We start from the raw sequence: 113,356 nt of genomic DNA, 5'->3' as shown, positions 1-113,356 counted from the left end.
GTGGCAAGCAGTTCGCCGCCGAGCATGCCGAATGTGTGTTTGTCGCAGCACCCTCCAAAGTGCTGCTGAAAAAGACCGTGGCCGATATCCGCCGTCGCGCTGCCGAAGCGGGGCGCGATCCGTCGAAGATCCTGATCTTCAATTTGCAGACGGTGATCCTCGGCGAGACCGACGCCAAGGCCAAAGCCAAGTTCGAAGAATACAAGTCCTGGGTCAGCTATGAGGGGGCGATGGCGCTGATCTCCGGCTGGACCGGGATCGACTTCAGCCAGTTCAAGCCGGATGAACCGCTCAAACATGTCCACACCAACGCCATTCAGTCGGCGGTGGAGGCGTTCTCCACGGCCGACCCGAACAAGGTCTGGACGCCCCATGAGTTGGCCGATTGGGTGGGTATTGGCGGCTTTGGTCCGCTGTTTGTCGGCAGCCCGGAGACCGTGGCCGATCTGCTTGAGGAGTGGGTTGAGGACACTGATGTCGACGGCTTCAACCTGGCCTACGCGCTGACCCACGAAACCTTTGTCGATGCGGTCGAGTTGTTGGTGCCGGAGTTGCAAAAGCGCGGGGTGTACAAGACCGAGTACCGGCCAGGGACTTTGCGCGAGAAGTTGTTCGGTGAGGGGCCAAGGTTGCCGGAAATACATCCGGGGAGCGGGTATCGGGATTTGGCGGCTTTGCGTCATCAGGATAAGAACGCCGTGTCCGCCTAGACCCGTAGAGAGGGGCCTTGAACACAACAAAAATCCAATGTGGGAGCGGGCTTGCTCGCGATGAGGGCAGCACATTCAAGATTGATGTGACTGTCAGACCGCTATCGCGAGCAAGCCCGCTCCCACACTGGATCGGCGAAGCTTTATGGATCGAAGTCATCGCTTCTTAGCCAACACACCAGCCCAGCGGACCACCGCATGCTTTAGCCCATGGAACAGAGGTAAGCCTATGAGCGTGCACGAACTCAAACGTCCTTCCGCGGCGGATTTGGTACCAGCCGAATGGCTGGTGATGTTGCTCAACGCCCTGGAACAACTGCAGCACTGGGCCCAGGTCAGCCCGTTGCAGACTGCGCTGCGCCACAAGCGCCAGGGCCAATGGTATGTCTGGCGCTGGATCGATGCCTTGCGCGATGTCGAGCGGCTGGCCGATGGCTTGCGCCAGCAGGGTTTTACCGCAGATTCGCGGTTGGCCCTGAGTGGGCCTTTCGAGCCGAATCTGTTGTTGCTTGCGCTGGCGGCACACAGTATCGGTGGTCAGGTGTTGACCCTGGCTGATGATCTGGACCGGGAGTCGCTGCACACGGCTCTATGGCGCAGTCGTCCCAGCCATGCCTTTGTTCACGGTCGTCAGCAGCTCCAGCATTGGATGGCCGCCACGCAAACCGGCGCCCCACAACGGTTGTTGCTTATCGCCAATCAGCTTGTACCCCGACAGTCCCACCAGCCGGTGCTGAGTTTTACCGAGCTGCTGGGCCCGGTGGAAACGCCGCGACGCCTGAGCCGCTGGCGACATGCGTTACCTGCCGGTCAGTTGTGGAGCGAAGAGGGCACGCAGTGGCAAAACGGCCTGGGCGTGCTATTCGAGCAATGGCTGGCCAGCGGACAGTGCCTGGCCTTTGCGGAAAGCCCAGGCAGCGCCAGCCGTGATCGCCGCGAGGTCGCGCCCAGCGGTTTGTTGCTCTCGGCGGAACGCCTGCAACGTCTGGCCGATGAGATCGAAAGTCGGCTGGCGGCCCAAGGCAGCTGGCGTCGCACTCTTTGTGATTGGGCCATCGCCAACCCGGGAAAAGGCCTGCAACGGCTGATCAAGAACCGCGTCCGCCGACTGCTGGGTTTCCAGCGCCTGCACGCCATCTGGCAGGCCCCCGGCGTCACGGCAAAACCCTCAGCACCGGCTTGGCTCGCTGAATTCAAACGGAACATTGCATGACTCCGACCGATTCCATTCTGCAAGTCAGCGGTATTTCCCTGGCCTTCAAGGGCGTCAAGGCGATCAACGCGCTGTCTTTCGACGTTCGCCGTGGCGAGATCTGTGCGCTGATCGGCCCCAACGGTGCCGGCAAGAGCTCGCTGCTCAACGTGCTCAATGGCGTGTATCGCTTCGATGCCGGGGAGATCGTCTTCGACCAGCAGCATTTTCGCCGCATCGATCCGTTGGCCGCCGCGCGCCGGGGCATCGGTCGTACGTTCCAGAACAATGCACTGTTCAAGAAGATGAGCGTGATCGACAACATCCTCACCGGTCTGTCGCGGCATATGCGCACCACGTTCATCGAGCAGGCGCTCAGCCTGCCACGGGCGCGACGCGAGGCCGATGCCTTTCGCCAGCAGGCTCAGGGGATTCTCGAGTTCCTCGAGCTTGAGGCGCAGCGCGATGTGCTGGTGGGCAACCTTTCCTATGGCCTGCAAAAACGTGTCGAGCTGGGCCGGGCACTGATCGCCGGGCCGAGCCTGTTGCTGCTGGACGAGCCGATGGCCGGGATGAATGCCGAGGAGAAGCAGGAAATGGCGCGCTTTATCGCCGACGTCAACCGCGACCTTGGCACCACTGTGGTGTTGATCGAGCACGACATGAGCGTGGTGATGGGCTTGTCCGATCACGTGGTGGTGCTCGATTACGGGCGCAAGGTCGGCGACGGCACACCGGCGCAAGTGCAGGCCGATCCTGAGGTGATTGCGGCGTATCTGGGAGTGGTGCATTGATGACTTTCTTCTTCGAAACCCTGCTCGGTGGCTTGCTGGCCGGCACCATGTACTCGCTGGTCGCCATTGGCTTCGTGCTGATCTACAAGGCCAGCGGAGTGTTCAATTTTGCTCAGGGCTCGATGCTGCTGTTCGCCGCGATGACCTTCGTCAGCCTGCACGATCAAGGCGTGCCGTTTGCTTTGGCGCTGCTGCTGACGGTGCTGGTGATGATCATGGGTGCGCTGATCATCGAGCGGGCGGTGCTGCGGCCGCTGGTCAACCGCTCGCAGATCACCCTGTTCATGGCGACCCTTGGGCTGTCATTCATTATCGAAGGTCTGGCCCAGGGGCTGATGGGCTCACAAGTCCGCGCGCTGGACCTGGGCATCGACGATGTGCCGCTGTTCATCGGCCCGCTCATGCTCAGCCAGTTCGACCTGATCGCCGCTGCCACGGCCATCGTGCTAGTGACGGTGCTGGCGCTGCTGTTCAACAAGACTCGTATCGGCATCTCGCTGCGGGCGGTCGCGGATGACACCACGGCGGCGTTGTCCATCGGCATCAACCTCAACCGCATCTGGCAGATCGTCTGGGCGGTGGCCGGGATGGTTGGACTGGTTGCTGGCCTGCTCTGGGGCGCGCGCCAAGGGGTGCAGTTCTCCCTGTCACTGGTAGTGCTCAAAGCGTTGCCGGTGTTGATCATTGGAGGTTTTACCTCGATTGGCGGGGCGATTGCTGGTGGTTTGATCGTCGGTGCCGCCGAGAACCTTGCCGAGGTCTATGTCGGCCCGTTGATGGGCGGTGGCATCACCCCGTGGTTCGCCTACGTCCTGGCTTTGGCCTTTCTGTACATCCGCCCCGCCGGCCTGTTCGGCGAGCGCGCCATCGAGCGAGTCTGAGCTTATGTCCTTGTCTATTTCCCGCGAGACTGCGCCGTTATTACTGATCCAGCGGCGCTTGCCCTGGGGCCTGTCTGGCCTGTTATTGCTGGCCTTTGTCATTGTGCCGCTGGTGGGCAACGACTATTGGCTGAATGCGATTTTGATCCCGTTTCTGGTGCTGTCACTGGCCGGGCTCGGGCTCAATCTGCTGACCGGCTATACCGGCCAGACCTCGGTCGGCGCCGCCGGCTTCATGGCGGTGGGCGCGTTCGCTACCTACGGATTTCTGTTGCGCCTGCCCGAGTTGGGCTTGCCGGTGGCGCTGCTCGGTGGCGGGCTGATCAGCGCTGTGGTCGGGCTGCTTTTCGGTCTGCCCAGCTCGCGGATCAAAGGTTTCTACCTGATGGTCACGACCCTGGCGGCTCAGTTCTTTCTGGAGTGGCTATTCGTCAAATTTCCCTGGTTCTACAACTACGGATCGTCCGGCACCATTTCGGCGCCGAGACTGGCGCTGTTCGGCCATGACCTGAACACTCCGGTGGGGCGTTATCTGCTGACGGTGTTGCTGTTGACCTGGGTCGCCGTGAACCTGGTGAAAAGCCAGATTGGCCGCAACTGGATGGCCATCCGCGACATGGACACCGCGGCCGCCGTGGTCGGCATCCCGGTGGTGCGCTACAAGCGGCTGGCCTTTGCCGTCAGCTCGTTCTATCTGGGCATCGCCGGGGCACTATGGGCCTTTGCCTATCTGGGTACGGCCAGTGCCAGCAGCTTCGATATCAATCGCTCATTCCAGATCCTGTTCATCATCATTATCGGGGGCATGGGCAGCATCGCCGGCAACTTCGTCGGCGCGGCGTTTATCAGCCTGTTGCCGATTCTGCTCAGTCATGCCGGGCAAGCGTTGTTCGGTGGTTCGGTGGACGCCGGGCAATTGCAGAACCTGCAAAAAATCATCTTCGGCGTGCTGATCATCCTGTTCCTGATCAAGGAACCCGAGGGGCTGATCCGCTTGTTGAGCAACCTTCGTGAGCGGCTGAGTCACTGGCCGCTGCGCTTCTGAATCCCCCCACTATTAGAGAGTCGATATGCGTGCATCCTTGAAACGTTCGTTGGCCGGCGCGGCGTTGGCGCTGGCGGTTTTTGGCAGTGCAGTGCCCATGGTTCAGGCCTCGCCGGACCAGCAGTTTTTTCCTCTGGCCACATACCGGGTCGGCGCCTACGCCTCCAGCGGCGTACAGGTCTGGGCCGGGATGCTCGATTACCTGAACTACATCAACGATGTGGAAGGCGGGATCAACGGGGTCAAACTGGTCTGGCAGGAGTGCGAAACCGAGTGGACTGCGGAGAAGGGCATCGAGTGCTATGAGCGTTTCAAGAAAGGCCTGGATGGCGCCCCGGTAGCGATCTATTCACCCAATGGCGCTCCGGCTGCCTACGCCCTGAGCGAGCGGGCAGAGGTCGACAAGATCCCGTTGATCACCCTCGGCTACGGTCGCACCGAAGCCACCGACGGTACGGTGTTCCCTTACAACTTCCCGGTGATGCTGACCTTCTACAGCGAAGCCTCGACCTTGGTGAATTACATCGCCGAGCGCGAAGGTGGTTTCGACAAACTCAAGGGCAAGAAAATCGCCACGGTCTACCACGACTCGGCCTATGGTCGGGAAACCCTGGGCCCGCTGAAACTGTTGGCCGAGAAGTACGGTTTCGAGAACATCCAGATTCCTGTGGCCGATCCGGGCAACGAGCAATCGGCGCAATGGCGGCAGATCCGTCAGGCCAATCCGGACTGGGTATTCCTGCGCACCTGGGGCGTGTCGACGCCGGTGGCGGTGAAGACCGCAGCGCGCTTCGGCTTCCCGGTGGACCATATCGTCGGCGACATCTGGGCCAGTTCCAGTGAAGACGTGCTGCCGGCAGGCGCTGCCGCCAAAGGTTATCTGGCGCTGACCCCATACCCGGCCAGTACCGATTTCGAGATCCACAAACGCTTGAAACAGTACATCCTCGACAAGGGCAAAAGCGATCTCAAGGACCTGAAGAACTTCGGCAGCGTCTACTACAACTCCGGTCTGGTGAACGCCGCTGTTGCGGTGGAAGCGATTCGCACCGGTCAGGGTAAATTCGGCAAGCGGCCGCTCAATGGCGAGGAAGGGCGCTGGGGCCTGGAGCACCTGAACATCGATGATGCGCGGCTCAAGGACATGGGCTACTTCGGTTTGATGCAAAACCTCAAGCTGTCGTGCCGCGATCATGAAGGCGGTGGTTCGGCGCGGGTTCAGCAGTGGGACGGCGCCCACTGGACACTGATCAGCGACTGGATCGCCGCCGACCGCGTGTTGCTGCGCCCGCTGATCGACGAAAAATCCGCAGCCTTCGCCAAAGAGAAAGGTCTGACGCCACGCACTTGCACCGGGGATGAATAAACCATGAGCCAGACTGCTCCAAGCGCTGCGACCTATGAACTACTGCAGGTCAAGGATATCGAGGTGATCTACGACGCTTCGATTCTTGCGGTGGCGGGGGTGTCCTTGAGCGTTCCCAAGGGCGGCATCGTCGCCTTGCTCGGGGCCAACGGTGCCGGCAAAAGCACGACCCTCAAGGCGATTTCCGGTCTGGTCCGTGCCGAGCGGGCCGAGGTCAGTCGCGGGGTGATCGAATTTTTTGGCCGCGATACTGCCGGTATCGACCCCAGCCAGCGCGTGCGCCAAGGGATGGTCCATGTGCTGGAGGGGCGACATGTGTTCGCCCACCTGACGGTTGAAGACAACCTGCGCAGCGGCGGGTTTGTCCGGCACTTGAGCCGCAAGGACATGGAGCAGGATCTGCAACGGATTTATGACTGGTTTCCACGACTCAAAACCAAACGCAAAACCCAGGCGGGTCTGACCTCGGGCGGCGAACAACAGATGATCGCCATCGGCCGGGCCTTGATGACACGTCCTACTTTGGTACTACTGGACGAGCCGTCAATGGGTTTGGCGCCTATCATCGTTCAGGAAATTTTCGAGATCATCGCGCAGCTCAATCGTGACCAGCAGGTGAGCTTTCTGATCGCCGAGCAAAACATTAATGTGGCATTGAAATACGCCTCCCACGCTTACGTACTCGATACCGGGCGGGTGGTGGTTTCCGGCAGCGCCAGCGAGTTGTTGGCGCGGGACGATTTGCACGATTTTTATCTGGGTAAGCACTGACAAGTGAGAACGGCATGAGTGAAACCAACAGCGGACAGGTGAACCCCGCCATTCGCAGCGCTGACATCCTGATCGTCGGCGGTGGCTTGAGTGGCGCGCTGCTGGCTGCTCAGCTGTTGCGTCTGCCCGGCAAGCGTCAGGTGCTGGTGATCGAACCCCGCGCTGAATTGGGTCGGGGCGAGGCCTACAGCGCGGTCGAATTGGGGCATACCTTGAACGGCAACGCGGCGCGCATGAGCGTCGACCCGGACAACGCTGATGACCTGACCCAATGGCTCGGTGAATTCATCGCCGCCGGTGGCTGGCCGGAGTCGGATCAGCAGCATGTACCGGTCAACGAATTGTTCCCGCCACGGGGGATTTTTGGACTGTATGTGCAGCAACGACTGGCTGAAGCCCAGGCAGTGGGCGCGCAGAATGGCTCCAGCGTCGAGCATGTTCGTGGGGAAGTGGTCGATCTGCAGACAGATGAAACCGGGGCGCTGTTGACCCTCGGCGACGGTCAGAAACTACGCGGTGTTTTTGCCGTGCTGGCCACTGGTATGTTTCCGGCCGCGCGTACACCGCAAACCGAATCCAGCGGCTTGAATGCGGCAGCATTGGACCCGTGGGATGTTTCGGCTATGGCCCAACTCGATCCGCAATCCACGGTGCTGATCATCGGCTCCGGGCTGACCATGGTCGATGCCGTGGTGTCGCTGGAGCAGGCCGGTCATCGCGGGCCGATCGAGGTATTTTCCCGGCACGGCCTGCTGCCCCATGTCCGCCGTCAACCACCAGCCTGGGTAGACTTTCTCGCCGAGGATCACAGTATTCGCACCCCGAAGCAGTTGCTGCGCGAGCTGCGCCGCCATTGCCAGACCGCGCTGGCGGTCGGTATCGATTGGCAAGCGCCGCTGGACACCGTGCGCGCGCATATCGGACGTCTGTGGAGTCAGGCGACGGATGTGCAGCGTCGGCAGTTCGTGCGCCATGTACGGCCATGGTGGGAAAGTCACCATCACCGTTCGCCACCGTTGAGTGCCGAGCTGGTGAAACGTTTGCATGCCGAGGGACGTTTGCGGATTCAGGCGGCGTCGTTCAAGGGCCTTGAGCCTTCGGCTGACGGCCAGGTGAGCATCCGCATTCGTCGACGCGGCGAGATGCACACCACCCTGGTCAGCGGTGCGGCGCTGATCAACTCCAGCGGGATCGAGTACGACTGGCGTCGTGTGGCCCGGCCCTTGCCCCAGCAACTGCTGGCTCGCGGTCTGGTTCAGCCGGGACCGCTGGCGTTGGGGATTGCCGCCGATGCTGGCGGCGCGTTGATCAATTCCGACGGACAGGTTGCTGACCGCTTGTTCGCCATGGGCCCGCCGTTGCGCGGGATGTGGTGGGAAAGTACCGCGGTCACGGACGTGGCCAGTCAGGCCAAGGCGTTGGCGCGCAGATTGGTCGAGCTTGACGCGTAGATCGCGACCTTGTAGCAGCTGCCGCCAGGCTGCGTTCGGCTGCGCAGCGGTCTAAATCCTGCCTCCACGGTTAACCTGAAAAACCGCGGTGTCTGATTTTACGACTGCTGCGCGGCCGGACGCAGGCTACGCCAGCGGCTACGAGGGTGTCAGATAGTCACTGGCCTCAGGTCCCGTGGTGCATTGTTGGAATACGCCGCTTTTCAAGGTAAGCAGCCAATACCCCAGGGCTATGGCGTTGATCCCTGCGCCCAACAGGCAAACACCGATCCAGCCTGACCAGGCATACATCGCGGTCGAGCCGATCGATCCCAGCGCGCTACCGATGGAATAAAACAACATGTAGCCTGCCGCCAACCGGCTCTGGGCTTCGGGGCGCACGCTGTAGATCATGCTTTGGCTGGTGACATGTACCGCTTGCAAGCCCAGGTCGAACGTAATCACACCGATCAACAGCGCCCACAATGATGACTGAGTGAAGGCTATGGCCAGCCAGGAGACCAGCATTAGCGAAAGTGCCAGGCCGCTGGTCCATTGAGCCAGGCCGCGGTCAGCCAGATGTCCGGCGCGCGCTGCGCCGAGCGCGCCAGCGGCACCGGCGAGGCCGAACAAGCCGATCTCGGTGTGTGACAGCGACAGCGGCGGTGCGCTCAGGGGCAGTACCAAGGGTGTCCACAGCACCGTGCCTGCGGCGAAAATCAGCATGGCGATGACCGCGCGATCGCGCAGGACTTTCTCCTCCTTGAACAAGGTAAATACCGAGCCGATCAACTGAATATAGGTACTGGTCGGCTTCGTGTGTTCGCTCCTCGGCAGCACACGCAACAGCAGCAGGGCCATCAGCAATGTCAGGCCCGCCGACAGCAGATAGACCGAACGCCAGCCTGCCAGGTCGGCCATGCTCCCGGCCACTGTGCGCGCCAGCAGGATGCCGACGACGATGCCGCTGGTGACCACACCCACCACGCGGCCACGCTCGGTCGGCAGCGCCAGGGTCGCGGCATAGGCCACCAGCACCTGAGTCACCACCGCCAACAGGCCGGTCAGCGCCATGCCGATCAGCAGCCAGAGGCTGTTCTGCGCGAGGGCGATCATCATCAGTGCGAGCACCGACAGCAGCATCTGACCGACAATCAAACGCCGCCGATTGAGCAAATCCCCCAACGGCACCAACAGCAGCAAGCCCAGCCCATAACCGACCTGCGTGAGGGTCACGATAATGCCGATGGTTGCCGGGTCCATGCTGAAGGCCTGAGCCATGGCGTCGAGCAGCGGCTGCGCGTAATAGACATTGCCCACAGACAGCCCGCAGGCGATGGCGAACAGCAGCACCACACCTTTGCTGATGTATGGCTGTTGAAGCGGGTTAAGGATCGGTGATTCAAGCGTCATGCCTGGCTCCATCTCAAGTGGTTTCGTAATAAAACCACTTGTACGGTAGAGAGGCTGGTTTTATATTGCAACCACTTTCCTGTTCTTCGAGTTGTGAGCTCAACCCATGGTCCAACGCACAAGCCTTGCGGGCGCCGAATGCCCGGTCGCCCGTTCACTGGACGCCATTGGCGACTGGTGGTCGTTACTGATCATTCGTGATGCCTTCGATGGCATTCGTCGCTTCGGCGAGTTCCAGCGCAACCTCGGCATGGCCAAGAACATCCTCTCGGCGCGCTTGCGAACGTTAGTGGCCCACGGAATTTTCGAAGTGGTGCCAGCCTCGGATGGCAGTGCTTATCAGGAATACGTGCTAACCGAAAAAGGTAACGGCCTGTTCAACCTGATCATCGGGTTGCGGCAGTGGGGCGAGGCGTTTTTCTATGAGGCGGGGGAGCAGCATTCGACGATGGTTGACCGCGAGCAAGGGCAACCGCTGCGGCGTTTGGAGCTGCGCTCGGAGGATGGACGGTTGTTGGGGCCCAAGGATTGTCGGCGGGTGGCAGTGGAGTGAAGCGGGCTGCATGCCCGGTTGATGGCATGCAGCCCAATTGTGGCTTAGCGCAACACTTCGACCATGTCCGCCACCGTCGTCAACACATCCTTACCCAAGTGCATGGAGCGTTTACCCGACCATCCGGTGAGTGCATTCGGTGCATCATTGTTGTCCTTGAACGGCATCTCCAGGGTCAGTGACAGGCAATCGAATTTCTCGCCGACGCTGTTGCAGGCCAGGGTCATATTGGCTTTGCCCGGTTTGTCACGGGTGTAGCCGTGGGTGGTCTGGAAGTCGCGGGTCTGGTGTTTCAGGTGGCTGCGGAAATGCTCTTCGAGTTTCTCGATCCGTGGGGTGTACCCCGGGTTGCCTTCGCAGCCAGCGGTGAAGACGTAGGGGATTTCTTCGTCGCCATGGATATCGAGAAACAGGTCGACGCCGTACTTTTCCATTTGCTGCTGAACGAAGAACACTTCCGGGCTGATGTCCTGGCTCGCACTCTGCCAGGCGCGATTGAGGTCCTGGCCCATGGCGTTGGTGCGCAAATGGCCGTGGAAGGCGCCATCCGGATTCATGTTGGGGACGAGGTACAGGTCGGCACTGGCCAGAAGCTTTTTCATCACGGGATCGTCATGCTGTTGCAGACGCTCGATGACGCCTTCCATGAACCACTCGGCCATATGTTCGCCGGGGTGCTGTTGAGCGATGATCCAGACCTTGCGTTGGCCTTCGGCGCCGGTGCCCTTGCGCAGCAACTGAATGTCGCGACCCTCGACGCTTTTGCCGGTAGCCAGCAGTTCGGTGCCGGCCTTGGCCAGCGCCTGCTCGATCAGCCAGTCATGACGTCCGCGGCTATAGGGTTCGAAATAGGCGAACCAGGCGTTCGTTGCACTGGCTTCGAGGCTGAAGCGCAAGGTATCGCCCTCGAAAATCGTCGGCACACGAAACCAGTTGACGTGATCGTAGGAGGCCACGGCCTGGTAACCGTTCCACGCTTTGTTATAGGAGGATTTGCTTGCGTTGCTCAGACGGAACCAATGTTCCTGACCCACATGCAGACCGCTGGCTTTGAAGTGGAACCATTGGAAGTGCTGGCTGCGGGTGTCCGGCTTGATAGCCAGCAGCACTTGCCGCGGATTGCTGGTGTCCAGCACCTCGATATTGCCGCTGTCGAAGTTAGCAGTAATTTGAAAGGAGCCTTGAGCCACGGCCATAGTCTGGATACCTGAGTATGATTTTTATGACTGCTACTTTACACGTAAGAGAGGGAGAAACAGGGGGGGAATTTCGAGGAGAAAAAGGTGGGGGCGTCGTCCTTGACGCAGCAGCAGCTTAGTGACTATGCGATGGACTCTCAAGTGCTATTTTCGGTACTTTTTCCCCAACATTGCTGGGGTTTTCTTGCAAGACGACATCCTTTTGATATCGATCGTCGCCATCGAACCTAGCGGTACCCAGTCTTCATTAGCCTGAAGCCAAGCCTGAAAAACTGGCAAAAAAAAGACCCGGCAAAAAGCCGGGTCAAAAACCGTGATTAGCCTGATGAGGAGATAGTCCAGGAGTCCGACCTAAGGTCTCTTGGAGTATCGACTGATCTCGCGATCAGCTGCGAGCAATAATAATCATTATCATTTGCAAGTCAAATGTTTTCCGCTGCGTTGGACATTTTTTCCTGTTCTCTCCCAAACCCCAGCGCATTCAATCCATCACGCCGTCACTGCGTTGACCCTGCGGGCTACGCTATTCAATCGGCCTGGTTTCCATCCAGTGATCTGTCCACCATGGCTTTGGCCAAATCAATCATATGCACCACCGAAAACGCCAGATCGCGGTGTGCGCCATGGAGGTTTTCTGCGGATTCATAAGCAGTTGCCGCTGCACAACGCAACAGGCCCGAGGCGTGGACCATGGCTTCTTCGCTGCTGATACCGCCTTTCACATCAAAGAGTTTTTCTTCGATTTCGGATTCTGAAACAGCTGGTTTCAAGTAATAGTTTAAGGCGCGCTGTGCTGCGGCGTTGCCTTTCAGCGAAGCAAAGGTGACATCTGCTTTCATTTCTAACGAGTCATCGTTGGGAGTGCTCATGATTCCGGGTGCTCTGATGGTGGGCCAAGTAAGTAAACTCAAGCCTAGTACATAGTGTATTTGTGATGAAAATTTAAATACTACAATGTGTGTATTGAGAGCCCGAGTGCACAAAGTATTGTTCCGGCCATGGATAAATGGATCGAATTGGTCAAGGCCAAAATGAGTGATCTCAAGATCACTCAAGAGAAACTCGCAGAGCGCCTAGGGATGTCCCAGGGCGGCGTTGGCCACTGGCTGAATAAACGTCGCCAACCCAAGATTGAAGACATGAACCGTGTTCTTCAGGAGCTGGGGTTAGGGTTTCTGGAAGTGGCGCTGGTGATCAGGGAGCCAGGAGCTTCCAAGGGTGAGGAGAGTGAAGGTGACGGTTACGACCTCTCGCTGGCAGACAAGTACAACCCATACTTCCGCTATCCGGTCAGTGACTGGCAAGGTGTGTGCGAAGTGCACGAGGCGCAACGGGCCTATTCCAGCGGACGCTATGAACTGTCCGATTATCATGCTCAAGGCGAAGCGTTCTGGCTGGTGGTGGTCGGGGATGCCATGACAGCCCCGAGCGGCATCAGTATTGCGCAAGACATGCTGATTCTGGTCGACCCGGCTGTTGAAGCGGTGCCTGGCAAACTGGTTATTGCCCGGTGGCCGGGCAGTGCGCAAGCGTCTTTTCGCAAGTTGATCGAAGAGGGCGGGCAACGCTACCTCGTCCCGCTCAACCCGACCTATCCGAAAACCCTCTACACCGATGAATGCCGAATCATTGGCGTGGTCGTGCAGGCCACGGCGAAGTTCTAGTCTGATCGGTCCTGCGCAACGCGTAGGACCGATGACCTCACTGCACTGACTCCAGTTCCACCAACGCACTGCCTTCGCTGACCATCTCGCCTTCCAGGCAATACAGCGCCTTGATCACTCCGGCATGGGGTGCGCGAATGCTGTGTTCCATCTTCATGGCTTCCAGTACCACCAGTTGCGCACCGGCTTCGACGGCTTGTCCAGGTTCGACCAGCACCCGCACGATGCTCCCGTTCATGGGCGCGGTAAGGCCGCCGTGCTGGCTATGGCTGGCCTCGACTTCGGCAATCGGGTCGTACGGCTTGATGCTGCGCAGGTCGCCCTCCCAATGCAGATAGAGCGTGTCGCCGCGGCGTATTGCCCGATGTTGACGACGCAGGCCGTCGTGCTCGATCAGCAACTGCTCACCCGAAAGCTCGGCAGAGCGAGTACTGGCAATGTCCAGGGTGACCGTTTTATCCTGCCCCTCACAACTCAAGTGCAGGGTGGTTTGTGCCGGCAACCCGGCACGGAAACCGCTGGCAATCGCCCACGGCGAACTGCGGTCATCTTTACGCACGGTGTCCGGCTGGCTTTGTGCAAAGGCTTGAGCCGCAGCTTGCCAGAACTCGTCGCTCAGCTCGTTCGGCGCTGGCAGCAGTTGGTCCTGATAGCGTGGAATAAACCCGGTATCGAGTTCCGCTGCCGCGAAGGCCGGGTGGCCGACAATGCGCCGCAGGAAGCTGATGTTGGTCTTCAGCCCGCCGATGGCGAACTCATCGAGCATGCTCAATAGACGCAAACGGGCCTGTTCACGGTTCTCGCCCCAAGCGATCAGCTTGCCGAGCATCGGGTCGTAAAACGGTGAAATGCTATCGCCTTCTTCCACGCCGCTGTCGACACGCCGCCCCGGGCCTGCTGCTGATTCGCGGTACAGATCAAGACGACCAGTCGCCGGCAGGAAGTCATTGCTCGGGTCTTCGGCATACAAGCGAACTTCAATCGCATGCCCGATCAACGGGACCTGTTCCTGAGTCATCGGCAGCACTTGGCCTTGAGCGACGCGAATCTGCCAGGCCACCAGATCGAGGCCAGTGATGGCTTCAGTGACCGGGTGTTCAACCTGCAAGCGGGTGTTCATTTCCATGAAGAAGAATTCGCCGCGCGAATCCAGCAGAAACTCCACCGTGCCAGCGCCGACATAACCAATCGCCTGCGCAGCGCGCACGGCGGATTCGCCCATGGCTCGGCGCACTTCAGGGCTCAGCCCCGGCGCTGGCGCTTCTTCGACGACTTTCTGGTGGCGACGCTGGATCGAGCAGTCGCGCTCATTGAGATACAGGCAGTTGCCGTGTTGATCGGCGAACACCTGGATTTCCACGTGACGTGGCTTGAGCAGGTATTTCTCCACCAGCATCTGCGAATTGCCGAATGACGATTGCGCTTCACGCTGAGCCGAGGCCAGGGCTTCGGCCAACTGGCTGACGTCCTCGACCACTTTCATGCCTTTACCGCCGCCACCGGCCGTGGCCTTGAGCAGCACTGGATAGCCAATGCGCTCACAGGCGTCGCGGAAGGTGTCCAGGTCCTGGGCATCGCCGTGGTAGCCGGGCACCAGCGGTACGCCGGCGGTTTCCATTAGCGCCTTGGCGGCGGATTTGCTGCCCATGGCGTCGATGGCTGAAGCGGGTGGGCCGAGGAAAATCAAACCGGCGGCTTCGATGGCGCGGGCGAACCCGGCGTTTTCCGAAAGAAAACCGTAACCGGGGTGAATGGCCTGGGCGCCGCTGGCTTTGGCGGCGGCGATCAATTTGTCGATTTGCAGGTAGCTGTCGGCGGCTTTGCTACCGCCCAGGTCAACGCGGATATCGGCTTCGCGACTGTGCCGCGCATCGCGGTCAGTAGCGCTGTGCACGGCCACGGTGGTCAGACCCAGGGCTTTGGCGGTACGCATCACCCGGCAGGCGATTTCGCCGCGGTTAGCCACCAGCAGGGTGGTGAGAAGAGGGGCGCTCATCAACGCGGCTCCTTAGTGGTCGTGTCGGGCTGCCAGCTTGGCGGACGTTTTTGCAGGAAGGCGCGCAGGCCTTCCTGACCTTCGGGGCTGACCCGGATCCGCGCAATGGCGTTTTCGCAATAGCGTCGCAGCGCCGGGGTCAGGGCGCCGTTGCCGACTTCGCGCAGCAAGTCTTTGCTGGCGCGCATGGCAGCCGGACTGTTGAGCAGCAGGTTGTTGATCCAGAGTTCGACCTGTTGCTCCAGTTCTTTGGCCGGGTAACTTTCGGCCAGCAAGCCTATTTCCCGTGCCCGTTGCCCGCCGAAGCGTTCAGCGGTCAGGGCATAGCGCCGTGCCGCACGCTCGCCGATGGCCTGGACCACGAACGGGCTGATCACTGCAGGTGCCAGGCCGATGCGTACTTCCGACAGACAGAACTGCGCATCATCAGCACCGATGGCCATGTCGCAGCAACTGATCAAGCCGAGCGCGCCGCCATAGGCTGCGCCTTGCACCACCGCCAGGGTTGGGATTTTCAGCTTGGCCAGGTTGTACATCAGTTCCGCCAGTTCGCGGGCATCGTCGAGGTTGGTGTGGTAGTCGAGTTCAGCCGACTGCTGCATCCAGGCCAGATCAGCGCCGGCGCTGAAGTGTTTGCCGCGCCCGCGCACCAGCAGAAAACGCAGGCTCGTATTACTCTGGACCTGATCCAGGGCGATGATCAGTTCTCGGATCATCTCGGCGTTGAAGGCGTTGTTCTTTTGTTCGCGGCTGAGCCACAGCGTGGCAAAACCACGCGGGTCAATCAGCAGTTCGAGGGTGTTGAAGTCGCTCATGTTTTTTCGCTCCAAGTCACATGCGGAACACGCCGAAGCGGCTCGGTTCGATAGGGGCATTCAGCGAGGCCGACAAGGCCAGCGCGAGGACGTCGCGGGTCTGCGCCGGGTCAATGACACCGTCGTCCCACAGCCGCGCACTGGAGTAGTAGGGATGGCCTTGCTGTTCGTATTGGTCGAGGATCGGTTGCTTGATCTCGGCTTCCTGAGCGTCGGTGAAGGGATGGCCGCTGCGTTCAGCCTGCTCGCGTTTGACCTGCACCAGCACGCCGGCGGCCTGTTCTGCTCCCATCACGCCAATGCGTGCGTTGGGCCACATCCACAAAAACCGTGGATCGTAGGCGCGACCACACATGCCGTAGTTACCGGCGCCGAAGCTGCCGCCGATGATCACGGTGAATTTCGGCACCTTGGCGCAGGCCACCGCGGTCACCAGTTTCGCGCCGTGTTTGGCGATGCCGCCGGCCTCGTATTTCTGACCGACCATGAAGCCGGTGATGTTCTGCAGGAACAACAGCGGAATGCCGCGCTGGCAGGCCAGTTCGATGAAGTGCGCGCCTTTCTGCGCCGCTTCAGCGAAGAGGATGCCGTTGTTGGCGAGGATCGCGATCGGGTAACCATGCAGATGGGCAAAACCGCACACCAGCGTGGTACCGAACAGCGCTTTGAACTCATCGAACACCGAACCGTCCACCAACCGCGCGATCACTTCGCGCACATCGAACGGCTGCTTGGCGTCGGCCGGAACCACGCCATACAGCTCGTCACTGGCGAGTAGCGGCGCAATCGGTGCGCGCTGCTGCAATTCACCGAGTTTGCGCCAGTTGAGGTTGGCGACGCTGCGTCGAGCGAGTGCCAGCGCATGTTCATCGCTGTCGGCGTAGTGGTCGGCCACCCCGGAGATCTTGCAGTGCACATCGGCACCCCCGAGGTCTTCGGCGCTGACCACTTCACCCGTAGCGGCTTTCACCAGCGGTGGGCCCGCGAGGAAGATGGTGGCCTGCTGGCGGACCATGATTGCTTCATCGGCCATGGCCGGTACATAAGCACCGCCAGCGGTGCAGGAACCCATGACCACGGCAATCTGCGGAATGCCCATGGCGCTCATGTTGGCCTGATTAAAGAAGATCCGCCCGAAGTGCTCGCGGTCCGGGAACACTTCATCCTGACGCGGCAGGTTGGCGCCGCCGGAGTCCACCAGATAAATGCAGGGCAGGCGATTCTGCTGTGCGATGGCCTGGGCGCGCAGGTGCTTTTTCACGGTTAGCGGATAGTAGGAGCCGCCTTTTACCGTGGCGTCGTTGGCGACGATCATGCACTCGACGCCTTCGACCCGGCCGATCCCGGCGATCACGCCAGCGGCCGGAACATCTTCGCCATAGACCTCATAGGCCGCCAATTGGCTGATTTCCAGAAACGCTGAACCCGGATCAAGCAGGCGATTGATGCGCTCGCGCGGCAGTAGTTTGCCCCGGGATGTGTGGCGCTCTTGGGCCTTGGCGCCGCCGCCTTGCTGGACCTGGGCGAGCAAGGTATGCAGCGCGTCGACCTGTTTGAGCATTGCCGCGCTGTTGGCGGCGAACTCCGCCGAGCGCGGGTTGAGCTGGGTATGCAAAATCATGGCTTACTCCGTAAGCGCCGCAAGCTTCAAGCCGTAAGCTGCAAGTAAGAGCGAATCCACTTGCCGCTTGAAGCTTGCCGCTTGCAGCTGACGAATTACTTCGTCTCGTTAAACAGTTCACGACCGATCAGCATGCGACGAATCTCGCTGGTGCCGGCGCCGATTTCGTACAGCTTGGCGTCGCGCAGCAGACGACCTGCGGGGAATTCGTTGATGTAGCCGTTACCGCCGAGAATCTGGATCGCGTCGAGGGCCATTTGGGTTGCACGTTCGGCGCTGTAGAGGATCACGCCAGCGGCGTCCTTGCGGGTGGTTTCGCCGCGCTCGCAGGCTTGGGCCACGGCGTACAGGTAAGCACGGCTGGCGTTGAGCTGCGTGTACATGTCAGCGACCTTGCCTTGAATCAGCTGGAATTCACCGATGCTTTTGCCGAACTGTTTACGGTCATGGATGTACGGTACGACCAGATCCATACAGGCTTGCATGATCCCGGTCGGGCCGCCTGAGAGCACCACGCGCTCGTAGTCGAGGCCGCTCATCAGCACTTTCACACCGCCGTTGAGGGCGCCTAGCAGGTTTTCTTCCGGGACTTCGACGTCGTCGAAGAACAGCTCGCAGGTGTTCGAACCGCGCATGCCGAGCTTGTCGAATTTGCTGCTGCGGCTGAAGCCTTTCCAGTCGCGCTCGACGATGAAGGCGCTGATGCCGTGGGCGCCTTTTTCCAGGTCGGTCTTGGCGTAGATCACGTAGGTGTTGGCATCCGGACCGTTGGTGATCCAGGTCTTGCTGCCATTGAGCACATAGCGGTCGCCGCGTTTGTCGGCGCGCAATTTCATCGAGACCACATCGGAACCGGCGTTAGGTTCGCTCATGGCCAGGGCACCAACGTGTTCGCCGCTGATCAGTTTCGGCAGGTACTTGGTTTTCTGCTCATGGTTGCCGTTACGGTTGATCTGATTGACGCAGAGATTGGAGTGCGCGCCGTAGGAGAGGGCGACCGAGGCCGAGCCGCGGCTGATTTCTTCCATGGACACCACGTGGGCCAGATAGCCCAGGCCCGCACCGCCGTATTCTTCCGGAACAGTGATCCCGAGCAGCCCCATGTCACCGAACTTGCGCCACAGGTCGGCGGGAAACAGGTTGTCGATGTCGATCTGCGCAGCGCGAGGGGCGATCTCTTTGGCGACGAAGGACTGAACCTGATCGCGCAGCATGTCGATGGTTTCGCCCAAGGCGAAGTTCAGGGATGGGTAGCTCATGGGTCACCTTTGGTCTTTTTGTCGGGAGTGGAGAGCGCCCGGTCAGCTCTCACCTTTACGTTAACGTAAGCCTGCGATGAGCGGCTGTCAATCACCCTTTACGTTAACGTCAACTTGAGCGAGAGTAGAGGTGTTTTCTGTAGGAGCAGGGGGGACGCCTAGTCCTTGCCCGCGATGAACGATAGCGCGGTTTTTCAGACGAATCGCGGCGCCCATTTCGCGGGCAAGCCCCAATGCCGGTCAGTTAAGGGTATGTGTAGGAGCGAGCTTGCTCGCGATGGATCTGAGGGCGACGCGTTTATCCAGCAAACATGCGTCATCGTTAACGTCCATCGCGAGCAAGCTCGCTCCTACAAAAGGCAGCGTTCGCTTAACTGACTGGCATTGGGGCAACCCCGGCTCCCGCACACCCGCCAATAAAGACAATAGGGGTCGTTATGGATCAACCAGGTTTTCACCCAAGTCAGAGCTACACCCGTGGCTCGCAGGACAAGGCCTTGCTGGCGCTGACCATCGGTCAGGCGTTCGACAACACGGCTGCACAGTATCCAGAAGGCGAGGCGTTGGTGGTTCGCCATCAGCAATTGCGTTACAGCTGGAAGCAACTGGCCGAAGCCGTTGACCTGCATGCCAGAGCGTTGATGGCGCTGGGTTTGCAGGCTGGCGACCGTCTCGGTATCTGGGCGCCCAACTGCGCCCAGTGGTGCATCAGTCAGTTTGCCAGCGCCAAGATCGGAGTGATCCTGGTCAACATCAATCCGGCCTATCGCAGTTCTGAGCTGGAATATGTGTTGAAGCAATCCGGCTGCCAATGGCTGGTCTGCGCCGGGTCCTTCAAGTCTTCTGATTACCACGCCATGCTGCAAAGCCTGGCACCGGAACTGGCAGAGCACCCCATCGGCTTGCTGCAGAGCGAACGGCTGCCGGACTTGCGCGGAGTCATTAGTCTTGATGCGCAGCCGTCATCGGGTTTCCTGCCGTGGTCGCAGTTGTCTGCTTTGGGCACTGGGGTGGAGATTGAGCAATTGAATGCTCGGCAGAACAGCCTGCATTTCGATCAAGCGGTGAACATCCAGTACACCTCCGGCACGACCGGTTTCCCCAAAGGCGCGACCCTCAGTCATTACAATATTCTCAACAACGGCTACATGGTCGGCGAAAGCCTTGGGCTGACGGCCGCGGATCGGCTGGTGATTCCGGTGCCGCTGTATCACTGTTTCGGTATGGTCATGGGCAACCTCGGTTGCGTGACCCATGGCAGCACCATGATCTACCCGAACGATGCCTTCGATCCGTTACTGACCTTGAGCACTGTCGCCGAAGAACAGGCCACGGCGCTGTACGGCGTGCCCACCATGTTTATTGCGATGCTCGATCAGCCTCGGCGCGCCGAGTTCGATCTGTCGAGCCTGCGCACCGGGATCATGGCCGGAGCAACTTGCCCGATCGAAGTGATGCGCCGGGTCATCAGCGAGATGCACATGAGCGAGGTACAGATTGCTTATGGCATGACCGAAACCAGTCCGGTGTCATTGCAGACCGGTCCTGCGGACGATCTCGAGTTACGCGTTACCACGGTCGGCCGAACCCAGCCGCAACTGGAAAGCAAGATCATCGATGAGGCCGGCAACACGGTTGCGCGCGGGCAGATCGGCGAGCTGTGTACCCGTGGTTACAGCGTGATGCTCGGTTACTGGAACAATCCGCAAGGCACTGCGGAGGCCATCGATCAGGCCGGCTGGATACACACCGGTGATCTGGCGACCATGAACGAGCATGGCTACGTGTGCATCGCCGGGCGTAACAAAGACATGATCATTCGCGGTGGCGAAAACGTTTACCCCCGGGAGCTTGAAGAGTTCTTCTTCACCCACCCGGCGGTGGCGGACGTGCAGATCATCGGCATTCCAGACGCCAAGTACGGCGAAGAAATCGTCGCCTGGATCAAATTCCATCCCGGTCATACGGCCAGCGAGCTGGAACTTCAAACCTGGTGCAAGGAGCGCATCGCGCACTTCAAGACGCCGCGTTACTTCAAGTTCGTCGACGAGTTTCCGATGACCGTGACCGGCAAGATTCAGAAGTTTCGGATGAGGGAGATCAGTATCGAGGAGTTGCGAGGTAACCACGTCTGAGCACAATCCCCTGTGGGAGCGAGCCTGCTCGCGATGACGGCAGCACATCCAATATAGATGTCGACCGATCCACCGCTATCGCGAGCAGGCTCGCTCCCACAAGGGGGCGCAGTGGAAATGGCAAACACCAGAAAGCACAAAGGGGAGCCGAAGCTCCCCTTTAATTTGTTGTTACGTGCTCTTTTTTTATTGTTGAGGGGCGGTCTATTGTTGTTTTTGGTAACCGTGGCCCTTTACCGCTATTTTTGTCGATCCCCATCCGGGATCAAGAGCAAACGTATTTTTTTGAGCGCTGATCTGCTTTTTCGCTGAGCGATCCAACCAGTTCGGGAGCTACCTGAAGGTAGTTTTATTGTTCTCTGCCCGGTTGCGGGTTACTTCGAAAAGCACCCTGAAAAGCACACCTTCTCCAAAAAAATCTGTTAGCTGCGTCTCTGCCGTGTTGTTTTTGTTATGTCAGAGTCGTTACGTCTTATTTTTATTAGGGTTGCTGCTTTTTTTATTCTTGTTATGCAGTAGAGATAGCAGAAGCCGTGCCAACTTTTTAAAGTCCTTTAAAATCAATAGCTTGATGATTTTGTAAGAAAGTTAAGTCAGCCAAAACCCCGCCATCTGTTTCCGTGTTACTCGTTTTCGCTACGGACTAGAGTGGTCGGTAACACCCAGACACATCTACCCCTCACACTGCGCTACGGGCCTTGGCCACGCGAGAACCTGTGGGGCGCCCCAGTACCGTGCAAATTTGCTGGCCGGCGAGGATCAAGCGATCCATGTCGATCCCGGTTGTGATTCCCAGCCCATTGAGCAGGTACAGCACGTCTTCGGTGGCGACGTTACCGCTGGCGCCTTTTGCGTATGGGCAGCCACCGAGACCGGCGATGGAACTGTCGAACACGGCGATGCCTTCCAGCAGGCTGGCATAGATATTGGCCAACGCCTGGCCGTAGGTGTCGTGGAAATGCCCGGCCAGTTTTTCCCGTGGCACCTGAGCACCAACGACTTCGAACATCGTGCGCGTGGCGCCGGCGGTACCGGTGCCGATGGTGTCGCCGAGAGAGACTTCATAACAGCCCATGGCATAAAGCTCCCGGGCCACGTAGGCGACTTGTTCGGGCGCTACCTGACCTTCATAGGGGCAGCCCAACACGCAGGAGACGTAACCGCGCACGCTGACGCCGTGCTGTTTGGCGGCGTCCATGATCGGTACAAAACGTTCCAGGCTTTCGTTGATCGAGCAATTGATGTTGCGTTGGGAAAACGCTTCGGAAGCGGCGGCAAACACCGCGACTTCCTTCACCCCGGCCGCCAGCGCGTCTTCGAAACCGCGCAGGTTCGGCGCCAGCGCACCGTAGGTCACGCCCGGCTTGCGCTGGATTTTCGCGAAGACCTCGGCGGAACCGGCCATCTGCGGCACCCATTTGGGCGAAACGAAACTGCCGACTTCTATATAGCCGAGACCGGCAGCGGTCAGTGCATCGACCAGTTGCACCTTGTCCGCCACGCTGATGGGTTGGGCTTCGTTCTGCAGGCCGTCGCGAGGACCGACTTCGATAAGGCGCACATGGGTTGGGAGAGACATGGGAGGTTTACCTGTTTTTGTTGATATCGCATTAAGGGACGCGCCGACTGCAGATCCGTAGCAGCTGGCGAAGCCTGCGTTCGATCTGGGCCGCATTCGGACGAAGCGGTCGCTATCCGGTCGACTCGATTTTCGCTCACTATTGAGTCGTGGCCATTTACGACTGCTGCGCAGCCGAACGCAGCCTGGCGGCAGCTGCTACGGGGGCGGATTTCAATTTCAAAGAGTCATCTCGTTCATTGAACGGTTTTCTGATTCTCGATCGTCTGTTCCAGCGCCTGGGTACAGCGCTCTTCAGCCGTGTCCAGCTCCAGCTTCATCTGTTCTATATCCAGCATTTGCTGTTCAAGCTGCTCGCGGCGCTCGGTGATTTTCGCCAGCATGCTGTGTAACTGTTTCTGGTTGCCACTGGTGGGGTCGTAGAGTTCGATCAGCTCGCGGCACTCGGCTAGGGAAAAGCCGATGCGCTTGCCCCGCAGGATCAGCTTCAGGCTGACTTTGTCGCGGGGTGAATAAATACGTTCCTGGCCGCGCCGCTCGGGGGCGAGCAAGCCTTGTTCCTCATAGAAGCGAATGGCGCGGGTAGTGATGTCGAGCTCGCGGGCGAGGTCGGAGATGCTGTAAGTCGGGCTGCTCATGGAAGCGCTCAAGAAAGGTCTTGGCACTAAGCTAATTGCTGCTTGACGTATACGTCAAGCGATGTAGTTCTTCGGTGTTATCACTGGCCTCATCGCGAGCAATCGAGCGTCGACCGGCTGCTCCTACATTAGATCCCCTGCGGACACATAACCTGTGAACGCCAGAGATTCAGTGTGGGAGCGGGCTTGCTCGCGATGAACGATGACACGGTCCAGAGGCCTACGCTTTATCCAGCTTCTTCTCATGCACCGTCACCTGCTGGCACAACTCGATCATCTGTTCGCGCATCCAGCGGTTGGCCGGGTCTTGATCGGTGCTTTCGTGCCAGTAAAGGTGGGTTTCAACCGGTGGTACGTCGTTGACCGGCAAGTTGACCGAATACAGGTCATGCCGACGGGCGAAACGTTCCGGTACGGTCATCACCATGTCGGTCTGCTGCAGCACTTGGGATGCCATCAGGTAGTGCTGCGAACGCAGGGCGATTTTGCGCTGGATGCCCATCTTTCCCAGCGCCAGGTCGACATGCCCCAGCCCGCTGCGGCGGCTGGAAATATGGATATGGGTCAGTGACAGGTAGTCATCGAGGGTGAATTTCTCTTTGCCCGCAAGAGGATGCCCCTTGCGCATGGCGCAGACGTAGCGGTCTTCCATCAGCTTGACGTGGCGCACTTGTGGATCGGTGTTGAGGGGGGCATCGACGGCGAAGTCGAGGCGACCGGCCGCCAGTTCTTTGGTGGTCTCGCGGCGCTTGGAGAGGAAACTCTCGATGATCACCGCTGGCGCCAAACGTCGCAGGCGCTGGAACAGCGGCGGCAGGATCACCGCTTCAGTAAGGTCGGTCATGCTGATGCGGTAGGTCTTGGCCGCCTGCAATGGATTGAAAATCCGGCTTTCCTGAACCGACACGCGCAACAGCGATAACGCATTGCGCACCGGGCCGATGATGTTCTGCGCCATGGGTGTGGGCACCATGCCCTGGGCGGTGCGCACGAACAGCGGGTCGTTGAAGGTCTCGCGCAGGCGGGCCAGAGCGTTCGAGACGGCTGGCTGAGTGATGCCGACGATCTGCCCGGCGCGGGTCAGATTGGCTTCGGTGTAGATCGCGTCGAAGACGATGAAAAGATTCAGGTCGACCTTGCTCAGATTCATTGCGCTGCGCTCTTATTGTTGGGTCTCGATCAGCCGATCATATATCGGTGATGAATGTTAATACACGCCGAGAATAGGCTAGGTAAATTTTCGTAGCTGTTCTAGCATCGATTACATGACCTCAACAACCTCCTAGAAGAAGGTAGCTGCTCATGGATTTCGCTTATTCCCCGAAGGTTCAGGAACTGCGTGAGCGCGTGACCGCGTTCATGGACGCTTACGTTTATCCGGCTGAAGCGGTGTTCGAACGCCAGGTCGCCGAAGGTGATCGCTGGCAGCCGACCGCAATCATGGAAGAGCTCAAACTCAAGGCCAAGGCCGAAGGTTTGTGGAATTTGTTTCTGCCGGAGTCCGGGCTCGGCGCCGGTCTGACCAACCTGGAATACGCGCCGTTGGCGGAAATCATGGGCCGATCCTTGCTCGGGCCGGAGCCGTTCAACTGCTCGGCACCGGACACCGGCAACATGGAGGTGTTGGTGCGTTACGCCAACGAAGGGCAGAAGCAACGCTGGCTGGAGCCGCTGTTGCGCGGTGAGATTCGTTCGGCCTTCGCCATGACCGAGCCGGATGTGGCTTCTTCCGACGCCACCAACATGGCCGCCCGCGCTGAGCGTCAGGGTGACGAGTGGGTGATCAACGGGCGTAAATGGTGGACCTCGGGTGCTTGCGATCCGCGCTGCAAGATCCTGATCTTCATGGGCCTGAGCAATCCGGATGCGCCACGTCACCAGCAGCACTCGATGATTCTGGTGCCGGCGGATGCTCCAGGTGTAAAGATCGTCCGTCCACTACCCGTATTCGGCTACGACGATGCGCCTCACGGACACGCGGAAGTGCTGTTCGAAAACGTCCGTGTACCGTACGAGAATGTGCTGCTGGGTGAGGGCCGCGGCTTTGAAATCGCTCAAGGTCGCCTTGGCCCAGGCCGGATTCACCACTGCATGCGTTCCATCGGCATGGCCGAACGCGCATTGGAGTTGATGTGTAAACGCTCGATCAGTCGCACCGCGTTCGGCAAACCTTTGGCTCGTCTGGGCGGCAATATCGACAAGATCGCCGACTCACGGATGGAGATCGACATGGCGCGGCTGCTGACACTGAAAGCGGCGTACATGATGGACACCGTTGGCAACAAAGTGGCGAAAAGCGAAATCGCCCAGATCAAAGTCGTCGCGCCGAACGTGGCCTTGAAGGTCATCGACCGGGCGATCCAGATCCATGGCGGGGCCGGGGTTTCCAACGATTTTCCGCTGGCCTATATGTATGCGATGCAACGCACCCTGCGCCTGGCCGACGGCCCGGACGAGGTGCACCGCGCCGCGATCGGCAAATTCGAGATTGGTAAATATGTGCCGAAAGAGATGATGCGTAGCGGGCATTAAGGCCCAGGCGCCTTCATCGCGAGCAAGCCCGCTCCCACATTAGACCTCCTGTGTACGCGTAATCAGCGTCCAGCAGAGATCCAGTGTGGGAGCGGGCTTGCTCGCGAATGCGTCAGACCTGTCAAAACAGCTCTGTCAGGAAAAGTACCAAGTGGGGTCGACTCACCCCCAGTTCCACCTCAATACACCCAAACCTCCACCCGCCGGTTCTTGATCCGGCCTTCATCCGCGCTATTGGCTGCCACTGGCATCTCGGCGCCAAAGCCACGGATCTCACGAAACACCATGCCGCTTTTGACCAATTCCCGCCGCACCGCCATGGCCCGTAGCTTCGACAGCAATGTCGCCCGCGCCGGGTCGCTCTTGGCATCGCCAAAACCCACTAGCGTCACCTGTCCGTTCAGTTTGTCATGGAGCCTTACATAGTCGAGGACCCGCGACAGATCCTGCCGGGCTTTATTGTCCAGGCTGGCGCTGCCTTCCTCGAAGCGAAAATTCACCGTCAGCCGTTGCGCATGGCGGGTGATGGCCTGATAGCCGTCAGGCATTTGAGGGCTAGGCGTTACCGTCATGGCTTGTACTGTTTGAGCGATAAAACCATTGGCCGCGACAATTGCCTGGCCGTTGCTGCTCTGGGCGAATGCCACCAGCGCGTTGGCCCATGGATTTTGCCCATTGGGCGGCAGGTAAAAGAACAGACGCCGTGACAGTGGATAGTCTTCGGTGGCGATCAGGCTGCTCTGGGGCAACATCGGTTGCGAGTCACCATCAACAATCGCCACGACTTTGGCCTGGCGCACATAAGGCAGGCCAATAAAGCCGATGCCTTGAGGGTCCTGGCTGACTGCGTCGGACAGCTGTTCGCTGGATTCGAAACGTTGCGCCGTACTGCCCAAGGTTTTGCCGCGACGACTGAGTACCAGCTCCTTGAAGGTGTCGTAAGTGCCCGACTGATCATCCCGGGCATACAGGTGAATCGGCCCGCCAACGCCGCCGAGTTCTTCCCAAGTGGTCACCTCACCGCTGAAAATTCGTGCCAGTTGCTCGGTGTTTAGCTGGCTCAAGGGATTTTGCGGATGAAGGATGATCGCCAGCCCATCAATGGCAATCACTTGCTCGGCGCCGGGGCTTTTCAAGTCGCCAAGCGCTTCCAGGTCGACTAACTCACTGTCCTTGATCGGCCTTGATGACGCAGCCAGATCGGCGTTCGCCGTTTTAAGTGCAGTAAAACCGGTGCTGGAACCGTGGGCGGCGACATCCACCACCACCCTGCGTCCCTGCTCGGTTTTGCCGACGACGCGCTGTTCGTTGTCTTTGCCAGAGATTTCGTTGTGAATCTCGCGCAAGCCTTGCGCTTCCATCAGTCCTTTGACCAGCGCCGGGCCCAGTGTGGCACCGATGGTGTTGGAGCCCTGAATACGCAGGGCAGGGCCACGGTCCGGGGTCGGTAACCCGTTGGCGAAGGCAGAAAAAGGCAGCAAGCCGCAAAGCATCATCACAAACAGAGCGCGCAGCATCAGGCCGACACCTTCTAAGGCCAAAGGAAGTGCCGGGAGAATAAGTCAGTCAGGTTTCCGAAATATGACTGATGCGCAGGAATGCGATCGTTGAAACGCCTCGGGTCAACTGTGGGAAGGGCCGGGCGACGTTCCCACAGTTGGTTGGTGTTGGCCTCTGGGACTCAGCTCAACTCAAGCCAGATCGGCGCATGATCGGAAGGTTTTTCCATTGCGCGCAAATCGTAGTCGACACCGGCAGCCTTGATTCGCGGCAGCAGGCCTTGGGAGGCCATGATCAGGTCGATGCGTAGGCCACGCTTCGGTTCGTCTTCGAAACCGCGACTGCGGTAGTCGAACCAGCTGAAACGATCCGCGACATCCGGGTTCAGGTGACGGAAGCTGTCCACCAGGCCCCAGTTCTTCAGGCGGGCCATCCACTCGCGCTCTTCCGGGAGAAAGCTGCACTTGCCGGTTTTCAGCCAGCGTTTGGCGTTGTCCGCACCGATGCCAATGTCGCAGTCTTCCGGGGAAATGTTTACGTCCCCCATGACTATCAGCGGCTGGTCGTTGCTGAACTGTGTTTCCAGCAGTTGCTGCAAATCGCTGTAAAAACGTTGCTTGGCCGGGAATTTGGTCGGGTGGTCACGGTTTTCACCCTGTGGGAAATAACCGTTCATGATGGTCACCGGTACGCCGTTGGCGTCGGCGAAAGTGCCCCAAATAAAGCGCCGCTGAGCGTCTTCTTCGTCACTGGCAAAGCCTTTATACAGTGCGCTCGGTGCCTGGCGAGAGAGCAGGGCGACGCCGTAATGGCCCTTTTGTCCGTGGTAATGCACGTGATAACCCAGGGCCTGAACCTCAGCCAGCGGGAACTGGTCGTCATGGACCTTGGTTTCCTGCAGGCCGATCACGTCCGGCTGGTGCTTCTCGATCAGCGCCGCCAGTTGATGGGGCCGGGCGCGCAGGCCGTTGATGTTGAACGAGACGATCTTCATGGTCGACAGTCCTGGCAAAACTGCGATGCTAGCTGACAAGTCCGACGGCGACCAGCGTGGCGGTGGGTCAGATGCGCTGCTAATGTCCTTGGGTGTGGAGTGTGAAGTCCTCGTGTAGGGAACTGTGGTTGCTATCGAACGCTCGTAGTAACAAGAACGGGGCCTTTTGAGCCGCGTCCAGGGGAGATCAATTGTTATGCCTGAAACCTCAACTGCCATCGCCGACATCCATATGCTCGGCAGCGGTTATTCCCGCGAAGCGCGTTCCTTGCTGTATCAGGCCTACCGGCATGAGCCGACCTTCGGTTTTCTGTTCGAGGCTGAGAGACCCGGCTATGAGCAGCGGGTCCGGGCAACAGTGCGTGAACTGGTCAAGCAGCACTTTCTCCAGGATTTGCCAGCCATCGGCCTGCTGGTCAACGACCGGTTGATCGGCATCGCCCTGATCGCACCACCACAACGCCGCCTGGGCATCACCGAGAGTTGGGCCTGGCGCCTGCGTATGGTGCTGAGCACCGGGTTTCGTTGCACGCGCCGCTATCTGGATTACCACGCGGCGGTGGTGGCCTGCCTGCCATCCGATGCGGTTCACGTCCTGCCCCTGCTGGGAATTCACCCGCAGTTCCAAGGCAAGCACTTCGGCGAGCAACTCTTGGAAGCCGTGCATAACTGGTGCGCAGAGGACGAACACTCAGAAGGCGTAGTGCTCGACACCGGAAACCCTCGTTACCTGGAATTCTATAAGCGTCAGGGTTACGAGGAGATTGGCGAGGTCGCTATAGGATCTGTCCGCGAGCATGTGTTTTTTCACCCCAATCCTCAGGTGTTACAAACAGCAACTGCTTAATCTAGAACTTTCCGGTCACTGCGGGGCTCTATCACGCTCCCACGCTCGTGATAGCATCCGCGCCTATGAAGTTTCCAGGAAGATTTACCAGCGGCTTGCTCATGCTGGTCACAAGCTGTGCGGCGTTGGCACAAAGTGAATTGGATGTGCGGATCAAACCGTCCAACGATGAGCTGAAGGCCAATGTGGAAGGCTATATCGGTGGTCTTGGCGATCGCGACGAAGAAGCTTTGTTACGCTTCAGTCGTGGCGCCGAAGAACAAGCAAGAAAGGCCGCCCAGGCCTTGGGTTTCTATCAGCCGCAGCTCAATAGCGAAGTCAAAGGCGGCACGTCGCCACGGTTGGTGTTGAACATTGATCCCGGTGAGCCTGTGCATTTACGCAATGTCACTCTGCGTATCGATGGCCCCGCAGCCTCCCTCAAAGCCTTCCGCGTGCCGAAAAGCGATCAGCTCAAATCCGGCGCGGTGCTCAATCACGGCCGTTATGAAGATGCCAAGCGGCTGATCCAGAATCAGGCATCGCGCTACGGCTTTTTCAGCGGACGCTTTACCAGTCAAAAATTATCCGTCGATCCCCAGGCCGGTGTCGCCGACATCGAGTTGATCTATGACAGCGGTCCGCGCTACGCCTTGGGCAAGGTCAGCTTCGCCGGCGATACACCGTTCGATGACGATTTGCTGCAACGCCTGGTGCCGTTCAAGGCGGGCGACCCCTACGACTCCGAACTGATCGCCGAACTCAACCAAGCGTTGCAGTCGAGCGGCTATTTTGAAGGTGTGCGGGTCGATGCCGCACCCGCCGCCGCGGCCAACGATGTGATCCCGGTGGCGGTGCAGCTGGAAACCCGCAAGCCACGGACCATGGGCCTGGGCCTGGGTTTCTCCACTGACGTCGGTCCGCGCGCCAAGGCCAACTGGACCCGGCATTGGGTCAACCCCCAAGGCCACAGTTACGGCTGGGAAACCGAAGTCTCCGCACCGCGGCAGAACGTCGGCCTGTGGTACGACGTGCCACTTGACCCGCCGCTCACCGACAAACTGCGCTTTGCCGGTGGCTATCAATATGAAGAAATCGCCAATACCGACAGCCTGAGCAAGCTGCTCACCATCGGTCCCGAGTGGCACAGCAAGTTGCCCAGCGGTTGGCAGCGAGTGATCTCGCTGAAATGGCAACGCGAAGAATATCGTCTAGGCGATGATTCGGGCCTGAGCAATTTACTGATGCCCGGCGTCAGTTACTCCTACCTGCGCAGCGACAACCGCATCGATCCGCACAATGGCTATCGTCTGCAATTCGACGCCAAAGTGGCCAAGGAAGGGTTGGCGTCGGACAACAATTTGCTCTACGGCACGGCCCTGCTCAAAGGCTTGACCACTGTCTGGGACAAGCACCGTTTCCTTGGCCGCGTGCAGTTCGGCGGCAGCGCCACCAATGGCTATAAAACGGTCCCGCCGTCATTGCGTTTTTTTGCCGGTGGCGATCAAAGCGTGCGCGGTTATGACTACCAGAGCCTGTCCCCGGAAAACTCCGACGGTCGTCGCATCGGTGGTCGCTACATGGTCGCCGGCAGCGTCGAGTATCAATACTCCATCGCCGAGAAATGGCGGGTCGCGACGTTCATCGATCAGGGCAACTCGTTCGACAAACTTGAACTGCCGAACCTCAAGACTGGAGTCGGCATCGGTGTGCGCTGGGTCTCGCCGGTCGGGCCGCTGCGACTGGACCTCGCCCATGCGATGGACGACGACGGCGGTATTCGTTTGCACTTCTCCATGGGGCCTGAGCTTTGAATCGTGGGTTGAAAATAGCGCTGCTGGCGATTCTTACGCTGGTGATGGTCGTGTTGTTGGCGCTGGCCACGTTGCTTGGGACTCAGGCTGGTAGCCGTTGGGCACTGGGTCTGGTGCCGGGTTTGACGGTGGAGAATTTCCAGGGTCGTCTGGGCGGTCGATGGAGTGCTGACCATCTGATCTGGCAGCAGGACACCAGCCGGGTCGAACTGATCAAACCGGTTTTTGCCTGGTCGCCGCTGTGTCTGACGCGCATGACGGTGTGCATCGATCAACTGAAGGCTGAACAAGTCAGCCTGCAATTTCCACCGAGTACCGATAAAAGCAGCGGCCCCATCAGCCTGCCTGACCTGAAACTGCCACTGGCTATTGAGTTGGGTGAGGTGCAAATCGGCAGCCTGCTGTTCAATGGCAGTGAGGAGCTCAAAGGCCTGCAATTGGCAGCGCACTGGACAGCCAAAGGCTTACAGATCGACTCAGTGCACCTGCAACGCGATGCGCTGAGCCTGAGCCTGTCCGGCCTGCTGCAACCGAGTGGCGACTGGCCGTTGGCGGCTGAAGGTAAGCTGACCTTGCCGGCGCCGGGCACGGAGCCGTGGACATTGGCATTGAACGTCGACGGCGACCTGCTGAAAACCCTGAACCTCAAAGCGGATAGCACGGGTTACCTGCAAGGCCAATTGACCGGCGAGCTGCAGCCGCTGGTTGAAAACCTGCCGGCTCAAGTGCGCATCACGGCGGAGGGCTTCAAGGCCAGTGCCGATTTACCGGACACCCTGCAACTCAATCAGCTTGAGCTCACCGGCAAGGGTGATCTGAAAAACGGCTATCAACTGTTAGGCAAAGCCACCTTGCCTGCTCAGCAGGGGCCGGTCGGCCTGCTGCTGCAAGGCAAAGTCGACGCTAAAGGCGCGCAAATCGCCGCGCTGGACCTCAGTGCCAGCGCCGAACAAAGCCTCAAACTCACCGGGCAACTTGACTGGAGTGAAGGCTTTAGCGCGCAAGCCAAGGTCGACTGGCTGAACTTCCCGTGGCATCGGCTCTATCCGCTGATCGACGAACCGGCGGTAGCGCTGCGGACCTTCAACGGCGAAGTGTCCTATCGCGATGGCAACTATCTGGGCAACTTCAAAGCCGCGCTCGATGGCCCGGCGGGGGCGTTCAGCCTGAGCAGCCCATTCAGTGGCGACCTGACAAAAATCTTCCTGCCTGAGTTCAAACTGGCAGCAGGGCAGGGCAAGGCCGAAGGGCATTTGAATCTGCAGTTTGCCGACGGCGTCGCCTGGGACACTGCGCTCGACCTCTCGGCAATCAACCCGGCGTATTGGCTGGCGGAGTTGCCGGGCAATCTCGCTGGACCGTTGCGCAGCAAAGGCGAAATGAAGAATGAACAGCTTAAGCTGAACGCTGATCTGGACCTCAAGGGCAAACTGCGCGGCCAACCGGCAGTGTTCCAGGCCAAGGCTGATGGTGCTGGCGAACAATGGACCCTCAGCGCGCTGGATATTCGCCTGGGTGACAATCGCATCAACGGCAAGGGCAGCTTGCAACAGAAACTGGCCGGGCAGCTCGACATCAAAATGCCGCGCCTGGGTCAGCTCTGGCCGCAATTGCGCGGTCAGCTCAACGGGCGTGTTGATCTCGCGGGCACCTTGAAAGCCCCTCAAGGCAAATTGAGTCTGCAAGGCCAGCAGCTGGCGATGGCCGGCAATCGTCTGCAAAGCCTGAACCTGGACGCCAACCTCGACAGCGCTCAACGGGCGCGCATCGATCTCAAAGGCAGCGGCATTCAGGTTGGCGAAACGCATTTGGGCACGCTGACCGCAAGTGGCCAGGGCGACGTCAAAAACCAGAAACTGCAGCTGGACCTCCAGGGCCCAATGCTCAAACTGGCGTTGGGGCTGGACGGCAATCTGGATAAAGGCAACTGGCGCGGACGTCTGGCCAGCGGTGACATACAGGCTGGCGGCCAGGACTGGAAGTTGCAGAATCCGGCGAAACTCGAGCGCCTGGCGGATGGCAAAATTAACGTTGCCGCTCATTGCTGGATGTCCGGGCAAGCCAGCCTGTGCGGTGAAGACCAGCGGCTGATGCCCGAGCCCAAGTTACGTTACCACCTCAAGCAGTTCCCGATTGAAAGCCTCGCGCAATGGCTGCCGAAGGACTTCGCCTGGCAGGGCAAACTCAACGCCGACGTGCAACTCGATCTGCCGGCCAGCGGCCCGAAAGGCCAGATCCTGGTCGACGCGAGCGGCGGTACGCTGCGCATGCGCGAAAAAGGCCAGTGGCTGGACTTCCCTTACCAGACACTCAAATTCAATAGCACCCTCAATCCCAAACGTATCGATACCCAGCTCGACTTCGTCGGTGGCAAGCTCGGTGAGTTGATGGTGCAGGCGCAGATCAATCCGCTGCCGAAAAACAAACCACTGACCGGCGAGTTCCGCTTGAGTGGTCTCGACCTGACGGTGGCTCGGCCGTTTTTGCCGATGGTCGAGAAACTGGTAGGGCATTTGAATGGCAGCGGACGCTTGTCCGGTGGTTTGTTCGCGCCCCAGGTCAACGGCAGCCTGACCCTTAGCGATGGCGAAATCTCCGGGCCTGAATTGCCTACCCGTTTCGACGCGCTACAGATTCAGGTGCTGATCGCTGGCGAAAGTGTGCAACTGAATGGCAGCTGGAAAAGCGGCAAAACCGGGCAGGGCATATTGAATGGAAATGTGGCCTGGGGCGAAGCGCTGGTAGTCGATCTGAACCTCAAAGGCTCGCAACTGCCGGTCACAGTCGAGCCTTATGCCGTACTGGAAGTGGCGCCGGACCTGAAAATTTCGATGAAGAACGACAAGCTGGCGATTGCCGGCAAGGTGCTGGTGCCTAAAGGCGAAATCACCATCCGTGAGCTTCCTCCATCGACGGTCAAGGTCTCGGATGACACGGTGATCGTTGGCCATCAGACCAAAGAGGGCAAACCGCCTATGGTCATGGCGATGGACATCGATGTAGAGGTTGGCAAAGACACACTCAGCTTCAGCGGTTTTGGCTTGACCGCCAATCTGCAAGGCCAGGTGCATATCGGCGACAACATGGACACTCGAGGCGAGCTCTGGCTCAACGATGGTCGTTATCGGGCCTATGGCCAGCGCCTGACCGTTCGCCGTGCGCGGCTGCTGTTCGCAGGTCCCATCGATCAACCGTATCTGGACATCGAAGCGATTCGCCAGACCGACGATGTGATCGCCGGCATTCGTTTGAGCGGTAACGCCGAGCAACCGACCACGCAGATCTTCTCCGAGCCGGCCATGAGCCAGGAACAGGCGCTGTCCTATCTGATGCTGGGGCGTCCACTGAGCACCACCGGCGAAAACAACAACATGCTGGCCCAGGCGGCGCTGGGTCTGGGATTGATGGGCAGTTCGAAGATCACCGGCGGTCTGGCCAAGGACCTGGGGATTCAGGATTTCCAACTCGACACCCAAGGCAGCGGCAACACCACCAGCGTGGTCGCCAGCGGCAACATCTCCGAGAAGCTCAGTTTGCGGTATGGGGTTGGAGTGTTTGAGCCCGCCAATACCATCGCGCTGCGTTACAAACTGAGCAAGAAGGTGTATCTGGAGGCTGCCAGCGGCATCGCCAGTTCGCTGGATATCTTCTATAAGCGGGATTTCTAACCCCCCTTCCTTCAAATACACCGAGTCGCTCCAATCGCGAGCAGGCTCGCTCCCACAGGGATTACGCTGAACCCGTGGGAGCGAGCCTGCTCGCGATGGCCGCGCTGCGGTCGTCGATCCGGAGCAACTCCCGCACCACTCATCACCTTAATACAAAGCATCCTAACTAATGCGTTGACATTCGCTGCCTAGGCAGTAACATCTCGACATACACTCTCTGCCTAGGCAGCTAATTGGTGGTCAGATGAAACATTTCACGCCGGACGACTTTCAAAATTGCCATCTCGGTCTGCTCCTGGGGCGCGCCGCGCTACTCAAGGACCGGATCATCGACACGCACATGGAACCCCACGGCATCACCGCCGCGCAGTTCAAGGTGTTGATCATCATGGCCCAGTTCGGCGTCGACACCCCAGCCGAGCTGTGCCGGCATCTGTCGCTCGACAGCGGTTCGATGACCCGGATGCTCGATCGGCTGGAGCAGAAGGGCTTCCTTGCACGCAAACGGTCCGAAGAGGACCGGCGTCAGGTGCAGTTGGTGCTGACCGAAGAAGGCCAGACGTTGGCCGACCGGCTTCCTCACATAGGTGCCGAGGCGATGAATGAGCTGGCAGGTGCCATCACGCCCCAAGAGCTGAAAACCCTGGAACATATCTTGAAGAAAATTTTGCTGGCAGCCGGTGACTCGATCACCTTGCTGCGGGTAGGTGATAAATGAGCAGTCAATCCTTGCGTACCGGCTTGAGTCTGGTGTTGCTGGCCATGAGCCTGGCCGGTTGTGCCAGCTACAGCGGCCTGAACACCGAAGGTGTCAGCCTCGACGCGAAAAATCTCAAGGCCGGGCAATCCCTGAATGGCGTCACCTTGTCGCCTGCGGCCTGGCCGAAAAGCGACTGGTGGAAAAGCCTTGGCGATCCGCAGCTCGACAGCTTGATCAAAGAAGCCTTGCACGACAGCCCGGACATGCAGATCGCCAGCGCCCGAGCCCATCAGGCCAGCGCTGCGGCTTATGCGGCTAACGCCGCGCGGATGCCGACCCTCGACGCCAGCGCCAGTGTCAGTCGCTCGCGACTGGCCCGTGACCAGGACCCGACCGGGCAGGGCGGCACCTACAGCACCCTGCGTAGCTTGGGCGTGGACTTCAACTACACCTTCGACCTCTGGGGCGGTCAGCGTGCCACCTGGGAAGCCGCGCTGGGCCAGGCTCGCGCTGCCGAAATCGATCAGCAAGCGGCGCAGTTGACCTTGTCCGCCGATGTCGCCCGGGCCTACAGCAATCTGGGTCAGGCGCACATCGTCCATGACCTGGCCAATGACGACCTCAAACGCACCCGACAAATGCTTGATCTGAGCAAGCGTCGGCTGAGCTCCGGCATCGACAGCCAATACCAGTATCAGCAAACCGAAAGCCTGGAAGCCAGCTCCGAAGCCACCTTGATCGACGCAGAGAAAAGGCTGCAAAGCGCGAAAATTGCGCTTGCCGTTTTGCTCGGCAAGGGCCCGGATCGCGGCAACGAAATCGCTCGACCGAAAGTCTTGCAGGCCAGCGCCATCGCCTTGCCGTCTGTGCTTCCGGCCGAGTTGCTCGGTCGTCGTCCAGACTTGGTAGCCGCGCGCTGGCGGGTCGAAGCGGCGAGCAAAAATATCGTCGCCGGCAAGACCAACTTTTATCCAAACCTGAACCTGAGTGCCGCCGCCGGTACCCAGTCGCTGTTGGGTGATGCGCTGTTTGGCTCGGCGAGCCGCTTCTTCAACATCGCACCCACCGTGTCGTTGCCGATATTCGATGGCGGTCGCCTGCGGGCTGACCTTGATTCTCGCGACGCCAACTACGACCTCGCGGTGGCGCAGTACAACAAAAGCTTGGTGAAAGCGCTGGGGGATGTCAGCGACACCATCTCTCAACTGCGCGATATCGGTCGGCAGATTGGCGCACAGCAACACGCCACCGATATTGCCCAGGATTCTTACAACACCGTGGTCCAGCGCTTCGGTTCCGGTATCGGTAACTACCTGGACGTGCTCAGCATCGAGCAGCAACTGCTGCAGGCCCAGCGATCACTTGCGAACCTGAATGCCGAGCAAATCGATCTCTCGATTCAATTGATGCAGGCGCTGGGCGGTGGGTTTCAGGCCAACACGATAGCCGTGGCCAACCCAACTCCAGCTACGCTGGCTGAATAATTCAAGGTACTTGTCATGGCCACTGAAGACACAATCAACACTACTGAAAACGCCCAAGACGCCAGTAACTCGCGCAAGCGCAAAGTCATGCTGCTGGTGCTGGCTGTTATCGTCATCCTCGGTGGGCTGAGCGTCTGGGGCTGGCACGAGTTCTATGGTCGCTGGAATGAAAGCACCGACGACGCCTACGTGAATGGCAATGTGGTGGAAATCACCCCGTTGGTCACTGGCACGGTGGTGAGCATTGGCGCCGATGACGGTGATCTGGTGCATGAAGGCCAGGTACTGATCAACTTCGACCCGAATGACGCCGAAGTCGGTCTGCAAAGCGCGCAGGCCAATCTGGCTCGCACGGTGCGTCAGGTCCGCGGCCTGTACAGCAACGTCGACGGTATGAAGGCGCAAGTCGGTGCACAGAAAGCCGCAGTGCAAAAAGCTCAGGACAACTTCAACCGGCGGAAAAATCTGGCGGCCGGCGGGGCAATTTCCCAGGAGGAACTGTCCCACGCTCGCGATGACCTGACCTCGGCGCAAAACGCCTTGGCCAACGCGCAGCAACAGCTCAACACCACCAGCGCTCTGGTTGACGACACTGTGGTTTCGTCCCATCCGGACGTGCAGGCTGCTGCCGCGCAATTGCGTCAGGCTTACCTGAACGATGCGCGTAGCACCTTGATTGCGCCCGTCACTGGTTATGTCGCCAAACGCACCGTGCAACTCGGTCAGCGGGTTCAGCCGGGCACGGCGTTGATGGCGGTGATCCCGCTGGATCAGCTGTGGATCGACGCCAACTTCAAGGAAACCCAACTGCGTGACATGCGCATCGGCCAGCCGGTGGACATCGAAGCGGACCTCTACGGCAGCGACGTGAAATACAGCGGCACCATCGACAGCCTCGGTGCCGGTACCGGCAGTGCCTTCGCCTTGCTGCCAGCGCAGAACGCCACCGGTAACTGGATCAAGATCGTTCAGCGGGTGCCGGTGCGGATTCATATCAACGCCGAGGAGCTTGCAAAACACCCTCTGCGGGTCGGTCTGTCGACTCAGGTTCAGGTCAATCTGCATGACCAGAGCGGTCCGGTGCTGGCGCAACAGTCTCCGCAAAAGGCCTCGTTCAGCACCAACGTCTACGACCGTCAGTTGGCTGAAGCCGACGCGATAATCACCCGGTTGATCCACGACAACAGCTCTGCGGCGAGTAAAACCGCCCAACGCTGATTCGCCAATCCGTCAGCTGCGGTCGTAATGGCCGCAGCGCCTGCCAAGTTTCAAAGGATTTGCGATGAGCAATAACGCCTCCTTCACGCCGCCCAGCTTGTTGTTCGCCACCATCGGTCTGTCCCTGGCGACCTTCATGCAGGTGCTCGACACCACCATCGCCAACGTGGCCTTGCCGACAATCTCCGGCAACCTTGGCGTGAGTTCGGAGCAGGGCACCTGGGTCATCACCTCGTTTGCCGTGAGCAATGCGATTGCCTTGCCGTTGACCGGTTGGCTGAGCCGGCGCTTCGGCGAGGTGAAGCTGTTTCTCTGGGCGACCATTCTGTTTGTGCTGGCCTCGTTTCTCTGCGGAATCTCGACCTCGATGCCTGAACTGGTCGGTTTTCGGGTCGTGCAGGGCTTGGTGGCGGGGCCGTTGTATCCTATGACCCAGACCCTGCTGATTGCGGTCTATCCGCCCGCCAAACGGGGGATGGCATTGGCATTGCTGGCGATGGTTACAGTGGTCGCGCCGATTGCCGGCCCGATACTCGGTGGCTGGATCACCGACAGCTACAGTTGGCCGTGGATCTTCTTTATCAACGTGCCCATTGGTGTGTTCGCGGTCATGGTGGTCAAGCAACAACTCAAGGCCCGGCCGGTGGTGATCAGTCGCCAACCGATGGATTATGTGGGCTTGTTGACCTTGATCATTGGCGTCGGTGCGCTCCAGGTCATCCTCGACAAGGGCAACGACCTGGACTGGTTCGAGTCGAACTTCATCATTATTGGCGCGGTCATTTCGGCGATAGCGCTGGCGGTATTTGTGATCTGGGAGATGACCGACAAGCACCCGGTGGTCAATCTGCGGCTGTTTGCCCACCGCAACTTCCGCATCGGCACCATTGTGTTGGTATTCGGTTACGCCGGGTTCTTCGGCATCAACCTGATCTTGCCGCAATGGTTGCAGACGCAGATGGGTTACACCGCGACGTGGGCCGGGTTGGCGGTGGCGCCGATCGGGATTCTGCCGGTGCTGATGTCGCCGTTTGTCGGCAAGTACGCGCACAAGTTCGACTTGCGGTTATTGGCGGGGCTGGCGTTTCTGGCGATCGGCTTGAGCTGCTTCATGCGCGCCGGATTCACCAATGAAGTGGACTTCCAGCACATCGCCATGGTGCAGCTGTTCATGGGTATCGGTGTGGCGCTGTTCTTCATGCCGACCCTGAGCATCCTGATGTCGGACTTGCCGCCGAGCCAGATCGCCGATGGTGCGGGCCTGGCGACGTTCCTGCGGACCTTGGGCGGCAGTTTTGCGGCGTCGTTGACCACCTGGATCTGGATTCGTCGTGCCGATCAGCATCACGCTTATCTGAGCGAAAGCATCAGCACCTTTGAACCGGCAACCCGGGATGCATTGAACAGTTTGGGCGGGGCGAGTAATCCGGCCTATGCGCAACTGGATCATGTGCTCACAAGCCAGGCGTACATGATGTCGACCGTGGACTACTTCACCTTGATGGGTTGGATGTTCATGGGGTTGATCTTGCTGGTGTGGTTTGCCAAACCGCCGTTTGCCGCGAAGGCCGGGGCGGCGGTGGCGGCCGGGCATTGATGAGTGCTTTGACACGAGGTCCCGTAGCAGCTGTCGAGCCTGCGTTCGGCCGCGAAGTGGTCGTAGTCCGGTGCATGGGGTTGTTCTGTTAAACCGCGATCATAGGTTTTACGACTGCTGCGCAGCCGAACGCAGCCTCGCAGGCTCGGCAGCTGCTACGGACTCACGAAGTCGAATGCCGCCAGCTGGAATCCTTGCTCATCCACCTGCAACGCCCATCCCTGACGATCCCAATCTCCCAGCACAATGCGTTTGGCCGGTTGTTCGCCAATCTGCAGTGTGTGAATCGCCGGGCGATGGGTATGGCCGTGGATCAAGGTGCGCACGCCGTACTGCTGCATGATCCGCGGGACTTCTTCGGGGGTCACGTCGACGATGTCGTTGGCTTTCATCCGGGTTTGCGCGCGGCTTTCGCTGCGCAGCTTGCGCGCCAGCGTGTGCCGGGTGCTCAAGGGCAGATGCCGCAGCACCCACAAAGTGATTGGATTACGCAGGTAACGACGCATCCGCATATAGGCTTCGTCGCGGGTGCAGAGGCTATCGCCGTGCATCAGCAGCACCGGCTCACCGTTGAACTCAACGACACTAGGGTCCTTGAGAAGGCTACAGCCAGCGGCCTTGCAAAAGGCCTGGCCGAGCATGAAGTCGCGATTGCCATGCATCAGGAAAATTTGCGTACCGCTATCGCTGAGTTCCCGCAGTGCCTGGCAAATGGAAAGCTGGTAGGGGGTCATGGCATCGTCGCCGATCCACGCCTCAAAAAAATCTCCCAATATGTACAACGCTTTCGCCGAGCGGGCACGCCCGTTCAGTAAATCCAGAAACGCCCGGGTTATATCCGGGCGCTCCTCTTCCAGATGCAAATCTGAAATCAGCAATATCACCCAATGATCTCGGCTTTCTCGATGATCACGTCTTCTGCTGGTACATCTTGATGACCGGACTTCATGGTGGTGGCAACACCTTTGATCTTGTCGACAACGTCGGTGCCTTCGACCACTTTACCGAACACTGCATAGCCCCAGCCCTGTGCGGTTTTGCCGCTGTGGTTGAGGAAGCTGTTGTCGGCTACGTTGATGAAGAACTGTGCGGAAGCCGAATGCGGCTCCATGGTACGGGCCATGGCAACGGTGTATTTGTCGTTGGAAAGACCGTTGTCAGCTTCGTTCTGGATGCTGGCGCGCTTGTCTTTCTTTTCTTTCATGCCAGGTTCGAAACCGCCGCCCTGGACCATGAAGTTGCCGATGACGCGGTGGAATACGGTGTTTTCGTAGTGGCCGGCCTTAACGTACTCGACGAAGTTGGCAACGGTGATTGGTGCTTTCTCGGCGTTCAGCTCGAGGACGATGTCGCCGTGGTTGGTAGTCAGTTTGACTTTAGTCATGATCGTTATCGCTCTTTAAAGGAATTCGTGGGTTTCGGGACGCTCACACTGCCTGCGGGCCCGAACCGGTTTGGCGAGAAAACGCCAAGATGCGCAGTTTAGCGTGCCGAGCGCGAATTTCGAGGCTGTTTTTCAATTGAACTGCATTAAAAACAGCAGTTTTAAGGCCTGCCCTGTCAGGGCCTTGACCGCATCGGCTATGATAGGCGCCTCGATTTAATAGCCACTTTGATTTATCAGGCCGCACCAGGCCGCGCACTTGTACGTTCAAGGATCCTATGAGCAAGCCCACTGTCGACCCTACCTCGAATTCCAAGGCCGGACCTGCCGTTCCGGTCAATTTCTTGCGCCCGATCATCCAGGCGGACCTGGACTCGGGTAAGCACACGCAGATCGTGACCCGCTTCCCGCCAGAACCCAACGGCTACCTGCACATCGGCCACGCCAAGTCGATTTGTGTGAACTTCGGTCTGGCCGAGGAGTTCGGTGGCGTCACGCACCTGCGTTTTGACGACACCAACCCGGCCAAGGAAGAGCAGGAATACATCGACGCCATTGAAAGCGACATCAAATGGCTGGGCTTCCAATGGTCCGGTGAAGTGCGCTATGCCTCGCAGTATTTCGACCAGTTGCACGATTGGGCGGTGGAGCTGATCAAGGCTGGCAACGCCTACGTTTGCGACCTGACCCCCGAGCAAGCCAGGGAATACCGTGGCAGCCTGACCGAACCGGGCAAGAACAGTCCGTTCCGTGAGCGCAGCGTCGAAGAGAACCTCGACCTGTTCGCCCGCATGAAGGCTGGCGAATTCAAGGACGGCGAGCGCGTCCTGCGGGCCAAAATCGACATGGCTTCGCCGAACATGAACCTGCGCGACCCGATCCTTTATCGCATCCGTCACGAGCACCACCACCAGACCGGTGACACGTGGTGCATCTACCCGAACTACGACTTCACCCACGGTCAGTCGGACGCCATCGAAGGCATCACCCACTCGATCTGCACCCTGGAGTTCGAAGGCCACCGTCCATTGTACGACTGGTTCCTCGACAACCTGCCAGTCCCGGCGCGCCCGCGTCAGTACGAGTTCTCGCGGCTGAACCTGAACTACACCATCACCAGCAAGCGCAAGCTCAAGCAGTTGGTTGACGAGAAACACGTTAACGGCTGGGACGACCCGCGCATGTCCACGCTGTCGGGCTTCCGCCGCCGTGGCTACACGCCGAAATCGATCCGCAACTTCTGCGACATGGTCGGCACCAACCGTTCCGAAGGCGTGGTCGACTTCGCCATGCTCGAATTCAGCATCCGTGACGACCTCGACCACAGCGCCCCACGCGCCATGTGCGTGCTGCGTCCGCTGAAAGTCGTGATTACCAACTACCCGGAAGGTCAGGTCGAGAACCTCGAACTGCCATGCCATCCGAAAGAAGACATGGGCGTGCGCCAACTGCCGTTTGCCCGTGAAATCTACATCGACCGTGAAGACTTCATGGAAGAGCCACCAAAAGGCTACAAGCGCCTGGAACCGAATGGCGAAGTGCGCCTGCGCGGCAGCTACGTGATCCGTGCCGACGAAGCGATCAAGGACGCCGATGGCAACATCGTCGAACTGCGTTGCTCCTACGACCCGGAAACCCTGGGCAAGAACCCTGAAGGCCGCAAGGTCAAAGGCGTGGTGCATTGGGTCCCGGCTGCGGCCAGCGTCGAGTGCGAAGTGCGTCTGTACGATCGCCTGTTCCGGTCGCCGAATCCGGAGAAGGCTGAAGGCAGCGAAGGTTTCCTGGACAACATCAACCCTGACTCCCTGCAGGTGCTCACCGGTTGTCGTGCTGAACCGTCATTGGCTCAAGCACAGCCGGAAGACCGTTTCCAGTTCGAGCGCGAAGGCTACTTCTGCGCGGATATCAAGGACTCGAAACCCGGTCATCTGGTCTTCAACCGTACCGTGACCCTGCGTGATTCATGGGGCCAGTGATTTAAGGAATCTTTGTGCTTACGATCTACAACACGCTCACCAAGAGCAAAGAAGTCTTCAAACCCTTGGATGGCAACAAGGTGCGCATGTACGTCTGCGGCATGACCGTGTACGACTACTGCCACATTGGGCACGGTCGCAGCATGGTCGCGTTCGACCTGGTAACTCGCTGGTTGCGTTTCAGCGGTTATGACCTGACCTACGTGCGCAACATCACCGACATCGAAGACAAGATCATCAATCGCGCCAAGGAAAATGGCGAGCCGTTCGATGCCTTGACCGAGCGCATGATCACCGCGATGCACGAGGACGAGGCCCGCCTCAACATCCTCAAGCCGGACATGGAACCGCGCGCCACCGATCATATCCCTGGCATGCTGAGCATGATCCAGACCCTGATCGACAAGGGTTACGCCTACGCCCCGGGCAACGGTGACGTGTACTACCGCGTCGCCAAATTCATGGGCTACGGCAAGCTGTCGCGCAAGAAAATCGAAGACCTGCGCATCGGTGCACGGATCGAAGTCGACGAGTCGAAACAGGACCCGCTGGACTTCGTACTGTGGAAAGCCACCAAGCCGGGCGAGCCAAGCTGGGAGTCGCCGTGGGGCGCCGGGCGTCCGGGCTGGCACATCGAATGCTCGGTGATGTCCACCTGCTGCCTGGGCGAGACCTTCGACATTCATGGCGGCGGCAGCGACCTCGAGTTTCCGCACCATGAAAACGAAATCGCCCAAAGCGAAGCCGCCACTGGCAAGCCGTACGCCAATGCGTGGATGCACTGTGGGATGATTCGCATCAATGGCGAGAAGATGTCCAAGTCCTTGAACAACTTCTTCACCATTCGCGACGTGCTCGACAAGTACCACCCGGAGGTCGTGCGCTACCTGCTGGTGTCGAGCCACTACCGCAGCGCGATCAACTACTCGGAAGATAACCTCAAGGACGCCAAAGGCGCTCTGGAGCGTTTCTACCACGCCCTCAAAGGTCTGCCGACTGTTCCGGCAGCCGGTGGCGAAGCTTTCGTCGAACGCTTCACCCAGGTGATGAACGACGACTTCGGCACGCCGGAAGCCTGCGCGGTGCTGTTCGAGATGGTCCGAGAGATCAACCGTCTGCGTGACAGTGATGTGCACGCGGCGGCCGGTCTGGCGGCACGCTTGAAAGAGCTGGCCAGTGTGCTGGGCGTGTTGCAACTGCAAGCCGATGACTTCCTGCAAGCGGGCGCTGAAGGCCGGGTCGATGCGGCCCAGGTCGACGCACTGATCCAGGCGCGTCTGGCGGCCCGTGCTGCTAAGGACTGGGCAGAATCGGACCGCATCCGCGACCAACTCACCGCCATGGGCGTTGTGCTGGAAGACGGCAAGGGCGGGACGACGTGGCGTCTGGCTGACTAAAGCCTGCGTTTGCTGCAAACAAAAACCCGCCTTGTGCGGGTTTTTGTTTATTGGTCGTCTGTGTGTTCTACCTGGGAAACACTGCTCAGGTCAGCGCCGCCAATTGTTCCACAGTTTCCGGAAAGCGCTCAACCAATCGTATTAGCGTGGTGGCTTGAGCATTGGGTTTTGCGCGTCCTTGCTCCCAGTTCTCAAGGGTTCGGGTGTTGGTGCGCAAGTACATGGCGAATACTGATCTGGAGAGGTTCAGTTGGTGGCGGATGCCCACCACTTCCTCAGCCGTGATCGGTGCGAGCTTGCCCAGTTGTACTTTGTGTGTGCGCAGCGTGACTTTGCCTTGGCGTTCTTCGGCCAAGGCATCTAAGCCTTCTAGCAGCTCGGAAAAGATGTCACGTTTCATCGTTCGTTCTCATGTGGATTTCTCTATCCAGCAATTGTTTGAATATTTTTTTCTGTAACGGAGTCAGGTCGTCTTGCTCGTTCTTGCCGTACAACGTGAAGAGCCAGAACTGAGCTGCACCGGACCACCAGTAATAAATAATTCTCAGTCCCCCACGTTTGCCCTTGTTTCGTCGTTGATCGACAAAGCGAATCTTGCGCAGCCCACCTGCTCCTTCGATGACGTCACCTGCCTCGGGGTTCTTCAGCAACTCCAGTTGGAAACTATGAAACAGTTCGTCATCCAGATATTCCGTGCGGTGCCTCTGAAACGGTGGTAATTCGATAAAGAGAGCATTCATGGTTTGTACGTTATCTGCGTATAGTTTGGTGGCGGGAAGCGAATAGGTCAAGGCGCTAAATCGAGCCGATTCGGTCAAGCAGATACGTTAATTTCGAGTGATAAGAACTGGATGTAGGACGGAGCTGATATCAGAGAGAGGGTATTCTGGGTATGGGCGGGGAAGGGCGGATTTGAGTCCCATAAACGCAAAAACGGCACCCGAAGGTGCCGTTTCTGTTTTCTGCTGTGTGTCGCTTAAGCGATCAGCCCGCCAGCCCGGACTGTTGCACCAGAGCCAACAACGGCTGTGGATACAGGCCGAGGAAGAACGCCAGAGCAGCGATGGCCAGCAGCATGACGCCACCGGCACGTTGTTCCCAGTGCAGTTGAGCGTCGCTGCGACGCAGGTTGTCCACCATCACCCGCATGGACCGCCTGGTGGTTCTGGAAAAGAGCGGCACCCGCAGCGAACTGCTGGCCCAAGGCGGTTTGTATGCACGTCTGTGGCAGCACCAGACCGAAGGGTTTGTCGCTATCGATTGAAGCGTGGTCCCCGCTGCCGGGCCCGCGACATACGGTTCGGCAGTTGCCACACACACACTGAAAAGCCCCCGAGAACAGGGGATCCTCGAAAACGTTCTACACAGCCTCAGCCGAAAGCGGACGTTTCGTAATTCTGCTTCGCGTTTGACATGCCGGATCATCCACAGCACTATCTGTCCATGATCTACACACGCCGAATGAACATGATGTGCTCCTCTATGACCGCCTCTGGCGGGCCATGAGGTCATGCGTGCTTAGAATTTGACGTGTTACCCCAAGCCCCGCCAGAGATGGACGGGGCTTTTTAGTTCTCCGTTCGTAAATGGCTGACGGAGAGTGAAATGTTCGAGATTAGACGAGCCAGCCACAGCGATTCTCAAACAGCATTCGACATTCGGCTGCTAGCGATACGACATCAATGTATCGGCGCCTATACCGAGCAGCAGCTATTGGCCTGGACGGCTGGGTCGGCCAAGGACGGATATAGCAAACTGATGGAAAAACACTTTTATCTGGGCTGTATTCAGGGTGAACCTGTTGCGACTGGAATGCTTGATCTGGAGAACAGCGAAATCGGCGCGATCTTTGTGCATCCTGGCTTTATGCAGCGAGGTATCGGCAGAAGAGTCCTGGACTACCTTGAATGTCTGGCGCGGGATTTGGGCCTGGAGGAAGTCAAACTTGATGCTACTTTGAATGCTGCTGACTTTTACCGACGATACGGTTTCGTTGGTGAGGAGCCTGCGATTTACCATTCCCCTTCCGGGCTTCAGCTGGCGTGTGTGCCTATGGTGAAGGGGCTTTTGTAGTGTTGGTTTGAGTTGATTGCTCGGAAACGTGTGTAAGAAAGGTTGCGATCTTTTAATCCTGAAAAACCACCCTCTCCCAAACGCAAAAACGGCACCCCAAGGTGCCGTTTCTGTTTTCTACCGCGTGTAGCTAAGCGATCAACCGGCCAGGCCAGATTGCTGAACCAGAGCCAACAACGGCTGTGGGTACAGGCCGAGGAAGAACGCCAGAGCAGCGATGGCCAACAGCATGACGCCACCGGCACGTTGTTCCCAGTGCAGTTGAGCGTCGCTGCGACGCAGGTTAGGTTCAATCAGGAACAGAGTGACCATCACGCGCAGGTAGTAGAAGACGCCGATGGCACTACCCAGTACCAGAGAGCCGACCAGCCACCACTGGTGGGATTCGACACCGGTGGCGATGATGTAGAACTTGCCGATGAAGCCCGCTGTCAGCGGGATGCCGGCCAGCGACAGCATCATTACGGTCAGCACGGCGGTCAGGTACGGACGGCGCCAGAACAGGCCGCGGTATTCGTAAAGGGCATCTGCATCGCGGCCTTTGTACGGCGAGGACATCAGGGTGATCACGCCGAATGCGCCGAGGCTGGTGATCACGTAGGTGACCAGGTAAACGCCGATGGCTTCCATCGCCAGACCTTTGCTCGCCACCAGGGCGATCAGCAGGTAACCGAAGTGCGCGATGGACGAGTAACCCAGCAGACGCTTGAGGTTGCTCTGGGTCAGTGCCAGCAGGTTACCGAACAGGATCGAGGCAATGGCGATGATGGTCAGAACGTTGCTCAGTACGCCACTGTTGGCCACTGGCGAGATCTGGAACAGACGCACCATCACCGCGAACACCGCGACTTTCGAAGCCGTCGCCAGGAACGCCGCCACCGGAGCCGGAGCACCTTCGTAGACGTCCGGGGTCCAGAGGTGGAAGGGTACCAGCGACAGCTTGAACGCCAGACCGATCAGCATCATGGCCAGGCCCAGTTGCGCAATCGGGCTTGGCAGACCGGTAGCGGCCAGTGCGTGACCGATACCGCTGAAGCTCAGGCTGCCGGCTTCTGCGTAAAGCAGCGCCATGCCGAACAACAGAAACGCGGAACCGGCGGCCGACAGCACCATGTACTTGATGCCGGCTTCCAGGGAGCGTTTGTTGAAGAAGGCATAGGCCACCAGACCGTAGACCGGGACCGAGAGCAGTTCCAGGCCGATGAACAAGCTGGCCAGGTGCTGCGCGCTGACCAGAACCAAACCACCGGCCGCAGCCATCAGGATCAGCAGGTACAGCTCTTCGCGGTTGCCGGGGTAACCCGTACCGCCATCGCCGAGGTAGGCGTGGGCGAGGGTGACACAGGCGAGGGTGGCGACCAGGATCAGCGCCATGTAGAGGCAAGCGAAGCTATCGATCTGCAGCAGTGGCGTCACGGCCAGAGGTGCGACTTTCAGGGCCGGGAGGATCGACAGCAGTGCCAGGTTGAGACCCGCTACTGAAATCAGGAAGGTCTGTGAGTGGTTGCGACGCCAGGCGATCGCCAGCATCACCACGATAATCGTGGCGCTGGTAATCAGCAGCGGCGCAAGCGCGATAAAGTGTTGAATCGTCAGGTCCATAGCGCTCTTACCGGGCCGAAGCGAGTTGAGTGGAGGCGGTACCGAACCATTGCTGTACGCCATGCATCGTAGCGGCAGAGGTATCGAGGAACGGTTGCGGGTAAATGCCGATGTAGACCAACAGTCCCGCAAGTCCGACCACCATGATCAGTTCGCGTGCATCCATACCGTGGAGTATTTCGTCCGACTTGGACGGGCCGAAGTAGGCACGGTGGATCATGATCAGTGAGTAGACCGAACCGAACACCAGACCGGAGGTGGCAATCGCGGTAATCCATGGTGCGCTGGCAAAGTTGCCCAGCAGGATCAGGAATTCTCCGACGAAGTTACCGGTACCCGGCAAGCCCAGAGAAGCGGCTGCGAAGAATAGGCTGACCGCCGGCAGATACGCGATGCGTGACCACAGGCCACCCATCTCGCGCATGTCGCGAGTGTGCAAACGCTCGTACAGCTGGCCGCTAAGGATAAAGAGTGCGGCTGCCGAAACACCGTGTGCCAGCATCTGCATCACAGCGCCTTGCAGCGCCAGCTGGCTGCCGGAGTAGATCCCGATCAGCACGAAGCCCATGTGCGAAACGCTGGAGAAGGCGATCAGACGCTTGATGTCGGTTTGTGCGAAAGCCAGGAACGCACCGTAGAAGATCCCGACCAGACCCAGGGTCATGGCGATCGGCGCGAACTCGGCCGAGGCATTCGGGAACAGCGGCAGGGCGAAACGCAGCAGACCATAAGCAGCGGTCTTCAACAAGATACCGGCCAGGTCAACGGAACCCGCGGTCGGCGCCTGGGCATGTGCATCCGGAAGCCAGGAGTGGAACGGCACCACGGGCAGCTTCACCGCGAAGGCGATGAAGAAGCCGAGCATCAGGATGTACTCGGTGGTCAGCGACATCTGGGTTTTCAGCAGCTGGGAGTAATCGAAAGTGATTACGCCGGTGCTGTTGAAGTTGACCAGTACCAGACCCAGGATTGCCACCAACATGATCAGGCCGCTGGCCTGGGTGAAGATGAAGAACTTGGTCGCTGCGTAGATCCGGGTCTTCTTGCCGTCCGATGAACTATGGCCCCAGAGCGCGATGAGGAAGTACATCGGCACCAGCATCATTTCCCAGAAGAAGAAGAACATGAACAGGTCGAGAGCGAGGAACACGCCGACCACGCCGCCCAGGATCCACATCAGGTTCAGGTGGAAGAAGCCAACGTGACGCTGGATCTCTTTCCACGAGCAGAGTACCGAGAGGACACCCAGCAGACCGGTCAGCAGGATCATCAACAGCGACAGGCCGTCGAGGGCCAGGTGCACGTTGATACCGAAGCGCTCGATCCAGACGTGCTTGAACTCAATCACCCAGGTCGGATCGGCGCCAGGCGCCGGAGCAAATGAATAGTTACCGTGGGCCCACAGCCAGAGGCCGAGCGCGAGTTCCAGGGTCATGGTCAACAGCGCAATCCAGCGTGGCAGGGTAGCGCCGAAGCGCTCACCCATCCAGCACAGCAGGCCGCCGATAAAGGGGATCAGGATTAGCCAAGGCAGAATCATGACGGGCTCAATTCCTTTCGCAATTTCGCAAGGTTCATATCAGACCGCTACCAGCACGATGGCGCCGATAACCAGCACGGCACCAGCAGCCATGGAAGCCGCATACCAACGCAACTGGCCAGTCTCGGTACGGCTCAGGGAGGTGTGACCCCCTTTGGCCATACGCGGGATCAAACCAATGGTCTGGTCGAGCGGGTCTTTGCGCAGCATGTGGTTGATCATCAGGTACGGCTTGACGAACAGCTTGTCGTAGATCCAGTCGAAGCCCCAGGCGGCGAACCACCAGGCCGAGAGGAAACGCCCGATGCCGCTGTTGGCGACGGCGGTGACAAAGCGACGCTTGCCGAGGAACAGCAGGGCCGCCAGCAGGATACCGGCCAGGGCGATAGCGCCCGACGCCATTTCCAGACTGTGCTTGGCTTCGCCGCCGGCATGGCCGACGCTTTCTGGCAATACACCGTGCAGCGGTGGAACGATCATGGCGCCGATGAAGGTCGACAGAATGATCAGCACCGACAGTGGCAGCCAGTGGGCGATACCGTGGCCCGCATGTGCTTCGGTCTTGGCCTCACCGTGGAACGCGATGAAGATCAGGCGGAAGGTGTACAGCGACGTCATGAAGGCGCCGACCAGACCGGCGTACAGCAGGCCGTGGTTGCCGCTGGCAAAGGCTTCCCAGAGGATTTCGTCTTTGGAGTAGAAACCTGCGGTCACCAGAGGCAAGGCCGACAGTGCGGCACCACCGACGATGAAGCTGGTGTAAGCCAATGGTAGCTTCTTCCACAGACCGCCCATCTTGAAGATGTTCTGCTCGTGGTGGCAGGCAACGATCACCGAACCGGACGCAAGGAACAACAGCGCCTTGAAGAAGGCGTGGGTCATCAGGTGGAAGATCGCGCCTTCCCAGGCACCAACGCCCAGGGCCAGGAACATGTAGCCGATCTGGCTCATGGTCGAGTAGGCGAGGACACGTTTGATGTCGGTCTGCACCAGCGCGGCGAAACCGGCCAGTACCAGGGTCACGCCACCGACGATGCCTACCAGGTGCAGGATATCCGGCGCCAAAGCAAACAGACCGTGAGTACGGGCGATCAGGTAGACACCAGCGGTCACCATGGTCGCGGCGTGGATCAGTGCCGAGACCGGAGTAGGACCGGCCATCGCATCCGCCAGCCAGGTTTGCAGCGGCAGTTGCGCGGATTTACCGACTGCACCACCGAGCAGCATCAGGGTCGCCAGGACGATCCAGAAGTCGCCGACCTTGAAGTGTTCCGGAGCACGAACCATCAGCTCTTGAATGTTCAGCGTGCCCAGTTGCTGGAACAGGATGAACAGGCCGATGGCCATGAACACGTCGCCGACACGGGTGACGATAAAGGCTTTAAGTGCAGCGTTACCGTTGTTGCGGTTGCTGTAGTAGAAACCGATCAACAGGTAGCTGCACAGGCCCACGCCTTCCCAACCGAAGTACAGGAACAACAGGTTATCGCCCAGGACCAGGAACAGCATGCTGGCGATAAACAGGTTGGTGTAGGCGAAGAAGCGCGAGTAACCGGCTTCACCGCGCATGTACCAGGAGGCGAACAGGTGGATCAGGAAGCCGACGCCCACCACCACACCGAGCATGGTCACGGACAGACCATCCAGGTACAGGGCGAAGTTCGGCTGGAACCCATCCACCGCCATCCACTGCCACAACACTTGGGTGTAGTGGCCACCCTCAGGCGGCGCGACGTTGAACTGCCAGATCACGTAAGTGGCGACAATGGCCGAGAGGCCAATGGAACCGACGCCGATCAATGCGCTGAGGTTTTCCGAGAGGCGTCCTCGAGAGAACGCCAGCAGCACAAAACCGATCAGAGGGAACAGGAAAGTCAGATAGAGAAGGTTCATCCGCGCATCTCGCTGGCAGCGTCGATATCGAGAGTGTGGAAGCGGCGATACAGCTGCAACAGAATCGCCAGGCCAATGCTGGCCTCGGCGGCTGCAAGGCTGAGTACCAGGATGAACATGATCTGCCCATCCGGCTGCGCCCAGCGGCTACCGGCGACGATGAAGGCCAGACCAGAGGCGTTCATCATGATCTCCAGGCTCATCAGCACGAAGAGAATGTTGCGGCGGACCATCAGGCCAACCAGACCGAGGCAGAACAGGATGCCGGCAACGGCAAGACCATGCTCCAATGGGATAGAACCGATAGGGATAACAGGCATGGTCTACTCCTTCGCCTCGTTGCGGCCCAGGTGGAACGCCGTGATGGCTGCAGCGAGCAGCAGCATCGAGGCGAGTTCGACCACCAGCAGATAAGGACCGAACAGGCTAATGCCCACGGCCTTGGCGTCTACGGTGGTGTGACCGATAGCGCCAGCGCTTGGATTGGCGAACAGGACATACAGCAGTTCACCCAACAGCAGTGCCGCCAGTACGACCGGTCCGATCCAGATACCGGGTTTGAGCCAGACGCGCTCTTGCTGAACCGAGGCCGGGCCCAGGTTCAGCATCATCACCACAAACACGAACAGCACCAGGATGGCGCCAGCGTAGGCGATCACTTCCAGGACACCGGCGAATGGCGCACCGAGACTGAAAAAGGTCATCGCCACGGCGAGCAGCGAAATAATCAGGTAGAGCAGGGCGTGCACAGGGTTTGTGTTGGTGATCACGCGAAGCGTGGACACAACGGCAACTCCTGACGCGAAATAGAAAGCGAATTCCATCTTTCTTCCTTAAGGCAGCAAGCTCTTCACGTTGATCGGTTCGGCTTCATTCTGCGCGGAGCCTTTTGGCTTACCGGCGATGGCCATACCTGCAACACGATAGAAGTTGTAATCAGGGTTTTTGCCGGGGCCGGAGATCAACAGATCTTCTTTCTCGTAAACCAGGTCCTGACGTTTGAACTCGGCCATCTCGAAATCCGGTGTCAGCTGGATCGCGGTGGTCGGGCAGGCTTCCTCGCAGAGGCCGCAGAAAATGCAGCGCGAGAAGTTGATGCGGAAAAACTCCGGGTACCAGCGACCGTCGTCGGTTTCAGCTTTCTGCAGCGAGATGCAACCCACCGGGCACGCCACGGCGCACAGGTTGCAGGCTACACAACGCTCTTCGCCATCAGGGTCGCGGGTCAGGACGATACGCCCACGGAAGCGCGGCGGCAGGTACACCGCCTCTTCCGGGTATTGCAGCGTGTCGCGCTTGCGGAAAGCGTGGCCGAAAATCATCACCAAGCTGCGAAGCTGGGTGAAGAAGCCATGCACGATGTCAAAAATATACTTCATGATTCTCTATCCTCACTGCGCCGCGATGGCGGGCGTGTTGAGCAACACGATCGCAGCGGTCACCAGCAGATTGATCAGGGTCAGCGGCAGGCAGAATTTCCAGCTGAAATCCATCACTTGGTCATACCGTGGGCGCGGAATCGATGCGCGCAGCAGGATAAAGATCATGATGAAAAACGCGGTCTTCAGAACGAACCAGATGAACGGGATCTGCGGCAGAATACCGAAAGGACCGTGCCAGCCACCGAAGAACAGAGTCACCAGCAGTGCCGAGATCAACACGATGCCGATGTATTCACCGACGAAGAACATGCCCCATTTCATGCCGGCGTATTCAATGTGGTAACCGTCGGCCAGTTCCTGCTCCGCTTCCGGCTGGTCGAAGGGGTGACGGTGAGTCACGGCGACGCCAGCAATGAAGAAGGTCAGGAAACCGAAGATCTGCGGAATGATGAACCACAGGTGCTGGGCCTGGTAATCGACGATGTCGCGCATGTTGAACGAGCCAACCTGCACCACGATGCCCATCAGCGACAGGCCCATGAACACTTCGTACGACACGGTTTGTGCCGAGGCCCGCAAGCTGCCCAGCAGGGCGAACTTGTTATTACTCGACCAACCGGCGAACAGCACCGCGTAGACCGACAGACCGGCCATGGCGAAGAAGAACAGAATGCCGATGTTCAGGTCCGCGACACCCCAGGTCGGGGTGATCGGGATGATTGCGAAGGCAATCAGCAAGGCGCTCATGGCCACAACCGGCGCCAACGTGAAAATCACTTTGTCGGCGAACGGCGGCGTCCAGTCTTCCTTGAAGAACATCTTGATCATGTCGGCGGCGATCTGGAAGGCGCCGAACGGGCCAACCCGGTTCGGGCCGTAACGATCCTGCCAGAGGGCGAGCAAACGACGCTCGACCCAGCTGAGCAGCGCGCCGCAAACCACCACGGCGAGCAGAATCACGATGGACTTGACCACCGAGATGATCACGTCGATCACTTCAGGCGTGAACCAGGTCATTGAGCTGCCTCCTGCAGACCGTCAACGGTTTTGCCAAAGATGGCCGGTGGAATACCCGCCAGACCGGCAGGCAATGCGACCAGGCCAGCACCCAACTCATCATTGATACGCAGCGGCAGACGCAGGGTCTGGCCGGCAACGTTCAGGCTAAGCAGGGCACCGTCGTTGACACCCAGGCGATCCGCTTCGGATTTGGCCAGGGAAACGTAGGCGGCTGGAATGCGTTCCTGAACCGGAGCGGCTTTCGAAGACGTTTCTTCGCTGCCGAACAGGTGATAGAACGGCACCACTTGCCAGGTTCCGCGAGCAGGGGAGAACGCAGTCGGAATGCTGGCGAACCAGCTCAGACCATCGCCCTGGGTTTCGATCAGGCGAGTGCCCGGATCACCGGCGCGAATATGACCACCGACTTCGTCCTGGAACTTGTTCCAGGCTTGCGGCGAGTTCCAGCCCGGAGACCAGGCGAACGGCACTTGTTGGCGCGGTTCGGCGGAGCCCGAGTAACCTTCCATGGAGAACGAGAACGCAGTGTCGTTGTCTTGGGAGGTACGTGGTTCGTGCACGCTGATGTCGGCGCGCATAGCGGTGCGGCCACTGTAACGCAGCGGTTCGCGAGCCAGTTTCAGACCTTTGATACGGAACGAAGCAGACGGTGCGGCGCTGACAATGCCGGCCAGTTGCGTGTTGCTTTCGGCGCAGGCTGCGGTGACGTGGTCCAGTTGGGTCCAGTCCACCGGCTTGTTCAGCAAAGTGCTGCGCAGGGCATGCAGCCAGCGCCAGCCTTCGTGAACCAGAATGCTCGCATCCAGGTAAGTCGGGTCGAAGACCTGGAAGAAGCGTTGGGCGCGGCCTTCCTGGCTGACCAGCGTACCGTCGCCTTCAGCGAAGCTGGCCGCTGGCAGAACCAGATGCGCGCGATCGCTGGTGGCAGTCTTCTGATGGTCGGCAACGATCACCACTTTCGCAGCGTTCAGTGCGGCATCGACCTTGGCCGCGTCAACGCGGGTGTACAGATCGTTTTCCAGGACAACGATAGCGTCGGCCTGGCCGTCGATCACAGCTGTCAGCGCAGCGTCTACCGACTCACCGCCCAGCATGGCCAAACCGAGGCTGTTGGCCTCTGGCACGATCAGGCTGATGGAACCGGCTTTGTCGCACAGCTTCAGCGCTTTGGCGATGTTGGCGGCAGCTTCGATCAGCGCTTTCGAACCGAGGGAAGTACCGGCGATGATCAGAGGACGTTTGGCAGCCAACAGGGCGTTAGCAATGCGCTGAGCCAGTTCAACCGCGTCGCTGTCCAGGCCTTCAACGGCTGGAGCGCTGGCGTCGAGGGCGTGAGCCACGGCGAAACCGATACGAGCCAGGTCGTCTGGAGCGGCGTGAACGCACTCTTCAGCGATATCGTCGAGCTTGGTTTCAGCCAGGCTGGCGATGAACAGCGGGTTCAGCGCGTGCTGACCGATGTTTTTCACCGCGGCGTCGAGCCAAGGCTGAACGCGCATGGCATCGGCCATGTCTTCGGCTTTGCCTTTGACCGATTGACGCAGGGCCAGCGCCATACGGGCGGCGGTCTGGGTCAGGTCTTCACCCAGCACGAAGATCGCGTCGTGGTCTTCGATGTCGCGCATGTTTGGAGTCGGTAGCGGGCTGTCTTTCAGCACTTGCACGACCAGACGAATACGTTCCAGCTCGCACGCTTCGATACCTGAGTAGAAGTGCTCTGGACCGACCAGTTCGCGCAGGGCGAAGTTGCTTTCGAGGCTGGCGCGTGGCGAGCCGATACCGACGATGTTGCGACCGCGCAGCAGCTCGGCGGCCTTATCCAGTGCAGCGTCGAGACCGAGTTTGACCTGACCGTCAGCCAACAGCGGCTGGCGCGGACGATCTTCGCGGTTGACGTAGCCATAACCGAAACGGCCACGGTCGCAGAGGAAGTACTGGTTCACCGAACCGTTGAAACGGTTTTCGATACGACGCACTTCGCCGTAACGCTCACCCGGGCTAATGTTGCAACCGCTGGAGCAGCCATGGCAGATACTCGGCGAGAACTGCATGTCCCACTTGCGGTTGTAGCGCTCGGAGTGAGTCTTGTCGGTGAACACACCGGTCGGGCAGACCTCGGTGAGGTTGCCGGAGAACTCACTTTCCAGGGTGCCGTCTTCAACGCGACCGAAGTACACGTTGTCGTGGGCGCCGAACACACCAAGGTCGGTGCCGCCGGCGTAGTCTTTATAGAAACGTACGCAGCGATAGCAAGCGATGCAGCGGTTCATTTCGTGAGAGATGAACGGGCCCAGTTGCTGGTTCTGGTGGGTACGCTTGGTGAAGCGGTAACGGCGCTCGTTGTGGCCGGTCATTACCGTCATGTCTTGCAGGTGGCAGTGACCGCCTTCCTCGCAGACCGGGCAGTCATGCGGGTGGTTGGTCATCAGCCATTCGACGACGCTGGCGCGAAACACTTTGGCTTCTTCGTCGTCGATGGAAATCCAGCTGCCGTCGGTGGCAGGGGTCATGCAGGACATGACGATACGACCACGTTTGTCGTTCTCGTCGGTGTACTGCTTGACCGCGCACTGGCGACAGGCGCCAACGCTGCCAAGGGCGGGGTGCCAGCAGAAATACGGGATGTCGAGGCCTAGCGACAGACACGCCTGTAACAGGTTGTCTGCCCCATCGACTTCGAGCGCTTTGCCGTCTACGTGGATAGTGGCCATGGTTCAAAGTTCTTCGTTGGCCCGGTGTCAGCGGGCGTGGCTAATGGAATCTTGGTGCTCATCCGGCGCAAACAACGCGACTTCGGATGATAAGAGGGCGGCACGGACCACCCTCGTTCGATACGTTTACGCGCCGACCGGAATCGGGATCGGGCGAGCCAGAGGCGGGACGACAGCACTGGTGGGTGCGATGCCGGCCTCGAACTCTGGGCGGAAATATTTGATTGCGCTGCCCAATGGCTCCACGGCGCCCGGTGCGTGAGCACAGAAAGTCTTGCCAGGGCCGAGGAAACCGACCAGACCCAGCAGGGTCTCGATATCGCCGGCTTGCCCTTCACCGTTCTCGATCGCACGCAGCAGCTTGACGCTCCACGGCAGACCATCACGGCACGGGGTGCAGAAGCCGCAGGATTCGCGGGAGAAGAACTCTTCCATGTTGCGCAGCAGGGAGACCATGTTGACGCTGTCGTCCACGGCCATCGCCAGGCCGGTACCCATACGGGTGCCCACCTTGGCGATGCCGCCGGCGTACATTTGTGCGTCCAGGTGCTCAGGCAAGAGGAAGCCGGTACCGGCGCCGCCTGGCTGCCAACACTTGAGCTTGAAGCCGTCGCGCATGCCGCCGGCGTAGTCTTCGAACAGCTCGCGAGCGGTCACGCCGAACGGCAGTTCCCACAGGCCAGGGTTCTTCACTTTGCCGGAGAAACCCATGAGCTTGGTGCCCATGTCTTCACTGCCTTCACGGGCGAGGGATTTGTACCATTCCACGCCGTCGCCGATGATCGCTGGCACGTTGCACAGGGTCTCGACGTTGTTCACACAGGTCGGCTTGCCCCATACGCCAACGGCGGCAGGGAAGGGCGGCTTGGAGCGCGGGTTGGCGCGGCGGCCTTCGAGGGAGTTGATCAGTGCGGTTTCTTCACCGCAGATATAACGCCCGGCGCCGGTGTGGACGATCAGTTCGAAATCGAAGCCGCTGCCCAGGATGTTCTTGCCCAACAGGCCCGCGGCTTTTGCTTCTTCCACGGCACGGTTCAAGTGCTTGGCGGCGGTGGTGTATTCGCCACGCAGGAAGATGTAGCCACGGTAGGTTTTCAGCGCGCGAGCACTGATCAGCATGCCTTCGATCAGCAGATGGGGCAGTTGCTCCATCAGCATGCGGTCTTTCCAGGTGTTGGGTTCCATTTCATCCGCGTTGCACAGCAAGTAGCGGATGTTGATGGATTCGTCCTTGGGCATCAGGCCCCACTTAACACCCGTGGGGAAACCTGCGCCGCCGCGACCCTTGAGGCCGGCGTCCTTGACGGTCTGGACGATATCGTCCTGGGACATATCGGCGAATGCTTTACGCGCTGCCGCGTAACCATTCTTGGCTTGGTATTCGTCGAGCCAGACGGCCTCGCCGTCGTCACGCAGACGCCAGGTCAGCGGATGGGTTTCTGCGGAGCGCGCGATGCGGTTGGCAGGGCCGAAGGAAGTCAGGGTCATACGTAGCCCTCCAACAGTTTGGCAACGCCAGCAGGCTGTACGTCACCGAAAGTGTCGTCATCGATCATCAACGCCGGCGCCTTGTCGCAGTTGCCGAGGCAGCAGACTGGCAGCAGCGTGAAACGACCGTCGGCGGTGGTTTGACCCAGGCCGATGCCGAGCTTGCTCTGGATTTCGCTGACCACCGACTCGTGGCCACCGATGTAGCAGACCATGCTGTCGCAGACGCGAATGATGTGGCGGCCGACCGGCTGACGGAAGATCTGGCTATAGAACGTCGCCACGCCTTCAACGTCGCTGGCCGGGATGCCGAGGATCTCGCCGATGGCGTAGAGCGCGCCATCAGGCACCCAGCCACGTTCCTTCTGGACGATCTTCAGGGCTTCGATCGACGCCGCGCGCGGGTCTTCGTAGTGATGCAGCTCGTGCTCGATGGCCGAGCGCTCGGTTTCGCTCAAGGCGAAACGGTCTGTCTGGATAAGCGTGCTATTCATGCTTAGCGGTCCACGTCGGCCATAACGAAATCGATACTACCCAGGTACGCAATCAAGTCCGCGACCATGCTGCCTTTGATCACCGAAGGGATCTGCTGCAAGTGCGGGAAGCTTGGGGTACGAATCCGGGTGCGGTAGCTCATGGTGCCGCCATCGCTCGTCAGGTAATAACTGTTGATACCCTTGGTCGCTTCAATCATCTGGAAGGATTCGTTGGCCGGCATTACCGGGCCCCACGATACTTGCAGGAAGTGCGTGATCAGGGTTTCGATGTGCTGCAGCGTGCGCTCTTTAGGCGGCGGCGTGGTCAGCGGGTGATCCGCTTTATACGGGCCTTCCGGCATGTTGCGCATGCACTGGTCGATGATCTTGATGCTCTGGCGCATTTCTTCGACACGAACCATGCAGCGGTCGTAGGCATCGCCGTTGACGGCCAACGGGACTTCGAATTCGAAGTTCTCGTAACCGGAGTAAGGGCGGGCTTTACGCAGGTCAAAATCACAGCCGGTCGAACGCAAGCCAGAACCGGTGACGCCCCATTCCAGGGCCTCTTTGGTGTTGTAAGCCGCGACGCCGATGGTCCGGCCGCGCAGGATGCTGTTCTGCAGCGCAGCTTTTTCGTACTCGTCGAGGCGCTTTGGCAGCCATTCGACGAAGTCCTTGACCAGCTTGTCCCAGCCGCGCGGCAGGTCGTGAGCGACGCCACCGATGCGGTACCAGGCCGGGTGCAGACGGAAACCGGTGATGGCTTCGATCACCGTGTAGGCTTTTTGCCGGTCGGTAAAGGTGAAGAACACCGGGGTCATGGCGCCGACGTCCTGGATATAGGTACCCAGGAACAGCAAGTGGCTGGTGATCCGGAAGAACTCGGCCATCATGATGCGAATGACGTCGACCTTCTGTGGCACGACGATCCCGGCCAGTTTCTCGACCGCGAGCACGTACGGCAGGTTGTTCATCACGCCGCCGAGGTAGTCGATCCGGTCGGTGTACGGGATGAAACTGTGCCAGGACTGGCGCTCGGCCATTTTCTCGGCACCACGGTGGTGGTAACCGACGTCCGGAACGCAGTCGACGATTTCTTCACCGTCCAGTTGCAGAATGATACGGAATGCACCGTGAGCCGAAGGGTGGTTCGGGCCAAGGTTGAGGAACATGTAGTCCTCGTTGGCACCGGAACGCTTCATGCCCCAGTCTTCCGGCTTGAAGCGCGCGGCTTCTTCTTCCAGCTGTTGCTTGGCCAGCGTCAGGCTGAACGGATCGAACTCGGTGGCTCGGGCCGGGTAGTCCTTGCGCAGCGGGTGACCTTCCCAGGTCGGCGGCATCATGATCCGGGTCAGGTGTGGGTGGCCGGCAAAGTCGATGCCGTACATGTCCCACACTTCACGCTCGTACCAGTTGGCGTTCGGCCAGATCGAGGTGATGGTCGGCACGCTAAGGTCGCTCTCGGACAAGGCGACCTTGATCATTACGTCACTATTACGTTCGATCGACAGCAGATGATAGAACACAGTGAAGTCGGCGCCGCTCGGCAAACCCTGGCGCTTGGTGCGCAGACGCTCGTCCACGCCGTGCAGGTCATACAGCATGACGTACGGCTTGGGCAGGTTACGCAGGAAGGTCAGGACTTCGACGAGTTTGGCGCGGGTAACCCAAAGCACCGGCATGCCGGTGCGGGTGGCTTGGGCGGTGAACGCCTCAGGGCCAAAACGGTTGTTCAGTTCAACGACCACATCTTGGTCGTCTGCCTTATAAGGCGGGATGTACAGAGCACTGCCTGTAGTCATGGTTTTTTATCGCTTTCGGTCAACGTAAAGAATGAAGCCAGTTTCTTGTTTCTTTGTAAGAACAGAGCTGGATCAGACTTCGTCGGGGCTGCGCAGGTTGGTTACCTGAATACGCTGTTCACGGCGCTGTTCCTTTTGCGACGGCATCTCGGCGCGGTAAACGCCTTGATCACCAACGACCCAGGAAAGTGGGCGACGCTCCTGGCCAATCGACTCTTGCAAGAGCATCAAGCCTTGCAGAAAAGCTTCAGGGCGGGGCGGGCAGCCAGGCACGTAGACGTCCACGGGCAGGAACTTATCCACCCCTTGAACGACGGAATAGATGTCGTACATGCCACCGGAGTTGGCGCACGAACCCATGGAGATAACCCACTTCGGTTCGAGCATTTGCTCGTAGAGACGCTGAATGATCGGCGCCATCTTGATGAAGCAGGTTCCGGCAATAACCATGAAATCCGCCTGACGCGGTGATGCCCGGATAACTTCGGCGCCAAAGCGTGCGATGTCATGGGGCGCCGTGAAGGCGGTAGTCATTTCCACGTAGCAGCACGAAAGGCCGAAGTTGTACGGCCACAGGGAGTTTTTACGCCCCCAGTTGACCGTGCTGTTCAGCACGTCTTCGAGCTTGCCCATGAAGATGTTTTTGTGGACTTGATCTTCTAACGGATCGGAAACGGTATCCCGTTCACCGATCGGGTACTGCTCGTTAGGAGCATCCGGGTCGATCTTGGTGAGAGTGTATTGCATCGCCAAAGCCTCATTGTTTCAGCTTCGCTTGCCGCTTGCGACGAGCTTCCGGAGCCCAATCAAGGGCGCCCACTCGAAATAGGTAGACAAGGCCTGCCAACAGAATTGCTATGAAAACGAGAGCTTCGACGAATCCGGTCCAGCCGCTTTCGCGGACGGACACAGACCAGGCAAAGAGAAAGAGGGCTTCGATATCGAAGATCACGAAGAGCATCGCGACCAGATAGAATTTGGCTGAGAGCCGCAAGCGGGCGCCACCGGTGGGTAGCATGCCGGACTCGAACGGTTCGTTTTTGCTGCGGCCCCAGGCTTTGGAGCCAAGCAGGCTGGAAACACCAAGCATGAAGGCGCAAAGGCCGCCGACACCCAGAAGGAAAATGGCAAAGCCCCAGTTGTGGGCCATGAGTCCTGTCGCTTCGGGCATGCTGGTAATCCTTAACAGAGAGCAAAGGTCTCTGAGCTTGAATAGAAATAAAGCAGTGACGATATGTCGCAGCGCAATCAATCCCGCTGATTTTATGGCTAAACACCGGGCAAGTAAATTTTCTGTAGCGAAATTATTTATTGAAATAAGGACATAGCGTGCCTCCGGGCCCCCGCAGCCCATACGTTGCGGGCATTAGGCGGGGTTTTGCTAATTATGTTTTGTGGGAGTTGTAACGAACAGTTCCCTCGCTAAATGATAATCAATATTGTTTGAGAGGGTTTTTAAACTGTTATTCGGGGTGATGGCTGAGAAGTTGCACTTACATACCCTCTATTGCAAGTTGCGAGCTCGGCCGTTTTAACATTTTTTGTGGGTCGAAATACCGTTCTGGATCAATTTTTTGTGCGCATGGGTAGCCGCTGACGAAGCGTGCTTTCCTGTAGCAGCTGGCGAGCCCGCGTTCGGCCGCGAAGCGGTCGCAGAATCGGCACACCCGGTTAACCTGCAAAACCGTGTCGTTTGGTTTACGACCGCTTCGCGCTCGAACGCAGGATCGCGGGACTGAGTTAATTTTTCATTTGGGAAGATTGCGCGCAAAAAAAACGCCCCGAACCAGTCGGGGCGTCAGATGTGCGGCATCCCAGTTAGCTTTCTATACAGCCTGGAATGGCCGTTTGCTCAGGGTGCGAACTCAATCAGTGGAACTGTTCTTCTTCAGTGGAGCCGGTCAGTGCGGTAACCGAAGACGAGCCACCCTGGATCACGGTGGTCATGTCGTCGAAGTAGCCGGTGCCGACTTCCTGCTGGTGAGCCACGAAGGTGTAACCCTTGGCGGCGTCAGCGAACTCTTGCTCCTGCAATTTCACGTAAGCGGTCATGTCGTTGCGGGCGTAGTCGTGCGCCAGGTTGAACATGCTGTGCCACATGTTGTGAATGCCGGCCAGAGTGATGAACTGGTGCTTGTAACCCATGGCGGACAGCTCGCGCTGGAACTTGGCGATGGTCGCGTCGTCCAGGTTTTTCTTCCAGTTGAAGGAAGGCGAGCAGTTGTACGACAGCAGTTGGTCCGGGTATTCCTTTTTGATCGCTTCGGCGAAACGACGAGCTTCGGCCAGATCCGGCTTGGCGGTTTCGCACCAGATCAGGTCGGCGTACGGCGCGTAGGCCAAGCCGCGCGAAATAGCCTGGTCGAGGCCGGCGCGCACTTTGTAGAAGCCTTCCTGCGTACGTTCGCCAGTCACGAATTCCTTGTCGTATGGATCGCAATCGGAAGTCAGCAGGTCAGCGGCGTTGGCGTCGGTACGGGCCAGGATGATGGTCGGTGTACCGGCAACGTCAGCCGCCAGACGGGCAGCGGTCAGCTTCTGTACCGCTTCCTGGGTAGGAACCAGTACTTTGCCGCCCATGTGGCCGCATTTTTTCACGGAAGCCAGCTGGTCTTCGAAGTGAACGCCGGCAGCGCCTGCTTCGATCATGCTTTTCATCAGCTCGTAGGCGTTCAGTACGCCGCCGAAACCGGCTTCAGCGTCAGCCACGATCGGTGCGAAGTAGTCGATGTAGCCGTCATCGCCTGGGTTCTTGCCGGCTTTCCACTGGATCTGGTCGGCACGACGGAACGAGTTGTTGATGCGCTTCACAACAGTCGGAACGGAGTCGACCGGGTACAGCGACTGGTCTGGGTACATCGATTCTGCAGAGTTGTTGTCTGCAGCGACTTGCCAGCCCGACAGGTAGATCGCCTGGATACCGGCTTTGACTTGTTGAACAGCCTGGCCACCGGTCAGGGCGCCCATGCAGTTGACGAAATCTTTCTCAGGACGGAAGGACGGCTTGGCACCTTGGGTAACCAGGTTCCAGAGCTTCTCGGCGCCCATACGTGCCAGGGTGTGCTCAGGCTGAACCGAGCCACGTAGACGGACGACGTCAGCAGCGGAGTAAGCGCGAGTCACGCCTTTCCAGCGTGGGTTTTCAGCCCAGTCTTTTTCGAGGGCTGCAATTTGCTGTTCGCGTGTCAGTGCCATGGAGATAAACCTCGTCGCGTCTTGTATGAAAAGTCGTTCTTGGGTGGAAAATTCGTGCTGCCAGATACGCAGGTTTGACAGGTTGCGTAGATGGCTGCTCGCTGACCGGAAGCTTAGGTGGTCAAGTCGGGTTCGGCGGGGAAGGCGACGGGTGAACGATGGGCTCGAGAATGGAGGTGAGCAGGTAAGGGCGTGCTGTTGGGCGCATTCGGGCATTGTGGGCCTTTATACGATCATCAGTGTGTTGCCGGTCTACCTAATTACGCTTCCGTCCCTCGGGACAACTTCGTTCCAGTCGCAACCTCGTCAAACTGCCTTGTGGGCGGTACAGACACGAATCGGCTCAGGTGGGTAAGTTAGAGCGGCGATTCGAAAGCCCTTTCCAGGGCCTCTGATCAGCGGGAGCGGGGCCATCATGCCTCTGCTTTTTTAACCCGTCAAATGTTTTGTAGTGCGTTTTTTAAGGCACTACATCTTTGGTCTAATACGACTAATCAGTCAGTTTTTGGTGCTTTAGTCCAAAGTTTCGACTTTCACGCGCAAGGTCATGTCATCCCGGCCCTGGGTCGAGTAACTGCGTGCAAGCCCCTGTTTATCGGCCTGTGTCTGGCGATTGACCCCGGCCAGGGTGATCCATTCGCCGAGGCGGCCGCTGACGGTGGTGTCGGTACTTTGCACGTTCACTACATCGGGACGTTCCTGGCTCATACGGTCGCGATTGGTGCTGATATTGAGGTGAACGATATCTCCGGTGACGCTGGCTGTGACGTAGAAACCCTGGGTGACGTTGCGGTATTGGGTCTGGCTTTGCAGGTGGGCGTAGTTGTTGGCCGGATTTTGCGGGGGGGTGGCGGTGTTGGTCTGGTTTGGCAGGCTGGCGTAGGCATCGGTCTGGGTGCTGGTCAGCGGCACACTCTGGCCGACCTGGATCAGGGCGGGTGTGCCTTCGCTGGTCTGGACCTGCTGAATCCCGCCTTCGCGGCTGTCGGTGCTGTAGGTGATGATCTGCGTCTGCTGATTGGTGTTGTCTTGCTGGTTGTTTTCGTTGGTGTCGACAGTGATCAGCAGGCGTTTCGGCGCTGTGTCCAGTTGCGCGAGAAAGGCGCGCAGCTCCTCGATCTTTTCAGGTTCGGCGTTGACGATCAGCTGATTGTCATAAGCGCTGACTTTGCCGTCCTTGCCGATGAAGTTCTGCGCTACAGGCAGAAGATCGGCACTAGTGCGGTAATTTAGCGGCACGATCTCGGTGGCGGCCAAGACCGAAAAAGTGCAGGTCAGTAGCAGCGTAGTGAGCAGGGTGCGTAGGGACATGTCCGTTTATCTCCGCGTTCAAGAGGCTTGATATTGCCAGTTTGTCGGCCTGGAGTGGGGCAAGTTGAATCCTAGACAGCAAAACGCCCCGGCATCGGAGGATGACGGGGCGTTTTGTGGTGTTCTGGAGGCCGCTATCGCGAGCAAGCTCGCTCCTACAGTTGACTTTCGTCGATCACAAAATCGCGATACGACGCAAATCCACTGTAGGAGCGAGCTTGCTCGCGATGGGAGCGGCGCGGCCTCAAGCCGTGCCGCGCACCATATCAACGTGCGGAATGCCTGCTTCAAGGAACTCGCTGCTGACGATGGTGAAGCCCAGGCGCTCGTAAAAAGCCGTCGCCTGAACTTGCGCGCTGAGCATTTGCTGCTTCAGGCCACGCTTCTCGGCTTCGCCGATCACTGCCTGCATCAACGTATCGCCGACCTTCAGTCCGCGCCAGTCCTTGAGTACTGAGACCCGACCGACATGCCCATCGGGCAGCAGGCGTGCGGTACCAATCGGAAAATCGCCTTCGTAGGCGAGGAAATGCACGGCGCTTTCGTCGTCGGCATCCCATTCAAGTTCTGGCGGAACGGATTGCTCGGCGATGAACACCGCTTCACGAATGCGCCGGATCTCGGCGTTATCCTTTTGCCAGTCTGCGACACGTACGTGAATCTTATTCATCGGCAAACCCCAGGCTTCCTTGCTTGACCAGTTCACAGAGCAGGTTGCGCCCATCTTCGTCGGCCAACCATCTACCGAGGTTGTCGCTGTGCAGCGCATCGGCGGCACAGACCATTTTCAGCAGCTCGCGCAGCTTGCCTGGCAGCAGACGGCTCTGGCCGCTGGCGAACAGCAACAGGTCTTCGTCCACTTCCGACCACGCCAGGCGTGCGCTCGGGTTGCGAATCAGCACTGCGCCTTGCTCGAGACTGCTGAGCAAATCATCTTCTTCAAGATCAGGGCCGACGACCAGTTCCGGGTAGCGCGGCTCGGTCATGAACTGGCCGAACCAGGTCAGCAACAGGCGTTCGTCACTCATGTGCTCGGCCAGCAGGCCTTTCAAGCGGTCGAGGGCGTCGTGCTGGATCTGGTGCGGGTCGCTGACAGGGGTAGCGTCAGCATCGGTGTAGCGCTCTTCGTCAGGCAGGAACTGGCTGAGGAAGTCGGTGAAGTGGGTCAGCACTTCGGCGGCGCTCGGGGCACGGAAGCCCACCGAGTAGGTCATGCAGTCGTCGACAGCTACGCCGCAGTGGGCCAGGCGTGGCGGCAGGTACAGCATGTCGCCCGGTTCCAGAGTCCACTCGTCGGTCGCCTGGAAGTCGGCAAGAATACGCAGGTCGGCGTGCTCGAGCAGCGGGCTCTCGGAATCGCACATCTGGCCAATCTTCCAGTTGCGCTTGCCGTGGCCTTGCAGCAGGAACACGTCGTAGTTATCGAAGTGCGGACCCACGCTGCCGCCAGGCGCAGCGAAGCTGATCATCACGTCGTCGATGCGCCAGCTCGGCAGAAAGCGGAAATGTTCCAGCAATTCGCCAACTTCCGGCACGAACTGGTCGACCGCTTGTACCAGCAGGGTCCATTCGCGCTCAGGCAATTTGCTGAATTCGTCTTCGGCGAACGGGCCGCGACGCAATTCCCATGGACGCTCGCCGTGCTCGATGACCAGGCGCGATTCGACTTCTTCTTCCAGCGCCAGGCCGGCCAGTTCGTCGGCATCGATCGGGCTTTCGAAGTCAGGAATTGCCTGGCGAATCAGCAGCGGTTTTTTCTGCCAGTAGTCGCGCAGGAATTCCCGTGCAGTGATGCCGCCCAGAAGTTGAAGAGGAATATCAGGATTCATGTGTAACCTATTGAAAAAAAGCACTTTTCAGACGGGAATAAAAACGCCCGGCGCTGCCGGGCGTCTAAATGTATTACGAGCGGTCAGATGCGCTTGGCTTGTGCCACGGCATTACCGATGTAATTGGCCGGGGTGAGCTTTTTCAGCTCGGCACGGGCGGAGTCGGGCATTTCCAGGCCGTCGATGAAAGTTTGCAGCGCTTCAGGGCTGATGCCCTTGCCACGGGTCAACTCTTTCAGCTTTTCGTACGGGTTCTCGATGTTGTAGCGACGCATGACCGTCTGGATCGGTTCGGCCAAGACTTCCCAGCACGCATCCAGGTCTGCAGCAATCTTCTGAGCATTGAGCTCTAACTTGCTGATTCCTTTGAGACTTGCTTCGTAAGCGATAACGCTGTGAGCGAAGCCGACACCGAGATTGCGCAGAACGGTGGAGTCGGTCAGGTCACGCTGCCAGCGGGAGATCGGCAGCTTGCTCGCCAAATGCTGGAACAGTGCGTTGGCGATACCCAGATTGCCTTCGGAGTTTTCGAAGTCGATCGGGTTGACCTTGTGCGGCATGGTCGAGGAACCGATTTCGCCAGCGATGGTGCGCTGTTTGAAATAGCCCAGGGAGATGTAACCCCAGATATCGCGATCGAAGTCGATCAGGATGGTGTTGAAGCGCGCCATAGCGTCGAACAGCTCGGCGATGTAGTCATGCGGCTCGATTTGCGTGGTGTACGGGTTGAAGCCCAGACCCAGCTCATCTTCGATAAAGGCGCGGGCGTTGGCTTCCCAGTCGATTTCCGGGTAGGCCGAGATGTGCGCGTTGTAGTTGCCGACAGCGCCATTGATCTTGCCCAGCAGCGGAACGGCAGCGATCTGGGCGATTTGACGCTCAAGACGGTAAACCACGTTGGCCAGTTCTTTGCCCAGGGTGGTCGGCGAAGCCGGTTGGCCATGGGTGCGCGACAGCATCGGCACGTCGGCGAAGCGGATGGCCAGCTCGCGGATGGCTTCAGCGGTTTGACGCATCAGTGGCAGCATGACTTCATCGCGGCCTTCGCGCAGCATCAGGGCGTGGGACAGGTTATTGATGTCCTCGCTGGTGCAGGCAAAGTGGATGAATTCGCTGACCTTGGCCAGCTCTGGGAGCTTGGCCGCTTGCTCTTTGAGCAAGTACTCAATGGCTTTGACGTCGTGGTTGGTGGTGCGCTCGATCTCTTTGACGCGCTCGGCGTGCTCCAGAGAGAAGTTTTCAGCCAGGGTATTCAATACCGCGTTGGCTTCGGCGGAGAACGCCGGAACTTCGGTGATGGCTGGGTGAGCGGCCAGGCGCTGGAGCCAGCGCACTTCAACCATGACGCGAAAACGGATCAGACCGTATTCGCTGAAAATTGGGCGCAGGGCCTGGGTTCTGCCGGCGTAGCGGCCGTCAACAGGGGAAACCGCAGTGAGCGAAGAGAGCTGCATAGGGTGTTCTCGGACAGTCGGGCAACGAAATGGGGCGCGTATCATACATGAAAAAAACCGCTGGTCCGTTGCCAACTGACCAGCGTCTTACGCGTAACAAACTACAAAACGGTGTTGCAGGCGCGATTCAGCTGCTGCGCATCAGCGGGTAAAGCTCTTTAAGCAATTTGCGTCGGCTGACCACTAGCTGCCAGCGATGGCCGCCCAGTTGGCGCCAGAGCCGTGCCGAGCGGATACCGGCCAGCAGCAGGGCGCGGATTTTCGAGGCATTGCTTGGCTGCTGCAGGTTGCGCATGTCGCCGTGCACCTGGATGCGCTGGCGCAAGGTGCTCAAGGTGTCCTGATACAGCGCGCCACAGGCAGCCACCACGTTTTCGTGAGCCGGGCCGAAGTGCTCGACCTGGGACTGAATCTGCGGCAAGCGTTTGCCGATGATCTCAAGCATGTCGTCACGCTTGGCCAGTTGCCGTTCGAGACCGAGCATCGACAGCGCATAACGCAGCGGTTCCCGTTGCAAGGTGTTGGGGTCACGCTCCAGTGCGCCGATCAGTGCGCGATAACCTTCACGCAGATTGATGTCGTCGCCACCATAGACTTCCAGGGTGTCTTTCGGATCACGAATCAGCAGGCTGCCAAGCATGCAGCTCAGGCCGGCCTCAGTAACCTGGCCGGTCTTGGCGATTTTGTCGACCAGGACCGCTGCGAGAAATACACCACCCAAGGCTGTTAGTTGCTCCTGAGTCGGGCTCATGCGCGCTGGTCCTTGCTGCTCCAGGGCTCGGCCACTTCAATGACGCCGCCGCCAAGGCAGATTTCACCGTCGTAGAACACCACGGATTGGCCTGGCGTGACTGCGCGCTGCGGGTCGTCAAAGATTGCACGATAACCGTTGGCGGTTTTTTCCAGCGTACAAGGCTGGTCGCTTTGACGGTAGCGGACCTTTGCGGTGAGCTTGCGCGGCGTGCTCAGGTCGACCGGGTTGACCCAGTAGATGTCCGAGGTGAGCAGGGCGCGGGAGAACAGCCATGGGTGGTCATTGCCCTGGCCAACGATCAGCTCGTTGTGCTCAAGGTCCTTGATCAACACGTACCACGGCTCTTCACCGGCATCTTTCAGGCCGCCGATACCCAAGCCCTGGCGCTGACCGATGGTGTGGTACATCAAGCCGCTGTGACGGCCGATCACTTCGCCTTCGGTGGTTTTGATTTCGCCCGGCTGCGCTGGCAGGTACTGCTTGAGGAAGTCGCTGAAACGACGTTCGCCGATAAAGCAGATTCCTGTGGAGTCCTTTTTCTTTGCGGTGGCCAGTTCGTGTTTCTCGGCAATCGCGCGAACGGCAGGCTTTTCCAGTTCGCCGACCGGGAACAGGGTCTTGGCGATCTGCTCGCCGCCGACGGCGTGCAGGAAATAGCTCTGGTCCTTGTTCGGGTCCAGGCCTTTGAGCAGCTCGGTGCGGCCATCGATGTCACGACGGCGCACGTAGTGGCCGGTGGCGATCAGGTCGGCACCGAGCATCAGTGCGTAGTCGAGGAATGCCTTGAACTTGATTTCGCGGTTGCAGAGGATGTCCGGGTTCGGCGTGCGGCCGGCTTTGTATTCGGCCAGGAAGTGCTCGAACACATTGTCCCAATACTCGGCAGCGAAGTTGGCGGTGTGCAACTTGATGCCAATCTTGTCGCAAACGGCCTGAGCGTCGGCCAGGTCGTCCATGGCGGTGCAATAGTCCGTTCCATCGTCCTCTTCCCAGTTCTTCATGAACAGGCCTTCCACCTGGTATCCCTGCTCGATCAGCAGAAGGGCGGAAACGGAAGAGTCCACGCCGCCGGACATGCCGACGATAACGCGCTTCTTTTGTGTGTCAGAAGGAGCTGGATCACGCATAGGGATTCAATGAGTGTCTTGAAAAAGGACGCGATTCTAGCAGGCTGGAGCCTGCAAGGCTAAAGAGAAGGACGGATCAGCTCGAGACTGTGCAACTTGCCGCCCAAATAATCGTCGATGCACTGGATGATTAGCTCACTGCGCCAGTATGGGCGCTGTTCCAGCAGTTCGTCTCGGGTTAGCCAGCGCGGGCCGATAATGCCGTCATCCAACTGATAATCGGCATGATGCTGTAGCGGTTTACCGGCAAAGCATACGCGCTGGTAGGTCACTCCGTTGCTCGGAGCGGTATAGAGGTAGATGCCGATGACACCAGTCAGTTCGACGTCCCAGCCGGTTTCTTCCAGGGTTTCGCGGATGGCCGCCTGGATCAGGCTTTCGTCTGGATCCAGATGCCCGGCTGGCTGATTGAGTACCGCTCGTCCGTCCGCGAGTTCCTCGACCATCAGGAAACGGCCCTGGTCTTCGATGATCGTGGCGACGGTGATGTGGGGTTGCCAATCCATAGGAATGCTCTGCCTTGGGGGAGAAGGCCATCATAAAGCGAACGCGGATCGGTACGCCCGCAATATCCGGGTGAGCACTGGTCCTTGTAGGAGTCGAGCTTGCTCGCGATGGCATCACCTCGGTGCAACAGACACATCGCGTCGCCTGCATCGCGAGCAAGCTCGGCTCCTACAAAGAGCAAAGAGCGCAAGCCAAAAACAGAAACCCCGGCACGGGGCCGGGGTTCTGGTGTTTCAGTGCAGCGCTATCAGGCAGCCAGGTTGTCGGAAACCAGCGCAGCGATCGCTGCGTTGAAGGTTCCGCTAGGGCGCATGGCCTTGCTGATCAGTGCTGGCGTGGCGTAGTAGTAACCACCGATTTCCACTGGTTTGCCCTGAACGGCGTTGAGCTCGGCAACGATGGTCGCCTCGTTCTCGGTCAGGCTCTTTGCAAGCTGGCCGAATTGCGCCTGCAGCGTAGCGTCTTCAGTCTGGGCAGCCAGGGCCTGAGCCCAGTACAGCGCCAGGTAGAAGTGACTGCCGCGGTTGTCGATGTTGCCGACTTTGCGTGCAGGCGACTTGTTGTTGTCCAGGAATTGACCGGTGGCCTGATCAAGGGCCTTGGCCAGTACCTGGGCTTTCGGATTGTTGTAGGTGGTGCCAAGGTGCTCGAGGGAAGCCGCCAGCGCCAGGAACTCACCCAGCGAATCCCAGCGCAGGAAGTTCTCTTCGAGCAGTTGCTGGACGTGTTTCGGCGCGGAGCCGCCGGCGCCGGTTTCGAACAGACCGCCGCCATTCATCAGCGGAACGATCGACAGCATCTTGGCGCTGGTGCCCAGTTCCATGATCGGGAACAGGTCGGTCAGGTAATCGCGCAGCACGTTGCCGGTGACCGAGATGGTGTCTTTGCCTTCGCGGGTGCGGGCCAGCGTGAACGCCATGGCGTCAACAGGCGACATGATGCGGATGTCCAGGCCCGAAGTGTCGTGATCCTTCAGGTAAGCCTGAACTTTCTCGATCACCGCGCCGTCGTGGGCACGCATTGGGTCCAGCCAGAAAATGGCTGGGGTGTCGCTCGCGCGAGCGCGGTTGACAGCCAGTTTGACCCAGTCCTGGATCGGTGCGTCTTTGGTCTGGCACATACGGAAGATGTCGCCAGCTTCCACTTCCTGTTGCAGCAACAGGCGACCAGCGCCGTCGGTGACCTGAACAACGCCATCGGCCTTGATCTGGAAGGTTTTGTCGTGGGAGCCGTACTCTTCGGCTTTTTTCGCCATCAGGCCAACGTTTGGCACGCTGCCCATGGTGGTCGGATCGAAGGCGCCGTGTTGCTTGCAGTCTTCGATAACCGCCTGGTAGATGGTGGCGTAGCAGCGATCCGGGATGACGGCCTTGGTGTCGTGCAGTTGGCCGTCGGTGCCCCACATTTTGCCGGAGTCACGGATCATGGCCGGCATCGAAGCGTCGACGATCACGTCACTCGGTACGTGCAGGTTGGTGATGCCTTTGTCGGAGTTGACCATGGCCAGCGCCGGGCGCGCGGCGTAGACGGCCTGGATGTCGGCTTCGATCTGGGCTTGCTGCTCGGCCGGCAGGGCCTTGATGCGAGCGTACAGGTCACCGATGCCGTTGTTCAGGTTGAAGCCGATCTGTGCCAGCACGTCAGCGTGCTTGGCCAGGGCGTCTTTGTAGAACTCGGCAACGATCTGACCGAACATGATCGGGTCGGAGACCTTCATCATGGTCGCTTTCAAGTGAACCGACAGCAGAACGCCTTGTTTCTTGGCGTCTTCGATTTCAGTGGCGATAAAGCTGCGCAGGGCTTTTTTGCTCAGGACGGCGCAATCGAGGATCTCGCCGGCTTGCACGGCGGTTTTTTCTTTCAGGACGGTGGTGCTGCCATCCCGAGCGATCAGTTCGATTTTAACGCTGTCTTTGGCGTCGATCAGGGCCGCTTTTTCGCTGCCGTAGAAATCGCCAGCGCTCATGTGAGCGACGTGGGACTTGGAGTCCGCGCTCCAGGCGCCCATTTTGTGCGGGTGCTTGCGGGCGTAGTTCTTGACCGACAGTGGCGCGCGGCGGTCAGAATTGCCTTCGCGCAGAACCGGGTTCACGGCGCTGCCTTTGATTTTGTCGTAACGCGCCCTGACGCTCTTGTCGGCATCGCTGGTCACGGTTTCCGGATAGTCCGGCAGTTCAAAACCCTGGGCTTGCAGTTCTTTGATCGCCGCCTGGAGCTGTGGAGCCGAGGCGCTGATGTTCGGCAGCTTGATGATGTTGGCTTCGGGCGTGATGGCCAGGTCGCCCAGCTCGGCGAGGTGATCCGGCACTGCTTTGCCTGCGCCCAGTTGCTCGGGGAAGCTGGCCAGAATGCGTCCTGCGAGAGAGATGTCGCGGGTTTCCACCGAGATATCAGCGGAGGCCGTGAAGGCTTCGATGATGGGTAGCAGTGAGTAGGTGGCGAGGGCGGGGGCTTCGTCGGTAAAGGTGTAGATGATCTTCGAACGGGTGGGCATATTCGGATTAACTCTCTTCTTTGCTAGGCGTGTTCGGAATCTCGAGATGCGCGGGATAGGCGCTTTCGTTCAAAGTCATCCATGAGCCGAAAGTCGAGGTTTCTTCGCGGTGATGTTGGGTGCATCAGTCGAACGTCAGGCGGCTGGGTCGCGGTAACAACTCAGCCTTTTCGGGCTTGAAAGTCTCATTCCAGACAGGTCAGCCAGTGTGACTCTGTGGTCACCGGCGCATTATACATAGGTCTTTAGTGTTGCGACGATAGGTCGCGTATTTGAGATGACATCCATTGGTCTAAAGGATCGCGTTCGGGTGTCGCCGTACACTGGTCGTCTCAGTACTGAACTTTGTCGGTTTTCCCTTTGCTTTCAGACTTGTAAGCAGCAAAGGGTATAGGTTCGGCCCTGGATGTATGGAACATAAGGTTCCCGTCCAGATTTAACTGGGTTACGCTCCTGCGCAGCCAGATGTTCAATCCACACAACGGAGTTCAGCATGGGATACAAGAAGATTCAGGTTCCTGCAGTCGGCGACAAAATCACCGTCAACGCAGACCATTCTCTCAATGTTCCTAATAACCCGATCATCCCTTTTATCGAAGGTGATGGTATTGGCGTCGATATCAGCCCGGTCATGATCAAGGTTGTCGATGCTGCTGTTAAGAAAGCTTACGGCGGCGATCGTAAAATCTCCTGGATGGAAGTCTACGCCGGCGAGAAGGCTACTCAGGTCTATGACCAGGACACCTGGTTGCCTCAGGAAACTCTGGACGCTGTTAAAGACTACGTCGTTTCCATCAAGGGCCCGCTAACCACTCCAGTGGGTGGTGGCATCCGCTCCCTGAACGTTGCTCTGCGCCAGCAGCTGGACCTGTACGTGTGCCTGCGTCCGGTACGTTGGTTCGAAGGCGTGCCTAGCCCGGTCAAAAAACCAGGTGACGTCGACATGACTATTTTCCGTGAAAACTCAGAAGATATTTATGCCGGTATCGAGTGGAAAGCCGGTTCGCCAGAAGCGATCAAGGTCATCAAATTCCTGAAAGACGAAATGGGTGTTACTAAAATCCGTTTCGACCAGAACTGTGGCATCGGCATCAAGCCGGTTTCCCTGGAAGGCACCAAGCGTTTGGCGCGCAAAGCCCTGCAGTACGTGGTTGACAATGACCGCGACTCGCTGACCATCGTGCACAAAGGCAACATCATGAAGTTCACCGAAGGTGCCTTCAAAGAGTGGGCCTACGAAGTGGCGGCTGAAGAGTTCGGCGCTACCTTGCTCGACGGCGGGCCTTGGATGCAGTTCAAGAACCCTAAAACCGGCAAGAACGTCATCGTCAAAGATGCCATCGCCGACGCCATGCTGCAGCAAATCCTGCTACGCCCGGCTGAATACGATGTGATCGCGACCCTCAACCTGAACGGTGACTACCTGTCCGATGCCCTGGCGGCCGAAGTGGGCGGTATTGGTATTGCGCCAGGTGCCAACCTGTCCGACACCATCGCCATGTTCGAAGCCACCCACGGTACCGCTCCAAAGTACGCTGGCAAAGACCAGGTGAACCCGGGTTCGCTGATCCTGTCTGCTGAAATGATGCTGCGCCACATGGGCTGGACCGAAGCGGCTGACCTGATCATCAAAGGCACCAACGGCGCTATCTCGGCCAAAACCGTGACCTATGACTTCCATCGTCTGATGGACGGCGCTAAATTGCTGTCTTCTTCCGCGTTCGGCGATGCTTTGATCTCTCACATGTGAGCTGATCCGCGCTAAGCAAAAAACCGGCCGACTCAAGTGATTGAGTCGGCCGGTTTTTTTATGACTGAATGTTTGGTGTTGTCAGCTTAATACGGTTTGGTGGTGAGAGGGCGTGGCAGCCTCAGTGGTCTGGATTTTGACCGAGTTGATTTTGATGGCGTGCAAGCCCTTGGGTCCCTGGATGATTTCAAAACTCACGGGCTGACCGGCTTTCAGGGTTTTGTAGCCTTCCATCTCGATGGCCGAGTAATGGGCAAACAAATCTTCGTCTTTGCCGTCCTCGTTGATGAATCCATACCCCTTGGCATTGTTGAACCACTTGACCTTGCCACTCGCCATGCTCATATCCCTCTGCAACAGACTCCATCACTGGAGTATCATCCAGTTCATCGGCACTCAAACCAGGAAATCTGGTTGACGGTGCGGACCTTTTTTACCCACTGTGGGCTCTATTGGTTGTAACACCGTTTTACCGATAGTCAAGGTGACCGGGCGGTCAGAGTTGAAATCCTGCCTGAGCGCCCCCACCACTGTATTCGCTCAACTAACGAACCTTTCTTTCCATGCATGCAATCAGCCAGATTCGACTAACATTCAATCAGGATCGCCCGACTCTCCAGAAAGATCACCCGGAGGAACACGACGACGATTCCGCAGGCATTGCTGTTCAGGAGGCTAAGCCTGCTTTACAGGCGCCGCCGATGTACAAGGTGGTTTTGTTCAACGATGACTACACACCGATGGATTTCGTCGTCGAAGTGCTCGAGGTGTTTTTTAACCTGAATCGAGAGTTGGCGACCAAGGTAATGCTGGCCGTTCATACAGAAGGACGGGCAGTATGTGGAGTGTTTACCCGCGACATCGCCGAGACCAAGGCCATGCAGGTCAACCAGTACGCCAGGGAAAGCCAGCATCCGCTACTCTGTGAAATCGAGAAGGACGGTTAACGCCGACCACTTGGGTATGAGGTGAAGCTATGTTAAACCGCGAGCTCGAAGTCACCCTCAATCTCGCCTTCAAGGAGGCCCGCTCAAAACGTCATGAATTCATGACGGTCGAGCACCTTCTGTTGGCTCTTTTGGATAATGAGGCAGCCGCCACCGTTTTGCGTGCCTGCGGCGCAAACCTCGACAAACTCAAGCATGACCTGCAGGAGTTCATCGACTCCACCACGCCATTGATCCCTGTCCATGACGAGGATCGCGAAACCCAGCCAACCCTGGGCTTCCAGCGTGTACTGCAACGTGCTGTCTTTCACGTACAGAGCTCGGGCAAACGCGAGGTGACTGGCGCCAACGTGCTGGTCGCAATCTTCAGTGAGCAAGAGAGTCAGGCAGTGTTTCTGCTGAAACAGCAGAGCGTTGCGCGCATTGATGTCGTCAACTACATCGCTCACGGTATCTCGAAGGTGCCAGGGCATGGCGATCACTCTGAAGGTGAGCAAGATATGCAGGACGACGAGGGCGGTGAGTCTTCTTCTTCAGGCAATCCTCTGGATGCTTATGCCAGCAACCTCAACGAGCTCGCGCGCCAGGGTCGAATCGACCCATTGGTAGGGCGTGAGCTGGAAGTCGAGCGCGTTGCGCAGATTCTGGCGCGTCGACGCAAAAACAATCCGCTGTTGGTGGGTGAGGCAGGCGTGGGTAAAACCGCAATCGCCGAAGGGCTGGCCAAGCGCATCGTCGACAATCAGGTACCTGATCTGTTGGCCAACAGCGTCGTCTACTCCCTGGATCTGGGGGCGCTGCTGGCAGGGACCAAGTACCGCGGCGATTTCGAGAAGCGTTTCAAGGCGTTGCTCAACGAGCTGAAAAAACGTCCGCAGGCGATCCTGTTCATCGACGAAATCCACACCATCATCGGTGCGGGTGCGGCTTCCGGTGGCGTCATGGATGCCTCGAACCTGCTCAAGCCGTTGCTGTCTTCGGGTGATATCCGTTGCATCGGCTCGACCACCTTCCAGGAATTCCGCGGAATCTTCGAGAAGGATCGTGCCTTGGCGCGTCGCTTCCAGAAGGTTGATGTGTCTGAACCATCGGTAGAAGACACCATCGGCATTCTCAGAGGCCTCAAGGGGCGCTTCGAGCAGCATCACGGTATCGAGTACAGTGATGAGGCATTGCGTGCCGCAGCTGAGCTGGCATCGCGCTACATCAATGATCGGCACATGCCAGACAAGGCGATCGACGTCATCGACGAGGCGGGTGCCTATCAGCGCCTGCAGCCAATCGAGAAGCGTGTGAAACGCATCGAGGTGCCTCAGGTCGAGGACATCGTGGCGAAGATCGCTCGGATTCCGCCTAAGCACGTCACCAGTTCGGACAAAGAGCTGCTGCGTAACCTTGAGCGTGATTTGAAGCTGACAGTGTTTGGGCAGGATGCTGCGATCGATTCCTTGTCGACTGCGATCAAGTTGTCCCGTGCCGGCTTGAAGTCGCCTGACAAACCAGTGGGCTCGTTCCTGTTCGCAGGTCCTACGGGTGTCGGTAAAACCGAAGCTGCGCGGCAGCTGGCCAAGGCGTTGGGGATTGAGCTGGTTCGCTTCGATATGTCCGAGTACATGGAGCGCCACACCGTTTCCCGCTTGATCGGTGCACCTCCAGGCTACGTGGGCTTCGATCAGGGCGGTTTGCTGACCGAAGCGATCACCAAGCAACCTCACTGCGTGCTGTTGCTCGATGAGATCGAGAAGGCGCATCCGGAAGTCTTCAACCTGCTATTGCAGGTGATGGATCACGGTACGCTGACTGATAACAATGGGCGCAAGGCAGATTTCCGTAACGTAATCGTCATCATGACGACCAACGCCGGTGCCGAAACTGCAGCGCGTGCGTCAATCGGCTTCACTTATCAAGATCACTCCTCCGATGCCATGGAAGCGATCAAGAAGAGCTTCACACCGGAATTCCGTAACCGTCTGGACACCATTATCCAGTTTGGTCGCCTCAGTCATGAGGTCATCAAAAGCGTGGTGGACAAGTTCCTTACCGAGCTTCAGGCGCAACTGGAAGACAAGCGTGTATTGCTCGAAGTGACCGATGCTGCGCGCAGTTGGCTGGCGGCGGGTGGTTACGATGTGCAGATGGGCGCGCGACCAATGGCTCGCTTGATTCAGGACAAAATCAAGCGTCCGCTGGCCGAGGAAATTCTCTTTGGCGAATTGGCCGAGCATGGCGGAGTGGTACACATCGACCTCAAGGACGGCGAGTTGACCTTCGAGTTCGAGACCACTGCCGAGATGGCTTGACGTTAACCGCAATAAAGCACAAAGGCGCCGAAAGGCGCCTTTTTGCTGTCTTGAAGAATCACACCAATCCCCAGTGGGAGCGAGCCTGCTCGCGATAGCGGTGGGTCAGCTTGCATCAATTCTGAATGTGAAACTGTATTCGCGAGCAAGCCCGCTCCCACATTTGTCCTGCGTCGTTGCTTCAAATCCCGTACAAACAAAAACGCCCGGCATAAGCCGGGCGTTCTGTATTGACTTGATTAACGAGCGCGGTAAGTGATGCGCCCTTTGCTCAAGTCATAGGGCGTCAGCTCGACGCGCACTTTGTCACCGGTAAGAATACGAATGTAGTTCTTGCGCATCTTGCCGGAGATATGCGCGGTTACGACGTGCCCATTTTCCAACTCCACACGAAACATGGTGTTGGGCAGGGTGTCGACGACAGTGCCTTCCATTTCGAAGCTGTCTTCTTTCGACATGCAGTAAAGCCCTCGGTATCCAATGAGTGGCCCGGTGCAACTGCGCCAGGCAAAAGCGGCGTGCATTGTGCCCGAAAAATGGGGTTTAAGCCAAGGGCTTCTAGTTCAAGGTGACCCATCTTTGGTTAATAAGCAGCTCGATGGGGCGATACTGGGTCTTGTAGCTCATCTTTTTGCAGTTTTTTATCCAGTACCCGAGGTAGACAGCGTCCAGCTGCAGGCGCCGGGCCTCGCCAATTTGCCAGAGAATCGCGTAGCGGCCCAGGCTGCGGCGTTCTTCTGCGGGTTCGTAGAAGGTGTAGACCGCCGATAAGCCGTTGGGCAGCAGATCAGTGACGGCGACCGCCAGTAGGCGCCCCTCAAGGCGGAACTCATAGAATCTGGAAAACGGCAGGTCACGGACCAAAAATGTTGAAAACTGATCGCGGCTGGGCGGATACATATCGCCATCAGCATGGCGCTGCTCGATATAACGTTGGTAAAGATCGAAATACTCTTCGCTGAAGCCAGGTTTTGCAGGTCGTACCTGCAGATCGGCATTGCGCTTGAAAATACGTTTCTGCTGGCGGTTAGGCAGAAATTCCACCACGGGAATTCGCGCCGGAACACAGGCGTTGCAGTTTTGGCAATGCGGCCGGTAAAGGTGGTCGCCACTGCGACGAAAGCCCATTTCCGACAGATCTGCGTAGACATGCACATCCATGGGCTGGCTAGGGTCGAGGAACAGCGTGGTGGCCTGCTCTTCGGGCAGATAGCTGCAAGAGTGGGGCTGAGTGGCATAAAACTTCAAGCGCGCCAACTCGGTCATGATCAACCCTCGGGATAAGCTTTTGAATTAAGTGTAAGCCAGGCTGGGACAAGTCGCCTAGGAAACCCAAGTGGCAGTGTTGGGTTGATCGAGATGCTGCTTTAAGTAGCCGGCAAAGCTGCTGCGAGGTATGGCGCGAGCACCAAGGCTGTGCAGATGGTCTGTGGGCATCTGGCAGTCGATCAGCACAAATCCCCATTCCTTGAGGTGTTTGACCAGCGTCGCAAAACCGAACTTCGAGGCGTTGTCGGCGCGACTGAACATCGATTCACCGAAAAAAAGCTGCCCCATCGCCAGGCCGTAGAGCCCGCCGACCAGAGTGCCTTGATCCCACACCTCAACTGAATGTGCATAACCTCGCGCATGCAATTGCGTGTAAGCAGTCTGCATGGCGTCGGTGATCCAGGTGCCGTCAGCATAGTCGCGCGGCGCAGCGCAGGCCTGGATGACTGAGGCGAAATCGCGGTCGAAGGTCACTTCGTAGCGCTGTTGGCGCAGCAGCTTGTTCAGGCTGCGGGAGACATGTAGCTCATCTGGAAACAACACAGTGCGCGGATCGGGCGACCACCAGAGAATCGGCTGTCCTTCCGAGAACCACGGAAAGCAGCCGTGGCGGTAGGCCTGGATCAAGCGATCGGCGGACAGATCGCCGCCGGCGGCGAGCAAGCCATTGGGATCGCGCATGGCCTTTTCCAGTGGCGGAAAGGTCAGGGTATTGCGTTGTAACCAGGTCAGCATGGCATTCAGGCTTGTAGGAGGGGAGGGTGATGGCGGGTCGTATGGCCCGCCGTGAGGCGCTAAATGATTAGTTGTCGTCGAGGTACTTCTCGGCGTCCAGTGCCGCCATACAGCCGGCTCCGGCGGAGGTCACGGCTTGGCGGTAGACATGATCGGCGACGTCGCCGGCTGCGAAAACACCTTCAATGCCGGTTGCGGTGGCATCGCCTTCGCTGCCGCCCTTGATCAACAGGTAGCCGTTGCGCATTTCCAGTTGGCCCTGGAACAGGTCGGTGTTGGGTTTGTGGCCGATGGCGATGAATACGCCGGTCAGCGCCAGGTCTTTGGTCTCGCCCGTATTACTATCCCGCAAACGGGCTCCGATTACGCCGCTGGCATCCCCCAGCACCTCGTCGAGGTTTTGGTTCCAATGCATGCGGATATTACCGTTGGTGACCTTTTCGAAGAGTTTGTCCTGAAGGATTTTCTCCGAGCGCAGTTTGTCGCGTCGGTGAACCAGGTGGACTTCCTTGGCAATATTGGACAGGTAAAGCGCCTCTTCCACTGCGGTGTTGCCGCCGCCAACCACTGCGACCACTTGATTGCGGTAGAAGAAACCGTCACAGGTTGCACAGGCCGAGACGCCTTTGCCGGCAAAGGCTTCTTCGGAAGGTAAGCCCAGGTATTGCGCGGAGGCGCCGGTAGCAATAATCAGAGCGTCGCAGGTATAAGTGCCGCTATCGCCGGTGAGGATAAACGGGCGCTGCTGCAACTCTGCGGTATGGATGTGGTCGTAGACGATCTCGGTGTCGAAACGCTCAGCGTGTTTCTGCATGCGCTCCATCAGTACCGGTCCGGTCAGGCCTTCCACGTCACCGGGCCAGTTGTCGACTTCGATGGTGGTGGTCAGCTGGCCACCGGCTTGCAGGCCGGTAATGACCATTGGCTTGAGGTTGGCGCGAGCGGCATAAACGGCGGCGCTGTAACCGGCAGGCCCTGAACCCAGGATGATCAGGCGTGAATGCTTCGCTTCGCTCATAAAAACACCTCATAAGCCTTTGTCACAAAAGAGAATGCATGCTCAAATTGAACCGCGCGTAAAGTGCTGTTGGCTATGCTACACCGAAGCCGCTCTGGCGTGGCATCGGGCGGGCAAACCCGTACAATGCCTGTTTGTATCCATATGTTGGATAATCATTGGCATTCAACGATCGTCCGAACGCGGCCCGAACCTTCGGCAGCTTCTACGGTTTCGGAATGCAGTGCCAGAGTGTTAAAAGTAGCTTCAGTTGCGCTCGTTAACTTTGTTACCTGCTCGGATTGAGCAGTTTTTATAGTCAATCAACAGTTGGTCGCGCTACAGGCGCAGGAAAAGACGCGTTTTGAAGAAATCCACCGCTACACCTAAAACAGTAGTTCCGCTCTGGCGTCAGCAACTGCACTACCGCTTGAAGGAAGGTGCGCTGATTGCCATTGGAGCCTTATGCCTGTTCCTGATGATGGCATTGTTGACATATGGCAAGGACGATCCGGGCTGGAGTCACAACAGCAAAATTGAAAATGTGCAGAACTTCGGCGGGCCTGCGGGCTCCTACAGCGCCGATATTCTGTTCATGGTGCTGGGTTATTTCGCTTATATCTTCCCATTGCTGTTGGCGATCAAGGTTTATCAGATTTTTCGTCAGCGCCACGAACCCTGGCTATGGAGCGGCTGGCTGTTTTCCTGGCGGCTGATTGGCCTGGTATTTCTGGTGCTGTCGGGCGCTGCCCTGGCACACATCCACTTCCATGCGCCGACCGGCTTGCCGGCGGGTGCTGGCGGTGCCTTGGGCGAAAGCCTGGGTGACCTGGCGAAGAATGCGCTCAACATCCAGGGCAGTACCCTGATGTTTATTGCGCTGTTTCTGTGCGGCCTGACGGTGTTCACCGACCTCTCCTGGTTCAAGGTCATGGACGTGACCGGTAAAATCACCCTTGATCTGTTCGAACTGTTTCAGGGCGCTGCCAATCGCTGGTGGGCGGCGCGCAATGAACGCAAGCAACTGGTTGCGCAATTGCGTGAAGTCGATAACCGGGTCAATGACGTTGTTGCTCCGACTGTGACCGACAAACGTGAACAGGCCAAAGTCAAAGAGCGCTTGATCGAGCGTGAGCAGGCCCTGAGCAAGCACATGTCCGATCGCGAGAAGCAGGTTCCTCCAGTCATCGCCCCGGCACCGGCCAAAGCGCCAGAGCCGAGCAATCGTGTACAGAAAGAGAAACAGGCTCCGTTGTTTATCGACAGCGCGGTTGAAGGCACTTTGCCGCCCATCTCTATTCTTGACCCCGCGGAAAAGAAACAACTCAACTATTCGCCTGAGTCGTTGGCTGCGGTCGGCCATTTGCTGGAAATCAAACTCAAGGAATTCGGCGTCGAAGTCTCGGTCGACTCGATCCATCCTGGCCCGGTCATTACCCGCTACGAGATTCAGCCGGCTGCGGGGGTCAAGGTCAGCCGTATTTCCAACCTGGCCAAAGACCTGGCGCGTTCGCTGGCGGTGACCAGTGTGCGGGTGGTGGAAGTGATTCCCGGCAAGACCACCGTGGGTATCGAGATTCCCAACGAAGACCGGCAGATCGTGCGTTTCTCCGAGGTTTTGTCCACCCCGGAATACGATAATGCCAAGTCCCCGGTCACCCTGGCCCTGGGCCACGACATCGGCGGCAAGCCGATCATCGTCGACCTGGCGAAAATGCCTCACTTGCTGGTGGCCGGTACCACCGGCTCCGGTAAGTCGGTGGGTGTGAACGCGATGATTCTGTCGATCCTGTTCAAGTCTGGCCCGGAAGACGCCAAGCTGATCATGATCGACCCGAAAATGCTCGAGTTGTCGATCTACGAAGGCATCCCGCACCTGCTGTGCCCGGTGGTAACCGATATGAAGGACGCGGCCAACGCCCTGCGCTGGAGCGTCGCCGAGATGGAACGTCGCTACAAGCTGATGGCGAAGATGGGTGTGCGCAACCTGTCAGGCTTCAACCAAAAGGTTAAAGAGGCCCAGGACGCAGGCACGCCACTCGTTGATCCTTTGTATAAGCGCGAAAGCATTCATGACGAAGCGCCGCTCCTGACAACGCTGCCGACCATCGTGGTGGTAGTCGACGAATTCGCCGACATGATGATGATCGTCGGCAAGAAGGTCGAAGAATTGATCGCACGGATCGCTCAAAAGGCCCGTGCTGCCGGTATTCACTTGATCCTCGCGACCCAGCGCCCTTCGGTGGACGTGATCACCGGTCTGATCAAGGCCAACATTCCGACCCGTATGGCGTTTCAGGTGTCGAGCAAGATCGACTCACGGACCATCATCGACCAGGGTGGCGCGGAACAACTACTTGGGCACGGCGACATGCTTTATATGCCGCCGGGCACCAGCCTGCCGATCCGGGTACATGGAGCATTCGTTTCTGACGATGAGGTCCACCGGGTGGTGGAAGCCTGGAAGCTGCGCGGCTCGCCCGATTACAATGAAGACATCCTTGCAGGTGTCGAAGAGCCCGGTAGCGGTTTTGACGGCGGTAGCGGCGAGGGTGGTGACGACAGTGAAAGCGATGCGCTCTATGACGAGGCGGTCAAGTTCGTTCTGGAAAGCCGCCGTGCCTCCATCTCGGCCGTGCAGCGCAAGCTGAAAATCGGCTACAACCGCGCTGCTCGCATGATCGAAGCCATGGAAATGGCCGGGGTTGTGACGTCCATGAACACCAATGGCTCCCGTGAAGTATTAGCGCCGGCCCCAATGCGCGACTGACCACTGATCTGACATAAGCGGCGTGGCGACACGCCGCCTGCACTCCAACGAATTTTATGAGGACTCCCATGCGTCTTATCCGCATGTTGTTGCTGCCGGTACTGGCTTTAACCGCGCTCTCGGCCCATGCCGATGACAAAGCTGTGGCGCGTCTGACCCAATTGCTCGAAAAATCGCAGACGCTGACGGCGCGTTTCTCGCAGTTGACCCTCGACGGCAGCGGTACTCAGTTGCAGGAAACGGCCGGTGAAATGGCCTTGCAGCGTCCAGGCCTTTTCTATTGGCATACCGATGCGCCACAAGAGCAGTTGATGGTCTCCGATGGCAAGAAGGTTTCGCTGTGGGATCCGGACCTGGAGCAGGTCACCATCAAAAAGCTCGATCAGCGCCTGACTCAGACCCCGGCCTTGCTGCTGTCCGGTGATGTGTCCAAGATCAGCGAGAGTTTCGACATCAGTGCCAAGGAAGCTGGCGGCGTGATCGACTTCACCCTCAAGCCGAAAACCAAAGACACTTTGTTCGACAGCCTGCGTCTGTCGTTCCGCAACGGCATGGTCAATGACATGCAGTTGATCGATAGCGTCGGTCAGCGCACCAATATCCTGTTCACTGGGGTCAAGGCCAACGAGGCGATCGCCGCATCCAAGTTCAAGTTCGACATCCCCAAGGGTGCCGACGTGATCCAGGAATAAAGAGCAAGAATAAAGAACCAAGAGGTTTCAAACGCTGCCCATGGATCTGTTTCGAAGTGACCCGATTGCTCAGCCCTTGGCCGCGCGCTTGCGCTCGACCAACCTGGATGAGTACGTCGGTCAAGAACACCTGCTCGCTCGCGGCAAGCCTCTGCGCGAAGCCCTTGAGCAGGGCGCCCTGCATTCGATGATTTTCTGGGGACCGCCGGGGGTGGGTAAAACCACTCTGGCGCGCTTGCTGGCGAAAGTCTCGGACGCGCACTTCGAAACGGTCTCGGCTGTGCTGGCCGGGGTCAAAGAGATTCGTCAGGCGGTCGATATTGCCAAGCAACAGGCTGGGCAATACGGCAAGCGAACCATTCTGTTCGTCGACGAAGTGCATCGCTTCAACAAGTCGCAACAGGATGCGTTTCTGCCGTACGTTGAAGACGGCACCTTGATCTTCATCGGCGCAACCACGGAAAACCCATCCTTCGAGTTAAACAACGCATTGTTGTCCCGCGCTCGTGTCTATGTGCTGAAAAGTCTCGATGAGGCGGCACTGCACAAACTGGTGCAGCGTGCACTGACCGAAGATCGCGGTCTGGGCAAGCGACAGCTGAGTCTCGGTGATGAAGGCTTCAAGATGCTGCTGGCGGCAGCCGATGGCGACGGCCGACGCCTGCTCAACCTGCTGGAGAACGCTTCCGATCTGGCCGAAGACGGTACTGAAATCGGTGTCGAACTGCTGCAAAGCCTGCTGGGCGACACCCGGCGACGTTTCGACAAGGGTGGCGAAGCTTTTTACGATCAGATTTCCGCGCTGCACAAGTCGGTGCGCGGTTCCAACCCGGACGGCGCGCTGTATTGGTTTGCACGCATGCTCGACGGCGGTTGTGATCCGCTGTATCTGGCGCGGCGCGTGGTGCGTATGGCCAGTGAAGACATCGGTAATGCCGATCCGCGCGCTTTGAGCCTGTGTCTGGCGGCGTGGGATGTTCAAGAGCGTCTGGGCAGTCCCGAGGGCGAGCTTGCGGTGGCCCAGGCCATCACTTATCTGGCCTGTGCGCCGAAAAGCAATGCGGTGTACATGGGCTTCAAGGCCGCCATGCGCAGCGCCGCCGAACATGGTTCCCTGGAAGTGCCGCTGCATTTGCGCAATGCACCGACCAAGTTGATGAAACAGCTGGGTTATGGCGACGAATACCGTTACGCCCACGATGAGCCCGATGCTTATGCCGCCGGTGAGGATTACTTCCCGGATGATCTTGAGCCGCAACACTTCTATCAGCCAGTACCCCGTGGCCTCGAACTGAAAATCGGCGAGAAGCTCAATCACCTCGCCAAACTGGACAGGCTCAGCCCAAAACAGCGGAGAAGACCTTGATTCCGTTGATCATTGCGGTCTCCGTAGGGGGCATCGCCGGGACCCTGTTACGCTTTGCTACCGGTAATTGGATCAACGCTAATTGGCCGCGGCACTTCTATACGGCGACGCTGGCCGTTAATATCGTGGGCTGCCTGTTGATCGGCTTCTTGTATGGCCTGTTCATGCTGCGTCCGGAGGTGCCGATTGAGGTGCGTGCCGGATTGATGGTGGGTTTTCTTGGCGGCCTGACGACTTTTTCATCCTTTTCACTGGATACGGTGCGTCTGCTGGAAAGCGGACAGGTACCGCTGGCCTTGGGCTATGCGGCCATCAGCGTATTCGGCGGGCTGCTCGCGACCTGGGCTGGCCTGTCCTTGACCAAACTTTGATAAACGAGAGACCGACATGCTCGATTCCAAACTGTTACGTAGCAACCTTCAGGACGTAGCGGACCGCCTGGCATCCCGTGGCTTTACCCTGGATGTCGCGCGCATCGAAGCGCTGGAAGAACAGCGCAAGATCGTCCAGACCCGCACCGAACAACTGCAGGCTGAACGTAATGCGCGCTCCAAATCCATCGGTCAGGCCAAGCAACGCGGCGAAGACATCGGGCCGTTGATGGCGGACGTCGAGCGTATGGCGAACGAGCTGAACATCGGTAAAGTCGAGCTGGACGCGATTCAGACCGAGCTGGACTCGATCCTGCTGAACATTCCGAACCTGCCTCACGAGTCCGTGCCGATTGGCGCCGATGAAGAGGCCAACGTTGAAGTGCGCCGCTGGGGCAAGCCGACCACCTTCGATTTCGAGGTCAAGGACCACGTTGCGTTGGGCGAGCAATACGGTTGGCTGGACTTCGAGACCGCGGCCAAGCTCTCTGGCGCCCGTTTCTCCTTGCTGCGCGGCCCGATCGCTCGTCTGCACCGCGCGCTGTCGCAGTTCATGATCAACCTGCACATCACTGAACACGGTTACGAAGAAGCCTACACCCCGTATCTGGTTCAGGCGCCGGCGTTGCAAGGCACCGGTCAATTGCCGAAGTTCGAAGAAGATCTGTTCAAAATCAGCCGCGAAGGCGAAGCTGATCTGTACCTGATCCCGACCGCTGAAGTGTCGCTGACCAACATCGTGTCGGGCGAGATTCTCGATCCCAAGCAACTGCCGTTGAAGTTTGTTGCCCACACGCCGTGCTTTCGCAGTGAAGCCGGTGCGTCGGGTCGCGACACTCGTGGCATGATTCGTCAGCATCAGTTCGACAAGGTTGAAATGGTCCAGATCGTTGAGCCATCGACGTCGATGGAAGCGCTGGAAGGCCTGACCGGCAACGCCGAAAAGGTTCTGCAGCTGCTGGAACTGCCGTATCGCGTGCTGGCGCTGTGCACCGGTGACATGGGTTTCAGTGCGGTCAAGACCTATGACCTGGAAGTCTGGATCCCGAGCCAGGACAAATACCGCGAGATTTCGTCGTGCTCCAACTGCGGTGACTTCCAGGCCCGTCGTATGCAGACGCGTTTCCGCAACCCGGAAACCGGCAAGCCGGAACTGGTTCACACCTTGAACGGTTCCGGTCTGGCGGTCGGTCGTACCCTGGTGGCAGTGCTGGAAAACTATCAGCAGGCCGACGGTTCGATCCGTGTGCCAGCCGTACTCAAGCCATACATGGGCGGCATTGAGGTCATCGGCTAAATGGAATTTCTGCCGCTGTTCCATAACCTGCGCGGCAGTCGTGTGTTGGTCGTCGGTGGGGGGGAGATTGCCTTGCGCAAGTCCCGCCTGCTGGCCGATGCCGGTGCGCTGCTGCGGGTGGTTGCACCTGAGATAGAAACCCAGCTCCGCGAGCTGGTGCAGAACAGTGGCGGTGAATGGGTCTTGCGCGGCTATGCCGAGGCTGACCTTGATGGTTGTGTGCTGATTATCGCGGCCACCGACGATGAACCGCTCAACGCGCAGGTTTCCAAAGATGCGCATCGGCGCTGCGTGCCGGTCAACGTGGTCGATGCTCCGGCATTGTGCAGCGTGATTTTCCCGGCGATCGTCGACCGTTCGCCATTGGTTATCGCAGTCTCCAGTGGCGGCGATGCACCGGTGCTGGCACGGCTGATTCGGGCCAAACTGGAAACCTGGATTCCGTCGACCTATGGCCAGCTGGCGGGTTTGGCGGCGCGCTTTCGCAACCAGGTCAAAGGTCTGTTTCCGGATGTGCAGCAGCGTCGGGCGTTCTGGGAAGATGTTTTCCAGGGGCCGATTGCCGACCGCCAACTGGCCGGGCAGGGCGCGGAAGCCGAGCGCTTGTTGCTAGCCAAAATCAATGGCACCGCGCCTGTTGCAACGGGTGAGGTCTATCTGGTTGGGGCAGGGCCGGGCGATCCGGACCTGCTGACCTTCCGCGCCCTGCGTCTGATGCAGCAAGCGGATGTGGTGTTGTACGACCGTTTGGTGGCGCCGGCGATTCTTGAGCTGTGCCGTCGCGATGCCGACCGGGTCTACGTCGGCAAGCGTCGGGCGGATCACGCGATACCTCAGGAGCAGATCAATCAGCAATTGGTTGAACTGGCCAAGCAGGGCAAGCGGGTGTTGCGCCTCAAAGGCGGCGATCCGTTTATCTTCGGCCGTGGCGGCGAAGAGATCGAAGAGCTGGCGGCCCACGGCATTCCGTTTCAGGTCGTACCAGGTATCACCGCGGCGAGCGGTTGTGCGGCTTATGCCGGGATTCCACTGACACATCGTGATTATGCGCAGTCGGTGCGTTTCGTGACCGGGCACCTGAAGGATGGCACCACGGATTTGCCGTGGAGCGATTTGGTAGCTCCAGCACAGACGCTGGTGTTCTACATGGGATTGATTGGCTTGCCGATCATCTGTGAGCAACTGATCAAGCACGGTCGTTCGGCGGATACTCCAGCAGCACTGATCCAGCAGGGCACCACCTCGAATCAGCGGGTCTTTACTGGCACGCTGGCCAACCTTTCGCAGCTGGTTGCCGAGCATGAAGTGCATGCGCCGACGCTGGTGATTGTGGGAGAAGTGGTACAGCTTCGCGAGAAGCTGAAATGGTTTGAAGGGGCTCAGTCGCAGGTTTGAGATTGCGGCGCATCAGTGACACCGCGCCGCGCCCATCGCGAGCAAGCCCGCTTCCACAAGGACCACACGAACCCTGTGGGAGCGAGCCTGCTCGCGATGGGGTCATCGAGGCCAATAAAACCCTTGGATCAGACCTCAGCCTTCTGCCAAATCCCTTTCCCACTCAACCGCCCCCGATCATGGCTGGCATTAAGGTCTAGCGCAGGCCCTTTCGGCACGATCCCGGTAGGATTAATCGTGCGATGGCTCGCGTAGTAATGCCCCTTGATGTGGGTAAAGTCCACGGTCTCGGCAATCCCCGGCCACTGATACAACTCACGTAGCCAGTTCGACAGATTCGGGTAATCGGCAATTCGCCGCAGGTTGCATTTGAAGTGGCTGTAGTACACCGCGTCGAAGCGAATCAGCGTAGTGAACAGTCGGATATCGGCTTCGGTAAGGTATTCACCGGCCAGATAGCGCTTGTCGTCCAGTCTCTTTTCCAACCAATCGAGTTCGGCGAACAGGTCATCGAAGGCTTCTTCATACGCCGTCTGTGAGGTGGCGAAGCCGGCCCGATAAACACCGTTATTGACCGCCGGATAGATCCTCGCGTTCAGCTCATCAATTTCTGCTCGCAGAGGTTGCGGGTAGAAGTCCAGACCGTTTCCGGTCAAGCCATCGAATGCACTATTGAACATGCGGATGATTTCCGCCGACTCATTGCTGACGATACGGTTCTGTTGCTTGTCCCAGAGCACGGGCACCGTGACGCGGCCAGTGTAGTCGGCGGCATCTGCGGTGTAGCGTTGATGCATGTAGGTCTGGTTGCCCAGGTGGTCGCCGCTGGAGCCGAACGCTTTATCGAAGGTCCAGCCGTTTTCCAGCATCAACCAGCTGACAACAGAGACGTCGACGAGGCTTTCAAGGTCTTTGAGTTTGCGCAAGATCAGTGTGCGGTGCGCCCAAGGGCAAGCGAGAGACACATAGAGGTGATAGCGACCCGCCTCGGCGGGAAAGCCACCTTCGCCGGTAAGTCCGGGCTTGCCGTCGGCGGTCAGCCAGTTGCGGCGCTGCGCTTGTTCGCGTTGGAACGCGCCGTCTTTGCTGCTCTCGTACCACTGGTCACGCCAGTGCCCTTCAATCAGCAAACCCATCAGAAACTCCTAAGCCAATATGCGTTGGAGTTCAGTCTAATCGGATGGATTCGAACAAAAAGCGCAAAGATTGGGCGTCAATGATCGGTTAAATCGATTTGTCTCGTGCGTCCCAATACTGCTGAGCCAGTTCGAACGCCTGCTCTCGCGGCGTGCCGAGGCCGCGCAGGGCCAATGCCATGGTCGAGATCAGGGCCAGTTGCGGGTAACTGTCCTGCACGTCACCACGCCAGAGCGCGCTCAGTTGCTCGGGGTCGAGGGTAGCGGGTTTGACATGCCGCTGGGCGGACAGCGCAGGCCATTCTTCATCCCAGCTTTCGCCGCCGGTTGTGCCGTACAGATGGCTGATGGTGTCCGGGTTGATTTCGATCTCACCGCCATCGCCTTTGATGACGATGGTGTTGTCGCCGAGCAAGCCGCTGGCATCGCGGTGCACGCCTTGGTAGCCGGGGTGGAAAATGCTTTGCAGGCCACAGCGGGCGCCCAGCGGATTGAGGATGCGTGCCAGTGAATGGATGGGCGAGCGCAAGCCCAGGGTGTTGCGCAGATCGATCATCCGTTGCAACTGAGGCGCCCAATCGCCGAGCGGGATAAACGCCAGATTGCCTTGTTCGAACGCCGTTGCGACCTGCTGCCAATTGCGGCACAGCGGGATCTGTAATTGATCGAGAAGTTGCTCGCTATAGAGCCGGCCGGCGGTATGCGCGCCGCCGCCGTGCAGCAGAATACGCACACCATTCTGAGCCAGGCATTTGGCTGCCAGCAGATACCACGGCAGATGACGTTTCTTGCCAGCATAGGTCGGCCAATCCAGATCAACCTTCAAGGCGGGTGCATTCAGGCGCTCACGAACGGCTTCGGTAAAGCCGGCCAGCTCCTCCGGGCTTTCTTCCTTGTGCCGCAACAGCATCAGGAAGGCGCCCAGCTGCGTGTCTTCGACTTTTTCGTCGAGCAGCATGCCCATGGCCTCGCGAGCTTCGTCGCGGGTCAGGCTGCGCGCACCACGCTTGCCCTTGCCCAGGATTCGCACGAATGGCGCGAAAGGGTGCTCGGCGGGTGTTTCGGTCATCAGCGGCGCAAAATCAGTCATAAGCAATTCGTCGGTTTGGGCAGGCCCGCCAGCTTGGCGGCAAGTTTGGCGGGAGTGCCTTTGAACAGTCGGTTCAGGTGCAGGCTGTTGCCCTTGTCCGGACCCAGCTTCAGTGCAGTGTATTTGATCAGCGGGCGGGTCGCCGGAGACAGTTGGAACTCCTGGTAAAACCCGCGCAGCAAGTCGAGAATTTCCCAGTGCTCGGGGCTCAGTTCGAGGTCTTCGGCAGCTGCCAGCGCACTTGCCACTTCTTCGGACCAATCGCTCAGGTCGACCAGATACCCGTCTTTATCGAGGTCGATGTTTTGTGCACCCACAGTGAGCGACTTCATAGCCAAGTGTTGACCTTGTCGTAATGAATCGACAGCTCGACAAAAGCTGGGTAATCGACACTTTTGATCCAGTCAGGAATATCCAGCCCGCGGGCCTGAATATCTTCCGCCAGGGCGAACAAGCGCAACGTATCGACCCGAGCCTGCAGCGCGTTGAACGGTGCGCTATTGGGTTGCAGGGCATATACCGCGTCGCCGCAGAGCAGAATGGCGTCTTGCGCGCCGAGCAGACGCAGGCAACTGGTCAGCCGGTTATCGGTGAACGGTGAGTGGGACAACACATGCAAAGTCGACATCAGAGAGTTATCACTTGGTCGTAACGATCAATAATTGAGGAGATTTGCTCCGGATTCAGCAACTGCACTGCGTCCATGTTTCGGCTGAGTGGCGCAAACCCACGCTCCATTACGCTGTCGCTGCAAGCAAAAACATCTTCAACACCAAACAGCGACAGCGCCTGCAGATTGGCGCTGAGGTCTTTTTGCTGAACGGCCTTGGCATCCTGCATCGACGCAAGCTGGAACACACCGTCATCCAGAAACAGCAGGCCGATTGGCAAGTCAAAAGCCCCGCCGGCCAATACGATATCCAACGCTTCGCGGGCGCTGGGACCCGACCAAGGCGCCTGCCGACTGATAATCAGCAACGATTTAGGCATTTCAGGGCCCTCCGAAACAAATCAATCGGTCGGCCGATTGCACGGCGTCGTGCAGTTGCCCCAGCCCGGACAACTCCCAAGGCGCGCTCAAATTGACAGCGGGGCGCTGATAACGTTGGGCTTCTTCTTCATCCAACACACCACGGCGCAAAGCGGCAGCAATACACACCACGCCGTCGAGCTGATGCTCAGTGACGAACGTACGCCATTGCAACGGCAAGTCTTGCTCATCCTGCGGCGTGACGATATTGCTCGATGCGCTGTGAACACCGTCCTGATAGAAAAACAGCCGCACGATCTCGTGACCACCGGCCAGCGCCGCTTGAGCGAACAGCAGAGCGCGGCGCGAGGAGGGCGCATGGGCAGCGGAGAAAAGGGCAATGGCAAACTTCATGACGGACTCTGTCAGCAAACCTTGCGCAATGATAAAGCTTTATCGCCGGGTCGGCGAAATCCGTTTCAGCATTCCCGGGTAAGGCTGTATCTACGCTTATCAGGCATATCAGCGCGGCATATATCCCAGTTGCCAGCGACGAGGGATCTTCAATGAGGCAAAGCCAATAAGGGCGGAAATCAGACCGCTCACAAACAGCGCTTTTAGCCCAAGCTGATGCTCCAGCACAGCGCCCAGAACCGCGCCGCCAAACATACCGGTCCAGGGAATCAACTGCACGCGCCAGCCATTACGACGCTCTCCGAGCATCCAACGTCCCAGTCCACGGCCAAAGCGCGAAAGTGCGCCCGTCACGTAGGTCAGTCCGACAGGCAGGCCATTAACCTCTTCGACTGCGGCGTTAAGCATCCCCATGGCAATGATCGCGGCGAGCAGTGCTGGTAACTGAGTGTCAAACGGCCAGGCAGCGGCGCCGCACAGCAGGGTTGCAATACACAACAACAAGGGAAGGGCGCGCCGACCGCCGAAACGGCTGACAAGAACACCCAGTGCGTTGCCGACGATGAATGTGGCTACGAGGATCAAGAGTCGCAGGGTCAACCCCAGGTCACCATCACTGATTGCTACAGCCAGGCGAGTGGTGTTGCCGCTCATGAACGACACAAAGTCACCGGTGGCCATGAAACCTATGGCGTCGGTCATCCCGGCTAATATGGAAAGGCTCGCGACCATGCACAGGCCGATACGACCTCGCCATTTTCGAGCGTGTAGCAGGCCAAGGTGGGTATGGTTTTTAGGGGAGGAGGGCAGCATTAGCGAAATGTCATCTGTATAGAACCTTCATGGGTGCCGCAGTTCGATCCGTTTTTCGGTCACGTGTCGAGCCCATGCAATTGGCAGTATTCAGCCCAATCCATCCCGGCCATCTCCGCCACCTCTTTGTGCACCTCAATCCTGCGGGTTTCGAAATCCTCAGGCGTTGCGGTGGTGAGTTGCAGCGTCAGTTCCCAGGCAAAGAAACCCAGACGTTCAGCCTCGGCCTCAAACGCTTCGTGCAAGCGTTCATCTCGGTATTGCTCCATCGTCTCGCCTTTCGCCTGGGCAGCCAAAGGATTCAGGTGATCGAGTTCGTCCCTGAGGAGAGGGTGTTCAGCGAGGAATTTCTGCAGAGCCAGTTCGTGATGCTGCTCGATCGGTGCCATCTTAGGTCCTTGATTGCTTGTTTATTACGTGTTGCCACGCATTACTACCTATCACGATCTATAGTGATATTCCATGCCACTTATAGATGAGAGAGTCCTATGAAACGATCCATTCTGTTCATGGTTGCAATTCTGGTAGCGACGCCGCTCTTTGCTGCGGAGGATCTATGTGCCATCAATCTGAAAAAGATTAGGGACGACAAGGCGACCGCTGTGATGGGCCAGCCTATGCTGGGTCAAATTCAAGCTACGCGAAAAGCAGCGGAAAAAGCGCAAAAAGCTGGCGACAAACAAAAATGCATAAGCCTGACCAATCAGGCTTTGCAGGATATTGAAAACGCTCAAAAAAACTAGTGACGTGAGCGGCTGAGCCGGTATAGCCGGCTCAGCCATTCATCAGCTTGGGTGCGGTGCAGACTCCGGAGGCGTGAGTGGTAGGCTGATGGCTGAAGCTATTAGCCAAAAACTCGTAAGGAAAAGAAATATGAAAATGGATGCGTTCGCTTTTGGCGTCACCAACTGGGCGGAGATCGAAAGGACAGAGCATTTGGGAGAGACCGGGGTGGCCTATTGGCGAACCCGCTTTTTCGGTGACAAGCCTAATCAAATTCGGGTGCGCATGGTTGAGTACAGCCAGAACTACCTCGCGGACCATTGGTGCCACAAAGGGCATGTGCTGTTTTGTATGGACGGTGAGCTGGAAACCACTCTCGAAGACGGGCGAAAGTTCGTGTTGACCGCGGGAATGAGCTATCAGGTTGGCGACAACGCAGAGGCGCATCAATCCTACAGTGGTCCGGGCGCAAAACTATTCATAGTGGATTGAGCGCACGCACGGTGACACCGGAGCAGGTGGCTTGCTCTCGTGCCTGTCTCAAACTGACGGGCAACTGCCAGACCACCTAATTGGCTTCGGTCCGATGGATTATCCGCGCCTTCACCTCATCGGCGTATGCCGTTAGCTTGTCCTCGCCTGCCTGGAATACCTGGCACATTCTCAGTGCTGCCTGAGCGTCGGCTTCGTTTCCAGTCTGGTTCAATACTTCAGCGATACGCATCAGTTCGACAGCCGACCACCTCAAATCAGAGGCAACACCTTGGAGGTCGTGCCTTAGGTCCTGCTCAGATGTGTTGAGCCACATGATGACCTCCTGAAAGTCAACGTTGGGCCAGACTCCGCCCCCTGTACAAAATGAACAAGGACCCTGAGCTTTTTCAGTCAGGGGCCTCGTCGCTGTCCATGGTGCTGCCTCTTACTGATATTGCTTGCATAAACAGTAATCGACAGCTGCGTAGAGAGTGATTTGAGGCGACGAGCTGTAGGGGTGGACTAGCTTCCTATGAGTGTGTGCGGCGGCCTTTGGGGGGATGCGCGCACTGGGCGGAAGTGGGTATTGACGCCAGTTCAGGCATTAATCTTCGACTTCCACCCAGTGACCGTTCTGCGGTGGTAGGCAGCATCGCTTGAAGGCCAGGCACACTCCCTTGTGATCAATCAGTGCGTAATTTCGATAGTTATGGCGCGGGGCGAATAGAGACCAGAAAAACTGCACTGCGAACACCTCCTTGGCGATCATCCAGGCATAGCCGACTTAAGGGAGGATAGACGCTTTGTTCAGTTTGAAAAGGTGAATTGTGTTCGCCCGGCAGGACACCGTAGGAGGGCGGCAGATGTACTGCCGATTGCCGTCGAAATGTTGGGGAGGGCGAGAGAGGACTGCCTAGAGAGTGTCAGATTTTTTGTGTGCGGGCCGGTAACGGCCTGCCGTCAGGCAGGCCTTAATTTCACCAGGTTGGCCTGATAAATCGATCTCCGTACAGGATCGCAAATTGATTCATCGCCCTCATGCAGTTGCGCTTCACTTCGTTCGCTGTGGTCAGCTCACGGCGGGACTTTCACCCACAAGATTTCGCCCATGCTGGGCGCACCCAAAAAAAGCCCGCTGACGCGGGCTTTGTCTGATGCGGCAACGATCAGTTGTTGCCAAACCATTTGGTCGAGCGATTGACCTCGGCTTTGCCCGAGTCTTCCAGCAGTGCCTTGGAGCCTGAGCTCACGTTGCGCGTGGCATCGGCATTGGACTGGATGACGTCGGTCTTGGCGGCGCTGTTGTGCAGCTCGGCATCGATGTAGTCGTTGCTTCGGTCGGTCTTGGCCTTGAGCGCCTGCAGACGCAGCTTGCGTTCTTCGATATCGAACTCTCGGTCTTCGTCCTCGGCCTTTTCGGCACGGGTGCGAAGGCGGGTGTTTTCCTGAGCCTTGGCCTGGCGTTCGGAAGCAGCCTGTTCGGCAGCATGCTTTTGCGCGGCCAGCTGGTTGCGGCGGTTGGTGGCATCGCGCGCGGCGGCTTGTGCCTGTGCGGCGGCTACCTGGCGCTGATAGTCAGCTTGCCGGGTGGCTTCGTCTTGCAACTGCTGGACTTCGATCTGGTGCAGTTGGTCGAATTGCGACTGGGCGAAGGCCTGTGTGGCCACCAGCGAGAGCAGCAATGTAACGCTGAATCCTTTCATGTCGGTCTCTTAAGCTTTGGCAGGTGGCGGGCAAGTGGCGTTTGGCTGGATGCGGGTCTCGTTGTTGAGCATCTGCACCATCAGGGAAACCTGGCCTGGAGCGAACTCGCAAGGCTTGCCGACCTGGGTCGAAGTGTAGATTTTGCCGGCTTCGGAGTAGCCCAACAGCACGCCTGGTACCAGCGTCGTGTCGTTGACCATCGAGCCTGCCAGGGCACCGGCGGCGCCACCGGCTACACCGCCGATCACGGCGGTATCACGGTTATGGGTCGCACCCAGTGCACCACCGCCAACCGCACCGATCAGGCCGCCGACCAGGGTCGCTGCCTTGCGGTTGGCTTCGTTGCTGACTTTGATCTTGGCCGGGGACACCGAAATGATGGTGACGGTCTTGGCTTCTTGCTTGGTGTTTACCTGGCTGGCATCGAACACGTCAGCCTGGTATTGCTCGCCTGTCGATTGGCAGCCGGCAACCAGTGCCGCCAGCGAGATGACAGCCAGAGTTTTCTTGAACATGTGGTTCATTTCCTTGCATCCAGTGGGTAACGCCAAAACGGCTTCCTTGCGCTTATCTATAAATTGCGCGTACGAAAACGGTCAGTATTAAATTGCCTTTAGTGTCACAGTGACATCATTAAAAGTCCAACGAAGTTGGGATGGGTAGGAAAATAAATACCGTTCCAGAATCCTGGCCCAGGTTTTTCGCGTTGAGTGGGAGAGTGGCGGAGGGGTTTACCTGGCGATTGGCGTGTCGTCCCACGCCCAGAATGTGCCACATGTGTAGCCGAGCTCACCGGCAAGCACCATCACCACGTGGTTCGCGACATCAAGCGCGACCTCGCGGCCCTGAATATAGATGCATCCAAAGGCGACCGACACGGCCATTGATACCGTGCGCCGTGCAATCTGCCAGGCGCGCAAGCAATCCAGGCTGCCGGCCGATGCTGTGGTCATGTCAGATCTGGACTGGATGAACATCGAACTCCAGAAGGATGGCGAAAACCGCTATCTGTTCGCCAACCTGCAAGGCCTGGTATCGTGAATCCTCCGTGGAGCTTTCAGCGTAGCAGGAGCGAACTATGGGCTTGGAGTTCAGGTCGGCAGAGCGCCGGGAAGAGGTGGCTCGCTACAGGGAATTCTTCCCCAAAACGCAACCGTTTGGACCAATGTTTATTGAGGTCTAAAGAGTCGAAAAAGTTGCCTGCTTTTATGGTGTATTCGTAGCGCAAGACCTTGAATATAAAGGTCTTGTTTGATTTTTATACGGCATCCCAGGCTTTGACACCGAAAATTCACTCCGGCGCCATCATCACCGCGAGCGTCATCTTGATGAACTCCTCGTTTTTATCGATGGCTTCCAAGGCTCCGCGCACGTTGTCGGCGACATCGGCGGCCCCACGTTGCTCGACCCAGTTTGAAAGCTCCAAGATGGCGGCTTCCAGCGCGAGCTGGTTTTCGTTGAGTTTGAACAGCAGGGAAGGGAGCAGATCTGAGTTTGGCATCGCGAATCCTCCGTGGAGTTTTCAGCGTAGCAGGGCGCCGTGATTGATTCGCAAGGGGGAGAGTGTTAGCCGGCAGGACGCCGAGAAATTGTGCGCAAAACCTCCGCTATAAGCCGCGGCTTACCGTTTGCAAAACCACAAAAAAGCAGATTTTTTGCCGCCTTAAAAAGAGACTGTATTTCTTATAAAACAATGGTTTAGGTCGAATCAGTCCCCAGCATGGGGTGCTAGGGGGGCGAGTGTGGTGTTTTTGATCAATTGCAGTCACTCGGGCGTCATCAGTACCGCAAGCGTCATTTTGATGAACTCTTCATTCTTGTCGATGGTGTCCAGAGCGCCGCGCACGTTATCGGCGACGTCGGCTGAGCCGCGCGCCTCAACCCAGTTCGACAGCTCCATGATGACAGCCTCAATGGCGAACTGGTTCTCGTTGGTGGGATAGCCAGTCGCCTATGTCAATAAACTCAATCGGAAAGTTGCTTCGTTCTCCAGCGGATCAAATCGACTTTGCAGGAACTTAAAATATCTCCAGAGCCCGAGCCCCCCATCACGGAGTCACCTTCCCACTGACACTGTGCATCCTTGAACTTCTCGAAAGCCTTCTGAGAGGTGAGCAGCGAGGTAAGGGCTTTGGCCGTCGCACTCGAATCGATCTCCTTTGTCTTAGCTTCCATTTTTTTGTAGGCGATATTCATTTGCGACGTGGCTTCGCGAGTCTTACGCTCAAGGCAAGGCTGCAACGCTGTCCGGGGCTGATCGCCAATGGTGTTGTAGCACTCGTTCAATGCTCCAGCTTGAGAGTCACTGGTCTCTGCAGTTTTTGCTGCGGTGGTAGTAGGCGTAGCTACCATATTGACCGCGCCATTTGTGATTGGATTCACATCAGGTTTCGCGGGTACTTGAGCGAATGCCGTACCAATGGCAAATGAAGTCGCTACAACGACCACAGAAATGAGGTTTCTCATTTTTATCTATCCTTTTGAAAGCATTTTTCGAGGGGCAGAAACAACTTTGAATGCTAGGTCGATTGTGTACTACGTACGCAGGATTAGGCCCCTTGATGTCTAGTAGCGCCCACAGTCCCAAGCCTGTTTGACTGCATCCTGGGCAAGCTGTTCAACGCGGCTAAGAACAAGCATCAGCAACAGTTTCGGCGTCCGGCAAATCCATCACCGCCAAGGGGGCCTGGATGGGTGTATCGGCCAAGCTCTGATCGATGCCAAGCAATCGGGCCGCGACTCGTGCGCCGCCATCTGCTGGCGACCTCGGCCGATCCGCGCCGCTCGACCCAGAGCATGAGCACCATGATGGCCGCCTCCAGGGTGAGTTGGCTTTCGTTGATTTTGAATAGCGGAGAAGGGAGCAGGTCTGAGTTTGGCATGGCGAATCCTCCATGAAGAGGTCAGCGTAGCATCCGAAATGTTGTGATACACGATTGGGAAATGAAGCGGTCGGCAGAACGCCGGAGGAAGGGGGGAAAAACTAGAAAGTTTTGTAACGCCTCGAAAAAGTAGAGCCGTCATCCAAACCCCAGAAACGAAAAAGCCCTGAAAAATCAGGGCTCTAACGTACAAATATGGCGGAGGCGATGGGATTCGAACTCATGGACCTGTTACAGTCGACGGTTTTCAAGACCGTTGCCTTAAACCACTCGGCCACACCTCCGTATTGCGTTGCGGGCGCCATAATACCTGAATGAAACACACTGTCAAACTCTCTGCGTAGCTTGTTACAGAGCGTCTGTTATGATCTTTGCGACTGAACGTTTCAAACCTACAGGAGTGTCGCCATGCGCGAACAGGATTACGCAGTTAATAACAGCGTGCAGGCTGAGCAGCTAGAGGTTAGCCGCGTCCTGCGCAACACTTACGGCTTACTCGCTCTCACCCTCGCGTTTAGCGGCGTGATGGCGTTCGTTGCACAGCAGATGCGCGTCGGCTATCCGAACGTTTTTGTAGTGCTGATCGGCTTCTACGGCCTTTTCTTTCTCACCAACAAACTCCGTGACTCGGCCTGGGGCCTGGTATCGGCTTTCGCCCTGACCGGCTTCATGGGTTTCCTGCTGGGCCCGATTCTCAATCGTTACCTGGGCATGCAGGGCGGCGCTGAAGTGGTCAGCTCGGCCTTTGCGATGACTGCATTGGTGTTTGGCGGCTTGTCCGCCTATGTGCTGATCACCCGCAAGGACATGAGCTTTCTCGGCGGCTTTATCACTGCCGGTTTCTTCGTCCTGCTGGGCGCGACACTGGCGGGCATGTTCTTCAAGATCAGCGGCCTGCAACTGGCGATCAGCGCGGGCTTCGTGCTGTTTTCCTCGGTCTGCATTCTGTTCCAGACCAGCGCCATCATCCATGGCGGCGAACGTAACTACATCATGGCGACCATCAGCCTGTATGTATCGATCTACAACCTGTTCATCAGCTTGTTGCAGCTGTTTGGCATCATGAGCCGCGATGATTGATCACAGGCCTTGAGCAAAAAGCCCGCTTCGGCGGGCTTTTTGTTGTCTGCGTGAAAGCTGTTCAGCAATAACGCCGCTCTCTTGCTGGAATATAGTTTTTATCCCATCGGCGGCAATCGCCGTTTCACCGGGGTTTTCTTGACGATGGCAGTATTGGTTTCCGCGTAGCTGTTAAGCCGGTCGAGCAGGGTGTCCAGTTGTTCCATCGAGCGAACATGCAGGCGAGCAATGAAACAGTCGTCGCCCGTCACTTTGTCGCATTCGGTAAATTCGGGGATTGCCTGGATCTGCCGTTCGACGTCCTGCAACCGGCCGGGCAGTGGGCGGATGCGGACGATGGCCTGGAGTTGATAACCGAAGCACTTGGGATCTATCTCGACGGTATAACCCTTGAGCACGCCGCGCTCTTCGAGTCTGCGCAGGCGTTCCGCAACGCTGGGCGAAGACAGGCCGCTGATTTGCGCCAAGGCTTTGAGTGAGCGCCGGGAGTCTTCCATAAGGGCGGCGATCAACACTTGGTCGATGTCATCGGTCATACAAACCTCATTAGGCAAAGGGTTCAATATGCCTTGATAAGAAAGGCAGAAACTGATTTTAGCCTGCTATTGGGGCTGGAGCTGACTCACTGTGGATTGTCATAATTCAGGCTCTTGCTGAGGAGACTGATGATGGACAAGTCGATACGTCGTGGGTCGTTTGAAATGACCGCCGCCATGCTGATTTCGGGAACCATTGGATGGTTCGTGCTGGTATCCGGGCAGCCGGTGCTGGACGTGGTGTTCTGGCGCTGCGTGTTTGGCGCTGCAACGTTGCTGTTGATTTGCGCGGTATTGGGGTTTTTGCGTCCGGGTATTTTGACGCGCACGACCTTTATTCTGGCGGTGCTCAGCGGTGTGGCGATTGTCGGCAACTGGGTGCTGCTGTTTGCCTCTTATTCCCGAGCCTCGATTGCCATCGGTACCGCGGTCTACAACGTTCAACCCTTTATGTTGGTGGGGTTGGCGGCGCTGTTTCTTGGAGAAAAGATCACTGCGCAGAAATTATTCTGGCTCGGCGTGTCGTTTCTTGGGATGTTGGCGATCGTCAGCGCTCATGGTGAACAGGGCGCAGCGGGCGGCGATTACTTGATGGGTATCGGTCTGGCGCTGGGCGCCGCGCTGCTGTATGCCTTCGCTGCACTGATTATCAAGCGTCTGACCGGCACTCCACCGCATTTGATCGCCCTGATTCAGGTCTGCACCGGTGTTCTGTTGTTGGCGCCGTGGGCGAATATCGCTGCGCTGCCGCAGGAGTCTGGCGCCTGGGCCAGCCTGCTGACACTCGGTGTGGTGCACACCGGAGTGATGTACGTGTTGCTTTACGGTGCGATTCAAAAACTCCCGACGGCACTGACCGGTGCGCTGTCGTTTATCTACCCGATTGCGGCGATTTTCGTCGACTGGTTCGCCTTCGGCCATCGCCTTGAGCTGATGCAGTGGCTGGGCGTCATCGCGATTCTGCTCGCTGCGGCGGGCATGCAGCAGGGCTGGAGCCTCGGTTTTCGGCGCGCTGCGGCGCAGTGACTGGTTTTCAGATCTTCCAGTGCACCGCAGTCTTCGCCAGACGTTGGCGCATATCGTCGAGATTGGCAGCCAATTGCCGGGTCAACAGCCGGTAGCCGTCCAATGCGGTGTAGACCGGAACGCTCAATGTTGAATCGTCCGACGAACCAGCAATAGGGCGCTCGAGCCGTTGTGAGGCTCCGGACTTCAGAGCGCGGGCCATGCCGATCAATTGCACGCGGATCTGCCGGTGTTCTGTTTTAAGTGCCAGTTGCATCGAGGCCATGGCCTGTTCATCGCTGGCATCCGGTCGGGTGTTGGCGAGGATCTCCAGGGTGCTGACACACATCCGCAAGTTACGCTGAAGGGCGTCCAGTTCGGTCATGGAGATCCGCACTTCCTTGGACACCGATGGCATCAACGAACGCAGTTGCACCATCGCGCCGTTCAACCGGTTCATCAGTTTGAGATGTTCGTCGTCGGTGACCGATTGGCCACTGACGATTCGGCCGTAGATCGTTGCGCAGTCGCGCAGCGCGCTCGCCAGGTTGTAGCGCCAGGAATAGACCGCGTACAGCGGCAAGGCGAAAGAAAATGCCAAGGCCAGGGCGATACCGATGAGGATGTCGACCCCTCGCCAGAGGCCGTCGGTTACCGGGTTGTCGCCATGACCGGCGACGATGAACACCGTGATTGCTGACAGCAAGGCCGTATAACCGCCTTTGCCGATCGCGTGATACGAGAAGAAGCCGCAGACCACTGACATGCCCAGATAGGTCAGCCATGGAATCCCAAAGTAAGCCTGTTGAGCCACCAGCAACAGGCCAACGCCAGCGCCGATCAAGGTGCCGGTGGCCCGCTCGGCGGCTTTCTTGCCGATATTGCCGTGATGCTGCAGCCCGCCGATCACAACCAACATCGTCACCGAGGCCCATTCGCCGTGGGGCAGGTTGATCCCGGTGGTCAGCAGGATCGTGGCCAGCAGCCCCAATGAAACCCGCACAGCGTGGATCAGTTTGGCATGCCGATAGCGCCGATAAGGGTCCAGCAGCGGACGCAGAAGTCGGCGCAGCAACGGTGGCAGTCGAGATGATCGCAAGTCATTCATCGGGCTTGGCTGATTTTCCTCTTCAGTAGGTTCTTGAACTCAGTGCTCAGAATATGTAATCGGTGGTCAAAAAGCTCGACTCACGATTACGGATGATGTCGCTGATGAGCTCTTTATTGCTCTCCTGGAATTTGGTCGCGACCAGCGTGCGGATCGAAAACACCCTCAGTGCATCGTGAACCGAGAGGGTACCTTCGGCGGAATTTTTCCGGCCATTAAACGGGAAGGTGTCCGGCCCACGTTGGCACTGGGCATTGATATTGATACGGCCGACCTGATTGGCGAAAGTATCGACCAGCCGTCCGACCTCGGTGGAGTTGGTGCCAAAGATGCTCAGTTGTTGGCCAAAGTCTGACTCCAGAACGTAGTCGATCACGGTGTCCAGATCGCGGTAGGGGACGATGGGCACCACCGGGCCGAATTGCTCTTCCTGATACACGCGCATCTCGGTGGTCACCGGGTAGAGCACCGCAGGATAGAAGAATGATCCTCGAGATTCGCCGCCGTGGGCGTTCATGACTTTCGCGCCTTTGCTGACGGCATCCGCTACCAGCGAGTGCAGATAATCGACCTTGCCCGATTCCGGGAGCGGCGTCAGTGCCACGCCGTTTTCCCATGGCATACCAGGCTTCAGGGTGGCGAGTTTGCGGTTGAATTTTTCGATAAAGCTCTCGACCACCTGTTCGTGGACGAAGAGGATTTTCAGTGCGGTACAACGTTGGCCGTTAAACGACAGTGAACCGGTTACCGCTTCATTGACCGCGTTGTCCAGGTCGACCTCGGGCAGCACGATGCCAGGGTTCTTGGCATCAAGTCCCAGGGCTGCGCGCAAACGGTGGGGTTTTGGATGCAGTTTTTTCAGGTCACTGGCGGCCTTGTTGGTACCGATAAAGGCAAAGATATCGACCTTGCCGCTGGCCATCAGCGCGCTGACGGTTTCCCGGCCGCTGCCGTAGATCACGTTGATCACACCCGCCGGGAAACTGTCGCGGAAGGCTTCCAGCAGTGGACGAATCAACAACACGCCCAGCTTGGCCGGTTTGAATACCACGGTGTTGCCCATGATCAAGGCTGGAATCAGCGTGGTAAAGGTCTCGTTCAGCGGATAGTTGTAAGGCCCCATGCACAGCGCCACGCCCATCGGTACACGACGGATCTGGCCGAGGGTGTCCTGTTCGAGCTCGAAGCGGCTTGAACGACGGTCCAGCTCCTTGAGGGCATTGATGGTGTCGACAATGTAATCACAAGTGCGATCGAACTCTTTTTCCGAGTCCTTGAGATTTTTTCCGATCTCCCACATCAGCAGTTTGACCACCGCTTCACGCTGTTCGCGCATGCGACCGAGGAAGGCTTCGACATGCTGGATACGTTCGGCGACACGCATCGTTGGCCAATTTCCCTGACCTTTGTCGTAGGCACGAACGGCAGCATCCAGGGCGGTCAACGCTGTCGAGGCATCCAGCAGCGGAGTGCTGCCGAGGATGACTTGTTCATCAGCGTTGTCACTGACCAGGTAGACCGGGCTACGCACCAGCGCAAGTGGGCCGGGCCAAATTTGTAACACACCATCGACGAGGTATTCGCGCTGTTCGATCTGGCCGTTGAGGCGGTATTTTTCCGGGATGTCCGCGGCGCTGGGGAACAGGTTCTCGAGAATGTTATCTGTAGTCATGACGCTACCCCGTATGGATTGGGTGATGCAGATAAGGTGGGTTATCTCGGAGCGCCGGATGCGCGCTTCGATCAGCATTGCTGAATCGTTTTACCTGATCCAGGCAGGGGTTGTCATGTCCCATCCGTCCAAGTCTGTTCAACGCTAGCTCAATGCCGACTTAATCGGCCAATTGAGGCTGCCACAGAATGTTGAAAACTTCATTCTCGTTGAAACCGTACGCACAGGCCCCGCGCGGCGGTTAAACTTCGCGCTTTCTAAAGGAGTTCTTATGAGTTACTACCAGCCGGGCATCCTTGCCACCCCAGTACCGTCTCAGGCACGCCATCTGTTTTTCGCTCTCGAATCCGCCGAGGCATTGCCGGCTGCGCTCGAGAACCTGATGCAGTGGGTGGACGGGAAGTCGGCGGTAGTCGGTTTTGGCAAGTCGCTGGTGAATGCACTGGGCGCGAAAGTGGCAGGGCTGCGACCGTTCCCGGCGATGATCGGTGTCGGCGTCGACAACCCTTCGACCCAGCACGCGCTCTGGTGCTGGCTGCACGGTGAAGATCGCGGCGAGTTGCTCAACCGCAGCCGCGCCCTCGAAGTCGCGCTGGCGCCTGCACTGCGCCTGGTGCAGATGAACGAAGCCTTCCGTCACATGAGCGGCCATGACCTGACCGGCTACGAAGACGGCACCGAAAACCCCCACGACGAAGCCGCCATTGCTGCCGCGCTGGTGGCCGAGGGTGATGACGGCCTGGTGGGCAGCAGCTTCGCCGCGATCCAGCAGTGGCAGCATGATCTGAACGGTTTTAATGCGATGCCGTCCCACGAGCAAGACAACATCATCGGCCGTCGCAAGAGCGACAACGAAGAACTCGACGACGCGCCGATCTCCGCTCACGTCAAGCGCACGGCCCAGGAAAGCTTCACCCCCGAGGCATTCATCGTGCGCCGTTCGATGCCGTGGATCGAAGGTGATCGTGCCGGCCTGATGTTCCTGGCCTTCGGTCACTCCTTCAACGCCTTCGAAGTACAGCTGCGGCGCATGAGCGGCCTGGAAGACGGCATCGTTGATGGCCTCTATCGGATGAGCCGGCCGATTACCGGCGGTTATTACTGGTGCCCGCCGCTCAAGGACGGTCATCTTGATCTGCGGGCGTTGCGGATCGGTTGAGTGACGTATTTGCGCAAGCCTCTGCTTTGTAAGCCAAGTCTGCCGCGCCCCCAAAAGATCGCAGCCTGCGACAGCTCCTACAAATACCGTGTACATCCGCAATTCGCGGATGTACACGGTCGGCGTAGGAGCTGCTGATAGGCTGCGATCTTTTGATCTTCGCCTGGCGATCCCACCCGCACCGATGCTGTTGACGACTGGCGGCGCTTGTCAGAAAAACCCGACAGGAGTACAAATGTACTCCATGACGACTTTAAGCCCCCGCCGTACTGCCATCCTGACCTTTATCCGCGACCGCATCGCGCAACAAGGCCAGCCACCGAGCCTCGCCGAGATCGCCGAGGCCTTTGGTTTTGCCTCGCGCAGCGTGGCGCGCAAGCATGTGGTGGCCCTGACCGAAGCCGGTTTCATCGAGGTCAACGCCAACCAGGCGCGGGGTATACGGCTGTTGAATCAGCCGCCCCGGCCCGAACTGCTGGATATTCCGGTGCTGGGGCGGGTGGCCGCGGGTGCGCCAATCGGTGCCGATGCCGAGGTGCATAGCCGCTTGATGCTGGACCCGGCGATGTTTTCGCGGATTCCGGATTACCTGCTGCGGGTGCAGGGGGATTCGATGATTGAAGACGGCATTCTCGACGGTGATCTGGTGGGGGTACGGCGCAGTGCCGAGGCAGAGAGCGGCCAGATTGTGGTGGCGCGACTCGACGGTGAAGTCACGATCAAACGCTTTGAGCGGGTCGCAGGCAGTGTACGCCTGCTGCCGCGCAACCCGGCCTATGCGCCCATTGTTGTGCACGCCGATCAGGACCTGGCCATCGAAGGCGTGTTCTGTGGTTTGGTGAGGCAAGGATGATGGGCGCCGTCGTTGCTCTGGACACGCTGTTCAATGGCGGCCATGTCTGGAAGGGCCGACCCGCCGCGCCACCGGCCAGCCCTCAACCGACGGGCCATTGGGCGCTGGACGCGGCGTTGCCCACGGGTGGCTGGCCGGAATCGGCGCTGACGGAAATTCTCATCGCCGGGCAAGGCATCGGTGAGTTGCAACTGGTGTGGCCGACCCTGGCGCGGTTGTCCGCCGAGGGCGAGCGGATTGTGTTGGTGGCGCCGCCTCATGTGCCCTATCCGCAGGCCTGGCAGAACGCTGGCGTGGATCTGCGTCAGTTGTCGGTGATTCAGGCCAGCGAGCGCGATGCCCTGTGGGCGGCCGAGCAATGCCTGCGTTCGGGCAGTTGTGGGGCGGTCTTGTGCTGGCCGCAGAAAGCCGATGACCGTGCCTTGCGCCGTCTGCAAGTGGCCGCCGAAACCGGCCAGACCCTGGCGTTTGCCTATCGCTCAATCAAGGAAGCCATCAATCCTTCGCCGGCCGCCTTGCGGATCGCCATCGATGCTCGGCCCGCACAACTGCGGGTGCTCAAGTGCCGTGGCGGCCTGGCCCGTTCGGCACCGATCGCCTTTGCTACAGGGCATTGAGGTTGGCATGCGCTGGGTCTGCATACTCTTCCCACAATTGGCGTTGGATGCTGCGCTGCGTCAGCGGCCCGATCCCGAGGAGCCGTTGGCGCTGCTGACGGGCACTGCGCAGCGCCGGGTGTTGCAAGCGGTGAACGCCTCTGCTCGGGCGCTCGGTCTGCGGCCGGGGCAATCCCTGACCGCCGCCCACGCGTTGACCAAAGCCTTTGCCAGCGCCGAATACGATGTTGCCGATATCGAGCAATGGCAGCAATTTCTTGCGGCTTGGGCCTACCGTTTCAGCTCCCAGGTCAGTGTGTTTTATCCCCGCGCCTTGCTGTTTGAAATCGAATCGAGTCTGGGTCTGTTCGGGCCTTGGCCGCAGTTCGAGGCACGGCTGCGGGCGGAACTCACGGAACTGGGCTTTCGCCATCGCATCGTCGCCGCACCCAATCCGGCGGCCGCACGGGTCCTGGCTAACGCTTACGACGGCTTGGCGGTGCAGGACAATGAAACATTGCGTCAGGTTATGGGGCAGATGCCCATCGACCGGGTCGGGCTGGAGCAGGACGTCGCCACGGCCTTGTCGCGCATGGGCTTGCGGACCTTGAGTCAGGTACAGGCGTTGCCGCGCCATACCCTGGCGCGACGCTTTGAAGCTCAGGTGCTCAAGCACCTCGACACGCTGCTGGGAGACCGCTCGCTGGCCCTGGCGTTTTACCTGCCGCCGGACCGCTTTGACGTGCGCATCGAGCTGAATTTCGATGTCTTGTCTCATCAGGCGTTGCTGTTCCCGTTGCGCCGGCTCACCGGTGATCTGTCGGCTTTTCTCTGTGGGCGTGACAGCGGCGTGCAGCGTTTTGATCTGCTGCTGGAACATGCCGGGTTGCCGGATACGCAGATCAAGGTCGGCTTGCTCAGCGCCGAGCGCGATCCGGCGATGCTCTTCGAGTTGGCTCGCGGTCGACTGGAACAGGTACAAGTCGAGTCCCCGGTTCGGGGCTTTCGCTTGGTGGCCCATGACTTGCCGAGGTTCGTTGCGCAGCACCGGGAACTGTTCGACGAGCGCCCGCAGCAATCCTTGCCTTGGGAGCAACTGCGCGAACGCCTGCGAGCACGGCTGGGGGATGATGCGGTGCACGGTCTGCGCTGGCAGGCTGACCACCGACCGGAGCACAGTTGGCAGCCGAGCGCCGATAGCCGGACGTACCCGCCGAGCCTTGGCGTGCAGCGCCCAGGCTGGCTGCTCTCCGAACCGCAGCTGGTGCACGAAGGTGCGGCGCGGATCCTCATGGGGCCGGAACGGATCGAGACCGGTTGGTGGGATGGCGGCGATGTGCGTCGCGATTACTACCTGATTGAAACCCGCTCCGGCCAGCAGGCCTGGGCCTACCGCACGGTGGGCGATGCCGGGCCTTTGTGGCTGCAAGGCTGGTTCGCATGAGCGTCGACTATGCCGAACTGCACTGCCTGTCGAATTTCAGTTTCCAGCTCGGTGCCTCCAGTGCCCGCGAACTGTTCGAACGGGCCAAGCGTCAGGGCTATCAAGCGTTGGCGATCACTGATGAATGCACTCTTGCCGGTATCGTCCGCGCCTGGCAAGCCGCTAAAGAGGTGGAGTTGCCGCTGATTATCGGCAGCGAAATGCGCATCGAAAATGGCCCGAAACTGGTGCTCTTGGTGGAGAATCTTGAGGGCTATCAGACGCTTTGCCGACTCATCACCCGAGCCCGACGTCGGGCGGATAAGGGCCAATATCAGGTGCTGCGCGAGGACTTCAACGAGCCGCTACCGGGGCTGCTGGCATTGTGGATGCCCGATACCCTTGAGGCTGACGGGGAAGGGCGCTGGTTGCGCAAGGTCTTCGGCGACCGGCTGTGGCTGGCCGTCGAACTGCACTGCGGTCAGAACGATGCCCGACGGCTGGCAGGTTTGCTGGCCTTGTCCGCTGCACTGGATATTCCGGCGGTGGCCAGCGGTGATGTGCACATGCACGCCCGTGGGCGCCGAGCCTTGCAGGACACCATGACCGCGATCCGTCATCACGTTCGTGTCGCCGAGGCCGGGCAACGCCTGCACCCCAACGGCGAACGGCACTTGCGCAGCCTTGATGCCTTGCAGGAACTTTATCCGCGGCAACTGCTTGAAGAGTCAGCGCGCATTGCCCGGCGCTGCACGTTCGACCTCGGCCAATTGCGCTACCAGTACCCGCGTGAACTGGTGCCTGAAGGTCAGACGCCAGCCTCCTGGTTGCGTGTACTGACTGAGAGGGGCATGCGTTGGCGCTGGCCTGAAGGCGCGGAGGACAAAGTGCTGGCGCTGATCGAAAAAGAGCTGAAGCTGATCAGCGAGATGGGGTACGAGAGTTACTTCCTCACTGTTCACGACATTGTGCGCTTTGCGCGTGATCGAAAGATTCTCTGCCAGGGTCGTGGTTCGGCGGCCAACTCGGCGGTGTGTTATGCCTTGGGCATCACCGAAATCGACCCCAGTCTGATGAACATGCTGTTCGAGCGCTTCCTCTCCAAAGAACGCAACGAGCCGCCGGACATCGATGTGGATTTCGAGCACGAGCGCCGTGAAGAGGTGTTGCAGTACGTGTTTCAGCGCTATGGCCGCACCCGCGCGGCGCTTACGGCGGTTGTCAGCACCTACCATGGCGCCGGCGCGGTGCGGGATGTGGCCAAGGCGCTTGGCTTGCCGCCGGATCAGGTCAATGCGCTGGCCGATTGTTGCGGACACTGGAGCGACGAACCACCTTCTGTGGAGCGCCTGCGTGAGGGCGGTTTCGACCCGGACAGCCCGGTGTTGCGCCGGGTGCTGAGCCTGACCGGGCAACTGATCGGCTTCCCCCGGCATCTGTCCCAGCACCCGGGCGGTTTCGTGATTTCCGAGCAACCGCTGGACACTCTGGTGCCGGTGGAAAATGCGGCCATGGCCGAGCGTACGATTATCCAGTGGGACAAGGACGATCTGGACATGGTCGGTCTGCTCAAGGTCGATATTCTCGCCCTCGGCATGCTCAGTGCCATTCGCCGCTGTTTCGATCTGCTGCGCCGTCATCGTGATCTGGATCTGACCCTGGCGGATGTGCCAAAAGAGGACCCGAAAACCTACGAAATGATCGGTCGTGCCGACACCATCGGCGTCTTCCAGATCGAATCCCGGGCACAGATGTCGATGCTGCCCAGGCTCAAACCAGTGAAGTTTTACGACCTGGTGATCGAGGTGGCTATCGTCCGTCCCGGTCCGATTCAGGGCGGGATGGTGCATCCGTACTTACGGCGGCGCAAAGGCGAGGAGAAAGTGACTTACCCATCCGAGGAATTGGAAATCGTATTGGAGCGCACGCTGGGGGTGCCGCTGTTTCAAGAGCAGGTCATGCAGATTGCGATTGTTGCCGCCGATTACAGCCCCGGCGAAGCCGATCAGCTGCGTCGTGCCATGGCCGCCTGGAAACGTCACGGTGGTCTGGAACCGCATCAGAAACGCCTCAAAGACGGCATGCTGAAAAACCACTATACGGAAGAGTTTGCCGCGCAGATCTTCGAGCAGATCAAGGGCTTTGGCAGCTACGGTTTTCCCGAGTCCCACGCCGCCAGTTTCGCCTTGCTGACCTACGCCAGTTGTTGGTTGAAATGCCACGAACCGGCGGCCTTTGCCTGTGCGCTGATCAACAGTTGGCCGATGGGTTTCTATAGTCCGGATCAGATTCTTCAGGACGCCCGTCGGCATCATTTGCAGATCCGTCCGGTGGACGTGCGGGCCAGTGATTGGGATTGCAGTCTGGAACCGATCCACGGTGGGCAGCCGGCGATTCGCATGGGGCTGCGGATGATCCGGGGCTTTCGCGAGGACGATGCCCGGCGCATTGAAACGGCACGCTTGGCCTGTGAGTTTATCGATATCGCCGATCTGGGTGAACGGGCTCGACTCGACTCCAGGGCTCAGGAGCAACTGGCCGACGCCGGGGCTTTGCGCGGGTTGGCCGGGGATCGCCATCGGGCGCGCTGGGAGGTGGCTGGGGTGCAGAAACAGCTGGGATTGTTTGCGGGTTTGCCGAGTCAGGAAGAGCCCATCGTGACCTTGCCCAAGCCTACTGTGGGTGAAGACTTGCAAGCGGACTACGCCAGCGTCGGCACGACCTTGGGCCCGCATCCGCTGGCCTTGCTGCGGGGCGAATTGAAAGCCCGGCGCTGCAGCAGCTCGCGGGAATTACTGGAGGTCGAGCATGGGCGCAATGTCAGCGTTGCCGGGTTGGTCACCGGCCGACAACGCCCGGGAACCGCCAGCGGCGTGACCTTCGTCACCCTGGAAGACGAGTTCGGCAACGTCAACGTGGTGGTCTGGCGTGATCTGGCTGAACGTCAACGTCAGGTGCTGGTGGGTTCGCAGTTGTTGAAAGTCGACGGTACACTGGAGACCGAAGGCGAGGTCCGGCATTTGATTGCCGGGCGGTTGAGTGATCTGAGTTCGTTGCTGACGGGGATCAGTGTCCGTAGCCGGGATTTTCGCTGAGAACAGATGATCTATTTAACACCCGGCCAAAACCGTTCCCTCCCCAGCTCATCGTTTCACGCCTGCAGCGACCTCGTCGGCAGGTCAGAATAATCGCGGGTTCGGGTTGATCGAGATTGGCATCGTCAGCGAGCTCTGCCGTCGACGGGATACCGCCGCCACTCAGGACTCGCGCAAACCCTGAACAATCCGGTGCTGCTGGACTGGTTCCGCAAGCTGATCTCGCGGCCATCGAGTTGACCTGCATGCACCTGAACGGCATTGAAAAGGCCATTTTGGATGTCGCCGCGACCCTGAAGTCTGAGTACCATCCGCTCAAGCATTTGATCGAGGTTTGAAATCCTGGCCTGCCGCTGGCCCCTCGATGTCTGCTACCCGGCATTCACAAACAAGGCGGGACCATGACTTCTCAGCAAAACAACCCACCCGCCCAAGGCCTTCCCACTCGTGTGTCGAACAGTTCAGGCTTCGTCAAAGTGCGTGGTGCCCGAGAGCACAATTTGCAGAATGTCGACGTGGACATTCCCCGGGATGCGTTGGTGGTTTTTACCGGGGTCTCTGGTTCCGGAAAGTCCTCGCTGGCGTTCTCAACCTTGTACGCCGAAGCGCAGCGGCGCTATTTCGAATCCGTGGCGCCTTACGCGCGGCGGTTGATCGACCAGGTGGGTGTGCCGGATGTGGATTCCATCGAAGGCTTGCCACCGGCGGTGGCCCTGCAACAGCAACGAGGCACACCGAGTACACGTTCTTCGGTGGGCAGCGTCACCACGCTGTCGAGCCTGATTCGCATGCTGTATTCCCGGGCCGGCAGCTATCCGCAGGGGCAACCGATGCTCTATGCCGAAGACTTCTCGCCGAACACGCCCCAAGGCGCCTGTGCGGAGTGTCACGGCCTCGGTCGGGTCTATGAAGTGACCGAAGCATCGATGGTGCCGGACCCAAGCCGGACCATCCGCCAGCGTGCCGTAGCGTCCTGGCCGATGGCGTGGCAAGGACAGAACCTGCGGGACATTCTGGTGACCCTCGGTTATGACGTGGACATTCCCTGGCGCGACCTGCCAAAAAAGCAGCGCGACTGGATTCTCTTCACCGATGAGCAACCGACCGTTCCGGTGTATGCCGGATTGACCCCGGAACAAACCCGGCAGGCCCTCAAACGTAAGCTGGAACCCAGCTATCAAGGCACCTTCAGCGGTGCGCGGCGCTACGTTCTGCACACCTTCACCCACTCGCAAAGCGCCTTGATGAAAAAGCGCGTAGCGCAATTCATGCTGGGCAGCCCATGCCCGTTGTGTGCCGGCAAGCGTCTCAAGCGCGAAGCACTGTCAGTGACCTTCGCCGGTTTCGATATCGGCGAGTTGTCGCAAATGCCGTTGCTGCAAGTGGCCGAAGTGTTGAAACCGGTCGCCGCGCAGAGCTTCCTTGAACACGCCGATGATGTCGGTGAAGTGTTGAGCCACAGCCAGACCCGCGAGGCGCGCGAGCAGCGTGTTGCCCATGGCGGCATGGCCCATGCTGGCGCTCCGGATGTCCGTCACACGCCAAACCTGTCCTTGGAAAAACGCCTGGCCGCGCAACGCATCGCTCAGGATCTGCTGGAGCGGGTCAGCACGCTGACGGACCTCGGGCTGGGTTATCTGGCACTGGAACGCAGCACGCCGACCCTGTCATCCGGCGAGTTGCAGCGGTTGCGGTTGGCCACTCAACTGGGCTCTCAGTTGTTTGGCGTGATCTATGTGCTGGACGAACCCTCGGCCGGTTTGCATCCGGCGGACGGTGAAGCGCTATTTGAAGCCTTGCAGCGCTTGAAAGCGGCGGGCAATTCGTTATTCGTGGTCGAGCATGATCTGGAAACCATGCGCCGCGCGGACTGGCTGATCGATGTTGGCCCGGCTGCCGGCGAACATGGCGGCCGGGTGCTG

General features: G+C 58.7%; 101 protein-coding genes, 1 tRNA gene and 4 pseudogenes (2 of these 106 cut by a window edge). 44 read left to right on the top strand and 62 right to left on the bottom strand.

Annotated features, from left to right (window positions below):
* From ACZYSM_RS06295 to ACZYSM_RS06260, 8 genes are all read left to right on the top strand, one after another.
* Window positions 1-710 carry the 3' portion of an LLM class flavin-dependent oxidoreductase gene (locus ACZYSM_RS06295; protein ID WP_489069926.1) on the top strand. 694 nt of this gene lie to the left of the window's left edge, so 710 of the gene's 1,404 nt are visible here — the last part of the coding sequence; its start codon lies off the left edge, out of view; its stop codon occupies window positions 708-710.
* A 229-nt stretch (window positions 711-939) separates the two neighbouring features.
* Window positions 940-1,923: an AMP-binding protein gene (locus ACZYSM_RS06290; RefSeq protein ID WP_489069924.1), complete on the top strand. Its 984-nt coding sequence runs from the start codon at window positions 940-942 to the stop codon at window positions 1,921-1,923.
* Window positions 1,920-2,696 (top strand): ABC transporter ATP-binding protein, encoded by a 777-nt coding sequence (locus ACZYSM_RS06285; protein WP_489069922.1) that lies wholly within the window; start codon window positions 1,920-1,922, stop codon window positions 2,694-2,696. Before ACZYSM_RS06290 ends, ACZYSM_RS06285 begins: the two co-directional genes overlap by 4 nt.
* The gene (locus ACZYSM_RS06280) at window positions 2,696-3,577 is read left to right on the top strand and encodes a branched-chain amino acid ABC transporter permease (protein ID WP_489069920.1); all 882 of its coding nucleotides are present in this window, start codon (window positions 2,696-2,698) and stop codon (window positions 3,575-3,577) included. Before ACZYSM_RS06285 ends, ACZYSM_RS06280 begins: the two co-directional genes overlap by 1 nt.
* 4 nt (window positions 3,578-3,581) lie before the next feature.
* Entirely contained in the window at window positions 3,582-4,622 is a 1,041-nt protein-coding gene (locus ACZYSM_RS06275) for a branched-chain amino acid ABC transporter permease (protein ID WP_489069918.1), read from the top strand.
* Between the two features lie 25 nt (window positions 4,623-4,647).
* Entirely contained in the window at window positions 4,648-5,988 is a 1,341-nt protein-coding gene (locus ACZYSM_RS06270) for an ABC transporter substrate-binding protein (protein ID WP_489069916.1), read from the top strand.
* A gap of 3 nt (window positions 5,989-5,991) precedes the next feature.
* Complete coding sequence (locus ACZYSM_RS06265) at window positions 5,992-6,759, top strand: ABC transporter ATP-binding protein (RefSeq protein ID WP_489069914.1); 768 nt, start codon at window positions 5,992-5,994, stop codon at window positions 6,757-6,759.
* 14 nt (window positions 6,760-6,773) lie between these two features.
* Complete coding sequence (locus tag ACZYSM_RS06260; protein ID WP_489069912.1) at window positions 6,774-8,210, top strand: FAD/NAD(P)-binding protein; 1,437 nt, start codon at window positions 6,774-6,776, stop codon at window positions 8,208-8,210.
* 138 nt (window positions 8,211-8,348) lie between these two features.
* On the opposite strand, the gene ACZYSM_RS06255 is transcribed toward ACZYSM_RS06260, so the two are convergent.
* Window positions 8,349-9,602 (bottom strand): MFS transporter, encoded by a 1,254-nt coding sequence (locus ACZYSM_RS06255; protein ID WP_489069910.1) that lies wholly within the window; start codon window positions 9,600-9,602, stop codon window positions 8,349-8,351.
* Window positions 9,603-9,708: 106 nt separating this feature from the next.
* Between ACZYSM_RS06255 and ACZYSM_RS06250 the strand changes: the two genes are divergently transcribed.
* Window positions 9,709-10,155, top strand: coding sequence for a winged helix-turn-helix transcriptional regulator (locus tag ACZYSM_RS06250; protein ID WP_489069908.1), 447 nt, complete (start codon window positions 9,709-9,711; stop codon window positions 10,153-10,155).
* Window positions 10,156-10,199: 44 nt separating this feature from the next.
* Here ACZYSM_RS06250 and ACZYSM_RS06245 read toward each other — a convergent pair whose 3' ends face one another.
* A complete protein-coding gene (locus tag ACZYSM_RS06245) occupies window positions 10,200-11,351 on the bottom strand; it encodes a M14 family metallopeptidase (RefSeq protein WP_489069906.1) in 1,152 nt (383 codons plus the stop codon).
* A 530-nt stretch (window positions 11,352-11,881) separates the two neighbouring features.
* Window positions 11,882-12,223 (bottom strand): DUF6124 family protein, encoded by a 342-nt coding sequence (locus ACZYSM_RS06240; RefSeq protein ID WP_489069904.1) that lies wholly within the window; start codon window positions 12,221-12,223, stop codon window positions 11,882-11,884.
* 129 nt (window positions 12,224-12,352) lie between these two features.
* On the opposite strand from ACZYSM_RS06240, the gene ACZYSM_RS06235 reads away from it, so the two are divergent.
* Window positions 12,353-13,018 carry a LexA family protein gene (locus ACZYSM_RS06235; protein ID WP_489069903.1) on the top strand — a complete coding sequence of 222 codons (666 nt, stop codon included), beginning with the start codon at window positions 12,353-12,355 and terminating at the stop codon, window positions 13,016-13,018.
* A gap of 37 nt (window positions 13,019-13,055) precedes the next feature.
* Here ACZYSM_RS06235 and ACZYSM_RS06230 read toward each other — a convergent pair whose 3' ends face one another.
* The 4 genes from ACZYSM_RS06230 to ACZYSM_RS06215 form a co-directional block, all read right to left on the bottom strand.
* Window positions 13,056-15,014: an acetyl-CoA carboxylase biotin carboxylase subunit gene (locus ACZYSM_RS06230; protein WP_489069901.1), complete on the bottom strand. Its 1,959-nt coding sequence runs from the start codon at window positions 15,012-15,014 to the stop codon at window positions 13,056-13,058.
* A complete protein-coding gene (locus tag ACZYSM_RS06225) occupies window positions 15,014-15,829 on the bottom strand; it encodes a gamma-carboxygeranoyl-CoA hydratase (RefSeq protein ID WP_489069899.1) in 816 nt (271 codons plus the stop codon). The genes ACZYSM_RS06230 and ACZYSM_RS06225 overlap by 1 nt, the downstream gene beginning before the upstream one ends.
* A gap of 16 nt (window positions 15,830-15,845) precedes the next feature.
* The gene (locus tag ACZYSM_RS06220; RefSeq protein WP_489069897.1) at window positions 15,846-17,450 is read right to left on the bottom strand and encodes a carboxyl transferase domain-containing protein; all 1,605 of its coding nucleotides are present in this window, start codon (window positions 17,448-17,450) and stop codon (window positions 15,846-15,848) included.
* Between the two features lie 95 nt (window positions 17,451-17,545).
* On the bottom strand, window positions 17,546-18,709 hold the full coding sequence (locus tag ACZYSM_RS06215; protein ID WP_489069895.1) for an isovaleryl-CoA dehydrogenase: 1,164 nt from the start codon (window positions 18,707-18,709) through the stop codon (window positions 17,546-17,548).
* A gap of 437 nt (window positions 18,710-19,146) precedes the next feature.
* Here ACZYSM_RS06215 and ACZYSM_RS06210 point away from each other — a divergent pair, with 437 nt between their 5' ends.
* Complete coding sequence (locus ACZYSM_RS06210; RefSeq protein ID WP_489069893.1) at window positions 19,147-20,844, top strand: AMP-binding protein; 1,698 nt, start codon at window positions 19,147-19,149, stop codon at window positions 20,842-20,844.
* Window positions 20,845-21,523: 679 nt separating this feature from the next.
* On the opposite strand, the gene ACZYSM_RS06205 is transcribed toward ACZYSM_RS06210, so the two are convergent.
* The 3 genes from ACZYSM_RS06205 to ACZYSM_RS06195 form a co-directional block, all read right to left on the bottom strand.
* Window positions 21,524-22,423: a hydroxymethylglutaryl-CoA lyase gene (locus tag ACZYSM_RS06205; RefSeq protein ID WP_489069891.1), complete on the bottom strand. Its 900-nt coding sequence runs from the start codon at window positions 22,421-22,423 to the stop codon at window positions 21,524-21,526.
* Window positions 22,424-22,659: 236 nt separating this feature from the next.
* Window positions 22,660-23,061 carry a MerR family transcriptional regulator gene (locus ACZYSM_RS06200; protein ID WP_489069889.1) on the bottom strand — a complete coding sequence of 134 codons (402 nt, stop codon included), beginning with the start codon at window positions 23,059-23,061 and terminating at the stop codon, window positions 22,660-22,662.
* A gap of 220 nt (window positions 23,062-23,281) precedes the next feature.
* A complete protein-coding gene (locus ACZYSM_RS06195) occupies window positions 23,282-24,211 on the bottom strand; it encodes a LysR family transcriptional regulator (protein WP_489069887.1) in 930 nt (309 codons plus the stop codon).
* Between the two features lie 152 nt (window positions 24,212-24,363).
* On the opposite strand from ACZYSM_RS06195, the gene ACZYSM_RS06190 reads away from it, so the two are divergent.
* On the top strand, window positions 24,364-25,593 hold the full coding sequence (locus ACZYSM_RS06190; RefSeq protein ID WP_489069885.1) for an acyl-CoA dehydrogenase: 1,230 nt from the start codon (window positions 24,364-24,366) through the stop codon (window positions 25,591-25,593).
* A 179-nt stretch (window positions 25,594-25,772) separates the two neighbouring features.
* Here the strand turns inward: ACZYSM_RS06190 and ACZYSM_RS06185 are convergent, their stop codons facing one another.
* Both ACZYSM_RS06185 and xthA read right to left on the bottom strand, forming a co-directional pair.
* Complete coding sequence (locus tag ACZYSM_RS06185; protein WP_489070049.1) at window positions 25,773-27,113, bottom strand: substrate-binding domain-containing protein; 1,341 nt, start codon at window positions 27,111-27,113, stop codon at window positions 25,773-25,775.
* Between the two features lie 161 nt (window positions 27,114-27,274).
* Window positions 27,275-28,087: an exodeoxyribonuclease III gene (xthA, locus tag ACZYSM_RS06180; RefSeq protein ID WP_489069883.1), complete on the bottom strand. Its 813-nt coding sequence runs from the start codon at window positions 28,085-28,087 to the stop codon at window positions 27,275-27,277.
* A gap of 196 nt (window positions 28,088-28,283) precedes the next feature.
* Here xthA and ACZYSM_RS06175 point away from each other — a divergent pair, with 196 nt between their 5' ends.
* The 7 genes from ACZYSM_RS06175 (at window position 28,284) to ACZYSM_RS06145 (ending at window position 39,394) form a co-directional block, all read left to right on the top strand.
* Window positions 28,284-28,934: a GNAT family N-acetyltransferase gene (locus ACZYSM_RS06175; RefSeq protein ID WP_489069881.1), complete on the top strand. Its 651-nt coding sequence runs from the start codon at window positions 28,284-28,286 to the stop codon at window positions 28,932-28,934.
* Window positions 28,935-28,999: 65 nt separating this feature from the next.
* Entirely contained in the window at window positions 29,000-30,727 is a 1,728-nt protein-coding gene (locus ACZYSM_RS06170; protein ID WP_489069879.1) for an autotransporter assembly complex protein TamA, read from the top strand.
* Entirely contained in the window at window positions 30,724-34,395 is a 3,672-nt protein-coding gene (locus ACZYSM_RS06165) for a translocation/assembly module TamB domain-containing protein (protein ID WP_489069877.1), read from the top strand. Before ACZYSM_RS06170 ends, ACZYSM_RS06165 begins: the two co-directional genes overlap by 4 nt.
* A gap of 244 nt (window positions 34,396-34,639) precedes the next feature.
* A complete protein-coding gene (locus ACZYSM_RS06160) occupies window positions 34,640-35,113 on the top strand; it encodes a MarR family winged helix-turn-helix transcriptional regulator (RefSeq protein WP_489069875.1) in 474 nt (157 codons plus the stop codon).
* A complete protein-coding gene (locus tag ACZYSM_RS06155; RefSeq protein ID WP_489069873.1) occupies window positions 35,110-36,579 on the top strand; it encodes an efflux transporter outer membrane subunit in 1,470 nt (489 codons plus the stop codon). Before ACZYSM_RS06160 ends, ACZYSM_RS06155 begins: the two co-directional genes overlap by 4 nt.
* 15 nt (window positions 36,580-36,594) lie before the next feature.
* A complete protein-coding gene (locus tag ACZYSM_RS06150) occupies window positions 36,595-37,797 on the top strand; it encodes an EmrA/EmrK family multidrug efflux transporter periplasmic adaptor subunit (RefSeq protein WP_489069871.1) in 1,203 nt (400 codons plus the stop codon).
* A 64-nt stretch (window positions 37,798-37,861) separates the two neighbouring features.
* A complete protein-coding gene (locus tag ACZYSM_RS06145; protein WP_489069869.1) occupies window positions 37,862-39,394 on the top strand; it encodes a DHA2 family efflux MFS transporter permease subunit in 1,533 nt (510 codons plus the stop codon).
* Between the two features lie 155 nt (window positions 39,395-39,549).
* Here ACZYSM_RS06145 and ACZYSM_RS06140 read toward each other — a convergent pair whose 3' ends face one another.
* Entirely contained in the window at window positions 39,550-40,278 is a 729-nt protein-coding gene (locus ACZYSM_RS06140) for a UDP-2,3-diacylglucosamine diphosphatase (RefSeq protein WP_489069867.1), read from the bottom strand.
* Complete coding sequence (locus tag ACZYSM_RS06135; RefSeq protein ID WP_419114401.1) at window positions 40,275-40,778, bottom strand: peptidylprolyl isomerase; 504 nt, start codon at window positions 40,776-40,778, stop codon at window positions 40,275-40,277. Before ACZYSM_RS06135 ends, ACZYSM_RS06140 begins: the two co-directional genes overlap by 4 nt.
* A gap of 278 nt (window positions 40,779-41,056) precedes the next feature.
* Between ACZYSM_RS06135 and ACZYSM_RS06130 the strand changes: the two genes are divergently transcribed.
* Both ACZYSM_RS06130 and cysS read left to right on the top strand, forming a co-directional pair.
* Window positions 41,057-42,754 (top strand): glutamine--tRNA ligase/YqeY domain fusion protein, encoded by a 1,698-nt coding sequence (locus ACZYSM_RS06130; RefSeq protein WP_489069865.1) that lies wholly within the window; start codon window positions 41,057-41,059, stop codon window positions 42,752-42,754.
* A gap of 14 nt (window positions 42,755-42,768) precedes the next feature.
* On the top strand, window positions 42,769-44,151 hold the full coding sequence (gene cysS, locus ACZYSM_RS06125; RefSeq protein WP_489069863.1) for a cysteine--tRNA ligase: 1,383 nt from the start codon (window positions 42,769-42,771) through the stop codon (window positions 44,149-44,151).
* Between the two features lie 85 nt (window positions 44,152-44,236).
* Here the strand turns inward: cysS and ACZYSM_RS06120 are convergent, their stop codons facing one another.
* The 3 genes and pseudogenes from ACZYSM_RS06120 to ACZYSM_RS06110 form a co-directional block, all read right to left on the bottom strand.
* Window positions 44,237-44,551 (bottom strand): helix-turn-helix domain-containing protein, encoded by a 315-nt coding sequence (locus tag ACZYSM_RS06120; protein ID WP_489069861.1) that lies wholly within the window; start codon window positions 44,549-44,551, stop codon window positions 44,237-44,239.
* Window positions 44,541-44,891, bottom strand: a complete 351-nt coding sequence (locus ACZYSM_RS06115; RefSeq protein WP_489069859.1) for a toxin — start codon at window positions 44,889-44,891, stop codon at window positions 44,541-44,543. Before ACZYSM_RS06115 ends, ACZYSM_RS06120 begins: the two co-directional genes overlap by 11 nt.
* 244 nt (window positions 44,892-45,135) lie before the next feature.
* Window positions 45,136-45,285: pseudogene (locus ACZYSM_RS06110) on the bottom strand (hypothetical protein); the annotation flags it as partial.
* On the opposite strand from ACZYSM_RS06110, the pseudogene ACZYSM_RS06105 reads away from it, so the two are divergent.
* A pseudogene (locus ACZYSM_RS06105) lies at window positions 45,266-45,415 on the top strand (hypothetical protein); the annotation flags it as partial. The pseudogenes ACZYSM_RS06110 and ACZYSM_RS06105 sit on opposite strands and share 20 nt — an antisense overlap.
* A 341-nt stretch (window positions 45,416-45,756) precedes the next feature.
* Entirely contained in the window at window positions 45,757-46,224 is a 468-nt protein-coding gene (locus ACZYSM_RS06100) for a GNAT family N-acetyltransferase (protein ID WP_489069857.1), read from the top strand.
* Window positions 46,225-46,362: 138 nt separating this feature from the next.
* Here ACZYSM_RS06100 and nuoN read toward each other — a convergent pair whose 3' ends face one another.
* The 22 genes from nuoN to ACZYSM_RS05990 form a co-directional block, all read right to left on the bottom strand.
* Window positions 46,363-47,826, bottom strand: coding sequence for an NADH-quinone oxidoreductase subunit NuoN (nuoN, locus tag ACZYSM_RS06095; RefSeq protein WP_489069855.1), 1,464 nt, complete (start codon window positions 47,824-47,826; stop codon window positions 46,363-46,365).
* A 7-nt stretch (window positions 47,827-47,833) separates the two neighbouring features.
* Window positions 47,834-49,366 carry an NADH-quinone oxidoreductase subunit M gene (gene nuoM, locus ACZYSM_RS06090; protein WP_489069853.1) on the bottom strand — a complete coding sequence of 511 codons (1,533 nt, stop codon included), beginning with the start codon at window positions 49,364-49,366 and terminating at the stop codon, window positions 47,834-47,836.
* Between the two features lie 39 nt (window positions 49,367-49,405).
* Complete coding sequence (gene nuoL, locus ACZYSM_RS06085) at window positions 49,406-51,259, bottom strand: NADH-quinone oxidoreductase subunit L (RefSeq protein WP_489069851.1); 1,854 nt, start codon at window positions 51,257-51,259, stop codon at window positions 49,406-49,408.
* Complete coding sequence (gene nuoK, locus ACZYSM_RS06080) at window positions 51,256-51,564, bottom strand: NADH-quinone oxidoreductase subunit NuoK (RefSeq protein WP_489070048.1); 309 nt, start codon at window positions 51,562-51,564, stop codon at window positions 51,256-51,258. Before nuoK ends, nuoL begins: the two co-directional genes overlap by 4 nt.
* 18 nt (window positions 51,565-51,582) lie before the next feature.
* Window positions 51,583-52,083: an NADH-quinone oxidoreductase subunit J gene (gene nuoJ / locus ACZYSM_RS06075; RefSeq protein WP_489069849.1), complete on the bottom strand. Its 501-nt coding sequence runs from the start codon at window positions 52,081-52,083 to the stop codon at window positions 51,583-51,585.
* A 9-nt stretch (window positions 52,084-52,092) separates the two neighbouring features.
* Complete coding sequence (gene nuoI, locus ACZYSM_RS06070) at window positions 52,093-52,638, bottom strand: NADH-quinone oxidoreductase subunit NuoI (RefSeq protein ID WP_200889382.1); 546 nt, start codon at window positions 52,636-52,638, stop codon at window positions 52,093-52,095.
* Between the two features lie 12 nt (window positions 52,639-52,650).
* Window positions 52,651-53,658 carry an NADH-quinone oxidoreductase subunit NuoH gene (gene nuoH / locus ACZYSM_RS06065; protein WP_489069846.1) on the bottom strand — a complete coding sequence of 336 codons (1,008 nt, stop codon included), beginning with the start codon at window positions 53,656-53,658 and terminating at the stop codon, window positions 52,651-52,653.
* Window positions 53,655-56,372 (bottom strand): NADH-quinone oxidoreductase subunit NuoG, encoded by a 2,718-nt coding sequence (gene nuoG, locus ACZYSM_RS06060; RefSeq protein ID WP_489069844.1) that lies wholly within the window; start codon window positions 56,370-56,372, stop codon window positions 53,655-53,657. The genes nuoH and nuoG overlap by 4 nt, the downstream gene beginning before the upstream one ends.
* Window positions 56,373-56,498: 126 nt before the next feature.
* A complete protein-coding gene (gene nuoF, locus ACZYSM_RS06055; RefSeq protein ID WP_489069842.1) occupies window positions 56,499-57,860 on the bottom strand; it encodes an NADH-quinone oxidoreductase subunit NuoF in 1,362 nt (453 codons plus the stop codon).
* Window positions 57,857-58,354, bottom strand: coding sequence for an NADH-quinone oxidoreductase subunit NuoE (gene nuoE, locus ACZYSM_RS06050; protein ID WP_007970445.1), 498 nt, complete (start codon window positions 58,352-58,354; stop codon window positions 57,857-57,859). Before nuoE ends, nuoF begins: the two co-directional genes overlap by 4 nt.
* A 2-nt stretch (window positions 58,355-58,356) precedes the next feature.
* The gene (gene nuoC / locus ACZYSM_RS06045; protein ID WP_489069840.1) at window positions 58,357-60,141 is read right to left on the bottom strand and encodes an NADH-quinone oxidoreductase subunit C/D; all 1,785 of its coding nucleotides are present in this window, start codon (window positions 60,139-60,141) and stop codon (window positions 58,357-58,359) included.
* Between the two features lie 72 nt (window positions 60,142-60,213).
* Window positions 60,214-60,888: a NuoB/complex I 20 kDa subunit family protein gene (locus tag ACZYSM_RS06040; RefSeq protein WP_489069838.1), complete on the bottom strand. Its 675-nt coding sequence runs from the start codon at window positions 60,886-60,888 to the stop codon at window positions 60,214-60,216.
* A gap of 10 nt (window positions 60,889-60,898) precedes the next feature.
* Window positions 60,899-61,312 (bottom strand): NADH-quinone oxidoreductase subunit A, encoded by a 414-nt coding sequence (locus ACZYSM_RS06035; RefSeq protein WP_007905050.1) that lies wholly within the window; start codon window positions 61,310-61,312, stop codon window positions 60,899-60,901.
* Window positions 61,313-62,010: 698 nt separating this feature from the next.
* The gene (aceA, locus tag ACZYSM_RS06030) at window positions 62,011-63,336 is read right to left on the bottom strand and encodes an isocitrate lyase (protein ID WP_489069836.1); all 1,326 of its coding nucleotides are present in this window, start codon (window positions 63,334-63,336) and stop codon (window positions 62,011-62,013) included.
* A 513-nt stretch (window positions 63,337-63,849) separates the two neighbouring features.
* A complete protein-coding gene (locus tag ACZYSM_RS06025; RefSeq protein ID WP_489069835.1) occupies window positions 63,850-64,647 on the bottom strand; it encodes a secretin N-terminal domain-containing protein in 798 nt (265 codons plus the stop codon).
* A gap of 244 nt (window positions 64,648-64,891) precedes the next feature.
* The gene (locus ACZYSM_RS06020) at window positions 64,892-65,317 is read right to left on the bottom strand and encodes a GNAT family N-acetyltransferase (RefSeq protein ID WP_489069834.1); all 426 of its coding nucleotides are present in this window, start codon (window positions 65,315-65,317) and stop codon (window positions 64,892-64,894) included.
* A complete protein-coding gene (locus ACZYSM_RS06015) occupies window positions 65,310-66,476 on the bottom strand; it encodes a ribosomal protein uL16 3-hydroxylase (RefSeq protein ID WP_489069833.1) in 1,167 nt (388 codons plus the stop codon). Before ACZYSM_RS06015 ends, ACZYSM_RS06020 begins: the two co-directional genes overlap by 8 nt.
* A gap of 83 nt (window positions 66,477-66,559) precedes the next feature.
* Window positions 66,560-67,930, bottom strand: coding sequence for an adenylosuccinate lyase (gene purB / locus ACZYSM_RS06010; protein ID WP_489069832.1), 1,371 nt, complete (start codon window positions 67,928-67,930; stop codon window positions 66,560-66,562).
* A 127-nt stretch (window positions 67,931-68,057) separates the two neighbouring features.
* Window positions 68,058-68,681, bottom strand: a complete 624-nt coding sequence (hflD, locus tag ACZYSM_RS06005; protein WP_489069831.1) for a high frequency lysogenization protein HflD — start codon at window positions 68,679-68,681, stop codon at window positions 68,058-68,060.
* A complete protein-coding gene (mnmA, locus tag ACZYSM_RS06000; protein WP_489069830.1) occupies window positions 68,678-69,811 on the bottom strand; it encodes a tRNA 2-thiouridine(34) synthase MnmA in 1,134 nt (377 codons plus the stop codon). The genes hflD and mnmA overlap by 4 nt, the downstream gene beginning before the upstream one ends.
* Window positions 69,812-69,870: 59 nt before the next feature.
* On the bottom strand, window positions 69,871-70,317 hold the full coding sequence (locus tag ACZYSM_RS05995; RefSeq protein ID WP_489069829.1) for an NUDIX hydrolase: 447 nt from the start codon (window positions 70,315-70,317) through the stop codon (window positions 69,871-69,873).
* Between the two features lie 248 nt (window positions 70,318-70,565).
* The gene (locus ACZYSM_RS05990) at window positions 70,566-72,812 is read right to left on the bottom strand and encodes an NADP-dependent isocitrate dehydrogenase (RefSeq protein WP_489069828.1); all 2,247 of its coding nucleotides are present in this window, start codon (window positions 72,810-72,812) and stop codon (window positions 70,566-70,568) included.
* 493 nt (window positions 72,813-73,305) lie between these two features.
* Between ACZYSM_RS05990 and icd the strand changes: the two genes are divergently transcribed.
* Window positions 73,306-74,562: an NADP-dependent isocitrate dehydrogenase gene (icd, locus tag ACZYSM_RS05985; RefSeq protein ID WP_489069826.1), complete on the top strand. Its 1,257-nt coding sequence runs from the start codon at window positions 73,306-73,308 to the stop codon at window positions 74,560-74,562.
* 81 nt (window positions 74,563-74,643) lie between these two features.
* On the opposite strand, the gene cspD is transcribed toward icd, so the two are convergent.
* On the bottom strand, window positions 74,644-74,901 hold the full coding sequence (gene cspD / locus ACZYSM_RS05980) for a cold shock domain-containing protein CspD (RefSeq protein WP_489069824.1): 258 nt from the start codon (window positions 74,899-74,901) through the stop codon (window positions 74,644-74,646).
* A gap of 224 nt (window positions 74,902-75,125) precedes the next feature.
* Here cspD and clpS point away from each other — a divergent pair, with 224 nt between their 5' ends.
* Together clpS and clpA are read left to right on the top strand one after the other, a co-directional pair.
* A complete protein-coding gene (gene clpS, locus ACZYSM_RS05975) occupies window positions 75,126-75,509 on the top strand; it encodes an ATP-dependent Clp protease adapter ClpS (RefSeq protein WP_034146919.1) in 384 nt (127 codons plus the stop codon).
* Window positions 75,510-75,538: 29 nt separating this feature from the next.
* Window positions 75,539-77,809: an ATP-dependent Clp protease ATP-binding subunit ClpA gene (clpA, locus tag ACZYSM_RS05970; protein ID WP_489069822.1), complete on the top strand. Its 2,271-nt coding sequence runs from the start codon at window positions 75,539-75,541 to the stop codon at window positions 77,807-77,809.
* 239 nt (window positions 77,810-78,048) lie between these two features.
* Here the strand turns inward: clpA and infA are convergent, their stop codons facing one another.
* From infA to trxB, 4 genes are all read right to left on the bottom strand, one after another.
* Entirely contained in the window at window positions 78,049-78,267 is a 219-nt protein-coding gene (infA, locus tag ACZYSM_RS05965; RefSeq protein ID WP_002553999.1) for a translation initiation factor IF-1, read from the bottom strand.
* 100 nt (window positions 78,268-78,367) lie between these two features.
* A complete protein-coding gene (locus ACZYSM_RS05960) occupies window positions 78,368-79,075 on the bottom strand; it encodes an arginyltransferase (RefSeq protein WP_489069820.1) in 708 nt (235 codons plus the stop codon).
* A 57-nt stretch (window positions 79,076-79,132) separates the two neighbouring features.
* Entirely contained in the window at window positions 79,133-79,813 is a 681-nt protein-coding gene (gene aat, locus ACZYSM_RS05955) for a leucyl/phenylalanyl-tRNA--protein transferase (protein ID WP_489069818.1), read from the bottom strand.
* Between the two features lie 67 nt (window positions 79,814-79,880).
* On the bottom strand, window positions 79,881-80,831 hold the full coding sequence (gene trxB / locus ACZYSM_RS05950) for a thioredoxin-disulfide reductase (protein WP_489069815.1): 951 nt from the start codon (window positions 80,829-80,831) through the stop codon (window positions 79,881-79,883).
* Between the two features lie 343 nt (window positions 80,832-81,174).
* Here trxB and ftsK point away from each other — a divergent pair, with 343 nt between their 5' ends.
* From ftsK to cysG, 6 genes are all read left to right on the top strand, one after another.
* The gene (gene ftsK / locus ACZYSM_RS05945; RefSeq protein WP_489069813.1) at window positions 81,175-83,580 is read left to right on the top strand and encodes a DNA translocase FtsK; all 2,406 of its coding nucleotides are present in this window, start codon (window positions 81,175-81,177) and stop codon (window positions 83,578-83,580) included.
* A 68-nt stretch (window positions 83,581-83,648) separates the two neighbouring features.
* Window positions 83,649-84,272 carry an outer membrane lipoprotein periplasmic chaperone LolA gene (lolA, locus tag ACZYSM_RS05940; RefSeq protein ID WP_489069811.1) on the top strand — a complete coding sequence of 208 codons (624 nt, stop codon included), beginning with the start codon at window positions 83,649-83,651 and terminating at the stop codon, window positions 84,270-84,272.
* Window positions 84,273-84,312: 40 nt separating this feature from the next.
* A complete protein-coding gene (locus ACZYSM_RS05935) occupies window positions 84,313-85,638 on the top strand; it encodes a replication-associated recombination protein A (protein WP_489069809.1) in 1,326 nt (441 codons plus the stop codon).
* Entirely contained in the window at window positions 85,635-86,009 is a 375-nt protein-coding gene (gene crcB / locus ACZYSM_RS05930; RefSeq protein WP_489069807.1) for a fluoride efflux transporter CrcB, read from the top strand. The genes ACZYSM_RS05935 and crcB overlap by 4 nt, the downstream gene beginning before the upstream one ends.
* 16 nt (window positions 86,010-86,025) lie before the next feature.
* Window positions 86,026-87,306 carry a serine--tRNA ligase gene (serS, locus tag ACZYSM_RS05925; protein WP_489069805.1) on the top strand — a complete coding sequence of 427 codons (1,281 nt, stop codon included), beginning with the start codon at window positions 86,026-86,028 and terminating at the stop codon, window positions 87,304-87,306.
* Window positions 87,307-88,701, top strand: a complete 1,395-nt coding sequence (cysG, locus tag ACZYSM_RS05920) for a siroheme synthase CysG (protein ID WP_489069803.1) — start codon at window positions 87,307-87,309, stop codon at window positions 88,699-88,701.
* Between the two features lie 128 nt (window positions 88,702-88,829).
* Here cysG and ACZYSM_RS05915 read toward each other — a convergent pair whose 3' ends face one another.
* The 8 genes from ACZYSM_RS05915 to ACZYSM_RS05880 all read right to left on the bottom strand — a co-directional run bounded on the left by ACZYSM_RS05915 (window position 88,830) and on the right by ACZYSM_RS05880 (window position 93,513).
* Window positions 88,830-89,837, bottom strand: coding sequence for a glutathione S-transferase family protein (locus tag ACZYSM_RS05915; protein WP_489069801.1), 1,008 nt, complete (start codon window positions 89,835-89,837; stop codon window positions 88,830-88,832).
* Between the two features lie 88 nt (window positions 89,838-89,925).
* Complete coding sequence (locus tag ACZYSM_RS05910; protein ID WP_489069799.1) at window positions 89,926-90,927, bottom strand: glycosyl transferase family protein; 1,002 nt, start codon at window positions 90,925-90,927, stop codon at window positions 89,926-89,928.
* Entirely contained in the window at window positions 90,924-91,259 is a 336-nt protein-coding gene (locus ACZYSM_RS05905) for a TusE/DsrC/DsvC family sulfur relay protein (protein WP_489069797.1), read from the bottom strand. The genes ACZYSM_RS05910 and ACZYSM_RS05905 overlap by 4 nt, the downstream gene beginning before the upstream one ends.
* Window positions 91,256-91,555, bottom strand: coding sequence for a sulfurtransferase complex subunit TusB (tusB, locus tag ACZYSM_RS05900; protein WP_489069795.1), 300 nt, complete (start codon window positions 91,553-91,555; stop codon window positions 91,256-91,258). The genes ACZYSM_RS05905 and tusB overlap by 4 nt, the downstream gene beginning before the upstream one ends.
* Window positions 91,555-91,917: a sulfurtransferase complex subunit TusC gene (gene tusC, locus ACZYSM_RS05895; RefSeq protein WP_489069793.1), complete on the bottom strand. Its 363-nt coding sequence runs from the start codon at window positions 91,915-91,917 to the stop codon at window positions 91,555-91,557. The genes tusB and tusC overlap by 1 nt, the downstream gene beginning before the upstream one ends.
* Before the next feature lies 1 nt (window position 91,918).
* Window positions 91,919-92,311 carry a sulfurtransferase complex subunit TusD gene (gene tusD / locus ACZYSM_RS05890; RefSeq protein WP_489069791.1) on the bottom strand — a complete coding sequence of 131 codons (393 nt, stop codon included), beginning with the start codon at window positions 92,309-92,311 and terminating at the stop codon, window positions 91,919-91,921.
* A 108-nt stretch (window positions 92,312-92,419) separates the two neighbouring features.
* Window positions 92,420-93,124 (bottom strand): YoaK family protein, encoded by a 705-nt coding sequence (locus ACZYSM_RS05885; RefSeq protein WP_489069789.1) that lies wholly within the window; start codon window positions 93,122-93,124, stop codon window positions 92,420-92,422.
* Window positions 93,125-93,183: 59 nt separating this feature from the next.
* Window positions 93,184-93,513: a DUF6388 family protein gene (locus tag ACZYSM_RS05880; protein WP_489069787.1), complete on the bottom strand. Its 330-nt coding sequence runs from the start codon at window positions 93,511-93,513 to the stop codon at window positions 93,184-93,186.
* Window positions 93,514-93,612: 99 nt separating this feature from the next.
* Between ACZYSM_RS05880 and ACZYSM_RS05875 the strand changes: the two genes are divergently transcribed.
* Together ACZYSM_RS05875 and ACZYSM_RS05870 are read left to right on the top strand one after the other, a co-directional pair.
* The gene (locus ACZYSM_RS05875; RefSeq protein WP_489069785.1) at window positions 93,613-93,867 is read left to right on the top strand and encodes a hypothetical protein; all 255 of its coding nucleotides are present in this window, start codon (window positions 93,613-93,615) and stop codon (window positions 93,865-93,867) included.
* Window positions 93,868-93,997: 130 nt separating this feature from the next.
* On the top strand, window positions 93,998-94,339 hold the full coding sequence (locus ACZYSM_RS05870; protein ID WP_489069783.1) for a DHCW motif cupin fold protein: 342 nt from the start codon (window positions 93,998-94,000) through the stop codon (window positions 94,337-94,339).
* Window positions 94,340-94,415: 76 nt separating this feature from the next.
* Here the strand turns inward: ACZYSM_RS05870 and ACZYSM_RS05865 are convergent, their stop codons facing one another.
* The 3 genes from ACZYSM_RS05865 to ACZYSM_RS05855 all read right to left on the bottom strand — a co-directional run bounded on the left by ACZYSM_RS05865 (window position 94,416) and on the right by ACZYSM_RS05855 (window position 96,540).
* Window positions 94,416-94,655: a hypothetical protein gene (locus ACZYSM_RS05865; protein ID WP_489069781.1), complete on the bottom strand. Its 240-nt coding sequence runs from the start codon at window positions 94,653-94,655 to the stop codon at window positions 94,416-94,418.
* Between the two features lie 832 nt (window positions 94,656-95,487).
* A complete protein-coding gene (locus ACZYSM_RS05860; RefSeq protein WP_489069779.1) occupies window positions 95,488-96,024 on the bottom strand; it encodes a DUF5384 family protein in 537 nt (178 codons plus the stop codon).
* 9 nt (window positions 96,025-96,033) lie between these two features.
* Entirely contained in the window at window positions 96,034-96,540 is a 507-nt protein-coding gene (locus ACZYSM_RS05855; RefSeq protein ID WP_489069777.1) for a hypothetical protein, read from the bottom strand.
* Between the two features lie 349 nt (window positions 96,541-96,889).
* Here ACZYSM_RS05855 and ACZYSM_RS05850 point away from each other — a divergent pair.
* Window positions 96,890-97,063 (top strand): annotated as a pseudogene (locus ACZYSM_RS05850) (phage major capsid protein); the annotation flags it as partial.
* Between the two features lie 253 nt (window positions 97,064-97,316).
* Here the strand turns inward: ACZYSM_RS05850 and ACZYSM_RS05845 are convergent.
* The 4 genes from ACZYSM_RS05845 to ACZYSM_RS05830 all read right to left on the bottom strand — a co-directional run bounded on the left by ACZYSM_RS05845 (window position 97,317) and on the right by ACZYSM_RS05830 (window position 99,191).
* Entirely contained in the window at window positions 97,317-97,526 is a 210-nt protein-coding gene (locus tag ACZYSM_RS05845; RefSeq protein ID WP_489069775.1) for a hypothetical protein, read from the bottom strand.
* 264 nt (window positions 97,527-97,790) lie between these two features.
* Window positions 97,791-97,925, bottom strand: coding sequence for a hypothetical protein (locus tag ACZYSM_RS05840; RefSeq protein WP_489069773.1), 135 nt, complete (start codon window positions 97,923-97,925; stop codon window positions 97,791-97,793).
* Window positions 97,926-97,990: 65 nt separating this feature from the next.
* Window positions 97,991-98,491 carry a UmoC family flagellar biogenesis regulator gene (gene umoC / locus ACZYSM_RS05835; RefSeq protein WP_489069771.1) on the bottom strand — a complete coding sequence of 167 codons (501 nt, stop codon included), beginning with the start codon at window positions 98,489-98,491 and terminating at the stop codon, window positions 97,991-97,993.
* Between the two features lie 612 nt (window positions 98,492-99,103).
* Window positions 99,104-99,191, bottom strand: a tRNA-Ser gene (locus ACZYSM_RS05830).
* A 124-nt stretch (window positions 99,192-99,315) separates the two neighbouring features.
* Here ACZYSM_RS05830 and ACZYSM_RS05825 point away from each other — a divergent pair.
* The gene (locus ACZYSM_RS05825) at window positions 99,316-99,987 is read left to right on the top strand and encodes a Bax inhibitor-1/YccA family protein (RefSeq protein ID WP_123425923.1); all 672 of its coding nucleotides are present in this window, start codon (window positions 99,316-99,318) and stop codon (window positions 99,985-99,987) included.
* A gap of 98 nt (window positions 99,988-100,085) precedes the next feature.
* Here the strand turns inward: ACZYSM_RS05825 and ACZYSM_RS05820 are convergent, their stop codons facing one another.
* Window positions 100,086-100,523, bottom strand: coding sequence for an Lrp/AsnC family transcriptional regulator (locus tag ACZYSM_RS05820; RefSeq protein ID WP_489069769.1), 438 nt, complete (start codon window positions 100,521-100,523; stop codon window positions 100,086-100,088).
* A 132-nt stretch (window positions 100,524-100,655) separates the two neighbouring features.
* Here ACZYSM_RS05820 and ACZYSM_RS05815 point away from each other — a divergent pair, with 132 nt between their 5' ends.
* On the top strand, window positions 100,656-101,549 hold the full coding sequence (locus ACZYSM_RS05815; protein ID WP_489069767.1) for a DMT family transporter: 894 nt from the start codon (window positions 100,656-100,658) through the stop codon (window positions 101,547-101,549).
* Window positions 101,550-101,556: 7 nt separating this feature from the next.
* Here ACZYSM_RS05815 and ACZYSM_RS05810 read toward each other — a convergent pair whose 3' ends face one another.
* Window positions 101,557-102,636 carry an FUSC family protein gene (locus ACZYSM_RS05810; RefSeq protein ID WP_489069765.1) on the bottom strand — a complete coding sequence of 360 codons (1,080 nt, stop codon included), beginning with the start codon at window positions 102,634-102,636 and terminating at the stop codon, window positions 101,557-101,559.
* Window positions 102,637-102,682: 46 nt separating this feature from the next.
* Entirely contained in the window at window positions 102,683-104,308 is a 1,626-nt protein-coding gene (locus tag ACZYSM_RS05805; RefSeq protein ID WP_489069763.1) for an NADP-dependent glyceraldehyde-3-phosphate dehydrogenase, read from the bottom strand.
* A 271-nt stretch (window positions 104,309-104,579) separates the two neighbouring features.
* Here ACZYSM_RS05805 and ACZYSM_RS05800 point away from each other — a divergent pair, with 271 nt between their 5' ends.
* The 7 genes and pseudogenes from ACZYSM_RS05800 to ACZYSM_RS05770 all read left to right on the top strand — a co-directional run.
* Window positions 104,580-105,467: a Dyp-type peroxidase gene (locus ACZYSM_RS05800; RefSeq protein ID WP_489069761.1), complete on the top strand. Its 888-nt coding sequence runs from the start codon at window positions 104,580-104,582 to the stop codon at window positions 105,465-105,467.
* Between the two features lie 235 nt (window positions 105,468-105,702).
* Window positions 105,703-106,320 (top strand): transcriptional repressor LexA, encoded by a 618-nt coding sequence (gene lexA / locus ACZYSM_RS05795; protein ID WP_489069759.1) that lies wholly within the window; start codon window positions 105,703-105,705, stop codon window positions 106,318-106,320.
* Complete coding sequence (gene imuA / locus ACZYSM_RS05790) at window positions 106,320-106,937, top strand: translesion DNA synthesis-associated protein ImuA (protein ID WP_489069757.1); 618 nt, start codon at window positions 106,320-106,322, stop codon at window positions 106,935-106,937. Before lexA ends, imuA begins: the two co-directional genes overlap by 1 nt.
* Before the next feature lie 7 nt (window positions 106,938-106,944).
* Window positions 106,945-108,360 carry a Y-family DNA polymerase gene (locus tag ACZYSM_RS05785; RefSeq protein WP_489069755.1) on the top strand — a complete coding sequence of 472 codons (1,416 nt, stop codon included), beginning with the start codon at window positions 106,945-106,947 and terminating at the stop codon, window positions 108,358-108,360.
* A complete protein-coding gene (locus ACZYSM_RS05780) occupies window positions 108,336-111,434 on the top strand; it encodes an error-prone DNA polymerase (RefSeq protein ID WP_489069753.1) in 3,099 nt (1,032 codons plus the stop codon). The genes ACZYSM_RS05785 and ACZYSM_RS05780 overlap by 25 nt, the downstream gene beginning before the upstream one ends.
* Window positions 111,435-111,540: 106 nt before the next feature.
* A pseudogene (locus ACZYSM_RS05775) lies at window positions 111,541-111,772 on the top strand (GntR family transcriptional regulator); the annotation flags it as partial.
* Window positions 111,773-111,835: 63 nt separating this feature from the next.
* Window positions 111,836-113,356, top strand: the 5' portion of a protein-coding gene (locus tag ACZYSM_RS05770) for an excinuclease ABC subunit UvrA (protein ID WP_489069751.1). 1,146 nt of this gene lie beyond the right edge of the window; the window shows 1,521 of its 2,667 coding nt (coding positions 1-1,521); it begins with the start codon at window positions 111,836-111,838; the stop codon falls past the right edge of the window.

This window comes from Pseudomonas sp. F220, assembly GCF_057813935.1.
Note: the sequence above shows the minus strand (reverse complement) of the source record. Positions and strands in the feature narration are given on the sequence as shown.

Excerpts from the sequence above, each read along its gene's own strand:
- ACZYSM_RS06290 (WP_489069924.1), top strand. The coding sequence starts at position 940 with ATGAGCGTGCACGAACTCAAACGTCCTTCCGCGGCGGATTTGGTACCA.
- ACZYSM_RS06285 (WP_489069922.1), top strand. The coding sequence starts at position 1,920 with ATGACTCCGACCGATTCCATTCTGCAAGTCAGCGGTATTTCCCTGGCC.
- ACZYSM_RS06280 (WP_489069920.1), top strand. The coding sequence starts at position 2,696 with ATGACTTTCTTCTTCGAAACCCTGCTCGGTGGCTTGCTGGCCGGCACC.
- ACZYSM_RS06275 (WP_489069918.1), top strand. The coding sequence starts at position 3,582 with ATGTCCTTGTCTATTTCCCGCGAGACTGCGCCGTTATTACTGATCCAG.
- ACZYSM_RS06270 (WP_489069916.1), top strand. The coding sequence starts at position 4,648 with ATGCGTGCATCCTTGAAACGTTCGTTGGCCGGCGCGGCGTTGGCGCTG.
- ACZYSM_RS06265 (WP_489069914.1), top strand. The coding sequence starts at position 5,992 with ATGAGCCAGACTGCTCCAAGCGCTGCGACCTATGAACTACTGCAGGTC.
- ACZYSM_RS06260 (WP_489069912.1), top strand. The coding sequence starts at position 6,774 with ATGAGTGAAACCAACAGCGGACAGGTGAACCCCGCCATTCGCAGCGCT.
- ACZYSM_RS06255 (WP_489069910.1), bottom strand. The coding sequence starts at position 9,602 with ATGACGCTTGAATCACCGATCCTTAACCCGCTTCAACAGCCATACATC.
- ACZYSM_RS06250 (WP_489069908.1), top strand. The coding sequence starts at position 9,709 with ATGGTCCAACGCACAAGCCTTGCGGGCGCCGAATGCCCGGTCGCCCGT.
- ACZYSM_RS06245 (WP_489069906.1), bottom strand. The coding sequence starts at position 11,351 with ATGGCCGTGGCTCAAGGCTCCTTTCAAATTACTGCTAACTTCGACAGC.
- ACZYSM_RS06240 (WP_489069904.1), bottom strand. The coding sequence starts at position 12,223 with ATGAGCACTCCCAACGATGACTCGTTAGAAATGAAAGCAGATGTCACC.
- ACZYSM_RS06235 (WP_489069903.1), top strand. The coding sequence starts at position 12,353 with ATGGATAAATGGATCGAATTGGTCAAGGCCAAAATGAGTGATCTCAAG.
- ACZYSM_RS06230 (WP_489069901.1), bottom strand. The coding sequence starts at position 15,014 with ATGAGCGCCCCTCTTCTCACCACCCTGCTGGTGGCTAACCGCGGCGAA.
- ACZYSM_RS06225 (WP_489069899.1), bottom strand. The coding sequence starts at position 15,829 with ATGAGCGACTTCAACACCCTCGAACTGCTGATTGACCCGCGTGGTTTT.
- ACZYSM_RS06220 (WP_489069897.1), bottom strand. The coding sequence starts at position 17,450 with ATGATTTTGCATACCCAGCTCAACCCGCGCTCGGCGGAGTTCGCCGCC.
- ACZYSM_RS06215 (WP_489069895.1), bottom strand. The coding sequence starts at position 18,709 with ATGAGCTACCCATCCCTGAACTTCGCCTTGGGCGAAACCATCGACATG.
- ACZYSM_RS06210 (WP_489069893.1), top strand. The coding sequence starts at position 19,147 with ATGGATCAACCAGGTTTTCACCCAAGTCAGAGCTACACCCGTGGCTCG.
- ACZYSM_RS06205 (WP_489069891.1), bottom strand. The coding sequence starts at position 22,423 with ATGTCTCTCCCAACCCATGTGCGCCTTATCGAAGTCGGTCCTCGCGAC.
- ACZYSM_RS06200 (WP_489069889.1), bottom strand. The coding sequence starts at position 23,061 with ATGAGCAGCCCGACTTACAGCATCTCCGACCTCGCCCGCGAGCTCGAC.
- ACZYSM_RS06195 (WP_489069887.1), bottom strand. The coding sequence starts at position 24,211 with ATGAATCTGAGCAAGGTCGACCTGAATCTTTTCATCGTCTTCGACGCG.
- ACZYSM_RS06190 (WP_489069885.1), top strand. The coding sequence starts at position 24,364 with ATGGATTTCGCTTATTCCCCGAAGGTTCAGGAACTGCGTGAGCGCGTG.
- xthA (WP_489069883.1), bottom strand. The coding sequence starts at position 28,087 with ATGAAGATCGTCTCGTTCAACATCAACGGCCTGCGCGCCCGGCCCCAT.
- ACZYSM_RS06175 (WP_489069881.1), top strand. The coding sequence starts at position 28,284 with ATGCCTGAAACCTCAACTGCCATCGCCGACATCCATATGCTCGGCAGC.
- ACZYSM_RS06170 (WP_489069879.1), top strand. The coding sequence starts at position 29,000 with ATGAAGTTTCCAGGAAGATTTACCAGCGGCTTGCTCATGCTGGTCACA.
- ACZYSM_RS06160 (WP_489069875.1), top strand. The coding sequence starts at position 34,640 with ATGAAACATTTCACGCCGGACGACTTTCAAAATTGCCATCTCGGTCTG.
- ACZYSM_RS06155 (WP_489069873.1), top strand. The coding sequence starts at position 35,110 with ATGAGCAGTCAATCCTTGCGTACCGGCTTGAGTCTGGTGTTGCTGGCC.
- ACZYSM_RS06150 (WP_489069871.1), top strand. The coding sequence starts at position 36,595 with ATGGCCACTGAAGACACAATCAACACTACTGAAAACGCCCAAGACGCC.
- ACZYSM_RS06145 (WP_489069869.1), top strand. The coding sequence starts at position 37,862 with ATGAGCAATAACGCCTCCTTCACGCCGCCCAGCTTGTTGTTCGCCACC.
- ACZYSM_RS06135 (WP_419114401.1), bottom strand. The coding sequence starts at position 40,778 with ATGACTAAAGTCAAACTGACTACCAACCACGGCGACATCGTCCTCGAG.
- ACZYSM_RS06130 (WP_489069865.1), top strand. The coding sequence starts at position 41,057 with ATGAGCAAGCCCACTGTCGACCCTACCTCGAATTCCAAGGCCGGACCT.
- ACZYSM_RS06120 (WP_489069861.1), bottom strand. The coding sequence starts at position 44,551 with ATGAAACGTGACATCTTTTCCGAGCTGCTAGAAGGCTTAGATGCCTTG.
- ACZYSM_RS06115 (WP_489069859.1), bottom strand. The coding sequence starts at position 44,891 with ATGAATGCTCTCTTTATCGAATTACCACCGTTTCAGAGGCACCGCACG.
- ACZYSM_RS06100 (WP_489069857.1), top strand. The coding sequence starts at position 45,757 with ATGTTCGAGATTAGACGAGCCAGCCACAGCGATTCTCAAACAGCATTC.
- nuoN (WP_489069855.1), bottom strand. The coding sequence starts at position 47,826 with ATGGACCTGACGATTCAACACTTTATCGCGCTTGCGCCGCTGCTGATT.
- nuoM (WP_489069853.1), bottom strand. The coding sequence starts at position 49,366 with ATGATTCTGCCTTGGCTAATCCTGATCCCCTTTATCGGCGGCCTGCTG.
- nuoL (WP_489069851.1), bottom strand. The coding sequence starts at position 51,259 with ATGAACCTTCTCTATCTGACTTTCCTGTTCCCTCTGATCGGTTTTGTG.
- nuoJ (WP_489069849.1), bottom strand. The coding sequence starts at position 52,083 with ATGGAATTCGCTTTCTATTTCGCGTCAGGAGTTGCCGTTGTGTCCACG.
- nuoI (WP_200889382.1), bottom strand. The coding sequence starts at position 52,638 with ATGAAGTATATTTTTGACATCGTGCATGGCTTCTTCACCCAGCTTCGC.
- nuoH (WP_489069846.1), bottom strand. The coding sequence starts at position 53,658 with ATGACCTGGTTCACGCCTGAAGTGATCGACGTGATCATCTCGGTGGTC.
- nuoG (WP_489069844.1), bottom strand. The coding sequence starts at position 56,372 with ATGGCCACTATCCACGTAGACGGCAAAGCGCTCGAAGTCGATGGGGCA.
- nuoF (WP_489069842.1), bottom strand. The coding sequence starts at position 57,860 with ATGACCCTGACTTCCTTCGGCCCTGCCAACCGCATCGCGCGCTCCGCA.
- nuoE (WP_007970445.1), bottom strand. The coding sequence starts at position 58,354 with ATGAATAGCACGCTTATCCAGACAGACCGTTTCGCCTTGAGCGAAACC.
- nuoC (WP_489069840.1), bottom strand. The coding sequence starts at position 60,141 with ATGACTACAGGCAGTGCTCTGTACATCCCGCCTTATAAGGCAGACGAC.
- ACZYSM_RS06040 (WP_489069838.1), bottom strand. The coding sequence starts at position 60,888 with ATGCAATACACTCTCACCAAGATCGACCCGGATGCTCCTAACGAGCAG.
- ACZYSM_RS06035 (WP_007905050.1), bottom strand. The coding sequence starts at position 61,312 with ATGCCCGAAGCGACAGGACTCATGGCCCACAACTGGGGCTTTGCCATT.
- aceA (WP_489069836.1), bottom strand. The coding sequence starts at position 63,336 with ATGGCACTGACACGCGAACAGCAAATTGCAGCCCTCGAAAAAGACTGG.
- ACZYSM_RS06025 (WP_489069835.1), bottom strand. The coding sequence starts at position 64,647 with ATGTCCCTACGCACCCTGCTCACTACGCTGCTACTGACCTGCACTTTT.
- ACZYSM_RS06020 (WP_489069834.1), bottom strand. The coding sequence starts at position 65,317 with ATGAATAAGATTCACGTACGTGTCGCAGACTGGCAAAAGGATAACGCC.
- ACZYSM_RS06015 (WP_489069833.1), bottom strand. The coding sequence starts at position 66,476 with ATGAATCCTGATATTCCTCTTCAACTTCTGGGCGGCATCACTGCACGG.
- purB (WP_489069832.1), bottom strand. The coding sequence starts at position 67,930 with ATGCAGCTCTCTTCGCTCACTGCGGTTTCCCCTGTTGACGGCCGCTAC.
- hflD (WP_489069831.1), bottom strand. The coding sequence starts at position 68,681 with ATGAGCCCGACTCAGGAGCAACTAACAGCCTTGGGTGGTGTATTTCTC.
- mnmA (WP_489069830.1), bottom strand. The coding sequence starts at position 69,811 with ATGCGTGATCCAGCTCCTTCTGACACACAAAAGAAGCGCGTTATCGTC.
- ACZYSM_RS05995 (WP_489069829.1), bottom strand. The coding sequence starts at position 70,317 with ATGGATTGGCAACCCCACATCACCGTCGCCACGATCATCGAAGACCAG.
- ACZYSM_RS05990 (WP_489069828.1), bottom strand. The coding sequence starts at position 72,812 with ATGCCCACCCGTTCGAAGATCATCTACACCTTTACCGACGAAGCCCCC.
- icd (WP_489069826.1), top strand. The coding sequence starts at position 73,306 with ATGGGATACAAGAAGATTCAGGTTCCTGCAGTCGGCGACAAAATCACC.
- cspD (WP_489069824.1), bottom strand. The coding sequence starts at position 74,901 with ATGGCGAGTGGCAAGGTCAAGTGGTTCAACAATGCCAAGGGGTATGGA.
- clpS (WP_034146919.1), top strand. The coding sequence starts at position 75,126 with ATGCATGCAATCAGCCAGATTCGACTAACATTCAATCAGGATCGCCCG.
- clpA (WP_489069822.1), top strand. The coding sequence starts at position 75,539 with ATGTTAAACCGCGAGCTCGAAGTCACCCTCAATCTCGCCTTCAAGGAG.
- infA (WP_002553999.1), bottom strand. The coding sequence starts at position 78,267 with ATGTCGAAAGAAGACAGCTTCGAAATGGAAGGCACTGTCGTCGACACC.
- ACZYSM_RS05960 (WP_489069820.1), bottom strand. The coding sequence starts at position 79,075 with ATGACCGAGTTGGCGCGCTTGAAGTTTTATGCCACTCAGCCCCACTCT.
- aat (WP_489069818.1), bottom strand. The coding sequence starts at position 79,813 with ATGCTGACCTGGTTACAACGCAATACCCTGACCTTTCCGCCACTGGAA.
- trxB (WP_489069815.1), bottom strand. The coding sequence starts at position 80,831 with ATGAGCGAAGCGAAGCATTCACGCCTGATCATCCTGGGTTCAGGGCCT.
- lolA (WP_489069811.1), top strand. The coding sequence starts at position 83,649 with ATGCGTCTTATCCGCATGTTGTTGCTGCCGGTACTGGCTTTAACCGCG.
- ACZYSM_RS05935 (WP_489069809.1), top strand. The coding sequence starts at position 84,313 with ATGGATCTGTTTCGAAGTGACCCGATTGCTCAGCCCTTGGCCGCGCGC.
- serS (WP_489069805.1), top strand. The coding sequence starts at position 86,026 with ATGCTCGATTCCAAACTGTTACGTAGCAACCTTCAGGACGTAGCGGAC.
- cysG (WP_489069803.1), top strand. The coding sequence starts at position 87,307 with ATGGAATTTCTGCCGCTGTTCCATAACCTGCGCGGCAGTCGTGTGTTG.
- ACZYSM_RS05915 (WP_489069801.1), bottom strand. The coding sequence starts at position 89,837 with ATGGGTTTGCTGATTGAAGGGCACTGGCGTGACCAGTGGTACGAGAGC.
- ACZYSM_RS05910 (WP_489069799.1), bottom strand. The coding sequence starts at position 90,927 with ATGACTGATTTTGCGCCGCTGATGACCGAAACACCCGCCGAGCACCCT.
- ACZYSM_RS05905 (WP_489069797.1), bottom strand. The coding sequence starts at position 91,259 with ATGAAGTCGCTCACTGTGGGTGCACAAAACATCGACCTCGATAAAGAC.
- tusB (WP_489069795.1), bottom strand. The coding sequence starts at position 91,555 with ATGTCGACTTTGCATGTGTTGTCCCACTCACCGTTCACCGATAACCGG.
- tusC (WP_489069793.1), bottom strand. The coding sequence starts at position 91,917 with ATGCCTAAATCGTTGCTGATTATCAGTCGGCAGGCGCCTTGGTCGGGT.
- tusD (WP_489069791.1), bottom strand. The coding sequence starts at position 92,311 with ATGAAGTTTGCCATTGCCCTTTTCTCCGCTGCCCATGCGCCCTCCTCG.
- ACZYSM_RS05885 (WP_489069789.1), bottom strand. The coding sequence starts at position 93,124 with ATGCTGCCCTCCTCCCCTAAAAACCATACCCACCTTGGCCTGCTACAC.
- ACZYSM_RS05880 (WP_489069787.1), bottom strand. The coding sequence starts at position 93,513 with ATGGCACCGATCGAGCAGCATCACGAACTGGCTCTGCAGAAATTCCTC.
- ACZYSM_RS05875 (WP_489069785.1), top strand. The coding sequence starts at position 93,613 with ATGAAACGATCCATTCTGTTCATGGTTGCAATTCTGGTAGCGACGCCG.
- ACZYSM_RS05870 (WP_489069783.1), top strand. The coding sequence starts at position 93,998 with ATGAAAATGGATGCGTTCGCTTTTGGCGTCACCAACTGGGCGGAGATC.
- ACZYSM_RS05865 (WP_489069781.1), bottom strand. The coding sequence starts at position 94,655 with ATGTGGCTCAACACATCTGAGCAGGACCTAAGGCACGACCTCCAAGGT.
- ACZYSM_RS05860 (WP_489069779.1), bottom strand. The coding sequence starts at position 96,024 with ATGAAAGGATTCAGCGTTACATTGCTGCTCTCGCTGGTGGCCACACAG.
- ACZYSM_RS05855 (WP_489069777.1), bottom strand. The coding sequence starts at position 96,540 with ATGTTCAAGAAAACTCTGGCTGTCATCTCGCTGGCGGCACTGGTTGCC.
- ACZYSM_RS05845 (WP_489069775.1), bottom strand. The coding sequence starts at position 97,526 with ATGCCAAACTCAGATCTGCTCCCTTCCCTGCTGTTCAAACTCAACGAA.
- ACZYSM_RS05840 (WP_489069773.1), bottom strand. The coding sequence starts at position 97,925 with ATGGAGCTGTCGAACTGGGTTGAGGCGCGCGGCTCAGCCGACGTCGCC.
- umoC (WP_489069771.1), bottom strand. The coding sequence starts at position 98,491 with ATGAGAAACCTCATTTCTGTGGTCGTTGTAGCGACTTCATTTGCCATT.
- ACZYSM_RS05825 (WP_123425923.1), top strand. The coding sequence starts at position 99,316 with ATGCGCGAACAGGATTACGCAGTTAATAACAGCGTGCAGGCTGAGCAG.
- ACZYSM_RS05820 (WP_489069769.1), bottom strand. The coding sequence starts at position 100,523 with ATGACCGATGACATCGACCAAGTGTTGATCGCCGCCCTTATGGAAGAC.
- ACZYSM_RS05815 (WP_489069767.1), top strand. The coding sequence starts at position 100,656 with ATGGACAAGTCGATACGTCGTGGGTCGTTTGAAATGACCGCCGCCATG.
- ACZYSM_RS05810 (WP_489069765.1), bottom strand. The coding sequence starts at position 102,636 with ATGAATGACTTGCGATCATCTCGACTGCCACCGTTGCTGCGCCGACTT.
- ACZYSM_RS05805 (WP_489069763.1), bottom strand. The coding sequence starts at position 104,308 with ATGACTACAGATAACATTCTCGAGAACCTGTTCCCCAGCGCCGCGGAC.
- ACZYSM_RS05800 (WP_489069761.1), top strand. The coding sequence starts at position 104,580 with ATGAGTTACTACCAGCCGGGCATCCTTGCCACCCCAGTACCGTCTCAG.
- lexA (WP_489069759.1), top strand. The coding sequence starts at position 105,703 with ATGTACTCCATGACGACTTTAAGCCCCCGCCGTACTGCCATCCTGACC.
- imuA (WP_489069757.1), top strand. The coding sequence starts at position 106,320 with ATGGGCGCCGTCGTTGCTCTGGACACGCTGTTCAATGGCGGCCATGTC.
- ACZYSM_RS05785 (WP_489069755.1), top strand. The coding sequence starts at position 106,945 with ATGCGCTGGGTCTGCATACTCTTCCCACAATTGGCGTTGGATGCTGCG.